Here is a 113,083-nt window from a genome sequence, read left to right as displayed (position 1 = left end):
CCTCCGGCGGGACCACGAGCAGGTCCCTGCGGCCCCGGCCGGAGCTGAGCAGGCAGATCGTGTGCCGGTTGCGGGCGCCCGGCTCCCTGCGCAGCTGTACGAGATGGCCGGCGATGAGCAGCCGCCGGGGGGACGGCGACCACACGTCCTCGTGCACGCTGGCGGCGTCGACCTGCCCCCACGCCGGTGGCAACACACCGAGGAGCAGAGGCAGTTCGACCATCAGGTCGCGGGATCGGGGCCACCACGCCCCGTCGACGCGGCGGGGCGAAAAGTCGTGCGGAGCCAGCCGGAGACGGACCACGGGCTGGGCGGGCAGGCGCTGAAGGACGGTGGACATGAGCGGGCGACTCCTGTCTTGGGGGCCCGCCGAACCATGCGGCGGGCGGGGTCCTCGGCCTCGGTAAGGGGCCGTGCGGCCGGGGTCCAGGGCCGTCCTCGTGCGGGGGGGGGCGCGGAGCATCGGGAGAACGAGGCCGGTCCGGTCACCGGCGTGCGAAGTGCCCTCGGTGTGCCCACCGTACTCGCCCAGGGGGAAAAAGGGCTTTGCGGCAGCGGACTTCACCGGAGCCACGCGCCGCGGACCTCTAAGGAACCCTGCGACCCCCCTGCCGCCCCCTGCGGCCCCCTCCGGAACCCGCGGCATCCGCGGCACCCCCGCTCCCCCGGTCAGCGACCGCCCCCGAACCACCAGAACGCGTCACGCGCGGCACCCGCACCGACGCCCAACGCGCACACCCGAAGCGGCCGGGACCCGCGCCGCCCCCGGCAGTACGCTGGTCGTACGGCCGCCCGTGACCCCGGCCCTCTCCGTGCAGTCCCACCCCGCGCAACAGAGGCCCTGCGCAAGGCGAAAGCACCCGGAAGGCAGAGGCGATGGGACCCATGGGCCCGTATCCCGACCTGTTCGAGGACTGCCAAGTCATCCACGCCAAAGGCGAGTTGGACCTGATCACCGTCCCGGACCTGGCCCGCGACCTGGACCGGGCGCGCGGCCTGAGGCCCGGCCACCCCTGGCTCATCGTCGACCTGAGCCAGGTGTCGTTCATGGACGGCAGCGTCCTCGCGCCCCTCTGCGCGACCTGGGAGGACTGCCGACGGCGGCTCGGCTGGCTCCGCCTCGTCCGCACCGGCCCCGGGACGGCGCTCGTGCTCCGGGCCAGCGGCCTCGTCGACCGGTTTCCCCGGTACGCGAGCGCACGGGACGCCTGGCGGGGCGTACCGGCCGACGAGGGCGAGCGGCGTCCCCCGGCAGCGGACCGGCCCGCGTGAGGCACGGCGGCGGCCGGTCGACGGACCGGCCGGGGGCGGCCTGCCCCGGCACGGTCCAACCCGGCACGGCCCGGCCATCGAGGAGCGGATTCCGGTGATCAGCGACGGCATGGCCGCCGTCCTGCGGTCGCTGCTCCGGTACGACGGCGTCGACCTCGCGCGGGCCTGCGCGCGGGCGCTGCGCGCCGACGGCGTGGCACTGTCGGCGCTCGTGGGCGCGGAGCGGATGGCGGAGCCGGTGTGGCACTACCCCGAAGTGAGCGCGCGGTTCGAGGAGTTGCAGTTCACACTCGGCGAGGGCCCGGGTCCTGACGCCGTCCGCGCCGGCTCCCCCGTCCTCGAACCCGACCTCGGCCGGGTGCGCCCCGACCGGTGGCCCGAACTGCTGCGGGGCGCGCAGGAGCTCGGCGTGCACGGCGTGTGCTGCTTCCCGCTGAGCGTCGGCGCCATCCGGGTGGGCGTACTCACCGTGCTGAGCGCCCCGGACCGGCGGCTCGGCGCCCAGCAGGCGATGGACGCCCGCGCCCTGGCCGCCGCGCTGACCGGCGCGCTCCTGAACGGGGACCGGCGCAGCGAGTGCAACGGCGGCGGTCCCGGACCCGGGCCCACGCGGCTCGCCGGACTGAACCGCCCGGCCGTGCACCAGGCCACCGGCATGATCAGCGTCCAGCTCGCGGTGTCCATGGAGGAGGCGCTGCTGCGGCTGCGGGCGCACGCCTACAGCAGCGGGCGGCCGCTCGGGGAGGTCTCGGCCGACGTGGTCGCCCGCAGGCTCCGTTTCGACGACGGTTACGACGGTTACGACGACGAGTTCGACGACGACGAGGACGGGCCGTGTTCGCCCGGCGGTGGAGAGGAATGATCGGTATGGCCCGCGAACGACGTCTTGCGGAGATCTTCGTGGAAGTCGCGGACTCCCTGGTCGAGGACTTCGACGTACTCGACCTGCTGCAGCGCCTGTCCACCCGCTGCGTCGAACTGCTCGACGTGTCGGCGGCCGGGATCCTGCTCGTGGACGCGCACGACGAGCTCCAGATCATCGCCGCCTCGGACGAACACGCCCGGCTCCTCGAGCTGTTCGCGCTCCAGCACGACCAGGGCCCCTGCGTGGAGTGCTACCACAGCGGGGCCGCCCGCACGAACATCGACCTGACGTCCCCGGAGGAGACGGCCCGCTGGCCCCACTTCGCCGTACGGGCCCGCGAGACGGGCTACTCCGTCACGCACGCGCTGCCGCTGCGCCTGCGCAACCGCGTCGTCGGCGCCCTCAACCTGTTCCAGGCCGCCCCGGGGCCGCTCACCGAGGACGACATCGCGCTCGCGCAGGCGCTCGCCGACGTGGCGACCATCGCGATCCTCCAGCAGCGCACGCTGGAGCAGTCGCACATCGAGAACAGCCAGTTGGAGGCCGCGCTGAGCAGCCGCATCCTGGTGGAGCAGGTCAAGGGGGTGCTCGCCGAGCGCTGGGACACTTCCGTCGACGACGCCTTCGCGGCCTTCCGCTCGTACGCGCGCGCCCATCGTCTGCGCCTGTCGGAGCTGGCGGGACGGATCATCGCGGACGGCTTCGACACGACCGCCATCCCGACGCCCGGACAGCCGACGGCGCCCGGACAGCCGACGGAGCCGGGACAGCCGGGACGCCACGCCGACCCGACGCCGGACAGGCCCTAGTCCGCCCGCAGCGCCTGATCCGCCCGCAGCGACCGCCAGATCCGGTCGGGAAGCACCCGGACCGCCTCGTCCAGATCCACCTCGTAGGTGCCGGACAGCCAGCGGTGGGCCGTCTCCGCGACCGGGCCGAGGAGCAGGACCTCGATCATCTGGTCGGGGAGCACGGCCACTTCGCGCGCGGCGACGCGGGCGTACATCCAGGAGGAGATGGCGGCGAACTTGGCCTCCTTGGCCGCCATCACCTCCTTGGCGTGGGCCGCGAGATAGCGGGAGTACGTGGAGGCGTGCAGGAAGGTGGCCACGTCGCGGTGGTCGCGGGTGAAGTCCAGATACGCCCTGACGAAGGCCTGGATGCCGGTGCGGGCCGTGCGGCAGCGGGTGACGGCGGCCACCACGGGGTCGCAGAGCTGGTCCTGGCAGCGGATGTAGAGCGCGGCGGCCAGACCGTCGAAGCTGCCGAAGTGGTGGTAGAGGCTGCCGAAGCTGACGCCGCTCGCCGCCGTGACCGCGTTGACCGTGAATCCCTGCTGTCCCGATGCCGCGTACACCCGCAGGGCCGTGTCCAGGAGCAGGTCGACCGTGGCCTCGCCACGCTGCTGCTTAGGCGCCATGCGGAACAGCGTAGTTCAGATCCAGCACCGAAAACTTTTTCTAGAAAAAGTCTCTAAAAACTCCGTTGGTTGGGACACACTCTCTGCCATGGTCAGTCATGAGCCCGAGCCGGGGCGTCCGCCGGCGCACCAGCCGGTCCCCGGCAACCCCTACGCCCAGCCGTTGCCGCAGCCGCCCGCTCAGCCTCCGTTCGGGCCCCCGTCCGGACAGCCGCCCACGAGTTCCCGCAAGCGCGCCCTCGTCGTCGGCGTCGGCGCCCTCGCCCTGGCGCTCGTGGGCACGGGCGTCTTCGTGCTCACGCGGGGAGACGGCGACGGGGACAAGGACGGTTCCCGTAAGCCCGTGGCGCAGGATTCGCGGAAGCCCACGCGGGACGACAGCGAGTCGCCGCCCGCGCGCGACGGCAGCGACGACGACGGCGGCAAGGGCACCGGGTCGGCCGGGCAGATCGACGTCAACGCCGGACGCAAGCCCGGTGACGCCAAGGCCTGGCTGGCCGTCAACGACGTGAAACTGCCGGGCAAGGGCGGCCAGTTGCTCGACCTGTGGCGCGTGGACGGCCTCGTCGCCCAGGCCGAGTACGACGAGGTCACCGCGTTCAAGAGCGACGGCGGCAAGAGGGCGTGGCGGGTCCGGCTGCCCGGCGAGATCTGCGACACCCCGGTGAACCCCTCGCCCGACGGCAAGGTCGTCGTCGTCTACACGACGAACGAGTCCGACATCGGGGCCAAGTGCAATCAGCTGCAGCTGATCGACCTGAAGACCGGGAAGAAGGGCTGGCACAAGCAGCTCACCGAGCACAGCACGCTGGACAGCACCATCGCCACGCACGTGGCGATCAGCGGCTCCACCGTCATGGTCGACCAGGACTCGACCGCGCACGCCTACCGGTTGCGGGACGGCAAGCGGATGTTCACGACCAAGCACCAGCGCGAGGGCGCCTGCTTCCTGCGCGGTGTCGCGGGCGGCGCCGGGCTGCTCCAGGTGCGCTCGTGCGCGGCGGGCTCGAACCTCGCCCACGGCAGGCTGCGCAAGATCGACCCCCGTACCGGCAAGGCCGAGTGGAACTACCGCAGCAAGAAGGGGTGGACCATCGACAAGGTGTACTCCGTCGCCCCCGTCGTCGTCGTCCTGCGCAGCCGCGCCGAGCCGGAGAAGTGGGCCGTCGCCGCCGTCGACAAGCGGGGCGAGCAGCGGTCCTGGATCGGCCTCGACCAGGACGAGTTCGAGCAGTGCACCGGGGCCGGGGACTCCGGCGAGGGCGTGCAGAACTGCGTCGGGGGCGTCGTCGCCCACGACACGCTGTACCTCGCGGGCAAGCCCAAGGACACCCTCGGGCCCAACAGGATCACCGCGTTCGACCTCGGCACGGGCAAGGCCAAGTGGTCCGCCGCCGCCGGGGGACGGCAGCTCCTGCCCGTCACCGTCAGCGACCGGGACGGGCCCGGGGTGATCGTGTACGCGCGGCCGTACCGGGACATGACCGGGCGCACCCTGCTGCTCCCGCCCGGCGGCGGCAAGCCGAAGGTGCTCCTGAAGCACACCGGCGCCGCGCAGAAGATCGAGGTCTTCATGTTCGCCGGGCACACGCTGTACTCCGACGGGCGACTGTTCGTCACGCCGACGCGCCTCGACGGCAGGAGCCACGGTTCCGCGGGCGAGGAGAAGAACGGGCGGATGCTCTCGTTCGGACCGTGACGCAGCCGTTCCCCCAGCAGTCCCCACAGCCGTTCCGGCCCCTGCCCGCACCGCCGTCCCCCCGCCGTTCCTGGAGTCACGATGACCAACCCACCCTCACCGCAGTCGCCGCCGCCCCAGCCGGGCGGATTCGGACCCCCGCCGCCCCAGCCGCCCTCGCAGGGGCCCCAGCCGGGCGGCTTCGGACCGCCGGTCGAGCCGCCGCCCGGCGGCTACGGGCAGCCCGGCGGATACTCCCAGCCCGGCGAATTCGGACCGCCCCAGCCGGTGACCGCGACGAACCCGTCACCGGGTGGGGGCGGGCGCTCCCGGGGCCGGGCGGCGATCATCGGTTCCGCCGTGCTCGCCATCGCGCTGATCGTCGGCGGCGGTGTCTGGTACGCCAGTCAGCAGGGCGACGACGACGGCTCCAAGGACAAGTCGGCGGGCAAGCCGCGGGCCGACGGCGCCGGACCCGCGTACGAGAAGCCGAAGGAGCGGGTCCCCGCCGACCCGAAGGCCTCCTTCAAGGGCGCGGCCGAGCAGCCCAAGCTGCCGAAGGGGGCGAGCACGTACCGGGTGAAGGGGTCCTGGCTCACCGACACGGTGTACGCGAAGGCGTCGGTCAAGCGGATCACCGGCCTGGACGCGGCCACCGGCAAGGACCTGTGGAAGCTGGACAAGCCCGGGATGTCCTGCGCGGGCTCCACCAACCTCGGCCACGACTCCATAGCCGTCGTCGTCACCCAGCCCGCGCCGAAGCCCGGGGACGACGAGAACGGCTACGCGCCCTGCACCGAGGTCATGGCGTTCGACGTCAACACGGGGGAGAAGCTCTGGACCAAGTCGGTCAGCATCGGCTACCAGAAGGAGAAGACGCAGTTCAACCAGGCCACGATCAGCGGCGACACCGTGGCGCTCTCCGGCATCTACGGCGGCGCGGCCTTCGACCTGCGCTCCGGCAAGCTCCTGTGGAAGCCGAAGCTGGGCGAGAAGTGCCGGGACGTCGGCTACGGCGGCGGCGACCGGCTCGTGGCGGTGCGCTCCTGCGGTGAGCTGAGCACGCCGAAGTTCACGGTCGAGCTGCTCGACCCGGTCACGGGCAAGCCCAAGTGGAGCTACAAGATGCCCGAGGGCGTCAAGTCCCCGAACGTCATCTCCACCTGGCCGGTGGTGGTCGGCACGGACTCCGGCGAGATCACCACGTCCGGTGCCTCGGACATCTTCTCCCTCGACGACCGCGGCAAGCTGCGGAAGAAGTTCGAGCTGCCGGACGGCCAGTACATGCACACCTGCGGCACGTCGTCGACCAACGAGGACTGCAAGGGCATCGTGGCCGGGAACGGCAAGCTGTACGTGGCGACGGCGCGGCGCGACGGCGAGAAGGAGTACACGACGACGAACGACATCGTGGTGTTCTCCCTGGCCACAGGGAAGACCACCGGGCAGCGCCTGAAGGGCGGCGACGAGGCCCCGGTCTTCCCCATCCGCATGGACGGCGGGAACCTCCTCGTCTACAAGAGCGCCCCGTTCGCCCGGGTCTACTCCGTGCACGGCCGCACGATGAAGCAGACCCTGCTGCTCGACGCCACCACCCGCCCGACCGCCCTGCCGCCGCTCATGTCGGAGCTGCACTACACCCACGGGAAGCTGTACCTCAGCACCGATCTGCTCTCCCGCCCGGTCTCGGACCGAAAGTCGATCATGATGATGGGATTCGTCGCGAAATAGCAAGCATGATCTAACCTGACCCCGACGGACATATGTGTGCGAAGTGCCGGGCGGTGCGACGCGGTGGGGGAAAGAGGACGGTCAGCCGATGCCGCGAGCTGTGCTGGCCGTCCGACGTCTCCGCGCCGCCCTGCGGGCCGAGTGGCAGTGCCTCTGCCTGGCCGCGTGGCGGGAGCTGCGGGGCCGCCGCGCGGCCGGGGTCTCCCTGGCCGTGACGGCGGCCCTCGCCATGATCTGCCTGCACGAACTCCAGCAGATCCCGTCGAGCGACCGCGTCGTGCGCCGGTTCAGCGAGGTCCGCGCCGACCAGCCGCTCTGGCAGTCCCTCCTGCGCACCCCGGTCTCCGTCCTGGTCCCGACCCGGGACCAGCCGGTCTGGGGCGGCCTCCCCCGCCTGCTCCTCTCCCTCGGCCTCGCCCAGCTCCTCATCGGCTGGAAACGCACCCTGCTCATCGCGTACGCGGCCACGCTGGCCGGCACCCTCAGCGCGCGGGTGATGGTGGCCATCGGGCCCGACCACTTCGCGGGAGTACCGGCCGCGTACGCCCACGACGTGGACACCGGCGCGTCGGCGGCCGTGGTGGGCCTCTTCACCTATCTGGCGGTGCGGCTGCGGGCGCCCGTCCTGTGCCTCCTGACCGTCGTGCCGACGGTGGTGGGCTCGATCCTGAAACCGAACCTGGCGGGCCGCGAACACCTGGTGGCGGTGACGCTCGTCCTCGTCCTGGCCCTGATCCAGGAGCACCGGCGCCCGAACGAGTTCCGCCGGGACCGCTCCCACCCGGACAGCGCCGCCCCGGCCGCCTGACGTCAGGCCGACCCGAGGTCCGAGGGGCCCGGCCGGGTCGGGCGCAGCACCGTCAGCGCCACCGCAAGGGCCGCCACCAGGAGGGCAGCTCCGACCGTGAAGGCCAGGTGGTAGCCGGAGGTCAGGGCTTCCGCGGGGGTGCCGCCCCCGGCCAGGGTCCGCTCCGTGCGGGAGGCGGCCAGGGTGGAGAGGACCGCCACGCCCAGGGCGCCGCCGATCTGCTGCGTGGTGTTGAACAGGCCCGAGGCCAGGCCCGCGTCGTCCTCGCGGGCGCCGGACATGCCGAGGGCGGTGAGGGCGGGCAGGGCCAGGCCGAAGCCCGCGGCGAGGAGCATGACGGGGAGGAGGTCGAGGGCGTACGAGGAGTGCACCGGGACCCGGGCCAGGAGGGCGAGCATCGCCACGAGCAGGAGCAGCCCCGCCAGCAGGACGTTGCGCTCGCCGAAGCGGGCGTTCAGGCGGGCCGAGACACCGAGGGAGACCACGCCGATGGCCACGGCCGCGGGGAGCATGGCGAGGCCGGTGGCCGAGGCTCCGTAGCCGCGTACGTTCTGGAGGTAGAGGGCCACCAGGACCTGGAAGGCGAACAGGGCCGCCACCATGAGGAGTTGGACCGCGTTGGCGCCCGTCACGTTGCGGGAGCGGAACATGCGGAGGGGCAGGAGGGGGGTGCGGGCGCGGGTCTGGCGGTGGGTGAACGCGCCGAGCAGGGCGAGGGCCAGGGCGCCGAGGCCGAGGGTGTGGGCGGAGAGCCAGCCGTGCGCCTCCACCTTGACGACGCCGTAGATCCCGGCCATCAGGCCCCCGGTGACCAGGAGCGCCCCGGTCACGTCCGCCCCTGCCCTGATGCCGAGGCCCCGGTCGGCGGGCAGCGCGGGCAGCGCGAGGAGCAGCGCGGCCAGGCCGATCGGCAGGTTGATGAAGAAGATCCAGTGCCAGCTCAGGGCGTCCGTCAGGACTCCGCCCAGGACCTGCCCGAGGGAGGCGCCCGCCGCGCCGGTGAAGCTGAACACCGCGATGGCCTTCGCCCGTTCCTTCGGCTCCGTGAACAGGGTCACGAGGATGCCCAGGCTCACCGCCGAGCTCATCGCGCCGCCGATGCCCTGGAGGAAGCGGGCCGCGATCAGGGTGGCCGGGTCGGCCGCGAGGCCCGCAAGGACCGAGGCCAGGGTGAAGACGCCGGTGCCCGCAAGGAACATCCGCTTGCGGCCGATCAGGTCGCCCAGGCGACCCGCGAGCAGGAGCAGGCTGCCGAACGCGATCAGGTACGCGTTCACCACCCAACTCAGGCCCGCCGACGTGAAGTTCAGGTCTTGCTGGATCGCGGGCATGGCGACCGTCACGATCGATCCGTCGAGGATGATCATCAGCATTCCGGTGGCGATGACGCCCAGGGCCAGGCGTTTCTGGCGGGCGGTGGGCGGGGGCTCCGTGACGGCCACGGGGGCGGGTGCAGGGGCGGACGCAGGGGCGGGTGCGGAAGCGGTGGCGGACATGGGCTCTCCCGTTGACGAAGGCGCGGCCCGGCGTGCGCCGGGGCCGTCCGATGTTCAGGACCGTAGCAGATAGTTTTGTTGCAGACTATCTATCTCGGGCCCATATCCGTCTCCTCGGCTACGCTGACGACATGACCGCCATGGCACCCGCCCGCACGGAACCGGACCTCTCCTTCCTGCTCGACCACACGAGCCACGTCCTGCGTACGCAGATGGCGGCGGCGCTCGGCGAGATCGGGCTCACGGCACGCATGCACTGCGTCCTGGTGCACGCCCTGGAGCAGGAGCGCACCCAGGCGCAGCTCGCCGAGATCGGGGACATGGACAAGACGACGATGGTCGTGACCGTGGACGCCCTGGAGGAGGCCGGGCTCGCCGAGCGGCGGCCGTCGAGCCAGGACCGGCGGGCCCGGATCATCGCGGTCACCGCCGCGGGCGCGAAGGTCGCCGCCCACAGCCAGCGGATCGTCGACCGGGTGCACGAGGAGGCCCTCGGCGCCCTCTCGGCGACGGACCGTACGGCCCTGCTGCGCGCCCTGAACCGGCTGGTCGACGGGCATCTGGCGACCCCGGCGGAGAGCCCGCGCCCGGCCCGCAGGGCGCGTCAGCGCGGGTAGTTCCTTAGGGCCCCGCACGGGTGTTCACGTACGGTGGCTGGACGCATCGTCACACGAGGGGGGCCTGACATGGCGCTGTTCGGAAACGCCCACACCGTCGACCCGGCGTCGGCGCAGCAGGAGTACGCCCGACTGATGGGCCACGGCGAGCAGGTGTACGCCGCCTACCGGCTGATCCGCGACACCATCCTGCTCACCGACCGCCGCATGATCTTCGTCGACAAGCAGGGCATGACCGGCAAGAAGGTCGAGTACCACTCGGTTCCCTACCGCAGCATCACGCACTTCTCGGTCGAGACCGCGGGCCACTTCGACCTCGACGCGGAGCTGAAGATATGGATCTCCAGCAACCCCGTGCCGATCGAGAAGACCTTCACCAAGGGTGTCGACATCTACGAGGTGCAGGCGATCCTCACCCAGTTCGTGGCCAGGTAGTCGAAGGACCGGGGACGGGGTACGTTCATGGGTGCACTGCACAGCAATCCAGGGAACGACCCCCCATGATCTTCATCACCGTAAAGTTCACCGTCCGCCCCGAGCGGAGCGCCGACTGGCTCGACCTGGTCGACGACTTCACGCGGGCCACCCGCGAGGAGCCGGGCAACCTGTTCTTCGAGTGGTCGCGCAGCGTCGACGACCCGCACCAGTTCGTCCTCGTCGAGGCGTTCCGCGACGGCGAGGCGGGCGCGGCGCACGTGGAGTCCGCGCACTTCAAGGCCGCGATGGACACCATGTCGTACGCCATCGCCGAGATCCCCCAGATCGTCAGCACCGACATCCCGGGCATGGACGGCTGGGGCCGGATGGGCGAGGTCGCGCCGCGCGAGGCCTGACCCGAGACAGACACGCGTGGGGCCCCGGACCGTCATGGTCCGGGGCCCCACGCGCGTGCGTACGCCTCTCAGGCGGCCGGCACCCGGTCCAGGAACCCGTGCACCGACCGGATCCGGCCGTCCTCCGCCAGGACGATCACGTCGAACCCGGCCACCGGAGCCGAGCCGTCCGCGTCGGACACCAGCTCCCAGCTGAAGCGGGCGATGCCGTGGTGGCCGTCGACCTCACCGGTGTGGCGGAACGAGAAGCCGGGGAACTGCTCCCTGGCCCCGGCGATCACCGCGGCGACGCCCTCGTGCCCCGCGACGTCGGCCAGCGGGTCGGTGTAGGTGCCGTCCTCGGTCCACGCGGCGGCCACGGCCTTGCCCAGGCTCGCGGGGTCGGCGCTGTTCCAGGCCTCGAAGTAGCGGGCGACGGCGGTCTCGTGAACGTCCTGTGCGGCCATGGGTGTTCGCCTCCGGCGGTGTCGTGGGTCACGGTCCTGTGCCCCGGAGACCGGGCGGAGTGCGCCGCCCGGGCTCCGGTGACCCAAAGACTGCCGGGCGGGCGCGCGGGGGTCGATTACGCCCGAGGTAATGGCCGCGGTGGTGCCGGTACGCGGCCGACAGCACCCCGTCCGCCACGGTCGGCGCACGCATGACTTCCGCCGCCGCCCCGGCTGTGCTTGCCTGGGGGCCGATTCCGTGGGGTGGGACGGGAGTTGCGGATGCGTAAGGCGTGGTGGATCGGAGTGCTGCTCGGCGCGCTCCTGGCCGGCGGGTGCGGGGACCCGGGCTCCGGCGGCGATGCCGACCGGGGGGCGCCGCCCGCCCCCGCCCTGGACGACCCCACGGACGGCGCGTCGCAGACCACCCGGGGCCGCGCGGAGGCGAACCGCGACGCGCGGGACGAACGCGGCGGCGGCAGGCGCGCCAAGCCCGGCGGCGGCGCGAAGGACGGCCCCGCCGCCCCGCGCCCCACCACCCGCCCCAAGGTCCTCTACCTCGGCGACTCCCTCGCCATGGAGAACCAGAGCGTCCTCGGCACCCTCCTGCGCGACCAGCTCGGCGCCCGCTACACCAGCGCCCCCTACTCCGGCACCACCCTCTGCGACTACCTGGAGGGCACCGGCAAGGACTCCCTCGTACCGGACAGGGACAAGGCGGCGACGCTCGTGCGCGAGCTGCGGCCCGACTATGTGGTGCTGCAGTTCTGGGGGAACGCCTGGGGCTACACGCCCTGCATGGAGGGCATCACGTACGACAAGGCGCGGGACCGGTACTTCGCCCGGTACGCGGCCGACGCGCGCCGTCTGACCGGGCAGATCACCGACGCCGCGCGCGAGGCGGGCGGCAAGCGGCCCCGGGTGGTGTGGGTGTCGCAGGGCCCGGACCCGATGACCCCGGACCGGGTGCGCCGCGTGAACGCGCTCTACCGCCAACAGGCCGCCGAGAACGGGGACTTGGTGTCCGACGCGGGCAGGTCAGTCAGCCCGGCCGCCGCCCGGCACACCTGGGTGGAGAAGCTGCCCTGCACGGCGTACGAGCGCGCCCACCGCGCGTACTGCACCGAGCCGGACAGCGGCCGCACCGCCCTGCACCGCTCCGACGACCCGCTGCACTTCTGCCTGGCCCCGACGACCGCCAAGTCCCGCCCGTGCCCGGTGCGTTCACCGGGCATCCGGCGCATCGGGCAGGCGGTCACGGACACGCTGCGGGCGCACGAGACCCGCTGACGGCGCCGGGACCCGCTAGCGCCGCCAGGCGCTGTACGACATGACGTCCCCGGCCTCGACCGCGAACCGCGGCCGGTCCTTGGTGAACAGCACCTCGAGGCCCAGCGGCTCGCCGGAGTCGGGGTCGAGGACCAGCATGTACCGCAGGGGCTCGTCGCGGGAGTCGTGGACGTACGCCTGGCCGGAGCGGCCGAGCCGGTCGGTGACCGTGCCCGCGGGCCGCAGGCCGCCGCTGTCGGCGAGGAGCCGGGCCAGGGCGGCGCTCTCGCGGGCGCCGAGCGTCCAGGTGTCGAGGAGCGAGGGCAGCGCGTCGAGGAGCTCCTGGGTGGTGGCGGGCGTGCTGCGGCGCGGGAAGCCCGGGTCGTGGACCTCGGTGAGGTAGGCGCGCAGGGCGGCGGCGGTGCCCGGCGGGCGGGACCGGGGCGGGGCGTCGGACCGGCCCGGCGGGAAGATCCGCTCGCTGAGCAGCTTGCCGTCGGCCGTGACGCGTTCGGTGCGGCTGCCGTCCGGGAGCCAGCGGACCTGCCGCTCCTCGGGCAGCGTGACCGGGCGCTCGGCTTCGGGGCCCTCGTCCATGGCGAGGCTCCAGGTCTGGACGTGGGCGCCCTCGCGCAGCCGCGGACCGCCGTCGCGGGCGGCGTCCGCCGCGCGGTCGGCGAGGCGGTCGAGCGTCAGGGCGGCGCCGTCGCGCGGGTGCAGGGCGCCGGGCACGGCGGCGGTGGCGGGCGCGGCGGCCAGGTCGGGCACGGTGAGCGCGAGCACGGCGGCGAAGGCCACGGCGGCGGCCTCCGCCCACAGCACGACGCGGCGGCGTGCGCGGCGGGCGCGGGTGCGGTGCAGGAGCTGGTTGAGGCCGCGCTCGGCGACGTGGTCCAGGGGGCGGTCCCGCCAGGGGCCCGCGGTGGCGGAGACGGGGTTGGCGGCGCGCAGGAGGTCGAGGTCGTGGGCGAAGTCGTGGGCGAGGTCCGAGTCGTGCGTGAGGTCGGAGTCGTGGGCGAGGTCCGAGTCGTGGGCGAAGTCGGAGTCGTGCGCGAAGTCGGAGTCGTGCGCGTCGCGCCGGTCGTCCAGGTGGTCAGTCACGGCTCTCAGCTCCCGCTCGTCCCGCTCGTACGTTCATCTGCATCCGGTCGATCTCCGCGCGGAGTCTGCGGCGGGCCCGGTGCAGCCGCATCGCCGCCGCGCCGGGGCTGCACTCCAGGGCCACCGCAAGCTCGTCGACGCCCAGCTCCTCCCAGGTGGTCAGGCGCAGCGCCTCCTGGTCGGCGGCGGAGAGCCGGGCCAGGGCCTCGTGCACCCAGGAGCCGGGGCGTTCGGTGTCCGGGCTGTCCACGACCTGGTTGCCGTGGGCGCTCTCGTTGAGGCCGATGCGGTGCAGCAGGCGCCGTCGGCGGCCGAGGCCGCGCACCGTGTTGGCCAGGCAGTTGCGGGCGACGGCGTACAGCCAGGGCAGCGGCGCATCGGGGAGTTCCGCGCGGCGCCGCCAGGCTATGGAGAAGACGTCCGCCACCACCTCCTCGACCTCGTGGGCCTCCCCCGCGTCGAGCCTGCGCGCGACGAACCGGCTCACCGCCCAGTAGTGCTCGCGGTAGGCGGCCGCGAAGGAATCGTCCGTGCTCATGGACCGTAGGTGTCCGGCATGGGTCCGATCCTCACACCCGGCCGCTGTGATTCTCGCGGCAGGGGTGCGCGGTGATGCCGCGCCGCCTTCCGGACACGTACGGGGCATGAAGTCAACCGTGAAGTGGCTGACGACCACGGACCACAAGACGATCGGCACGCTGTATCTGGTGACGTCGTTCGCGTTCTTCTGCATCGGCGGGGTGATGGCGCTGTTCATGCGCGCCGAGCTGGCCCGCCCGGGTACGCAGATCATGTCGAACGAGCAGTTCAACCAGGCGTTCACGATGCACGGCACGATCATGCTGCTGATGTTCGCGACGCCGCTGTTCGCGGGCTTCGCGAACTGGATCATGCCGCTCCAGATCGGCGCGCCCGACGTCGCGTTCCCGCGCCTGAACATGTTCGCCTACTGGCTGTACCTGTTCGGCTCGCTGATCGCCGTCGGCGGCTTCCTGACCCCACAGGGGGCGGCGGACTTCGGCTGGACCGCGTACGTCCCGCTGTCGGGCGCCGTGAACTCCCCGGGCATCGGCAGCGACATGTGGATCATGGGGCTCGCGTTCTCCGGCTTCGGCACGATCCTCGGCTCGGTCAACTTCATCACCACCATCATCTGCATGCGCGCCCCCGGCATGACGATGTTCCGGATGCCGATCTTCACGTGGAACGTGCTGCTCACGGCCGTGCTCGCGCTGCTCGCCTTCCCGGTGCTCGCCGCCGCGCTGTTCGCCCTTGAGGCGGACCGGAAGTTCGGGGCGCACATCTTCGACGCGGCGAACGGCGGGGCGCTGCTGTGGCAGCACCTGTTCTGGTTCTTCGGCCACCCCGAGGTCTACATCATCGCCCTGCCCTTCTTCGGCATCATCTCCGAGGTCATCCCGGTCTTCTCGCGCAAGCCGATGTTCGGCTACATGGGCCTGGTGGGCGCGACGATCGCCATCGCGGGCCTGTCGGTGACGGTGTGGGCACACCACATGTACGTCACAGGCGGCGTACTCCTGCCGTTCTTCTCCTTCATGACGTTCCTGATCGCCGTCCCGACGGGCGTGAAGTTCTTCAACTGGATCGGAACGATGTGGAAGGGGTCCCTGTCGTTCGAGACGCCGATGCTGTGGGCGGTCGGCTTCCTCATCACGTTCGTCTTCGGCGGTCTGACGGGCGTGATCCTGGCGTCACCGGCGATGGACTTCCACGTGTCGGACTCGTACTTCGTCGTCGCGCACTTCCATTACGTCATCTTCGGAACCGTCGTCTTCGCGATGTTCGCCGGATTCCACTTCTGGTGGCCCAAGTTCACCGGCAGGATGCTGGACGAACGCCTGGGCAAGATCACGTTCTGGACGCTCTTCGTCGGCTTCCACGGCACGTTCCTCGTCCAGCACTGGCTCGGCACGGCGGGCATGCAGCGCCGGATCCCGGACTATCTGGCGGCGGAGGGCTTCACCGGCCTGAACACGCTCTCCACGATCTTCTCGTTCCTGCTCGGCATGTCCCTGCTCCCGTTCTTCTACAACATCTGGAAGACCGCGAAGTACGGCGAGCAGGTCACCTCCGACGACCCCTGGGGCTACGGCCGTTCCCTGGAGTGGGCCACCTCCTGCCCGCCGCCCCGCCACAACTTCACGTCCCTGCCCCGCATCCGCAGCGAGTCGCCCGCGTTCGACCTGCACCACCCCGAGATCACGGCGGCCGAGGGCGGGCTCGCGGCGGCGCCCGCACCGGCGGAGGTGGCCGCGCGGTGACGGCGATGGACGAGCGCGGGGCCGACGCGCGGGCGCTGGTGCGGGACCTGGAGGGGCTGCTGCTCGTCGAGGCCGCCCGGGCGGAGAGCCGGGCGGCGGCCGAGCGGTTCGCCGCCCGCCTCCCCTGGCTCACGGACGGCCAGCGCGAGGAGGTGGAGCGGCACTACACCGAGGAGCACATGCTGCTCGTCCGCCGCGCCTGGGACCGCACGGCGGCCCGCTCGCGCGAGCTGCGCACGGAGTACGAGGAGGCGTACCGGGTGCTCCAGCGGCGGACGTTCGCGTGGTGCGTGGTGGGGGCGGCGGTGTTCATGGGGGCGGTGCTCGAACTGAGCCGGGGGTGGGGTTAGCCGGGGGGCGGGGTTGGCCGGGGGGGCGGGCCCCGGTCAACCCCGCCCCCGGTCACCGGGGCGTCGGCGCCGTCAGAGCGGCAGCCCGTACCCCTCGCACTTCGGCCGGAAGTCCGGCTTGTCCGCGCCGAGGGCGTTGACGACGTTCTGGGTCGTCGGGCCGTCCGTGAAGAGGCCGACGTGGCCGACCGGGTTCTTCGGGCACTGGTCCTGCACGACGATGTTGCGGACGTTGTCGCCCTTCAGGAAGCCGTTGCTGTACGGGCTGGCGATCAGGTCGTACTTCGTGGCGATGACCGTGTAGCGCACGCCGGGGGCGGTGTCGCCGTCCGCGAACAGCGCCTTCTGGAAGTCGGAACCCTCCTGCTGGTCCTTCAGGCCCTGGAGGTCCAGGTGGTCGAAGGCGCCGTTGACGATGCCGAGCACGCCCAGTGCCTTGCCCAGGTTCACCAGGCCGCTGAGGGTGGTGCCGTGGTTGGTGGGGGCGAGCGCGACGAGCCGGTCGACCTTCTGCGCGCCGCCGAGCCGCTTGATGTAGTAGTTCGGCATCATGCCGCCCTGGGAGTGCCCGAGGACGTCGACCTTCTTGGCGCCGGTGGCCGCGAGCACCTTGTCCACGAACGCGCGCATCGTCTCGGCGGACCTGGCGATACCGGTGAGCCCGCCGACGCGCCCGCCGAAGCTGAACGGGCTGCCCATGCCGTAGTTGAAGGCGTAGACGCAGTGGCCCTCGTTGGCGAGCGTCGGCCCCATCTTGACCCAGTTCGCACCGAGGTTCACACCGGTGCCGTGCACGAGGACGACCGGGTTGGGGTGGGCGGCGCTCGGCTTGCACTTCCAGTCGTTCACGCCGGTCACGGCGTTCGGGCTGAATAAGAAGTTGCTCACCCCGTCGGCGACCCCGCCTACGGGGTACTGCTTGCGCGGCTGTTCGTCGGCCTGCGCCGGGACGGCCGCGGCGGTGAGCGCGGAGGCGGCCAGGGCGAGGGTCGCGGCCCAACGGGCCGGTGCGGAGGCTCTGTTCATGGTTCCGGTCCCTTCGGAATGCACGGGTGGGATGGCGCGGGTGGGACGTCCGGACGCCGTCTTGTCATAGGCATGACAGACCCGGGTCCAAAAATCTGAAACGACAGCACTTCAGATTTGGTTACTTGAAAGTAGGGCCACGGAAACAGCGGCGCAAGATGTGCGCGCACGCGAATTTGCGTGAACGCCACGGGAGTTGAGGCCGACGGGGCCGACCTCGGGCGCCGGGGCCCGGTCGGGGCAGGCGGTGCGGCGGGGCTGCACCGCGGCGTCAACGCCCTGCTGGTCCAGCAGGTCCTCGGTGAGCCGACGTGGGCGAAGAAGTCGAGCGACGAGGGCTGACGCGGCCTGACCGCGCTGTTCCGGCCCAACGTCAACCCGTACGACACCTTCCGCCTGGACACGGATGTCCGGATCGATCTGGGGCCGGTTGCCGTCGTGCCCCGGCCCCGCACATCCGCCGGCGCCGCCGACCGATCACAGACGCGGACACGTTGAGGGCCGCCGGGCTTCCTCAATCGTGCGCCCGCCCCCGAGCCAGCCTCGCAACAGCCTTATCGGCCTGTGGTCCACATCACATTCAGCTCGTGTCAGGAATCGGGCCGCTGCTCCGCTCAAGTCACCGGAAGCAAGCGAACCGACAGGAGCGAGACATGAAGCACCGCATCGTCGTCCTCGGTGCCGGCTACGCCGGAGCGTACGTGGCCGGGACCCTGGCCCGTCGGCTGTCCCCGGCGGACACCGAGATCACCGTGGTCAACGCAGAGCCGGACTTCGTCCAGCGGCTGCGGCTGCACCAGCTCGCCGCCGGCCAGGAGATCGAGGCTCCACAGCTCGCCGAGGTCTTCGCGGGCACGGCAGTACGGCTGCGCCGGGCCCGCGTCACCGCAGTCGACCCCGAGCTCCAGGTCGTCGCCGTGGCCGACGCCGACGGCGGCGGCGAGCTCGGATACGACACGCTTCTCTACGCACTCGGCAGCCACGGCGCCGACCACGGCGTCCCCGGCGTGGCCGAGCACGCCTTCGATGTCGCCGCCCGGCCCTCCGCGCTGCGCCTGCGCGAGCGCCTGGACAGCCTGAGCAAGCGGGACGAAAGCCGGAGTGTGCTGGTCGTCGGCGACGGGCTGACCGGCATCGAGACCGCCACCGAGATCGCCGAATCCCGGCCCGGCCTGTCGGTGACGCTCATCGCCCGCGGAGAGCTGGGCGCCCCGCTCTCCGCCGGAGCCCGCAGCCACCTGCGCCAGACCTGCGACCGGCTGGGCATCACCGTCCTGGAGCACACCAGCGTCGAAGCCGTCGAAGCGACGCGAGTGCTGTGCGCCGACGGCACCGTCCTGGCATCCGACGCGACCGTGTGGACGGCCGGGTTCGCGGTCAGCCCCATCGCCGCCGCAAGCGGCCTTGAGGTCACCGAGAACGGCCGGATCGTCGTCGATCGCACCATGCGGTCGGTCTCGCACCCGAACGTCTACGCCGCCGGTGACAGCGCCTATGCCATCGGCGACAACGGACGGCCACTGCCGATGTCCTGCGCTTCGGCCGGCTACACCGGCCGGCAGGCCACGGACGCGATCGTGGGACGCCTGACCGGCAGCGAGATCGCGAACACCAAGCTGGAGTACCCGGGCAACCACATCAGCCTCGGGCGGCGGGACGGAATCCTGCAGATGGTCGACCGCGAAGGGCAGGCGAAGCCGAAGTGCATGGGCGGCCGCAAGGCAGCGCGGATCAAGGCGGGCATCGTGAAGATGTCGCTGTGGGCCACCTCGCACCCGACCTTCGGCCTGCCCAAGCGCAAGCACCGCCTGGCCGCTGCCGCCTCGGACGGGGTCCACGCCGAGGACGCGGTCGCGTAGCCGCGTCCCGAAGCTCACTGGGCAGTACGGCCATCCTCCGCCCACCACCACGGAAATCGGCGTCCTTAGGGTGATCCACATGGACCGCACCACCGATGATCACTTCGACACCAGCCGGTTCCAGGCCAGCCGCAACCGGCTGGCCTCGCTGGCGTACCGGCTCCTGGGCTCCGCCACCGACGCCGAAGACGCCGTGCAGGATGCGTTCCTGCACTGGCAGGCCGCCGACCGGCAGCGGATCAAGGTGCCGGAAGCATGGCTGACCAAGGTCGTCACCAACCTGTGCCTCGACCGGCTCCGCTCGGCACAGACCCGCCGCGAACGCACCGCCGGCGCCTGGCTGCCCGAACCGCTCCTCGACGGCGACCCGATGCTCGGCCCGGCCGACACCTTCGAGCAGCGCGAATCGGTCTCCCTGGCCCTGCTGACGCTCATGGAGCGCCTGTCCCCCGCCGAACGGGCCGTCTACGTCCTGCGCGAAGCGTTCTCCTACAGCCACGCCGAGATCACCGAGATCCTGGACATCACCGAGTCCGCAAGCCAACAGCACCTCCACCGGGCCCGGCGCCGCGTCACCGCCGCCCGCAGCGGCGGCGCCGAAGTCGGCCCCGCGTCCGCCCGCAGAATCATCGAGGAATTCCTCGCCGCCGCCACCTCGGGCCGCACCGAACGCCTTGTCGCACTGCTCACCGACGACGCGACCGCGATCTCCGACGGCGCCGGCGGCCTGGCCACGACGCTGCTGCGGTACGACACTCCGCAGCGCATCGCCGCCGTCGTACGGGCCGGCTTCAAACCCACCGATGCGAAGCGGCGACTGACCGGTGGCATGCCAGCCATCCACTACGCGCTCGTCAACGGCGCCCCCGCCATCCTCTTCGTGGTCGGCGACCAGGTCGTGGGCTCCACGATGTTCGACATCGTCAGCGGCAAGATCGCAGCCATGCACGGCATCGCCGCCCCCAACCGCCTCGTCCGTCTCACCGACGCCTGGCGGCAGCACGAACCGGACGCGCCGCTCATCACCCAGTGGTAACCCCGCACACGCGGGACCGAACAACCCGACCAGGCACGACAGCCGACCCGACTCCACGTTCCGGTCTCCGACGCCCGGTTACGCCGACGGCCGGGCCCGGCGCGGCCACGAGCCCGGGTCCTGTTCCTGGTCCCGCTCCGGCGCGGTCGTCGTGGAGGTGCGGGTCGGCTGGACGAGGACCAGGGTGAGGTCGTCCGCGAGCGGGGCGCCGCCGGTGTGCCGGCCGACCAGGTCCGTCAGGCACGCCAGCGCGTCGGGCAGGGCGGGTTCGGCCAGAGCCGCGTGCACCTGGGGGGCGTCGAGCCGGAAGGGGACGCGGGCGGCGTCGCGGGCGTCGGTGAGGCCGTCGGTGTAGAGCAACAGGCGCTGGCCCGCCGACAGATGGACGCACTGCACCCGCGGGGCGGGGCCAAGGCCCAGCGGGGGCGAGGGCCGCGGCGGGGCGAGCAGGTGCAGCCGTCGGCCGGTGCGCAGCGGGGCCGGATGGCCGCAGTTGACGATGCGGACCTCGCCGGGGTGGAAGTCGGCGAGCAGCAGCGTGACGAAGTCCTCCGGTCCGAGCTCGGGGCGCAGCCGGTCGTCGAGGGTGTGGGCGAGCCGGACCGGGTCGGGCTCGGTGGCGGCGGTGCGCCGGAAGGCGGCGAGGACGGCGGCGGCCACCCGGATCGCCTGCGCCCCGTGCCCCTTGACGTCGGCGAGCAGCAGGCGCGGCCCCGCGGCGGTGAGCACGGCGTCGTGCACGTCGCCGCCGAGCAGGGCGTGCGGGTCGCAGGAGCGGGTGTGCGCGGCGAGGTCGACGTGGCCGACGCGGTCGGGCAGGGGGCGGGCCAGGGCCTCCTGAGCGGTGACGGCGACCCGGGTCACGTCGTCCAGCGCGCGCTCGGCGCGTACGCGGGTGTGCGCCGTGAACACCGCCCACAGCGAGACCGCGGCGACGTTCAGCGCGACGCCCAGCGCGCCCGCCCGGATGGGCGACGCGCCGAGGAGCGTCACGGTGACGGCCACGGCCCCCAGCACGGCGGTGACGCGCGCCGACAGGCGGTGGACGGCAAGGAGCGGCCCGATCAGCGGCAGCCCGTACGAGGGAACGTGCAGGGCGAGCTCGACCGAGGCCGCGACGGCCTCCGCGCCCGCCGCCGCGGCCAGCCATGTGCGCCGTGTCTCCACTGCGTCCCCCTGGTCGTTCGGCGAAGTCCGGTTCTCCGCGCACGGCCCCTGTGTGCGGGGTACTGTGCCAGCTTCGATGACGGTCCGTGGCCGATTCGCCACAGCCTGCGCGGCGGCCGTGCGGTGGCGGCAGCATGGGACGGACTGCCTCGGGCACGACTCACAGGGGGGCGAACGTGGCGGAGTTGCGGGAACCGGAAACGGGCAGCCCCCCACCGGGCCGGGACGCGGGGCTCGTCGGCAGGAAGGACGAACTGGCGGAGCTGCTCCGCCGGTTGGAGCGGCACCGCCTCGTCACGCTGAGCGGCGTCGGCGGGGTCGGCAAGACCCGCCTCGCCCGGCAGGCCGCCGCCGCCCTGCACCCGCGCTTCCGGGACGGCGTCTGGTGGGCGGAGCTGTCCCCGCTGGCGGACGGCGCGCTCCTGACGTACGCGATCGCCGAGGCGCTGCCCCTGGTCGACCAGGGCGGACGGCCGATGCTCGAGGCGGTCGCCGAGTACCTGGCGGGGCGTGAGCTGCTGCTCGTCCTCGACACCTGCGAGCACGTGGTCGGGGAGTGCGCCGACGCGGTCGCGGCCCTGCTGATGACGGCCCCCGGGCTGCGCGTGCTCGCCACCAGCCGCCGCCCGCTCGGCCTGTCCGTCGAGGATGTCGTACCGCTCGCCCCGCTGCCCGAGACGGATGCGAGGGCGCTGCTGGCCCTGCGCGCCGGTGAAGCGGCCCCCGGCGGCACCTGCGACGACAGCGAGGTGTCGGCGCTGTGCCGCAGGCTCGACGGCCTGCCGCTCGCCATCGAACTGGCCGCCGCCCGGCTGCGGGAGATGCCCCCGGCCGAGCTCAACCGGCGGCTCGACGACCGCTTCGAGGTCCTCGGCGAGACCCGGCAGCCCGTGTACGAGGCGGACCCGCCCTGGCACCAGGCGCTGCGCACCGCCGTCGGCTGGAGCCACCAGCTGTGCACCCCGGCCCAGCGCCTGGCCTGGGCCCGCCTGTCCGTGTTCGCCGGGACCTTCGACAGGGAGGCGGCCCGCCGGGTCTGCGCGGACGACCGGCTGCCCGCCCGGGACATGTCGGACCTGCTCGCGTCGCTGGTGCAGAGTTCGATCGTGGAGTGGGTGCCCGCCGGGCCCGTCTCGCGCTACCGAATGCTGGACACCATCCGGGAGTTCGGCCTGTTCTGGCTCCGCGGACTCGGCGAGGAGCAGGCGGTGCGGCGTCGTCACGTCGACCACTACACGGCGCTCGCCCACACCGCCGAAGAGGCCTGGTCGGGCCCCGACCAGGTGGCCTGGTACCACCGTGTGAACGCCGAGCACGCCAACTTCCGGGCCGCCCTCGACTCCTGCCTCGCCGAAGGCGACGGGCACCGCGCCCAGGAGCTGAGCGGGACCCTGTGGTTCGTCTGGTTCGCCTGCGGCTTCGCCACGGAGGGCCGCCACTACCTGGACCGGTCCCTGGCCCTGCGCCCCACGCCCGACCGCGTCCGGGGCAAGGCGCTGTGGGCCAGCGGCCTGATCACCCTGGGCCAGGGGGACGCCGAGGCGACCCTGCGCACGGCCCGCGCCCTGCGGGACGCGACGGCCGACGAGGACGACCCGACCGCGCCACAGGCCGCCGCCTATCTGACCGGGGCCGCCTACAGCACCAGCAGGCGGCACACGGAGGCGATCGAGACATTCGACGCCGTTCCGCACGCCCGGCCCGCGCCCGGCGGCTACGACTCGGCCTGGGGCCTGATCCGCGCCGCCCGCGCCTTCTCGCACGTCTGCCTCGGGCAGTTCGACGAGGCCGCGGCCGTCTCGGCGGAGCTGTGCGCCGAGTGCGTCCGTGGCGGCGAGCTGTGGCTGCGGGCGTACGGCGACTACACGCGCGCCCTCGCCGAGCTCTCCCGGGGCCGGCCCACCGAGGCCGTCACGCACGCCCGCGCCGCGGTGCGGGGCAAGTTCCGCTTCCGTGACGGCTTCGGCTTGGCGCTCGCCCTCGACCTCCTCGCCTCCGCGTCCGTCTCCACCGGGGACGCCGTGCAGGCCGCCCGCCTGCTGGGCAGCGCCGACCGGCTCTGGCAGACCGTGGGCAGCGTCCGCGTCGGCACCGAGGAGTTCGCCGCCGCGCGCCGGGCCTGCGAGACGGCGGCGCGCGGCCTCATCGGCGACGAGGCATACGGAGCCGCGTTCCGCGCGGGGTACGAGGGCGACCTGGACGCGGTCGTCACGGAGGCGCTGGCGGTGTGAGCGCGGGGCCCGCGGGAACCCGGCGCGCGGGACCGGTGTGAGCGACAATCCCCGGGTAGGGGCGGGTAGTTGAGGCCGAGCAGGTGAGGGGAGCGGAATCGGTGTTGTCCGACGAGGCACGGGACGCGCGGCGGGCCGCGCGCGCGTACGGGGGCAAGTCCGCCGAGCAGCGCCGGGCCGAGCGGCGACAGCGGCTCCTGGAGGCGGGCGTCGAGCTCTTCGGCGCCGGACCCGGCGCGTACCGCTCCGCGTCGGTGGCGACGCTGTGCGCACGGGCCGACCTGTCGACGCGGCAGTTCTACGAGGAGTTCCGCAACCTCGAAGAGGTGCTCGCCGTGCTCCACGGCCATGTGCAGAAGGCGGCACAGGCCGCCATCGTGGAGGCCCTCGCCACCGCGACGGAAGGCAGCGTCCGCGAGCGCGCCGACACCGCGTTCCGTGCCTACGCACGGGTGCTCACGGCCAATCCCCATCTCGTGCGGATCGCCTTCGTCGAGGTCACGGGCGTCAGCCCCGAGCTGGAGAAGCAGCGCCTTGAGGCCCGGAAGGGCTGGGTGGACCTCCTGGTCGGCGCGCTCGACGAGGCCGCGGCACGCGGCGAGATAGGGGCGCGGGACTACCGGATCGCGGCGCAGGGGTTCGTCGCCGCGGTCAACGGCCTGCTGTACGACTGGACGGCGGGGTACGTCGACGCGAGCCTGGACACGATCGTCGACGAACTGCTGCTGATCTTCATGGGGTTGCTGCAGCCGCCGGAGGGCAGGGGCGGGGTGGCGTAGCCGTACGACGTCGTCCCGCCCGGCTCGGTGACCCTTCCCCCGGCCTCTCGTAGAACGCCGGGCCTACAGCTCCGGCGGCCCCTGCTCGATCCGGCGCAGCACCGCGTCGAGGCGGTCGAGGCCGGGCCCGGTCTGGAGCTGGCGCTCGTCCCACCAGGTGGCGCCCGCGTCGCGGAGGGGGCCGAGCAGGTCGCGGGCGCGGGCGGGGTCGCCGGGCGTGGCGCCGCCGAGGACGATCTCGTACGGTACCGCCGGGTCCTCCCGGTGCCCCCGCACGTACGCCACCAGCTCCCGGACCTCGTCGAGCGGCGGGATCTCCCCGTGCCGGGCCGACGTGAACAGCGGGACGGCACCGTCCCAGCGGGCCGCGCGGCGCATCGGCGGCCGGTTCGGCCAGAAGCCCGCGATCCACACGGGCGGACGGGGCCGCTGCGCGGCGGCGGGCAGCAGCTGCACGTCGTCGACGCGGAAGTGCTTGCCGTCGTGCGAGAACCGCTCCCCCGACCAGTACCGGTCGAGCAGGCCGAGCCCCTCGTCGAGCAGCTCGGCGAGCACCTTGGGATCGGTGGGCTCGCCGAAGCTGGCGTACTCGTCCTGGACGGGACCACCGAGCCCCGCCGCGAACGTCACCCGGCCACCACTGAGGACGTCCAACGTGGCGACCTGCCGCGCGAGTTGCTGCGGCCGTCGCCGCGCCACCGGCGTGACCAGCGTCCCCAGCCGAATCTGCTCCGTGGCGAGCGCGGCCGCCGTGAGCAGCATCCAGGGGTCCCCGAACGGCTTCCCCCGCTGCACCTCCTTGTCGTGCACCACGTGATCCCACACGAACAGCCCGTCCCAGCCCGCCTGTTCGGCGGCGACCGCGACCCGGGCGACGGTCCTGGCGTCCGCGAAGTCACCGAAGTTCGGAATGTTGATCGAGAAGCGCATGCGGGCATGGTGGCGCGGGCGGGTCAGGTGGGGCAACGGGTTTCGCGCGCCCGTCCGCGCGCGTCCACTCCCCTTTCTTCCTGTCTTCTCCTATCGATCTCGTCCCGCCGATAGCATTTCTCACATCAGCGGGCGTGATGTGCCACGGGGGCGGGGGGCACCAAGTGCGGGCAATTCCCAACGGACGGTCAGGGCAGGCCAGTTCTTATCGGTGGACTCCATTGTCCACACTCGTCGCGCTCGGCGTGACCGGGGCTCTCGTGATATCCGGATGCGGATCAGGGGATTCGCAGAGCCGTTCCCCGAACGGATCACCGAATGGCTCGTCGAACGGGTCGGGGAATTCGTCCGGGGGGCCGGACGGGGAGGGCGGCGGCAGCTCTTCCGGCGGCCCGTCCGGTGGTCCTTCCGACGGCTCCGGGAGTTCGCCGAGCGGTGACTGGTCGGGGCACGGGAAGCCCGGGCCCTCCTCCTCCGGCGGCTCAGGGAAGCCCGGTCGTTCGAGCAGCTCCAGCGGCTCCACCTGGGACGGGGGTGGCAGCGGGGGGTCCACCTGGAAGCCCGGGGAGGGCGGGGGCTCGGGTGACAGGTCGTCGGATCCGCGTCCTCGGCCGGAGCCGGAGAAGGAGTTCTCGTGGACCCTGCCCGGACCCGGCTCCCCTTCCTTCGACGCCATGAACACCGACCACATCTACGACTTGGTCCACGACAGGAACTGTCAGAGGGCCAAGGGGTGGTACGAAACGGCGGGGCCGGGGAGATGGCGGCAGAATCCGGCCGGGTGGAAACTCATCGACGGGCTGATCGGTGCGTGCTTCGCGGTCGGCGGGCAGGAACGTGAATGGCGGACCGTGATCGACGCGTACGACGCCATCAGGAATCAGCCGTCCGGGGACTGCAAGTACGTCGCGGGCCGTCGCACCCTGATGCAACTGGCCGAATTCCGCATCGCCCACCCGAAGGGGAAGGTCCGCATTCGCCCGGCGTCGGGGAGCGCTCAGGCCTGTCCGGCGAAGATCATGGGGATGAGCCCCGAGAAGGCGGCGCCCGAGGAATCGGTATGGGTGCACGGGACCTGGCCCAGCGAGGTGACGATCCACCTGGACGGCCAGAAGGTACCCCTGCTCCCCGACGACAACTTCCCTCCCTGCTGCCACAACACCAACGTGAAGTTCGCCGTGCCGAAGGACACGCCTGACGGGAAGGTACGGGTCACACTGCGGACGCGGACCATCTCCCTGGACGCGGGTCTGCTGACGGTCAGCCGCTCCTGACCATGGCCGCACCGCGACCGCGCACCGGGTCCCGGGTCGGATCACTGGCCGCGCGCCTCCGAAGCCTGCGCCCGGGGCCGACGCCACCCCCCAGCCCCACGCCCGCGCCGACCCCCACGCCTGCGCCCGCACCCGCCCCGGACCCCGCTCCGCCCGCCCCGCCCCCGGCACCACCACCGCCCCCGACCCCGACCCCGCCGGACCCGGCACCCGACGGCCCCGCGCGCCCCGGCTGGATGGAGCTCCTCGGCACCATCGGCTCCCTGGTCTCCCTCTTCGCCGCCGTCCTGTTCTACTTCGGCTGGGCCAGCACCGACGCCGAGACCCGCGCCTTCGAACTCCGCGACTCCGTCTTCCGCCTGTCCACCAGCGACTACCTGCTGCGCAGCGTCCAAGCCCTGTTCCTGCCCGCCTGGCTGGTCGTGGGCGTGCTGCTCGCGGCCGTCGTCCTGCGCGCGTGGCTCACGAGGAACCCCGGCCGCGCCGAGTCCCTCGTACCGCGCCTGCGCTGGAGCTGGCTGCTTCCCGTCGCCCTCTTCGCCTGCTACCGCCTGCACCCGGCCTTCTTCGAGCTGGCGATCCCCCTCACCGCCATCCCCTGTCTCCTCGCCACGGGGTACGCCCACACCCGGCCCGACGCCGCCGAGCAGCATCATCGGCTCCATGTCTGGGCGCTCACCCTCGTCCTCTGCGTGCTCTCGCTGTTCTGGGCCGTCACCTCGTACGCCGGGATCGTCGGCCGGGGCCGCGCCGAGGAGGCCACCCGGGCGGTGAACACCCCCGCCTTCCCCAGCGTCGTCGTCTTCAGCGAGAAGGATCTGATGATCCGGGGCGACGGGGTCTGCGACCAGCGCGTGAGCGGCAGGGGCAGCGCGTACGGGTACCGGTACTCGGGGCTTCGGCTGTTCTATGTGTCCGGGGACCGGATCTTTCTCGTGGGGCGGGACTGGAGCCCGTCCCGGGGCACGTTGTGGACCGTGCGGGAGAGCGAGGCCGTGCGGGTGGAGTACGTGAGCGGGGCGCCGGGGCGGCGGGAGGGGTGCGGGGGCCAGCGCGGGCCATCGCGCCCTTCGCCCGGGTGAAACCTCCGTCCGTGAACTGGCCGAAGACGGACGGGGGCTGCTGCTTGTCGGGACCGTGGCGGGCCGGTGGGGGGTTACCGTGCCGGAGCGTGCAGGCAGAACCACCTGGTGCGAGTGCGGCGACGGAGAGGCAGGCGAGGGAGCGGTATGGCGATATCCCCTGTGAAGCCCGAGGAGTTGATCGCCCGGTACGGGCTGGAGCCGCTGCCCTTCGAAGGCGGACGTTTCCGCCAGACATGGGCCGGGCCGCCGGACACCGCGACCGGCCACCCCTCCGGGACGGCGATCATCATGCTCCTGACGTCCGCCACGGGCGACTTCTCCGCACTGCACCGCCTCCCCACCGACGAGGTCTGGCACTTCTACCAGGGCGACCCCCTCGACCTCCTGCTGCTCCACCCCGACGGGACGGACGAGCTGCGGATACTGGGCGACGGGGACGGGGAGGAGTTCCAGCTCGTCGTGCGCGCGGGCACATGGATGGGGGCGCGGGTGCGGGACGGCGGCGAGTGGTCGCTGTTCGGGACGACCATGGCTCCCGGCTTCCTGGAGTCCGACTACGAGGGCGGGGATCCGGACGCGTTGGCCGCCCGCTACCCCCAACAAGCCGAACTGATCCGGAGGTTGTGTCGTGTCTGATGCCGGGCTGCCCTCACTGGCGGGGCGGGTGGCGCTCGTCACCGGCGCCAGCGGACTCCTCGGCGGCGGCATCGCGCGCACCTTCGCGCGGGCGGGCGCCGCGGTCGTCGTGCACTGCAACAAAGGCGTCGAGCGGGCCCGGGAAGTGGCCGAGGACATCGGGGAGTCCGGCGGTGACGCCCTCGTCGTCGCCGCCGACCTGGGCGAGGAGCGGGAGTGCCGGCGGCTCGTCGAGGAGGCGTACGGCTGGCGGGGGCGGCTCGACTCGCTCGTCAACAACGCCGGGGTGCAGCCCGTGCAGGGGCTCGCGGGGATGTCCGCCGGGGACTGGCGGGGGATGTACGACGCCAACGTCACCAGTGCGTTCTGCTGCACGCAGGCCGCCGTCGGGGTCATGGCCGGGCAGGACGGGGGTGGCAGCGTCACCCACATCGCGTCCATCGAAGGGCATCAGCCTGCCGTCGGGCACGCGCACTACTCCGCCGCCAAGGCCGCGCTGATCATGTTCGCCCGGGCTGCCGCCGTCGAGTACGGGGGGCGGGGGGTGCGGGTCAACTCCGTCTCGCCCGGGCTCGTCGGGCATCCCTCGTTGGCCTCGGAGTGGCCCGACGGGGTCGAGCGGTGGGGGCGGGCCGCGCCGCTCGGTCGGCTTGGGCGGCCCGAGGATGTCGGGGCCGCGTGTGTGTTTCTCGCGTCGGACGCGGCGGGGTGGGTGACGGGGGTGGATCTGGTGGTTGACGGTGGGGTGAGTGCGCGCTCCACGTGGTGACCCTCGCGGGGCGCCCCAGTCCCGCCCTTCTCCGAAACCGGGGCTGCGCCCCTGGACCCCGCTCGTCGGCGCTTCGCGCCTCGTCCTCAAGCGCCGGACGGGCTTTCTCCCACCCACCCGCCCCAACCAGTCACAGACCGAGCAAGAGCCCGGCACCTCTCAGCCCGTCCGGCGTTTGAGGACGAGGCGCGGAGCGCCGATTCGGCGGCGCCCCCCGGCCCACCCGAAGGGGACACCCACCCCCGGGGCCCAGGGGCGAAGCCCCGGTTTCGGGAAGGGGTGGGATTGGGGAGCCCCCGGCAAGGCTCTCAGCCCCCGTCCCGATGCAACGTCAAGTCCACCAGCAAGGCCCGATGATCCGTGTCCCCGATCTCCAGGAACCGCGCGTCGTGCGCGGCGAAGTCGCCCGAGGCCAGCACATGGTCGATCTGCGCCCCGAACGGCCGCGGCAGCACCGTGGGCCAGCTCGGGGTGCGGGATGCCCCGGAAAGGCGGGCAGCGTCACGCAGCCCGGCATCGAGGACCCGGCGGAACGCCGCGTGGTCCTGCGTGGCGTTGAAGTCCCCGGCGACGATCGTGGGCCCGTCCCCCGCGGCGGCGTAGTCCCGAAGCCGCCCCAACTCGGCCCGCCACCGCCCGAGGTCCCCCGGCGTCGGCGGCATCGGATGCGCGAGCTGCACCCGTACCGGAATCCCCTTCACCTCGGCCACCGCCCCCGGCATCCCCAGCGTCCCCCGCACCCCGGCGGCCTCCTTCAGCGGCACATTGCTGAGGATCACCGAACCGTCGGCCCCGTCGTCCCCGGCGGAGGCGACGGCCGCCCGGTAGGGGTACGCGGAGTCCGGCAGCGCGTCCCGCAGCTTCCGGTCGCACGCCCGATCGCACTCGGAGACGAAGACGAGGTCCGGCTTACGCTCCCGTATCGCCTTGATCAGCCCCGGCGTACCGCGTCCGAACTCGACGTTGGACGCGAGCACCCGCACCTCGGCGACGGGCGGCCCGTCCGGGTCGGACAGCTTGCCGTACGGCTCGATGAACCAGGCGAGTCCGGCGAGTACGGCCACGGCCCAGACCAGGCCGACGCGCCAGCGTCCGAGGGCGGCGAGCAGCAGCCCGGCGGCGGCGGGCACGAGGAGCCACGGCAGGAAGGCGAGGACCTGCGGTATAGGCGTGACGGCGTCGGTGTCGGCGATGCGGCACCCGAGGACGGCGCTCACGCCGACGAGCAGGATCCCGGCGCTCCAGGCGGCCACCCGGTGGCTCCGCGGCCGCCGCTCGTCCACATAGCCGTCGAACTCGGCCTCGGGGGAGGTGGGCGCTGCCGCCACGTGCTCCAAGGTTCGCCCTTCCGTCACCGGGGCGGCGGGGCTGTCACCGGCACGCCCGCACTCGCCACGTCCTCAGAACAGATCCTCCCTCAGGGACGCGGAGGGGCGGGAGCGGGGTTGCGCGAGGGCGGGGAGTCCGCGGGGCGGGGGGCGCCGAAGGGGGCGGATTCGCTGGTCGCGGAGGGGGCACGGGCTTCGTTCGAACCCCCACCAGTCGCAGCCGACCCCCCGTCACCGCCAACCCCCCACCCCACCCGCCCGCTCACCCAAGCCCCCACCCCCACCGCGACCCCCACTCCCACGATCACCCATGACGCTGTGCGCAGGGTGGCGGTGAGGGCGTCGTAGACGGCGCCCGCGGCGGCGCGGGAGACGTCTGGGGGGAGGTCGTCGAGGGTGAGGCCGCGGCCGAGGGCGATGGCGGCGGTGAGGGTGGCGGCGCCCAGGGCCGTGCCGAGGGCGGTGGCGGTGACGGCGCGGCGGCGGCGTACCGCGAGGAGGATGCCGCCCGCGGCGAGGAGCACGGCGGTGACGGGCAGCCAGAGACCGGCGACCTGGAGCATGCGGAAGCCCTTCCGGAAGTGGCTGAGGTCCTGCGCCTTCATGACGGTGACCTCGGTGTGCCGCACCGGGATGCGGCTCGCGAACGGCGTGCCCTCCTCGGTGAGTTGCCGTTTGACCTGCTCGGTGATGGGGGCGAGGTCGATGGTGACGGCGCCGTCGGAGTCATGGGTGAGGGCGGACTGGACGGCGTCGTGGGCGGCCCGGTTGGCGGCGTTCCACGCGGCCTGGAAGGCGCCGGTCTCGGTGAAGGAGTGCACGGCGTCGCGGACGAAGGAGGCGACGGTGGACCGCAGCGGACCGGCGTCGATCTCCTTCATCACGGAGTCCGTCACCGCGTCGGCGACGGAGGCGCGGACGTCGGGGTCGGAGGCGAGGGGCGCCATCGTGGCGACGTACGCGTCGGTGTCCTCGATCTCGTACTTCGCCCAGGTCGAGACCGTGCCGAGGGGGACGAGCAGGCAGGCGAGGACGAGCAGCACGGCGGACAGGGCGGCGCGGGGACGTCGGAGCACGTCCTCAAGGCAAGACCCCGGGCGCGTGGGCCGCGACCGGGGTCACTGCATATGGGGGCAGGATTCCCCGCCTTTGTGGGACGGCGACGGCGCGCCGCCGAAGGTCCGCCCCGTACGGCTACTTGCGGTTGTACAGCCGCATCGTGACCGGCCCGAACACCGCCACGAGCAGCCCCGCCCAGCCGAGGCTCCAGGCGATGTCGGCGCCGGGCCAGTCGCCCGCCATCAGGCCGCGGACGGCGGAGGCGACGTGCGTGACGGGGTTGTTGTTGACGAAGGCCTGGAGCCAGCCCGGCATGGTCTCGGGCTTCACGAAGATGTCGCTGAGGAAGGTCAGGGGGAACAGCACCATCATGCTGACGCCCATGACGGACTTCTCGGTGCGCAGCAGCAGCCCGAACATCGTCCACACCCAGGAGAAGGCGAACGAGAAGACGAGCAGCAGGAGTACGCCGCCGAGGACGCCGAGCGCGCTGTCCGGGCGGAAGCCCAGGATGATGCCGACGGTGAGCATCACGGCGGACGCCATCGCGTACCGCAGGGCGTCGCCGAGGAGATAGCCGACCAGCGTCGAGGGCCGCCAGATGGGCAGCGAGCGGAAGCGGTCGAAGACGCCCTTCTCGATGTCGGTGTTGACCGAGACGCCCGTGTACATCGTGATCATGACGACGGACATCACCAGGATGCCGGGGAGCAGGTACTGGATGTACTCGCGCGGGGATCCGGCGAGCGCCCCTCCGAAGAGGTACGTGTACATCAGCACCATCATGATCGGGAACGCCGTGACGTCGAACAGCTGCTCCGGTACGTGCTTGATCTTGAGGATGGCGCGCCAGCCGAAGGTCAGGGACGTGGAGAGGGCGCTGGGGCGCGGCGGCCGCTCCTTGGCGATGAGCAGTTCGGCCAGGGACTCCGTGCGGACGGGCGCGAGGTCCTGGGCCTCGGTGGTGGTCGCGGTGCTCATCGGGAGACCTCGGCTTCCTTCAGGTCCTGCGGGGTGTCCGGGCCGCCGCCGTCGGGGGAACCGGGTGCGCTGGTGTGGCCGGTCAGGGCGAGGAACACCTCGTCGAGGCTGGGCTGGCCCAGGGAGAAGTTGTCGACGGTGATGCCGGTGCGGGCCAGTTCGGCGAGGGCCCGGGAGGCCTGCTCGGCCGCGCCCCGGCCGTTCGCCGGGCCGCCGCCGACGCGGGCGGTGAGCGCGACCGGGTCGGGTTCGAGCTGGACCCGGGCGTCGAGCGCGAGGCGCAGGACCTCCTCGGCCTGGGGGCGCTGCTCGGCGTGGCGCAGGCGGACGTGCACCGAGCCCGCGCCGACGGACGCCTTCAGCTCGCCCTTGGTGCCCTCGGCGATGACCTTGCCCTTGTCGATGACGGCGATGCGGGCGGCGAGCTGGTCGGCCTCGTCCAGATACTGCGTGGTCAGGAGCACGGTGGTGCCGTGGCCGACGACCGCGCGGACGATGTCCCAGACCTGGTTGCGGCTGCGCGGGTCGAGACCGGTGGTCGGCTCGTCGAGGAACAGCAGGTCGGGGGTGTTGAGGATGGACGCGGCGATGTCGATGCGCCGCCGCATGCCGCCCGAGTAGTTCTTGACCTGGCGGGACGCGGCGTCGCCGAGGCCGAAGGCGTCGAGGAGCTGTTCGGCGCGGCTGTACGCGGCCTTCCTTCCGTGGCCGGTCAGACGGGCCAGGAGCACCAGGTTCTCGGTGCCGGTGAGGTCCTCGTCGACGGAGGCGTACTGCCCGGTGAGGCTGACCAGGCCGCGGACGGTGTCGGCGTCGCGGACCACGTCGTGGCCGAATACATGCGCCTCGCCGCCGTCCGGGCGCAGGAGCGTGGCCAGCATCTTCACGGTCGTCGTCTTGCCCGCGCCGTTCGGCCCGAGGACCCCGTAGACCGTTCCTGCCGGTACGGCGAGGTCGACGCCGTCGACCGCGCGGTTGTCGCCGAAGACCTTCACCAGGCCCGTGGTCTCGATGGCCAGGCCACCGGGCCCGGAGCCCCGGTGCGGCTGCTTGCTGCTCATGTCCCTGCGCCCTCCGATTGCGGATCGTCGGCCGCTCGTCGGCTGCTCGGCTGCGGCTCGTCATGAGGGGAGACCGGGCCCGTGGCGGAAACTCATCGCCGAACGGGTGGCCGATTCCCAGAGTGGCACGGGCTCCGGTGGAGCGCGGGGTCGAACGGGTGTTTCCTTGATGGGACGCCGCAAGGCGTGCGCAGTACACCGCAAGGCGTGAGCAGAGAGGAGCCGTCATGGCTCACACCGCACACGGAGCGCCCGGCACCCCCACCCTTCCCGGCATCCGCGCGCTCACCGGCACCTGGGCGGGTCCCGCCCTCCTCGCCGTCGTCTACGGCCTCTGGGCCGCCGCGAACCACCGTGACGGCGGACCGATCACCGGCGGAAACGTCCTCTTCGGCGTGGTCTCGGGCGTCGCCTTCGGCGCGCTCTACGTGGCCGTGCGCCGCCTCGCCCCCGCCCTGCCGCGCGAGCTGCGCGCCGCGGCCTGGGCGACCTTGGCGGGCGTGTCCTTCGGCTTCCTGTACAGCCTCACCGACGCGAGTGTGCTGCGGTCGGTGGGGATGGCGGGGGTGGTGGCCGCGAGCGTGTTCGCGATGACGTTCTACCGCTTCTACACGCGGGAGTGACCGTACGGTCCCGCGGTCCGGGCATTCCGGAGGGCCCGGGCACGACGGAGCGGCCGGGGCGGACCAACCGCCCCGGCCGCGCGCGCCGCCGTGCTCAGCCGGGCTCTCAGAGCGAGCCGAGGTCGACGGCCCGCGCCATCGCCGCGTACCCGGCGTCGTTCGGGTGCAGGTGGTCGCCGCTGTCGTACGACGGCCGGATCCGCTCGGGGTTCTTCGGGTCGGCGAGGGCCTTGTCGAAGTCGACGTAGCCGTCGTACTCACCCGACGTGCGCACCCACTCGTTGAACTTGTCGCTGACCGCCGCGGCGCGCTCGCCGTAGTGGTCGGAGCCGCCGAGCGGGAGCAGCGTCGCGCCGACGGCCTTCAGGCCCTTGTCGTGGGCGGCGCGGATCAACTTGCGGTGCCCGGCGATGAGTTCGTCGGCGCTGACGATCGGCGCGGGCTTGTAGGTGGGCTTGTCGGTCTCGCTGAAGCCGATGTCGTTGAGGCCTTCGAGGATCACGACGGTGCCGACGCCGGGCAGGTCGAGGGCGTCGCGGCCGATGCGCCCGGTGCCCTTGGCGCCGTACCAGGCCGAGTCGTTGAGGACCATGTTGCCGCCGATGCCGGAGTTGACGACGGGCCGGGGCTCGCCGGACTTGGCGAGGCGCTCGGCGAGCGCGTCGGACCAGCGGCGGTTGAGGTCGGTGGAGGAGGCGAAGCCGTCGGTGATGGAGTCGCCGAAGAGGACGACGCCGTCCCGCTTCGAGGCGTGCCCGCCGTCCTTGCGGCTGTCGGCCACGTCCACGCCGGACAGGTAGTACCAGGACTCGGTCGACTCCTTGAAGGCCTCGGCGCCGGTGTCGCGGGTGTGGTCGCCGTCGGCCCGGTAGCTGGTCGCGAAGGCCTGCGAGTGGAAGGTGGCGGGCCCGGTGGTGCGGGCCAGGTGCAGGGTGACGGTGACGGACTCGAAGCGGTCCAGGTCGAGTCCGGCGGCGTCGCTGGAGAGCTGGCCGCCCGCCGGGACGGTCACCGACTTCTTCCCGCCGAAGGTCAGCGTGCGCACCGAGCCGCGCTCGACGCCCGCGCCCTTGCCGCCCTCGGTGCGGGCGACGGTGGCGCTCGCGATGTGCAGCGGGGACGCGCCGTAGGCGTTGGAGAGGCGGATGCGGGCTCTGTCGCCCTTCTCGGTCACGCGGACGACCTGCCGCACGGTCTGGTTGTCGAAGCCCGCCTCGGACCAGTTGGCCTTGAAGCCGGTGCTCGGCCGCTGCGGCGAAGCGGCCCAGGCGGCGGACCAGGCGACCCCCTTCCCGGCCGCGTGGCGGCCTTGGCCCGCGCCGCCGTCGGAGGCCTGGGCGACGGCGACAGCGGTCCCGGCGGTGACGGCGAGGGCGACAGCGACGGCGAGGGTGCGGGTACGCGAAAACATGGGGTGCTCCTGGAGGTTGGCACGGCGGCACCGGGTTCTCCCGGTTCCTGAGCCGGTGCGGCGGGCTTGCCGCTCCGACTCCTCAAAGATCCGCCGATCGCACGGGACCATCAACGGCGATCCGTGAAACGATCTCGACGCCGAGGCTTATCGATGCAGGTCGGACGGGCGGGGAAGGATGCGAGGGCCTGCCGGTGTTGCCGTTCTCAGGCCTTACGCAAGGGGGAGCGAGCCATGGAACGCCAGGAACTGCAGACCTTTTTGACCCTCGCCGAGGAGTTGCACTTCGGCCGCACCGCCGAGCGTCTGCTGCTCTCGCAGGCGCGGGTCAGCCAGACCGTGAAGAAGCTGGAGCGCAAGATCGGCGCCCCGCTCTTCGAACGCACCAGCCGCGTGGTGCGGATGTCCCCGCTGGGACGGCAGTTGTACGACGAGCTGGCGCCGCTGCACCACCAGATGGAGGAGGCCGTGGCCCGCGCCAAGGACCAGGCGCGCGGCATCGACGGGGAGTTGGGCGTCGGCTTCCTCGGCTCCGGGGCCGGGTCGCTCACGCAGCCGATCCTGAAGCTGTTCCGGGAGCGGTGCCCCGGGTGCGAGGTGCGGATGCGCGAGACGCAGTTCCAGGATCCGCTGGGGGCGCTGCGTGCGGGCGACATCGACGTGCTGTTCACGTGCCTGCCGGTGGAGGAGCCCGACCTGACGGTGGGCCCCGTCGTCATCACCGAACACCGTGCCCTCGCCGTGCCCGTCGGCCACCGCTTCGCCGGCCGGACCTCCCTGTCCTTCGAGGAGTTGGCGGGCGAGACGTTCTTCCGGGTGGCGGGCGGCGCGCCCGCGTACTGGTGGGACTTCCATGTGCCGCCGCGCACGCCGAGCGGCCGTGAGATCCGCCGCGGGCAGGCGGTGGCGACGTTCCAGGAGCTGATGACCCTCGTCGCCACGGGGCAGGGGGTATCCCCGGTCATCGCCTCCGTGGAGACGTACTACGCGCGGCCGGACGTCGTGTTCGTGCCCGTGCACGACCTGCCGACGGCGGATGTGGCGCTGGTGTGGCGGACCGGGAGTCAGGGGTCCCGCGGGGACGCGTTCATTCGGACGGTGCGGGACGTCCTTGCCGCGAACGGGGGGCCTGCGGCGTTCTAGACCGCCGGTCCCACGCGGCCACCCGCCCTGGTCAGAACAGGTCGGCCAGGCGCTTGGCGACCGTCCAGGCCTCCGTCGTCGAGCACACCGCCAAGTCCGTGTCCTGGAGGGTCGCGTCCGTCGCCAGGGCCTCGCTGGCGTAGAAGTTGACGCGGTCGCAGAAGACCTCGCGGATGTCGGCGCCGGTGGCCGGGGCCAGGGTCACGGCGGCCGTGGCGGGGTGGACGTCGCGGACGCCGGACGGGGTGACGGTGGCGTGGACGGGCTCGCCGGTGGTGGCGCAGCGGGAGCTGATCCGGGAGACGGACTCGTCGAGGACGACGGGGAACATCAGGGCGTCCAGGGCGCACCAGCCGCGTACGGTGCGGCCGCGCAGCTCCATGGAGTGGGGGCGGTCGGCGTTCAGGGAGACGCCCGCGCCGATGATGTTGCCGTCGGGGTCGGTCTCCAGGCGGAAGTCCATGGCCTCGAAGCGGGGCAGGACCTCGTGCGGCGGCCAGCCGAGCATGCGCCCGGCCCGCTCGCGGGTGAGCGGGCCGAGTTCGAGCAGACCGTCGACGATCTTCACGCCCGCGGCGCGGAGCCGCGCGCCCTGCGGCGAGGTCCACTTGGCGACGAGCTGGTCGCCGAGGGCGGCGGCGGGCGGGTTCACAGGCCGGGGGCCGCGCCGGGACGGTCCGCGCCAGGACGGTCCGCGCCGGGACGGTCCGCGCCAGGACGGTCCGCGCCGGGACGGTCCATGCCGGGATGATCCGCATCGGGACGATCCGTACCAGGACGATCCGCACCCGACCCGTTCGCCGCCGACCCGTCCGTGCACAGCGCCCAGATCACGAACATGCCGAGCGCGATCGAGACGAGCGCCCACAGGGGTGTGTACGGCAGCCACAGGAACTGGGCGACGATGCTCACCGCGGCGAGCCCCACGCCCGCGCCCCGGGCCCACTCCATGCCCTTGAGGACGCCCCACCCGGTGACCGCGACCACGATGCCGAGCACCAGGTGGACCCAGCCCCAGGTGGTGAGGTTGAACTTGTAGACGTAGTCGCCGAGGCGGGCGTACACGTCGTCCTTCGCGATGCCCGTGATGCCCGCGAGGACGCCGAGGACGCCGTTGACGAGCATCAGGACACCGGCGAACAGGGTGGGGCCGGAGACCGCGGATGCGGTGCCGCGCCGTGCGTCGCGCTGTGCGTCGCGCTGTGCAGAATCCATGGTCCGAGCCTCTGGCGCGGCCGGACGAAGGGCCAGGTGGGGCGGGCCATTCGGGGCGCCGACCGCACGCGGACCGCACCCCCGCCCGGGCCTGCCCCCGGCCGGGGTCCTAGCCCCTGCGCTGGGCCTCAAGGCCGTCCAGGATGCAGTCGAGCCCCTGGTCGAAGTTGCTGCGGCGGGTCTCGCCCACGCCGCCCGAGGTCTGCTCGGCGTGCAGGCGCCGCATGCGCGGGTAGGGCGCCATGGCCTGCTCGGCGATCGACGCCATCCCCGCGAGCCACTCGTCCTCGCTCTGGCCGCTGCGGGCGAGCGCCGTCATCCAGGCGGCCTCGGTGGCGGCGATGCCGAGGACGTACGACCAGATGGTCTTGAGCGCCATCTCGCCCTGGTCCAGGTCGAAGCCGCCGGACTCGAAGAGCTCCAGCATGTCCTCGGTGAGCCGCATCATGTTCGGCCCCAGGTACGACATGCCCATCTCGCCGAGCACGGAGGCGATCCAGGGGTGCCCGAGGATCGCCGAGCGCACGTTGTTGCCGCACTCCAGGGCGGCCGCGCGCCACTCGGCGCGGGAGGCGGCCTTCGGCACCTCGATCTCGCCGTAGACCTGGTCCACGACCAGCTCGATCAGCTCGTCCTTGTTGGACACGTGCGTGTAGAGCGAGGTGGCCCCGGCGTTCAGGCGGGTGCCGAGCTTGCGCATGCTCAGCGCCTCGATGCCGTCGGCGTCGAGCAGGGCGACGGCCTCGGCGACGATCTGGTCGCGGCTGAGCGCGGGCTGCTCGCGGCGTGAGCGCGGCGGACGGGTCCACACGGATCCGGTCGACGGGTCGGACGACGGCTTGGTCGGCTGCGCGGCGCGTGGCATGCGGCCACCCCTTTTCTGCTCGGCGAGTGCGTCTCGTCGCCTCCACCCTAGCGCAGCGGGCGCACGCCGTTCGGGGGTTGCGAACACTGTGCGGCGTACGTACAGTGTGCGGAGTCGGCGAACGCCGTGCGGAAGTGCGCGTGAATCACTCGTGAATCACCCATTGGGGAGGTCCGGAATGGACGGGTCGGAAACGAAGGCAGCGGCCGCGAAGGCGGTGGCGCGGGATCCGAAGCGGTGGCTGATCCTGGTCGTGCTCTGCCTGAGCACGCTGGTCCTGGTGGTCGACAACATGGTGCTGACCGTGTCGGTCCCGCCGATCGCGGAGGACCTGGACGCGAGCGCCTCGGACCTCCAGTGGATCCTCGACTCGTACATGCTGGTGTTCGCCGGACTCCTGCTGACCTCCGGATCGCTCTCGGACCGGTTCGGGCGCCGCAAGGTGATGATCATCGGCCTGGTGCTGTTCGGCGCGGCCTCGCTGCTCGCCACGGTCGCCGACTCGCCCGAGCAGCTGATCGCCGGACGCGTCCTGATGGGCGTCGGCGGCGCGCTGATCATGCCGAGCACCCTGTCGATCCTCATCACCGTCTTCGACGAGGACGAGCGGCCCAAGGCCATCGCGGCCTGGAGCGCCGTGGCGATGGTCGGCCTCGTCGGCGGACCGGTCCTCGGCGGCGCGCTGATCGGTCACTTCTGGTGGGGCGCCGTCTTCCTGATCAACGTCCCGATCGCCGTGCTCGCCATCGTCGCCGCGGTCGTCCTGATGCCCGAGTCCAAGGGGCCCTGGCGCAAGGCCGACCCGGTCGGCATGATCCTGTCGGTCGTCGGCATGGTGGCCCTCGTCTGGACCATCACCGAGTGGCCGAAGGTGGGTCTTGAGGACCCGAAGGTGTACGTCGCCGCGATCGTGACCGTGCTCTGCCTCGTCGGCTTCGGCTTCTGGGAGACCCGCGTGGCCGAGCCGATGGTGCCGCTGTCCCTCTTCCGCAACCGCGTCTTCACCGGGGCCAGCTTCTCCATCGTGCTCCTGACCTTCGCCAACGGCGGCCTGATGCTGGTCCTCAGCCAGTACCTCCAGTTCGTCCTTGAGTACTCCCCCACCGACACCGGCTGGGCCTTCGCGCCGCTCGCCATCGCCTCCCTGATCTTCAACACCCTCGGCGCCACGCTCGGCCAGAAGGTCGGCAACCGCGTGATGGTGGCCCTCGGTCTGACCATCACCGCCGCCGGGTTCTTCACCCTCACCACGCTCCAGCCCGGTGACGGCTTCGGCATGGTCACCGTCGCCATGGTGCTCATGGGCATGGGCGGCGGCCTGGCGATGCCGGCCGCGCAGGCCGCCCTCATGGGCGCCGTCCCCGCCGAGCACGCCGGCGTCGGCTCGGCCCTCAACGACACCGTCCAGCAGGCCGGCGCGGCCCTCGGCGTCGCCGTCCTCGGCTCCATCCTGTCCCACACGTACGGCAACGAGATGCCCGCCGACGTCCCCGGCAAGGCCGACGAATCCATCGTCGAGGCCTTCGCCGAGGCCGCGCGCACCGGTAACACCGCCCTCGTCCACACCGCCCGTGACGCCTTCACCGAGGCGATGTCCACGAGCTTCGTGGTCGGCGCCGTCGGAGTCCTCGTCGCCGCGGCCCTCTCGCTGCTGCTGATGAAGGACCGCACCCCCACAGACGCGGTGGTGGCCCCTGAGGCCGGTACGGAATCGGTGGGTGCTGCCGCGCCCGCCGCCGACGAGGCCGCTGCCACGGCCCCGAAGCCCGGCCTCTGAGCCCACGGCCCCGGGCCCCGTGCCCGGGCCCACCGCACCGACGGCCGCCCCGCGCTCTCCCCGCGCCGGGCGGCCGTCGCCGTCCCGAGCCGGGGGGAACCCCACGACGGGCTCTTCCCCACCCACCCGCCCCACCTGTCCACAGCCTGACCAACAGCCCGGCACCCACAGCCTCACCCCACCGGCACCCACGGCCCCACCCCACCGACGCCTACCGGCCCGCCCCGGCGAAGTCTCAGCCCGTCCGGCGCTTGAGGACGAGGCGCGGAGCGCCGATCGGCGGTGCCCCCGTCCCACCCGGAGGGGAGTCCCACCCGCGGGGTCCAGGGGCGCAGCCCCGGTTTCGGAGAAGGGGTGGGACTGGGGCGCCCCCGCGAGGGCACCCCACCCGCATCGCCCCAGCTCACCCACCCCCGGCGATAATGGCCCCATGCGGCACCGCACCCTCACCCCTCCCGACTGGCTGGTCAGGTCGCTCAAACCGCAACCCGCGCCCATTCCGTGGGCGGCCGTCACCCGGGCGGCGATCGGAATGTCGCTGCCCCTGGCGATCGGCACGGCGGCAGGGAAACCGACGTACGGCGCACTGGCGGCGATGGGCGCCCTGTCGGGCGTGATCGGCGACACGGCGGACGCGTACCGCATGCGCATCCTCAACATCGCGGTACCCCAACTGTTCGGCGCCCTCGGCGTCACCCTGGGAGCCCTCGTCTTCGGCCACGGCTGGACGGCGGTGGCAGCGGTGACCCTGGTCGCCCTGGTCTCCGGGATGATGTCGACGATCGGCGCGGTCGCGTCCGTATCGGGACTGTTGCTGCTGCTCAACTGTGTGATCGGGGCGGGCCTCCCGCTCCCCGGCGAGTGGTGGCTGGCACCGGCGTTGATGACGGGCGGCGGCCTCCTGGTCCTCGCCCTGGCCCTCCTGGCATGGCCCCTGCGATCGGGCGTACCGGAACGCGCCGCGGTCGCCGCGACGTACCGGAACGCCGCCGCCCTCCTGGACGCCGCGGGCACCGGCGACGGCGACGACGAGGCGTACGACCGGGCCCGCGCGGCCGTCACCGCGTCCCTCAACCAGGCCTACGACCTGGTCCTCGCCCGCCGCACCCGCGACCACGGACGCAGCCCCGACCTGGTCCGCCTGATCGCCGAACTGAACGCCGTCACCCCCGTCGTGGAGGCCGCCCCGGTCGCCCACCGGTACGGCGAGAAGCTCCCGCCCGAACTCCCCGCCGCCATGCGGGAGCTGGCCAAGGCCGTGGAGCGCGGGGAACGGGGCGAACGCGGCGAAGGCACCGGCTACGCGGACCTCGGCCTGCCCGAGGAACTCCCCGAGCCGCACGGCGCCGCCGCCCGCGCCGTGCACCACGCCCTGCGGCACGCCGCCGACACCCTCGCCGACCCCGACCCGCTCACCGTCGTGCACGCCGAGGACCGCCTCGGCCGCCCGGCCGCACTGCGGGTCCGCGCCCGCCGCGCCACCCGCAACGTCATCCTCTCCGGGGCGTCCTGGCGCTACGGCCTGCGTCTCGCCCTGTGCATCGGCATCGCCCAGGCGCTGGTGTCCCTCATCGACGTACCGCGCTCGTACTGGGTGGCCCTGACCATCACGTTCGTCCTCAAGCCCGACTTCGGCTCGGTGTTCTCGCGGGCGGTCCTGCGGGCGCTCGGCACGGCGGTGGGCCTGGTCGTGGCGGCAGCCGTCCTCTCGGCCGTGGAACGCGGCTGGTGGGACGTCCCCGTGGTCCTGGTCCTCGCGACCCTCATCCCGGCACTCACCCCACGCGGCTACGGCTACCAGACAGCCGCCATCACACCCGTCATCCTGCTGCTGTCCGACGTCCTCAACCACCAGGGCTTCGGGCTCGTCGTGCCGCGCCTCGTCGACAGCCTCATCGGCTGCGCCATCGCCCTGGTCGCCGGTTACCTCCTCTGGCCGGAGAGCTGGCACACCCGCATCGGCGACCGCCTGGCCGACGCCGTCTCCGACACGGCCCGCTACGTCGAATGCGCCTTCGGCCCCGGCTCCGACGCCACCGCCCCGGCCGCCCGGGCCCGCATGCGCCGCCGCCTCTACCGCGACCTCTCCGACATCCGCACCGAGTTCCAGCGCGCCCTCACCGAACCCCCGCCGACCGGCGCGCGTGCCGCCGCGTGGTGGCCCCTCGTCGTGGCCGTCGAACGCATCGTCGACGCGACGACCGCGGCGCGGGTACGGGTACGACACGGCGCCGAGGCGCCCGGGGCCGGGGAAGTCGGGGAGGTCTCGCGCCAACTGAGCGAACTGGCCGAGGCCCTGCGCGAAGTCGAAGTCCTCGTACCGGTACCGGTGGAGTTCACCGGCTCCAAGGACAGCGTCCTGGAGCCGCTGCGCCAGGAGGTCGGCGCGGCCCGCGCGGTGGCGTCACCCCGGGGGTGAGGCAGCACCCTCCCCAGCGCTTTCGCGCAGGCAGGACCGCTGCGCCGCTCGCTGTTCCTGACGCAGGCGGGCACCCTCGCAGCAGTCCATCTCGCCCTGGCAGTCGGCGCAGTTGTCCACGTGCCGGAGGCAGGCCTCGTACGCCTCCTGGACCTGCTGATCAAGGTGAGACGCAGGCAGCGGGAGGTTCATCGACCCGCTCCCGTCTCCGCCGTCCCGGCGACGGCGAGGAGCGCGGCAAGGTGAGCCGTGTCGCACAGGCCGCCTCGGCGAAACGGCCGGACCACCCAGTACGTGACCGGTGAGACCTGCTCACCGACACGCGGCACAGCCAGATACGTGCCCGCGCCGAGACGATCCTCCGCGCCCGCCCATTCCGCGTCCAGGGCCACGAGTACGTAGTACGTGCCCTGTCCCGTCCTCGTGTTACGGATGACGGGTCCGTGCAGCCACTCGCCGAGTGTCCCCGCCACCACTCTCGGTTCGTCGCTGCCTACCGCAGCGTGGATGCGCGACGCCGGGACGCGTACAGCGTCGAATCGCGCGCCGAGCGGCAGCAGCGCCACTCCGTGGTTCGCCCACTCCGCCATGGCCTGCCGCGGCACCGGGTGTGCCTTCGCAAGCCAATCGCAAACCGCACCTCTGTCAGGCGTCGGTGTACCGGTGCCCATGCCGTCCATGTGCGGCTCCCTCCCATGCCGGTGGACAGATCATGGGTTCCGGGAAGGGCGGCCAGGGACACAGGCTGTGTCCCTGGAATTCCCCCGGGAGGCTGACGTCACACGGCTCCGGTCCACGCCGCGAAGCGGGCCAGGCTCTCCTCGTCGACGCGCCTGAGCCGCAGCAGCGTGCCCGCCGTCTCCCTCGCCCACGGGTGCTCGCGGGTGTGCTGGGGTGCGATGGCGCGGGCCGTCTTGAGGGAATCGAAGGCGTCGTCCATACGCCCGCCCCACAGTTGGGCGCGAGCAAGCTCGATCCAGAAACCGGAGCGGCGTTCGGCGGGAAGATCGACGGACGGGTTCCACGACTCGGCCACCGCGAAGGCGCGGTCCACGTGGTCGGGACCGAGGCTCACGGCCACCGACACCTCGTGGATGCGCACGCTTTGGGGTCCAAAGGCCGTGCCGAGATAGGTGCCTTCTGGAACTGTGTCCCCCAGCCTGCGGGCCTCCGCCAGATGGAGTTCGGCCGCTGCCGCGTCTTCGGCACGGCCCGCGATGACGGCGGCGCGCATGTGGAGTGCCCCGCGACAGGCCCTCGCCTCGTCTGTACCGAAGGCAGGGGCGGCGTCGACGGCGGCCTCCAGTGCGCGCAGACCGGCCGTGTGAGCGCGGGCCTTGAAGAAGGTCTCGGTGCGTACATAGGCGACGCACATGGTGAGGAGCGGGTCGCCGAGGTGACCGTCGGCCCACCGCATCAGCTCGATCAGACGGGCCGACAGGTCACGCGCGCCGTACTTGTAGGCGAGTGCGTCCGCAGTGCGCGCCGCAGCGGCCACGAGGCGGGCGGCCTGCTGCCGCTCGGCACCGTGGGACGTGTGGAGGAGCGCGAGCGTATCGGCCAGGAGTTCCGGGACATGACGGGCGATGAGGCCGTACTGCGCGCCGAGCCGCCAGTTCACCGCTTCCGACGTGGCTGCCTGCAGTTCGAGAAGGCCGCGCCTCGGTGACAAGACGTCGATGTCGTACGCGGCGATGCTCTGCGAGATGGCCGGCAGGGCGGCGTGGACACGGCGCTCGGTGCCGGTGTGGCCACGTTCCAGTCGGGTCGCGTCGACACCCAGTGCTGCCGCGATCGACTCAAGGGCGTTGTCGCTGGGCGTGCGGCGTGCCTGCTCGATCTTCTTGATCTCCGACAGTGAAAGATAGCTCGCTCGGGCAAGGTCGGCCTGGGTGAGGCGCTTGGCCCTGCGGGCCGCCGCGATGCGCAGGCCGATGTGGTCGGTGGGTGCAGGCATGGCTGGCTCCGTTCAAGGCATCCCCCTCGAACGGTACTCATGCGGCCTCATACGGGATATGCGATCAGCCGCACCCGACCCGCAGGACACGTAGGGGTATTTCGAGTCAGCCGGGGACGATCCGCAGTAGGTCCAACAGCCCGTTGATCCTGTAGTCGACAGCCGCCACCACCTGAGGATCGTCCGCCCAGAGGTGGCCCCACGGGCCCCGGCGGAGGTGCGCGGTGCGCAGCCCCGCCCGGCGAGCCGGGAAGACGTCGTTCTGCGGGTGATCGCCGACGTACAGCACCTGCTCGGCCGGAACACCCGCCGCCTCGACGACGCGGGAGAAGAACCGTGGGTCCGGCTTGGCGACGCCCCACTCGCCGGAGGTGGCGATCAGGTCGGCGGGCAGGTCGAGGCCGCGCAGCAACTCCCCTGCCTTCACAGTCTGGTTACCGGCGACAATGATCTGGATGCCCTGCTCACGCAGTGCTGCGAACGCGGGGCGGACGTCGTCGTACACATCCGTCTCGTCGAGGTACTCGCCGCGTCCGGCCGCCTCACGGGCGTCATAGGCGGACCTGATGTCGATACCCGGCTGGATCAGTCGCAGCGCTTCGGCATTGTCCTTGCCCTGAGCGACGACAGCACCCACGATCGCCGACACCGTGTGCCGTGGCACGTGGAACCAGTCAGCCCAGGCTCCCCAGTAACGGTCGTCCCGGACAAGGGTCTCGCCGACGTCGAAAGCGATGGTGTGGATCATCCCGGTCAGCGTACGCGTACACGACGCGCCGCCCGCTTCGCGAAACCTGGGGTGAAGCACCGGTCTCACGAAACGGGCGGCGTCGGGGAAGGGTCAGGTCAGGCCGACACGGAGTCAGCCCTGCTTCTGGACCTGCTTCATCGCCTTGGCAAGGCCATTCGCCCACAGCTGGTTGACGCGGGCGCGCTCAGCCGCGTTGGGCTGGGCGTTCTGGCAGGACGTGCCGGGGCCGCCGCCCGACATCAGCTCGGAGCACGGGCCCCGGTAGTTGTCGGGAAGACCGAGGACGTGACCGGTCTCGTGGGCGGTGACGCGGGTGGAGTTGTACTGCTGGTTCTGCCGGTAGTCGAGGAAGATGTAGCCACGACCGTGGCCGTCGGTGCTCGCGTACGAACCACGCGGGTCGTTGCCCTCGCGGTACGAGAAGCTCGCACCACTGGTGCCCTGCTGGAGCTTGACGTTGGTGACGGCGGCGTTCCATATGGAGGTGGACGACGCGATCTGCTGACGGAAGGACGGAGCCTGCGAGGCGTTGTACGTCACGGTGACGGCCCTGGCGCCCGGGTTGGCGGCGCGCTTCTCGGCGACGGCCTTGACGACCGCCTCGAAGAACGCCTTGTTCGCGGCGGCCTCTTCACCGGAGCCCTGGTAGCGGGCGACGGAGGCGGCCGTGGACACCGAGGACTTCTCGGCACCGGCCCGGGGGGAGTCGGCGGCCGAGGCGACGGTCGACGTTCCGAGCGCGGCGGCGGCGAGGCCGAGGGCGGCGGCGACGGACAGATAACGCTTGTGCATGTGGGGGGCTCCCTACTCGTTCGGTGAAAGGTGAACGTTTCGGTATCCGTGAGTGTCGGGGAGCCACGGCGCCTGCGGATGATGGCAGATGGCGATAGGGCGGTGCTATCGCCGCACATCCGGACACCGGTCATACGTGCCAACTCGTGGGGGTCCGTAGGGGTTTGGGAGGCTGGTGTGAGCACGTCAGCCGTTCTAGTCTCACGCCCATGGAGCTCGAGGTCAGGCATCTCCGCGCACTCTGTGCCATCGCCGACACCGGAAGCCTGCACAAGGCCGCCCGCCAACTCGGCATGAGCCAGCCCTCCCTGACCACCCAGCTGCGCCGCATCGAGCACGCCGTCGGCGGCCAGCTGTTCGCCCGCGAGCGCACCGGCTGCCGCCCCACCCCCCTCGGCCGCGTCGTCCTGAGCCGCGCCCGCCCCCTGGTCGTGGAGATGCGCGCCCTGGTCACCGAAGCCCGGGCCACGGCCGCCCGCGCCGAGGACGGCACCCCGCACCTGCGCATCGGCTCCACCGCGAGCCGCGCCATACCGGGCTGGCTGCGCCGCCTCCGGCACCGTATGCCGGGCACCGAGACCTCCCTCCAGATGGACGTCTCCGCGAACGCGCTCCTGCAAATGGTGGCCGCCGGTCAGCTTGACATCGCCTTCGTCCACGAGGTCGAGGGCTGTCCACTGCGCCTCCCCGACGGGCTGCGCGCACGCGTCCTCGTCGACCGCGAACCGCAGTTCGTCTCGCTCGCCGCCGACCATCCCGCGACCCGCAAGGACGTCGTCCACCTCACCGACCTCGCCGCCGACCGCTGGATGGTGGACCCGACGGTCGACGGCGAATGGGACGGACTGCAAAGAGTGCTGCGGGAGGCCGGGCTCAACCCGCGCGTCCTGCACGGCGATTACCTCACCGCCGCCACCCTGGTCGCCACCGGCGAGGTCGTCACCGTCTGCCAGCCCACCTCGGTGGCGAGACCCGACATGGCCGTCAGACCCCTGTACGGCGATCCGCTCGGCGTCCGCCTCCTGGTCGCCGCCCGCACGACGGCGGAGCTCGACGCGGTCTACGGCGAGCTGGAGTCCGCGTACTGGGAGGCCGCCGCGGAGGCCCCCGCCTACCAGGACTGGCTCCTCGGCGGCAGAGGCGGCAGAGGCGGCAGAGGCGGCGGCAGAAGCGAGGACGGACTCGCCGCGAGACACGACGAGAGATACGGCGGCACGAGATACGACGACGCGAGATACGGCGACGGGCGAGGCACCGCCCCTGCCCCGGTGCCGGTCCCCGTGGCGATACCGGTCTCCCTTCCGACCCCGACCCCGACCCCCGTCACCGCCCCGGTCGCGGTCCCTGTCACCGCCCCGCTCCCCACCCCCGCCCCACCCCCGGACCTTGGTCCCGCAGCTTCTCAGGACCTTCGCCCCACCCCCCTCTAGAACCCACCTGACCTGCGGTTTTCACCGTTTTACGGTTCCGCGTCACGGTATCCGGCCGGTTGTTACGTTCCCTACGGATGACGCACACATGGCGCCCGTAGCTTCATATCCGTCGCCACCGCAAAGGGGCACAAAGACGGACAGTACGTAAGCCAGCCACGAGGGAAGTCACGCCATGCGCGCCACCCGACGCACCATCCGCACCGCCGCCATCGCCACCGGCGCGATCGCCGCGCTCGCCGTCCCCACCACCGCGGCGTTCGCGGACGCACCGTCCGCCCCGCGGTCCCATGTCGCCCCGGACGACGAGGGCGCCCCCGCGCCGAAGCCGGACGGCGAGGTCACGCCGCCCCCGAAGCCCGACGACGAGGTCACCCCGACGCCGGGCCCGGACGACAAGACGACGCCCGACGACAAGACGACGCCCGACGACAAGACCGGCCCCGACGACAAGACCGACCCCGACAAGCCGGTCCCCGGCGGCTGGGAGTCCAAGGGCACCGTCTCGCTGGGCGGCGGCTGGACCGCGGACGTCGAGGTGAACGCCTCCGCGCGTGCCGCCAAGGCGCAGCTCTCCCTCGACGGCACCCCCAAGGGTTCCCTGAACGCCGACGGCGCCGCCGCGAGCACGAAGATCGACGGCTACACCTTCACGCTGGCCGCGGACGGCTCCGTCACCAAGTCCGGCAGCGGCGACCAGGACAACCGCGACAAGGACAAGCCGGTGCCCGGCGGGTGGGTGTCCAAGGGCACCGTCTCCCTCGGCCACGGCTGGACCGCCAAGGTCGACGTGAACGCCTCCGCCCGCAGCGCCAAGGCCCAGATCTTCCTGAACGGCAAGGCCAAGGGCTCCGTGCAGGCGTACATCAAGCCCGCTTCCACGAGGATCGGCGGCTGTGTCTTCACACTCACCGCCGACGGCACCGTCACCAAGACCGGCAAGCCGACCCCGCCGAAGCCCAAGCCGCAGCCCGCGAAGAAGCGCACCTTCGTGCGCGAGTACACGAACCTCGGCAGGACCGGCTTCGACGCCAAGGTCTACAAGACCAAGGGCGGGTACGAGGCCGACATGATCGCCAAGTCCCCGAGCGGCGGCAAGAAGATCGTCTGGGACACCCTCAAGCAGCACGGCAACAAGGCCGCGTACGGGCAGCACAACGGCGCCCACTTCGTCCTCAACCCCGACGGCACCATGAAGGGCTGGGTCGAGGGCCGCGCCGGCGGCAGCGGCGCCAAGCCGACCACGCCGACCGGCTCCACCAAGGTGCCGCAGGGCGGCGTCAAGGCGGGCGCCGACGGCGTGGGCAACGCCTCGCACGGCACCCCGCTGGTCGCCGCGGGCGGCGGCATGGCGGCGCTCGGCGCGGCGGGCCTCGGCTTCGCGATGTACCGGCGCAAGCAGCAGGACCAGTAAGCCGCGGTACGTGAATGGGGCGCCCCTCCCCCGAGGGGCGCCCCATTCACGTACTCACCGCGCCGCTGACGGACGCACGGGACGCACTAGACGCCGATGTCGCCGCCGTCCTTGCGCCACACCGACACGACCGCCGGGCGGACGATCCTGCCGGGGCCGTCGGGCCAGACGCTCGCGGGCTTCTCGACGGACGCGCCGTCGATCTCGCCCGGGTGCTGCACGGCCACCAGGACACGGCGCTCCTGGACGAGGGGGCCGCAGGTCTCCGCGCCCTTCGGCATGGTGAGGAACTGCTTCAGCTCACCGCGCCGGTCGCCCTTCGTGGCGACGCCGAACAGGCCGTCGTGGGAGCCGAGCTGGTTGCCGTCGGTGGAGATCCACAGGTTGCCGTGCGGGTCGAAGGCCACGTTGTCGGGGCAGGAGATGGGGCTGACCTTGTCCTTGGGGAAGCCCGCGAAGTACGTGGCCGGGTCGTTCGGGTCGCCCGCGACGAGGAAGAGGTTCCAGCCGAAGCGGGTGGACTCCGGGCGGTTGCGGGACTCGGTCAGCTCAAGGACCTGGCCGTGCTTGTTGAGGTTGCGCGGGTTGGCCTCGTCGGCGCCGTCCTTGCCGGGCTTGCCGCGGTCGGTGTTGTTCGTCAGGGCGACGTACACCTTGCCGCTGCTCGGGGAGGGCTCGATGTCCTCGGGGCGGTCCATCTTCGTGGCGCCGACCTTGTCACCGGCGATGCGCGTGAAGACGTACACCTCGTCGGCGGTCATGCCCTCGACGTGGGAGACGGCCTTGCCGCCCGCGTACGCGGTGGCCAGCGGGATCCACTTGCCGCTGCCGTCGAACTCGCCGTCGGACGGCAGCTTGCCCGTGCCGTCGATCTCCGCGGCCGGGGAGTCGCCGGTGAACTTGGCGACGTACAGGGTGCCCTCGTCGAGGAGCGTGAGGTTGTGCTCGCGGGCCCAGCGGGAGTTGCCCTTGGCCATGCGCTTGCTGCTGACGAACTTGTAGACGTAGTCGAAGCGCTCGTCGTCGCCCATGTACACGACCGGGCGGCCGTCGCTGGTCAGGCGGGGCTGGGCGCCCTCGTGCTTGAAGCGGCCGAGCGCGGTGCGCTTGCGCGGGACCGAGTCCGGGTCGTACGGGTCCAGCTCGACGACCCAGCCGAAGCGGTTCGGCTCGTTCGGCTCCTTGGTGAGGTCGAAGCGGTCGTCGAAACGCTCCCACTTGCGCTCGGACTCGGCCCCCGCGACGCCGTACCGCTTCAGGCGGGCCGCCTGCGTCGGGTCCGTGACCTTGTCCGCGTGCGCGAAGTACTGGTTGAAGTTCTCCTCGCCGTGCAGCGTCGTGCCCCACGGGGTGGTGCCGCCCGAGCAGTTGTTGAGCGTGCCGAAGACGGTGACGCCGCGCGGGTCCGCCTTCGTGCGGACGAACTCGCTGCGGGCGGCCGGGCCGGTGAGGTGGAACTTGCTGGTGACGGTCAGGCGGCGGTTGAGCTGGTGGCGCGGTACGGCGCGCAGGGCGCCGCTCCTGCGCTCGCCCTCGACCACGACCACGGACAGGCCGTGCGCCGCCCAGGCGATCTCGACCTGCTCGCGGGTGGGGTTCTTGGCGTCGTAGCCCTTGAACATCAGGATTTCGTCCGTGTACTCGTGGTTCGCCACGAGGACCTGACGTCCGTGCTCCTCGCCGTGCTTCTCGCCGCGCAGCGGGAGCAGGCTGAGGAAGTCGTTGTTGTAACCGAACTGGCCCGCCTGGGCCTTCGCGGTCTGCTTGTCCGCGTCGAACGCCGGGGCGCCGCGCAGGATGGGCTCGCCCCAGCGGATCACGACGTTCTGGCCGTAGCCGCCGGGGACGGTGACCGTGTCGGCGGTGTTCGGGGCGACCGGGGTGAAGCGGAGGCCGCGGGCCGCCTTTTTGCCTCTGCGTTTCGCCTCGGCGGCGGTGGCGGCCCCGGCGGCCTGTGCCTCGGCCGCGCCCGGGCCGAGGGCGAGGCCGCCCGCGGCGGAGGCCGCGACGGTCACCACGGCCGCGGCGCGCATCATCGAGCGGCGGCTCAGGGCTCCGGCTATGACGTCACCCATGTACTCGTTGTCGCTGGTGTTGGGCACCGGGTGGAAGCAGGCGTCGCCGCAGCGGAACCGGCACGTCATGGCCGAGCGGCCGCCGGAGCCGCCCGGGTGAGAGGTGATCAGGGGCAGCAGCTTGCGCACGGGGTCCTCCATGGGTGGCCGGTTGACGGCGCTTTGGCTTCTTTTTGCCGGTGATTCCGGCTGGAGGCTAGGGGTGGCGGCCAGCTCCACGGGGGACTGCGGGTGAACGGCGGGTGAATCCGTGTCAGGCCCGGCCCGTCTGCCCGCCCCGAGCGGCGGCCGCTAACCTTACGTGTCCCTCATGGCCAGGGGCTGGCTCCGGGAACAAGTCATGCGAAGGGTTGCGCACATGGGCATTCTGGGACGTCTGCGAGCCGTCTTCCGACGGTCTTCTGCCGCTACGGTGCCCGAGGGGGCCTCTACGGTGTCCGAGGGGGCCTCGGGGTCGGCCTCGGCGGTGCCCACAGGGGCCTCTGCGGTGTCCGAGGAAGCGTCGGCCTCCGCGGTGCACGCCGAGGCGGCCGCGGCGTCGACTGTGGACAGCTCTGCGGCCGGTATGTCTGACGCCGGTACGTCGGGGAGTGTGCCCCGGGCGGGGGGTGTCAGGCCGTCGGCTGCCGAGGCGTTGGTGGCTGAGGCTTTCGACAACGTGTCGGTGCGTGTCCCGGCCCGCCGCTCCGCGGCGGATGACTCCCACCCACCCACCCGTGACTCCCAACATCAGAGTGCCCCCACGGCAACCGCCCCAGAGCCCACGGCGGACGCCGAGGCGCCCACGGATTCGGCGGACGCCGAGGCCCCGACGGAACCGGCAGCCCCCGCAGCCGCGGAAGCCAAGGCGCCCGTCCAGCCCGAGACGCAGGCCTCCGACCCCGTCGAGCCCGCGCCCACAGCCCCGGCCGCCCCGGAAGCCGACTCCCCGACGGAGCCCGCCACCCCGGCCGAGCCCACCATCCCGGCCCAGGCAGAAGCTCCGGCCGAGCCGACCAGCACCCCGGCCCAGCAGGCCCCCGCCGTCGAGCCCGACGCCGCCCCGGCGGACGAAGCCCCGGCGCAGCCGGAGCCCGCCCCGGCCCAGGCCGAGCCCGAGCCCGCCTCGGCCCAGGCCGAGCCCGAGCCCACCCCGGCCCAGCCGGAGGCCACCCCGGCCAAAGCGACCCCCGCCCTCCCCCTGGCCAAGGTGAAGGCCGCCGCCCCCACCCTCGCCACCGCGTACCGCGCCGCGGGCGCCGCCCTCCGCAAGCGTCAGCTGGAAGGCACCCGCGCCCACGTCTACCTCGTACTGGACCGCTCCGGCTCCATGCGGCCGTACTACAAGGACGGCTCCGCCCAGAACCTCGCCGACCAGACCCTGGCCCTGGCCGCCCACACGGACCCCGCCGCCACCGTCCACCTCGTCTTCTTCTCGACGGACATCGACGGCACCGCCGACCTCACCCTCGCCGGGCACGAGAACCGCGTCGACGAACTGCACGCCGCCGCGGGCCGCATGGGCCGCACCAGTTACCACCGTGCCGTCGAGGAAGTCGTCGCCCACTACGAGAAGTCGGACCACGTCGGCGAACCCGCCCTCGTGATCTTCCAGACGGACGGCGCCCCCGACACCAAGGGCCCCGCCACCCAGGCCCTGGCGGACGCCGCCCGCCACCCCCTGTTCTTCTCCTTCGTCGCCTTCGGCGACAAGGACGCCAAGGCCTTCGACTACCTCCGCAAGCTCAAGGCGGACAACGCCGCGCACTTCCTCACGGGCCCCGACCCGAGGGAACTCACCGACAAGGAGCTGTACGAGGGCGTGCTCGCGTCCTGGCGTCCGTAGCGCGCGGCACCCGGCTCGCCGACTTCATGGCGTCAACACCCTTGTTTCCGTATCGTGTTGGCGTTTCCACGCGAGGAGAGCGAGCAGCGAGGGGGAGCGCGGCATGGCTGGTGGTGCCCTGGGTGGTGGACATCCCGGCGAGGACGAGTGGCTCGACCTCGCCGACGCCCTCGACCTGCTGCGCGGGCAGATCGGCGAGGCCCAGCGCCGCGCCCGCACCGCCGACGTGCGGTTCGACGTCGAGGCGATCACCGTCGACTTCGAGGTCGAGCTGGGGCGCACCCGGGGCGGCTCCGGGGGCCTGCGCTTCGGGGTCGTCCAGGGCGACGGACGGCAGGAGAACACCCGCCGCGCCACCCAGCGGGTCAGCCTGACCCTCAAGCCCCGCACCGCCGCCCGCGGCGACGTGTCCATCGGCGATGTGGAGCCTTGATCGGGTCCTGGCCGGGTCCTGGAACACGTCCGCGGAGGTGGTGACTTGGAGCAGGACCGCGTCGTGCGTGTCGTCACGCGTACGCAGCCGGACAGCGCCAGGACCGGCCCGCCCCCCGCCGTCTCCGGCACCGGCTACCTCATCGCCCCGCGCCTCGTCCTCACCGCCGCCCACCTCCTCCCGCCCGGCGGCGCCAGGCCGACCGTCCTCCTGCCGGGCACCGACAGGCCCTATGCCGCCGCGGTCCGCTGGCGCCGGGACGCCGACGCGGAGGGCGGCGTGCTCGATGCCGCCCTGGTGGAGATCCGGGACGCGGACTGGCGGCCGCCCGACTCCTTCCAGGACCGGGTGGGGCGCCGCCCGCAGCGCTGGGGGCGCCTCGTCACCCACAACCTGGGGCAGTCCGTCTGCTGTCACGGATTTCCCCGGATGCAGCGCGAGGGGGCGGACGGCCTTCCCGGCGGCAACAGCGGTGTCATGGAGCAGATCTCCGCCCGGATCAATCCGCTCACCGGCTATCCGGCCCGGCGCTACGAACTCGTCGGGCCGGTCGGCGCGTTCGGGACCGGGCGCGACCTGGACTCCCCCTGGGCCGGGATGTCCGGCGCCGCCGTGTTCACCGCCGAGCCCACCGGCGTGGCGCACGAACTGCGGCCGGGCGACCTGCTGTTGGGGGTCGTACGGGCCGACCGGCAGGCCGGGACAGGGGTGCGGCTGAGTGTGACGCGGACCGAGGACCTGCTTGCGGACCATGTGTTCCGGGCGGTCGTGGAGGAGCACAGCGGCCTGCCGCCCGAACTTGAGGCCGCCGAACTCGCGGGGCTGATCGCGCCCGTGCGGGTCCTCCGGGAGCTGCGGTCGCCGCTGATGGTGCTGCGCGCGGACGTGGAGGCGGTGTCGTTCCGGGGGCGCGAGAAGGAGCTGCGGGAGCTGCGGAACTGGTGCGTGGAGTCCGACGCGGCGCACCAGGTCGGCACGCTCGTCGGGACGGGCGGGCAGGGCAAGTCGCGCCTCGCCAGGGAGCTTTCCGCGCGGCTGCGCGCCGACGGGTGGGTGGCGGGGCGGCTGCGGCACGAGGTGCTGTACGGCGACAGCGCACGCCTGGAGCAGCGGCTGCGGCCGCTGATAGACGTACGGCATCCGACGCTGGTCGTCGTCGACTACGCGGAGACCCGCCCGGACCTGGTGCGCGCGCTCGCGGCGCTGGCCGACGACGCCCGGGACCGGTTCCGGATCCTGCTCCTGGCCCGGTCGATGGGGACGTGGCTGACGTCGGCCCTCGGCCGTCCCGGGCCCCGGCCCGGCGCGGGGGCGGGGCCCGGGGCGGCCGGGAGCGGGCCCGGCGTGCTCGGTGTGCTGGGGGTGCCGGACTTCAGCCTGCGGCCGCTGTACACGACGCAGGGCCCGGCCGCGGAGGCGTTCCGGCTCGCGGTCGCCGACCTGGCGCGGGTGCTGCGCCTCGTACCGGGGTACGGCGAGGTCAACTGGCCGTCGATCGCCGCGGAGGTGCAGCCGCCGGTCCTCCAGGACGGGCACGAGAGTCCGCTGTCGCTGCACATGCGGGCCCTTGAGGCGCTGCTGCGCAAGGGCCTCCCGGGGGCGGCAGGCGGGCCCGGGGCGCCCGAGCACGGGCTGCTTGAGCAGGCCCTGCTGGAGCAGGAGGCGGGCTACTGGGCCAGCGCCGCCGTCTCCGCCGGACTCGGCGACGGCACCGGCACCGGCCCGCTGCTGCGCCGTGCCGTCGCCGCCGCCACCCTGTGCGGCGCCGCGGGCCGCGACGAGGCGCGCGCGACGCTGGCCCGGCTCCCGCACGCGGGCCCGGTGCCGGTGGACGACCTCGACGAGTGGCTGCGCCGCCTCTACCCCGCGGCGCAGGACCGGCACTGGGGCGGCCTGCACCCGGACCGGGTCGCCGAGTACCAGGCGTCGCAGGAGGTCGCCGACGACCCGGGGCTGCTCGTCGCGCTGCTCACCGGGGCGTCCGACGAGCAGTGGACGACGGCCTTCACCGTCCTGACCCGGTCGGTGATCACGCACACCAACGAGGGGCGCCCCGAGCGGGCGCGCACGGTGCTCGACCTGCTGGGCCGCGCGCTGGACGAGGTGCCGGTGAGCACGGCGGCGCTGCGGGCGTGCCTGGACACGCTGCCGCGCCAGTCCCATGTGCTCACGCGGTTCGCCGTGCGCGTCGCCGAGCAGTTGGTGGGGAGCTACGCGAGCGCCTCCGGGGCCGGTGCTCCGGGCGGCCCGGCCGGGCCCAGTGACGTCGAACGCGCCCGTGACCAGCACCACTTGGCGCGCTGCCTCGGCGAACTCGCCCGCTGGGAGGAGGCCCTGCAGGCCGCGCAGAGCGCCCTCGGCCTGCGGCGGCGGCTCACGGAGGCGGATCCCCGTACGCACGAGGCGGATCTCGCGGCCACGTACGACCTGTGCGCCTGGTGCCTGGCCGGGATAGAGGAGCTGGAGCGGGCGCACCAGCTCATCGGTCGTGCCCTCGCCATCCAGCGCCGCCTGGACCGGGACCGGCCCGAGCGGTACCGCAGCGGTCTGGTCGAGTTCCTGCGCACGGCCGCCGCCATCGAGTGGCGGCGCGGCGACCGGGAGGGCTCCAACCGGCACAGCGACGAGGCCGCCGACCTCAGCCGCTGGCTGCAGAGCACCCAGCCCGGCGAGCACCTCAACCTGCTCATCGGCTCCCTGAACGGGCAGAGCATCGGCTACTGGAACGACGGCCGCTACACGGAGGCGACCCGCGTCACCGCCGAGTCCCTGCGCATCCTGGACGAGCAGGTCGCCGTCAACCGGGACGCGTACGCCCCGTTCCTCGCCGAGGCCCTGCTGTCCCAGGCCCTCAACTTCGACCAGGCGGGCCGCTACGAGGAAGCCATCGACCTGGCCCACCGCTCCGTCGAGCTGCGCCGCTCCCTGGCCGCGGACCTCCCCGACCGGCACGGCTTCGCGCTCGGGGAGGCGCTGCACAACCTCGCGTGGATCGAGTACGACGCGGGGAAGCGGGAGGCGGCCGTCCGCTGGATGCGGGAGGCCGTCGAGGTGCGCGGGGCCCTCGACGAGCACGCGCCGCGCTTCCGGCACGCCCGCGACCACAGCAGGTCCCTGCACGCCCTCGCCGACATGCTCGCCGACACGGACGCCGGTCTCGACGAGGCGGTGACCGCCCTCGAACGGGCCCTGGACATCCGCCGCCACCCCGGCCCGCACGGCGTCAACCCGAACGTCGCCGTCGCCGACACCCTCATCGACCTCGGCCGCTACCGGCGCCGTCGTGGCCAACTGCCCGCCGCCGACCGCGACGCGGAGCTGGCCGGGGCGGTACGGGACCTCCAGGAGTGCGTGGCCCTGCGCCGCGACCTGGCCGCCGAGGACCCGGCGGAGCACCGGGGCGACCTGTGCGACGCCCTGCTCACCCTCGCCGGCGTCTACGAACTGGCGGGCAAGGACGTCGCCCACCGGGTGCTGCTTCGCGAGGCCCTGCCCGTCGCGCGCACCCTCGCCGCCGCCGACGAGGCCTGGCGGCCCGACCTGGCCGCGTGCCTGTCCGACCTGGCCTGGGAGTACGTGTGGACGCGGCGCGCCCCGGCGGGCCTGGACCTCCTGACGGAGGCCGTCGCGGTCCTGGACGCGCTGCCCGCCGAGCGCCGCGAGGGCCTGGCGGCCGCCCTCGGCAGCCATCTGGTGCGGCTGCGCATGACCCAGGCGAAGCTGGGGCTGCACACGGCGGAGGCCCGCACGGCGGAGCGGATCGTGGCGGAGCTGCGCCGCAGGGAGGCGCGGCGGCTCGCGGAGGAGCGGGAGGCCGCGGAGGAGCGGCGGCCCCCGCCCCCGGGCCTGTCCTTCGACCCGTCCATCGGTACGGCGCTCGTCGCGCTCGGCCTCGCGTACGCCCGCGCCGGTCGGCACACCGAGGCCCTGCGGCAGGCGGCGGACGGCATGGCGCTGGTGCGTGCGCACGCGGCCGGGGAGTCGGTGGCCTGGCTGGCCGAGGCCCTCGGCACGCACGCCCGGACGCTCCTGGTGTGCGCCCGCGCCACCGGCCGCCGGGCCACCGCCGAGGCCGCCCTCGCCCCGGCCCGCGAGGCGGTGGACCTGCTGCGCCGGGCGTGGCTCGCCGACCAGGAGACGCACGCGCTCGGCCTGCGGGACGCGGTGCTCTGCCTCGCCGACGTCTGCGCCCAGCTGGGCCGCGAGGACGAGGCCCGCTACGTACGCGGACACCTGGCGGCTCCACCACGGCCCCGCACCCCCTCGCTCTCGCCCCCGACCTCGCCCTCGCCCCCGACAGGAGAGACCGCCACATGACCACGGACCGGGCCCAGCTGATCGACGAGGAGCAGCGCGCGCCGCTGGCGTTCAGCAGCCTGCAGGAGTTCGTCTCCGACTACCTCGCGCTGATCATCCAGCGCCGCACGGACGACGGCAGTCACCTCTGGTGTCCGTCCTGGTGGGCGCACCCCGAGGCGATCGCCCGGCTCGCCGCGCTGTGGCGGGCCTTCGAGTACCTGCGGTCGGATCCGGCGCTCGGCCTGTCCAACTGGTGGCTGCACCACGCAGACCCCCACCTCGCGATGCTGCTCAGCCCGACCGGGCCGTTCCACGCCTGCGCGCAGGGGCACCGGTCGGACGCCGAGCGGCTGCCGCTGGACCGGATGCCCGCGGGCCTGATGGACGACCCGGTGTTCACGGTCCTGGTGGGCGACCCCTTCGCCATGTGAGTGGATCTTCGTTGGGCCGTTAGGATTTCGACCATGGCGGCCACTGGATCCGAGAAGCAGGGGGCGAACGACGTGCAGTCGTACTACGTCTCGACCCCCATTTACTACGTCAACGACGCTCCTCACCTGGGCCACGCCTACACGACCGTCGCAGGCGACGTGCTCACGCGCTGGCACCGTCAGCGCGGCGAGAAGGTGTGGTACCTCACCGGCACGGACGAGCACGGTCAGAAGATCATGCGCACGGCCGAGACGCACGGGGTCTCCCCGCAGGAGTGGTGCGACAAGCTCGTCGAGGAGGCCTGGCGGCCCCTCTGGGAGCACCTGAACATCGCCAACGACGACTTCATCCGTACGACGGAGAAGCGGCACACGGACCGGGTGCAGGAGTTCGTCCAGGATCTCTACGACAAGGGCGAGATCTACAAGGGCGGCTACGAGGGCCCGTACTGCGTCGGCTGTGAGGAGTACAAGCTCCCGGGCGAGCTTCTCGACGGCGAGGGCGAGTTCGCGGGCGAGAAGCTCTGCCCGATCCACAAGAAGCCGGTGGAGCTGCTCAGCGAGGAGAACTACTTCTTCAAGCTGAGCGAGTACACGGAGCGGCTGCTCGCGCACTACGAGGCGAACCCGGGCTTCATCCAGCCCGAGTCGGCGCGCAACGAGGTCGTGAACTTCGTCCGCCAGGGCCTGCAGGACCTGTCGATCTCGCGCTCGACCTTCGACTGGGGCGTCCCGGTCCCGTGGGACGCCAAGCACGTCATCTACGTGTGGGTCGACGCGCTCCTGAACTACGCGACGGCCGTCGGGTACGGCGCGGACGAGGCGAAGTTCGCCTCGACCTTCCCGGCGAACGTGCACCTCGTCGGCAAGGACATCCTGCGCTTCCACGCGGTGATCTGGCCCGCGATGCTGATGGCGCAGGGCCTGCCGCTGCCCGGGAAGGTCGCCGCCAACGGCTGGCTGATGGTCGGCGGCGAGAAGATGTCCAAGTCGAACCTGACGGGCATCAAGCCGCAGGACCTGACGTCCCACTTCGGCGTGGACGCCTACCGCTGGTACTTCCTGCGGGCCATCGCCTTCGGCCAGGACGGCTCGTTCTCGTGGGAGGACTTCACGGCCCGCTACACCAGCGAGCTGGCCAACGACTACGGCAACCTCGCATCCCGCGTCGCCGCCATGGTCGGCAAGTACTTCGGCGGCGCCCTGCCCGCCGACGAGGCGCCCGGCGAGGCCGAGCAGGCGGTCCGGGACGGCCTGGCCAAGGCGGTCGCGGAGGCCGACCGGCGCGTCGGCGACGACCTGGACTTCCAGGGCGGCATCCTCGCCGTCTTCGACTTCGTGAAGCAGGTCAACGGCTACATCACGGAGCAGGAGCCGTGGAAGGTCGCCAAGGACGAATCCCCCGAGGGCAAGGCGCGCCTCGCGACCATCCTCTACACGGCCGCCGAGTCGCTCCGCGCGGTCGCGGTGCTCCTGAACCCGGTCATGCCCGAGACCTCGCAGCGGCTCTGGGACTCCCTCGGCGCCGAGGCCCCGCTGGGTGCCCTCGCCGACCAGCGGGTCCAGGACGCGGGCACGTGGGGCCTGCTGCCCGCGGGCGCAACGGTGACGAAGGGCGCGGTGCTCTTCCCGCGTCTGGAGGAGCCGAAGAAGGACGCGTGAGTCCTTCCCGTACGTGAGCGAGGGCCCCGGAACCGACCAGGTTCCGGGGCCCTCGTGCTCGTACGTCTCCGTACGAACCCGTGCGCTCAGCCGCCCTTCACCGCGTGCAGGACATGCAGGCCGCGCGCGCCCGTGGCGCTGTGCCGCACGGTCAGACCGGCCTGCCGGCACTCCCTCTCCAGCCAGCCGGAGGCGATCCGGAGCTTCGGGTAGCTGCTGGTCCGCAGGGTCCAGGTGCCGTCGGCGGCGCGGCTGTGCACCAGGTCGTGGACGGTGACCCGGTCCTCGTCCGCGTACTCCAGGAAGCACGTCATGATCCGGTCCTCGCCGGAGCGCACGGGCAGCACGCGGTCGGTGCCGTGCAGCGGCTCGGTGAGGTCGCGGTAGGTGATGACGAGGTGGCCGCCGTCCGCGAGGGCCGTCGCGGTGGCGGCGAGCAGCGCGGTCACGTCGTCCCGGGCGGGCAGGTGCGTGAGGGTGTCGCCCATGCAGACGACGGCGTGGGCGGTGCCGGGCGGGGCGAGGTCGGGCAGGGCGGTGCGCAGGTCGGCGTGGACGGGGCGGACGTCGGCCGCGGCGGCCGCCGCCAGCACGGCCAGTTCGTCGAGCAGCGCCGCGCTGGTGTCGACGGCGAGGACCGGCGCGAAGCCGAGCCCGGCGAGGGCCAGGGCCTGGGTGCCGGGCCCGCAGCCGAGGTCGACGGCGGTCGCGCCGCCGTCCGGCGCCGGGCCGACGCCGAGGCCGCGCAGCAGGTCGGCCTGGTGGGCCGCCGCCGCAGGGATGTCGCCGCCGAGCATCCAGGAGAAGTGCTCGGCGAGGAGGGTGTCGTAGTGGGCGGTGGCTTCGGTGGTGGCGGTGGTCGTGGCGTCGGTGGTGGCTCGGGTCGTCGTACCGGTACCGGTCATGCGGAACTCCCGTTCCCTCGTATCCAGTCGGCCAGCTCGGCGAGGTGCACGTCGCGGTGCGCGGCCCCCAACTCGCCGCCGAGCGCCGCCCGGTAGGTCGGTGTGGCCTCGGCGTAGCGCGCCCGCCCGGCCGCGGTGAGCGCGGCGGTCACCGCGCGGCCGTCGCCCCCGCCGGGCACGCGCTCGGCGAGGTCCTGCGCCTCCAGGCGGGCGAGCAGCCGGGTCACAGTGCTGTCCTTCAGGCCGATGCGGTCGGCCAGCTCCCCCATGCGCATGGAGTCACCGGCCTCGGCGCGGCTGAGCGCGCACAGGGCGCGGTAGTCGGACAGCGGCAGGCCGTGGCGCCGCTGGAGCGTCAGATCGAGACGCCGCTCGATGCGGCCGAGCAGGCGGACGGCCATGCACCACCGGTCGTCCTCCTCGTCACTGGCGATGAGTGCGCTCATACGGGGGACGCTATCTGCTTGCACAAGCAAGTAGTGGGCGGGGTGGGGGAGTTGACCGCCTCGCGGGCGGGCCGCCGCCCGACGGCGGGATTCGGGCGGGCCGCCCGGCCAGGAATCCTCAGGCGTAGGAGCCGACCAGCCGCGCCAACTGCCGTCCGGCGGCCCGCAAGGGCTCCTCGCTGCGGGCCACCTGGGCTGTCACCTCGGCGCCTTCCAGGGCGCTGATGACGGTCGTCGCCACCTCGCGGGCGTCCTCGGGGGTGAAGCCGGAGTCGAGGAGTTTCTGCTCGACGATCCGCTCCCAGCCGAGCAGGGCCTGTGCGCACACGCGCTGGATCTCGGAGTCGGAGCCGAGGGTCTCCAGGGCGGCGGCGGTGACGGGGCAGCCGTCGGTCCAGCCGGACTCCCGCAGGCCGACGGCGAGTTCGACGGCGCAGGCCTGGACGGCGGCGCCGGGGTCGGCCTCGGCGGCCATGGCGGCGCGCAGCACGGCCGCGAACTCCTCGTCGCTGTACTTGATCGCGGCGACGGCGACGGCCGCCTTGCCGCCGGGGAAGAAGTGGTAGACGGACCCGAGCGTGGCCTCCGCCTCGGTGGCGATCTGCTTGATGCCGGTACCGACGTAGCCCTGACGCTGGATGAGCCGGGCGGCGACGGTGACGATGCGCTCACGCGTACTGGGGGGCGCGGTGTACTGACTCATCCCGCCACCTTACCCATCCTCTGAGTAGAGCGTTCGTTCTAGAGCTGTGCTACGTTTCCTCCGGGCGCTGGATAGAGCGCTCGTTCTAGTACTTTCCTCTACACACCGGAGACACCCATGCCTCAATCCGTCACCGTCATCGGACTCGGCCCCATGGGCCAGGCGATGGCTGCCGCCTATCTCGACCGGGGCTACGAGGTCACCCTCTGGAACCGCACCCCGTCCCGAGCCGACGCCCTGGTGGCGCGCGGCGCGAAGCTGGCGAGGACCACTGAAGAGGCCCTCGCCGCGAACGAGTTGGTGATCCTCAGCCTGATCGACTACGACGCGATGTACACGGCGTTCGCGGGGGCGGAGCACGCCGTCGCGGGCCGGGTCCTGGTGAACCTCAGCTCGGACGTGCCGGAGAAGACGCGCGCGGCGGCCCGCTGGGTGGAGGGGCTCGGCGGCACGCATCTGACGGGCGGGGTGCTGTCCCCGCCGCCGGGCATCGGCAGCCCGGACATGTCGACGTTCTACAGCGGCCCGCGCGAGGCGTACGAGAAGTACCGCACGGACCTGGAGGTCATCACCGGCCGGACGGACTACCGGGGCGAGGACCCGGGCCTGGCCGCCCTCATGTACCAGCTGAACATGGTCGTCTTCTGGCCCGCGATGCTCGCGTACTGGCAGGCGGTCGCGCTCGCGGGCGCGCACGGCATCAGCGCATCGGAGATCGCCCCGTACGCGTCCGAGAACTACGCGGGGATGCAGCAGTTCATCGACTTCTACGCGCCCCGCATCGACGCCGGGAACCACGCGGGCGACGTGGACCGCATCTCGATGGGCGTGGCGAGCATGGAGCACGTCGTCCACACGAACGCCGACGCGGGCGTGGACACGGCGTTCCCTGAGGCGGTCCTCGACGCGTTCCGCAAGGGCGCGGAGGCGGGCCACGGCGCGGACAGCTTCAGCAAGCTGGTCGACCTGATCCGAAAGCCGTCCTGACGCCCGGCGGCGATCGGCTCGACCCGCGTTCCCGCCCGCCCGTACCCTGAACACCGGCGCACGGCACGGCAGTCGGGGCGGAGGGGCACGTGGTCGACGGGGACGGCGGCGGTGCCGACGGGGGTGACACGTACGACGGCGCCTCCGACGGTGACACGTACAACAGCGTCTCCGGTGGGGAGCAGCACCACCTCATCCAGGGCGGGCGCTTCACCGGCCCCTTCACGTTCAACGGCCCCACCACCATCGGCCCCCCGCCCGGCCCGGCCATGGGGCCGCCCGCCCGCTCCGCGTACTGGGAACACGTGCGCCGGACCGCGCCGCGCCGGCTGGTCGACCGCGAGGCCGAGCTGGCCGACCTCGCCGACTTCTGCCGGGGCGCGGGAGACCGGTCGTACGCGTGGTGGCGGGCCGGGGCGTGGGCGGGCAAGACGGCCCTGCTCTCGTGGTTCGCGCTGCACCCGCCGCCGGGGGTGCGGGTCGTGCCGTTCTTCGTCACGGCGCGGTGGGCCGCGCAGAACGACCGGACGGCCTTCGTGGAGGTCGTCCTGGAGCAGCTCGCCGAGATGCTGGGCGAACCGCTGCCGCCGAACCTGACCGAGTCCACCCGCGAGGCCCACCTCCTGCAACTCCTCGGCCAGGCCGCCCAGGCGTGCGCGGCCCGTCACGAACACCTCATCCTCCTCGTGGACGGCCTCGACGAGGACCGGGGCGTGACGGCAGGGCCCGACGCGCACAGCATCGCCGGGCTGCTGCCCCAGCCGACCGTCCCCGCGCTGCGCGTCGTCGTCGCCGGCCGGCCCAATCCGCCGATCCCCACCGACGTCCCCGACCACCATCCGCTGCGCACGGCCTGTGCCGTACGGACCCTCACGCCCTCCGAGCGCGCCGGGGCCATCCGCGGCGCCGCGGAACGCGAACTGAGCCGCCTCTTCGCCAAGGGCGGGCTGCATCTGGACGCGCTCGGCCTGATCACGGCCGCACGCGGCGGTCTGACGGCGGAGGACCTGGCACGGCTCACGGAGTCGGCTCCGTACGAGTTGCAGGAGGTGCTCCGGACGAGCGCGGGCCGGACGTTCGAGGTGCGGGAGGGGGCGTCGGCCGGGAGCGGGACCTCCGGGCCGGAGGGGTCGGGCTCCGGCGGTGAGGCGTATCTGCTGGCCCACGAGGAGCTGCACCTCCAGGCCGAGCGGATGCTCGGCGCACCCCGCCTCGACGCCTTCCGGCAGCGGCTGCACGCCTGGGCCGACACCTACCGGGAGCGGGACTGGCCCGCGGACACCCCCGGCTATCTGCTGCGCGGGTACTTCGCGCTGGTACGCGCCCAGCAGGACCTCCCGCGCACGGTCACCCTGGCGGCGGACCCGGCCCGGCACGAACGGCTCTACCGCGCGACGGGCGGCGACGTCGCCGCCCTCGCCGAGATCCGCGACGCCCAGGAGGCGATCGTGGAGGCGGGCGGGCGACCGCACCTGCCGGACATGCTGCGGCTCACCCTGCACCGGGACGCGCTGACCCGCCGCAACGCGGCGCTGCCCGCCCGACTGCCCGAGGCGTGGGCGGCGTTGGGGCATGCGCGGCGGGCGGTGGCCCTCGCACAGAGCATCCCGGACCCGGACGAGCGCGTGGACGCCCTGCTGCGCGTCGCCGAGCGGGTGCGGGCGCGGGGCGAGCGGGGGCACGCGGTCGAGATCGTGGCGGACCTGGGCGCGGCCACGGCCAAGGACGGCGGCTCCGGCCCTCGCCTCGACCGCGTCGTCGGGACCTGGCTGGCCTGGGGCGAGGTGTCCCGCGCTGCGGACGTGGCCGGACGCCTGCCCGGGGGCGTGTGGAAGGAGAAGGCTCTGCCCGCAGTGGTGGCGGCGATGGCGGAGCGCGGGCCGGCCGAGGACGCGGAGCGCCTTGCCCGCGCGTCCGGCGACGACCGCACGCGGACGCTGTCCCTGATCCCCCTCGCCGAGGCCGCGGCGCGCGGGGGCGAGGACGAGCGCGCGGACGCGCTCTTCGCCGAGGCACGGACCGCGATCCTCGACAGCCACGTACTCAACGTGGACGCAGGATGGCGAGTCCTGGTGGCGCCGCCGGTCGAGCCAGGCGTCCATCGGCCCGCCGACGAGGACCAGGACCACCTCTGCTGTCGCGCGCTCGCACGGGCCCTCGCGGTCACCGGACGGCGTGAGGCGGCGAAGGACTTCGTCGAGTTGCTCCTGTCGACCGAGTGGCCCGACGACGCCTACTCGGTGGTCGCCCCCTCCTCGTACGAGATCACGCGCGACGCCGCCGACGCCGCGCGCGCCGAGATCGCCCTGGACATCGCCCGGTCCGGTGACCCCGAGGAGGCCGTCCGCTACCTCACCGCCGCCGAATCCCCCGCCACGACCTCCCCGCAGGTCGCCCGGGTGTGCGCCGTGCTCGTGGCCGCGGGCCGCCACGAGCTGGCCGAGGGCGTGGCCAGGAGCGCCCTCGGTGACATGGACGTCCGCCGCAAAGTACTGCTGCGCCTGGCGGAGGCGGGAGAGACCGGCCGGGCGGTGGACCTGGCCACCCCCCTGCACCGCAGCCCGGGGGTGGCCCTCGACCTGTGCCGCGTCCTCGTCCGCGAGGGCCGTCACCAGGACGCCGAATACGCGGCCCGTACGCTGCTGACGCCCCGGGACGGCCTGGTCGACGTGGCCCTGGCACTCGCGGAGGCGGGACGGACCGCGCAGGCCCTCGTACTCGCCGAGACGGTGCGTGCCTCGGCCCCGACCCCGCAGAACCTGTCGGCGATCTCCCTGATCCTGCTGGCCGCGGGCTGCGACGACGAGGCGGAGCGGACCCTGGCGGAGGCCGAGTCGGGCTACCGCCGGGTGCTTCCGCATCTCTCCGACGCCGAGAGCCGCGCCGAGGTGGCCGGGCACCTGGCCCGGGCGGGCTGCCCGGAGCAGGCGCTGCTCCTGCTCGCCGACGCCGAGGCGCTCCTGCGCGCCGAGACGGAGCGGCAGCACGACCACGAGGACCTCTGGGACCACGGCGACACCGGGTTCACGCCGCCTTTCCCTACCCCCACCGTGCTCGACCCCCTGCGGTCCCTCGTGGTCGACGCGCTGGTGGAGGCCGGTGAGGTCGACCGCGCGCTGGGCCACATCACCGCCAACCGCCTCGGCACCGCCCGCGACCTCACGCTGGTGGTACGCCGGTTGGCGGCCGACGGCCGGGCCAACCTCGCCGAGGCCGTCGTACGCGGCCTGCCGGATCCGGCGGACCGGGCCACCGCCCGCTGGGCGATCGTCGAGGTCCTCGCCGGGCGGGGCGCGGACGCGGACACCGTGGCGGTCTCCCAGCTCCTCGCCAGGCTCTCCGAGGGCGACTTCCCCGTCGAGGCGCTGGCGCAGGGGATCACCCGCCTGGCCGCCGTGGGCCGCCGCGATCTCGCGCTCGAACTGCACGCGCAGCTCGTGGCGACACCGGTCAACCCCGCCCAGTCACGCGGGGAGTCGGTCGCGAGAGCACGCGCGGCGTACGCGGTCGGCGACCATCCGACGGCGGAGGAACTGCTGGCGAAGGCCGATCGCGGGCATCCGCAGGACATGATCTCGCCGGACCTGGTGCGGGGGCTCCTTGCCACCGGGCAGGCGGAGCGGGCCGAGGAGTACATCCGGGAGCAGCTGGCCGCCCCCGACGCGTGGGTCCTCCTTGACGACCTGCCCGAACTGATCCGCATCCTCACCGAAGCGGGCGAGCACGACCGGGCCGAAGCCCTCCTCGAATCCTTCCCCAGGGCACCCGCCGTGCGGGACGCCTATGTGGTCCTGGCCCGCGCCCTGCCGCCCGACCGCGCCGCGCCCGCCGCGGCCCGCGCCGCCCACTTCGGCCCCTGGACGGCGGCCCTGCCCGCGCTGCTGCACGCGGACCCCGCCACGGTCGCCGTCCTCACGGCGCCCGAGGTGTGGTCGCGCCTGCTCACAGCTCCTTCGTCAGCCGATGGATGAAGTCCCGCGACCGCGCCGGATCCAGGGACGCCGACCTCACCTTGTGGAAGAGGGTGCGGAAGAGGGCCAGTTGGGGCCCCGCGTCCAGGAAGGGGCCGCCGTGGGGCTCGTCGCGCTTGGCGGTGTCGAGTGGGGGGACGGGGCCGCCGAGGTAGACCGCCGCCGCGTTGGCGCCCGCGAAGCCGTCGACGTCGAAGGGGACGACGCGGACCGTGACGTTGGGGCGCTCCGACTGGCGCAGGATGCGGGCCAGTTGGGCGCGGGCGACGTGCCGGTCGGCGACGCGGGTGCGCAGGACGGACTCGTGCAGGACGGCTTCGTACGGCACCGCGCCGGGGCGTTCGACGGCCACGCGGCGGCCCATGCGGTGGGCGACTCTCGGCTCCAGCGCGCCGACGGGGAGTTCGGGGGCCAGGTAGGAGAAGACGGCGCGGGCGTAGTCCTCGGTCTGGAGGATGCCGGGGACGTGGGCCGTGGCGGTCACGTGCAGGAAGGTGGCGTGGTGCTCCAGCTCCGCGAGGTCGAGGAAGGCGGGCGGTAAGACGCCCCGGTACTCCTCCCACCAGCCGCGGGTGCGGTCCTTCGCCATGCCGACGAGGCCCTCGACCAGGCCGGGGTCGACGCAGGCGTAGTGGGCGGCGAGCCTGCGCACCCGCGCCTCGCTCACCCCCGCGATCCCGGCCTCCATCTGGCTCATCTGGGCCGACGTCGAGCCGAGCAGCTCCGCCACCTCGCGGGCGGTCATCCCGGCGGCGTCCCGCAGCCTGCGCAGCTCCGTGCCGAGGCGGACCTGCCGGGCGGTGGGCCGATTCCTCGGCGGCATTCTCGACCTGCCCCTCAACGCTGTTCGCCGCAGGGCGTGTTGACGCCCCTCTTTCGGGGGGCAGGTTACGCGAACCTGTTGCCGTGGCAGAAATTACTGCCCTACCTTCGGTGATGAAGCGAACACCCACAGCAACTCCCCGCGACCACCCACAGCAACCCCCCGGGTCCGGAAGTGCACCGCGTCGCCCCGCCACAGCGGGCACCGGCAGGCCACCACCCCGAGAGAGTCGATCTCCTCCAACTCCTCATCGACCCAACGGAGTTACGCATGACCGAGAGCTGCGACCCCGGCGACGACTTCGACAAACCCCCCGCTGCCCCCTCTCCCCGGCCCGCCCTCACCCCCTCCCGGGCCCCCTCCCGAGCCCCCTCCCGGGCCCCCTGGCAGTACACCCTCCACATCCCCAACGACCTCCGAGCCGTCACTGTCTGTCGTCATACGCTCGGCCTGATCCTGACCGCCCACGGCCTCCCGCACCTCACCGACTCGGCGGAACTGGTCGCGACGGAGCTGGTGGCCAACGCGGTGACGCACACGAAGGGCCCGGCCGCCCTGCGCCTGCACTGGGCCGGGGGCATCCTCCGCATCGAGGTCTGGGACGCCGACCCCACCCCGCCCGAGCCCCCCGCGCCCGCGCCCCCGGCCAGGGACCTGGTCCTGGCGGAGGCCGGCCGCGGCCTCGCCCTGGTCAAGGGCTGCGCCGACGGCTGGGGCTGGTATCACCTGGGCGGCGCTCATCTGCCGGGTGGCGAGGGCAAGTTCGTCTGGTGCGAGCTGGCCGAGGCGGCGTGACGCCGCCGCGCCCCGAGCAGCGCCCACGCCACGCACGCCGCGCCCGCCAGGATCCCGGAGCCGACGAGCAGCGCGCCGGTGTAGCCGTGCACCGAGGCCTCCGTCGGGGTCGCGTCGCGGTGCTCGGCCAGATACGTCCCGGCCGCGCTGGACGCGATCGTGTTGAGCAGCGCCGTGCCGAGGGCAGCCCCCAACTGCTGCGAGGCGTTGTACGCGGCCGACGCGGCGCCGATGTCATGGCCCCTCATCCCGGCCGTCGCCAGGCTCGCCGTCGGCGGCAGGACACAGCCGAGGCCGAGGCCGGTGAGGGTCAGCGCCGGGACCAGGTACAGCCAGAAGACGTGCCCGCTGTCCGGGGTGAGGCGGGTCAGCAGGAACATCCCGGCGGCCGCCGCGAGCAGGCCCGGTACGACCAGGGCCACCGGCCGCGCCCTGCCGTGCAGCTTCCCCGCGATGAACGTCGCCCCGACCAGCGCCGCGAGGGCGTTGACGATCAGCGTCAGACCGGCCTCCACCGGCGAGTAGCCGAGCACCGTCTGCGTGTAATAGCTCATGAAGAGGTAGAAGCCGAACATCGCGACGAACAGCAGCGTGATCGCGAGGAACGCGCCCGCCCTGGCCCGGTGCACCAGGATGCGCAGCGGCAACAGCGGCCGCGGCGCCCGCAGTTCCACGGCGACGAACGCCCCGAGCAGCACCGCACCGGCGACGAGCAGCGCGAGCACCCGCCCCGAGCCCCACCCGCGCGGCTCCGCCTCGTTGAACGCGTACACCACCGCCGCGAAGCCCCCGGCGCTGAGCAGCGCGCCCGGCACGTCCAGGCGGCCGCCGCCCGCAGGGCGGCCCCTCGGCACGAACGTCGCCCCGACCACGGCGAGCAGCGCCAACGGCACATTCACATACAGGCACCACCGCCAACTCGCGTACTCCGTGAGCAGTCCGCCCGCCACCAGGCCCACCGCCGAGCCCGCCGCACCCACGGCCGCGAAGACCCCGAACGCCCGGCCCCGGGCCCGCGGCTCCGTGAACGTGATCGTCAGCAGGGAGAGCCCGGCGGGCGCGAGCAGCGCCGCGAACACCCCTTGCAGCGCGCGGGCCCCGAACAGCATCCCCGGGTTCGCCGCCGCCCCGCCCAGCGCCGACGCGGCGGCGAACCCGGCCAGGCCGACGACGAACGTACGACGGTGTCCGAGCGCCCCACTGATCCGGCCACCGATCAGGAGCAGCCCGCCGAACGCGAGGGCGTATGCCGTGACGGCCCACTGGCGGCTCGCGTCCGACATGTCGAGGGCGCGCTGCGCGGACGGCAGCGCGATGTTCACGATCGTCCCGTCCAGGACGACCAGGAGCTGCGCGGCGCTCACCGCGAGCAGCGTCCACCAGTGTGTGCTTCGTTCAGAGGGGGGACCGGTCACCCGTTCCGTGTCTGCGGCAGTCATGGATTCAAGTGTTTCGTTGAAGGACTTCCGGAGACTTTCGGACGGCGAGGGGCGGCGAAGGGCGCGGTGGGGGCGGCCGAGGCGCCGGGAAAGTCTCAAGCGGGGGTGCGGGCGAGGGGCGCGCGAGAGGCACGGGAGGGATGCGGGAGGGATGCGGGAGGGATGCGGGAGGGATGCGGGAGGGATGCGGGAGGAGGGGCCTACCGGCGGGCCCCCGGGCCCTGGCTGGATATATACGCTCCCAGTGAGCTGTTGATCACTTCGTGATCGGTCTCACTTCGCCTTCACTCCGGCGCACGTACGCTTCACAGTATGGCCACGAATCCCGCTTCCGAGAGCCGGCGGTCCTCGCGCACCGCCGACGAGGTGAACGAGGAGATCCGTGCGCTGTGGCTGCGCTGCGGCGGGCGGCTGAGCACCGAGCAGCGCCGGGAGTATCAACGCTTGGTGACGGAATGGGCGACGGCGGAAGCCGAGAGTCACAGGTCGTCGACGCGGCACAACTCACCGACCCGAGCGGCCTGACCGACCGGAATCAGTCCGTCCCGCTCGGGACGACGCAGTCCTTGGGCTGTACGCGCCCCTCCGGCCAGCCAAGACCCACGAACGCCAGCCTTCGCGTTCGCGGATCCAGCCGCACCACCGCCACCGGCTTGTCGTAGGGATTGCCCGCGTTGGTGAGGCACACCCACCCGCTGGTTCCGGCCACCCGGTGCGCGGACTCCAGACGGGACCACTGGGCGGACACGCGCTCGCGGGGCGGCACCTCGCCGGGCGACTGCGCGTTCGCGAGGAACACCGCCTCCGCGATGGTGCGCAGCCCGTCGTGCACGAGCATGGTGCGGGAGTCGTCGAGATCGACCGGGCCGATGTCCCCGGCGCGCTGCCCCGCGGCGAGCCCCCGCAGCTCCGCCAACTGCCGCTGCGGCTCCACCAGATACCCGGGTCGCTTCCGCTCGCCGCTCAGCTCCCGGTCCCACGCCCCGGGATGCGCGGGCGCGGTGTACTGCACGGTGACGGCGGCGTGCCGCGTGCTCGCGTCGCCCTGGAGCTTCTTCCAGTCGGCCTCGCTCATGTACCGGTCGAGGGTCGCCGCCCCCGACCCGCTCACGATCGTGTACCGCTTCCCGTCGCACGGCACCTCCGCCAGCTTGATCGCGAAGAGCCGCAGATGGACGGGGCGCCCGGCGAAGTAGACGACGCGTGCGCGGGACTGGCAGATGTTGTGGCCGATGAGGGAGAAGTCGTTGCCGGTCGCCCCGGCCTCGTTGATCGACGGGGACGTGAACTCCTGGTCCTTGGCGCCGGGCGGCCCCGGCTCGTCCGCGCTGAACGCCCGCGCGAGGGACTCCACGTAGATGTCGTCGGGGCGGGTGTCCTTGACCAGGACGGTGTCCTGGTCCCGCAGCCCGCGGTGGAACTCGGCGAGCGCCTGGGCCTGTTGGCGGTTGGTGGGGATCACCCGGGCCAGGCCCTTGAAGCGCGGCTTGGCCTCGCGGCCCTCGGGGTTGGCGAGTTCGTCGGCGCTCGCGCGGCTGATCAGGACGGGGATGCGCAGCTCGTTGGTGAGCCGGTCCACAGCGTCGACGGTGGTGCGCAGGCTCAGGTTGAAGCCGGTGACCGCGCGCAGGTTGTGCTTCGGGGAGTCCGCGAGCCGGGCCAGGTCGTCGACGACCCGCGCCTGCTGGGCGTAGTTCCGGCCGGGGTTGGCGAGGACGAGGCGGAGCAGGGGCTTCTGCTCACTGCGGTTCGCGCGGTACTGCGCGAGATAGGCGCCCTGGACGTCGCTGCGCAGTTGCTTGCGTTCGACCGCGGAGTCCGGCTGGAGGGGCAGCATCATCGCGACGGTGACGTGCGGCTTGTCCTCCACGCGCCGGTTCTCCTCGGCGATGGCGGCGCTGACCTTGCTGATCTCGGGGGTGCCGAAGTCGTAGCCGGAGCCGTTGACGCCGACGCACTCGCCGCCGTGCCGCTCCACGCCGTCGGCGCAGGTGTCGGGGCCGCCCACGTTGCGCGGTACGAGGATGCCCGCCGCCGTCCCCACCGCCACGACGACCAGGACGGTCACGGTCTTCTTCAGGGGGGTGGCCCACAGATGGTTGTACAGCCAGTTCAGCACCGCGTACGCCCTCTCCCGCCGTTCACCGTCGCCGCCTCCTCCTGAGCCCTTCGCCGACCGAGTCCTCGCCGACCGAGCCCCTCGCCGACCGGGCGTCGGCCCGGCCGGAGCCCGTAGCGCTAGCCGATGTGCCGCGTGCACGCGCACGGGCTCAACGGCTGTCTCTCCTGGGCGAGTTGCGCCCACTCACCGGCCTTGCGCGTGAGCACCTCCGTCCCCGGCACCGGCTCCTCGCCGAGCCGGTCGAGCAACGGCCGCCACGTCCCGGTCAGCGCCTGGTCGACCGGGCGCGTCCGGTCCTCGTACAGCCACACCGCGTGCAGCAGCCGGTCGACGCGGCGCCGCAGCCAGTCGCCACCGGCGGACGGGGCCTCGCCGAGCGCGCGGGCGTGCCGGTCGTCCGGGGTGCCGGACAGCGGGACCGCGCACGGGGCGCCCGCGACGGCAAGGAGTTCCTCGCACCACTGCGCCATGGAACGCGAGGCGTCCCGCAGCGGGAACGCCCCGGTCAGCTGGTCCACGGCCGCCTCGACGCCCCCGGCCGCGAGCTGGTGGTGCGCCGCGTGCGCGCCCGCCGTGCCGCACTGTGCGTCGGCGTCGGGGGCCGGGCGGGCCGCGAAGTGGTCGCGCAGCAGCTCGTGGTCCCGCTGCCAGGCGGCGCCGTCCGGGCGCAGCCGGTACAGCCGCCGCATCAGCAGATGCCGCAGCCCCCGGTCGCCGATGAAGTGGCGCGGGCACTGCGGCCAGCCGCTGTCGGCGAGGAGTTCGGTGATGCGGTACGCGGACAGGCGCTCGTCGCGGCCTTCTTGGCGGGCCTGCATCAGGCGCTGCGCGCATGCCCCGGTGTGGGCGACCGACAGATGGCTGAGCAGGTCGAGCCAGTGGTCGTGCTGCTCGGGCGGCAGTTCCTCGGGGAGCTGGCGGGTCACCAGGTCGTCCAGGAGCAGCTCGGCGACCGGCACCGGGCGCCCCTCCGGCTCCGCCCGCGAGCGCACCGGCGCGTCGAGCAGGTCCCAGTCGGTGAACGCGGCCGGGTCCGGCGCCCGCAGCGACGCCGCGCCCTCGCCGAGCCGCGTGACGAACCGGGGCCGCCCGCCGCCGAGCCGGTGGATCCCGCTCTCCACGCGCAACCGCGACGCGTGCTCGCCCGGCTGGTGCCCGGGGGGACCGGGGTGGCCGGGGCCCGCGTGGCCCACGTGACCTGCGTGACCGGAGCGGCTCCCGTGCCCCCCGTACCCCGCCTGACCCGCCTGCCCGGACCGCCCCCCATGCCCCTGCAACCGCGCCACCTCATTGTTCTGCTGTTCCGTCGTCAGCCTCGGCATGCCGACGAGCAGGGCGCCCCGCGCGGGCGCGACGAGCCCCGGCACACCCCCCTGCCTGCGCTCCCACCCGGGCAGCCCGCCGTCACCAGGACCCCAGGCCGTCACCACCTCCGCGTCGGCGTCCGTCGACCGGTACAGGAAGCGGCCGCCGTCCGCGCGGCGGGCCGTCGCGCACACCACCACGCGGTCGTGGTGCCCGCTCTCCCGGTCGAGCAGGACGGGCCGCAGCAGCCGTCGGCCGAGGGCGTTGTCGGCGTGGTCGAGCAGCACGGCGGGCCGCCCGGCCCGCGCCATCCGGCCCCGTACCGAGGTGTACGCGGCCTCGACGTCCTCGCGCAGCGCCCGGAACAGGAAGCTCTCGGCGTTGGCGCGGCCCTCGCCGCCCTGCTGGAAGTCGACGCTCAGGGCGTGCAGTCCGAGCCGGGGGTGTCCGGCCGCGCCCGAGTAGGCGCCGTAGCAGTCCTCCAGGGTGGCCCTGCCCTCCGAGGAGATCCGCTCGAAGAGTTCGTCGAGGATGGCGGTGATGAGCGGGGTGGCCAGCGGCTGGGCGGCGAGCAGGGCCGCGAGCGCGGCGAGGTAGGAGCGGAACGCGCGGTGCAGCACACCGCCCCAGAACGAGCCCTTCGGCAGCAGGTCGTCGTGCCTGCGCACCTCGTCGAGACCGGCGGCCTGGCCCGCGAGCGGATCCCCGGCCGCGACGGCCACCAGGCCCGCGTACAGCCGCGGCACGCCGATGGCCCCGCCGTCCCCGCCCCAGGCGCCGAACTGGACGGCCAACTCCCGCAAGGCCTCGGTGACTTCGGAGCGCGTGCTGGGGTGCTGGGCGGCCCGTGCGGCGTGCACGGGCGCGGCGCAGTCGAGGTGGGCGGCCGGCACGTGGCGCCCGAACTCGTCCCGTACACAGCGCAGCAGCCGCCCCTTGCCCATGCCGGGGCCGCCGGTGAGGAACACCACCGGCAGGTCGGGCCCGTACAGGAGCGGGCGGTTGCGCCCCTTGCAGGTCTTGCCGAGCAGCCGGGCGAACAGGCCGTCGTCGTCCAGCAGCTTGCCGAATCCCAGATCGTCGGACACCGGCCCCCCGATGTGTCGCCGTTCTGCCCGTCCGGCGCACACGCGCCGTGTGCGCCCCGCGTGCACGCACCGTATGCGTGATGAACCGTCAGAGTAGTGGAGTGGCCCGGGAATGGAAGCGAAATGTCCGAGCCGACATCACCGGGCGGGGCCCTCGTGTTCGCCGGGCGGGGCCCTCGTGGACCATGGCCCGCACCCGGCGCATCAGCGCTTCCCGCCCGCCAACTCCCGCTCCAGCGGCGTCCGGTAGGCCGGAGTGACCCGCGTCGGCCCGAGCCACTCGGCCAGCTCCCTGGCCCGCCCGGCCACCGCCTCGCGCGCCGCCGCGCCCACGTCCGTGAGCAGCCGGTACGCCACCTCCCCCGTCGCGCGCTGCGCCCACGCCCCGACGATCCGGCCGTCGGCCCACACGGTCGGGCCGATGTTGCCGTTGCGGTCGAAGAGGGCGGGCACGTGCGCCGGGTCGAGGTAGAAGTCGCGGTGGCGGCGGCCCATCGGCGTGGGGTCGAGGCCGGGCAGCAGGGCGACCCAGGGCTCGGCGGCGGGCACGGGGTCCTCGTCGTCGGGCGCGAGATGGCCGGTGCCGCCGTCGTCCAGGTCCACGTCCCGCGCGCCCACCGCGGCAAGGGCCTTGCGCGCGTCGGTGAGCGTCCAGCCGGTCCACCACTTCAGGTCGTCCACGGTGACCGGGCCGAAGGCGTACAGATAGCGGCGGGCCAGGGCGGCCTTGGCGGCGGGCGGGTCCAGGTCGGGGTCGGGGGTGGAGGCATGGGCCGGGTCGAGGGCCGGGGGCTCGGGTGCGAGCGTCCACCGGAACTGGCTGGAGGTCCACGCGCCGCGCGGCCTGGCCCGCCGGATCCGCCCCTCGGCCGCGAGGACCCGCAGGATCCGGGAGCCCGCGGTCTGCCAGGACGCGTACGACTTGCCGGGGCTGACCAGCGCCTTCTCGCTCAACTCCGGCACGTCACGGGCGAGTTCGGCGGCGCCCGCGGCGCCCCGGGCGGCCAGCGCGGCGAGCGCGGCCCGCTCCACGGCGGCGTACCGGCGCTCGTCCCAGCCGATCCCCGCGAGGAACGCGAGCGAGCCCGCGCGCTCCTTGGCGGCGACGGCCCGCGCGGTCGAGGCGTGCACGAGCGGCGCGAGCGGGGTCGGCACGACGAACATGGTGCGCCGCATGCACAGCATCCGCGTCACCGTGAGGTCGTCGTAGAGCCCCCGCTCCACCTCGGCGACGGACGGCTCCGCGAGCCGGGCCGCGGCGGACAGGAACACCGTCGCCGGGTCGGTGGCGTGCAGGCCGACCAGGGCGTCGGCGACGTCCTCGATCCGGTCGGCGCGGGTGCCGGGCGCGAGCAGGTGCCGGGCGCCGAGCCGGGCACGCCGCTCGGCGTCCGTGACGGCGCGCCGCCGGGCGATCACCGCCCGCCCTCCGGCCCCGACCCCGGCTCCGACCCGGCCTCCGACCCCGACGTACCGGCGTCATCCCCGAGCGCCGGATTGGGCACGAGAATGCGCCGCAGCACCCGCTCGACCTCCGCCCGGGTGGGCGGCTCCGGCGCGGCCAGGGCCCGCAGGCTCACGCCCAGGAGCGCGACACCGGCCGCCTCGGCGGTGTCCGCGTCGGTGTAGTGGGCGAGGGCCCGCACGGAGAGCCGGTGGTGCTGCTCGGCGATATCCCGCAGGGCGGGGCGGCGCATGGCGGCGGCGTACAGCTCGAACTCCACCATCTGCCGGTCGCGTTCGGGCCCGTCCTCGGGCGGCAGTACGGCGTCGGCGAGCAGCACGGCGCACTGCTCGGCGGTGAGGCCGGGGCGGCGCGCGACCCACTCGTCGAGATACGCCCCGAACCGGTCGACGGAGCGGCGCAGGGCGGCCGCGATCAGGTCGTCCTTCGTGGCGAAGTGGTACGTCGTCGCGCCCAGCGGCACGCCCGCCTCGGCGGCGACCGCGCGGTGCGTGAGCCCCTCGATGCCGCGCTCGGCGATGACCCGCTCGGTGGCGGCGACGATCTCCTCGACCCGCCGCGCCGGATCCCGGCGACGACGCCCTTCGACGGCCATACGGGGCTCCTCCACCTACGGGGACGACTTGATCAGTACATACGTACCGTAATGCCAAGCACCACGCCAGCGGAAATTGAATGCGAAAGATGTCCGTATTGCGCCACTACCGAATCTCCCTTACAGTACAGATGTACTAGTCGCTGCCGCACTAGGCACTGCCCCCCTCCCCCCCACCCCCGAGAGGTGATCCCCATGAGTGCCCCCACCATCGCCCCCTGCCTCGGCGTCACGGACACCGACGTGACCGTCGCGTTCTACGAGAAGCTCGGCTTCACCGCGCTGCCCGGCAACGACGACCCCGAGGACGACCTGCGCATCCTGCTGTTCGAGGGCCGGTTCGCGCTGATGGTCCACCGCGCCGAGCACCTGCGGAAGTGGCTGCCGGTGCACAAGGACTTCCCGGTGGGCGCCTTCGGCATGTTCTATCTGGGCGTGGCCGACTTCGACGGGTACGTGGAGCGGATCAGGCCGCTGGTCGACGTGATCAAGGAGACCGACGTCGAGGGCCGCAGGATCCTGTACTTCACCGACCCCGACGGCTACGTCATCGGCGTCAACCAGCGCCAGGAGGGCGAGTGACCATGACAGCGAACCCCGTCACCGCCAAGGTCGCCTCGTACGCCTTCTGGGGCCACGACGGCCGCGCGCTCGCCGACTTCTGGGCGGCGGCGCTCGGCTGGCGGCGCACCCAGGACTACCCGGACGAGAACGGCGTCCCCGTCGCCTTCACGGTCACCGACGGCACGACGACGTACATCTTCTACACGGCCAAGGACCACAGGCCGCCGAACTGGCCCGCCGAGGAACTGCCCTTCCACCTCGACCTGAGCTTCCCGGACGTCGCGGCGGCCGAGAGCCGCCTGCTCGGCCTCGGCGCGACCAAGCCGGAGCACCAGCCCGGCGGGGAGCACTGGACGGTCCTCCTGGACCCGTCGGGACAGCCGTTCTGCGTCAGCGGCGGCGCCTGACGCGGCCCCCGGAGCCGCGACGCGCTGGCTGAACCTGCGCGCGCGTACGCGAACAGCGAAGGGCCCCGACCGCGTCAGCGGTCGGGGCCCTTCCAGCCGTGTGCCGGAGGCTACTTGGCGTCCTGCTCACCCTGGCCGGAGGCCGCCTTGGCGGGGGCGGCCGGCTTGCGGAGCGCGATGTTCAGCTCCTTGAGGCGGGACTCCTCAAGCACCGTCGGGGCGCCCATCATCAGGTCCTGGGCGTTGCCGTTGAGCGGGAAGGCGATCGTCTCGCGGATGTTCGGCTCGTCGGCGAGCAGCATCACCATGCGGTCGACGCCGGGGGCGATGCCGCCGTGCGGCGGGGCGCCGAGGCGGAACGCGCGCAGCATGCCCGCGAACTCCTGCTCGACCGTCTCCGCCTCGTAGCCCGCGATCTCGAAGGCCTTCAGCATGACCTCGGGCTCGTGGTTGCGGATGGCGCCGGAGGACAGCTCGATGCCGTTGCAGACGATGTCGTACTGCCAGGCGAGGATGTCGAGCGGGTCCTTCTCCTCCAGGTCCTTCATGCCGCCCTGGGGCATGGAGAAGGGGTTGTGGGAGAAGTCGATGCGACCCGTCTCCTCGTCCTTCTCGTACATCGGGAAGTCGACGATCCAGCAGAACCGGAAGACGTTCTCCTCGAAGTGCCCGGCGCGCTTGGCGGCCTCGACGCGCACCGCGCTCATGATCTTCGAGACCTCGTCGAACTCGCCCGCGCCGAAGAAGACGGCGTGGCCGGGGGCGAGGGAGAGGCGCTTGGTCAGCTCCTCGACATCGCCCTCGGTCAGGAACTTGGCGATCGGTCCCGTCAGCGAGCCGTCCTCGGCGACGCGCACCCAGGCCAGGCCCTTCGCGCCGTGCTCGACCGCGTACTCACCGAGGCCGTCGAAGAACTTGCGGGACTGCGACGCGGTGTCCGGCACCGGCAGGGCACGCACGTGCTTGCCCGCGAACGCCTTGAACTCCGAGTCGGCGAACACGTCCGTGATGTCGACGAGTTCCAGCTTGGCGCGCAGGTCGGGCTTGTCGTTGCCGTACTTCAGCATCGACTCGCGGAACGGGATGCGCGGGAAGGGGGAGGTCACCTCGCGGCCGTTGCCGAACTCGGTGAAGATCTCCGTCATCAGCCTCTCGATCGGCTGGAAGACGTCCTCCTGCTCGACGAAGCTCATCTCCACGTCGAGCTGGTAGAACTCGCCCGGCGAGCGGTCCGCGCGGGCGTCCTCGTCGCGGAAGCAGGGCGCGATCTGGAAGTACCGGTCGAAGCCGGAGATCATCAGGAGCTGCTTGAACTGCTGCGGGGCCTGCGGCAGGGCGTAGAACTTGCCCGGGTTCAGGCGGGACGGGACCACGAAGTCACGGGCGCCCTCGGGGGAGGTCGCGGTGAGGATCGGCGTCGCCATCTCGTTGAAGCCGAGGGCCACCATCTTGGAGCGGATCGAGGCGATCACGGCGCTGCGCAGCATGATGTTGCGGTGCATGCGCTCGCGGCGCAGGTCCAGGAAGCGGTACTCCAGGCGCCGCTCCTCGTTGACCCCGTCCTCGGCGTTGATCGTGAAGGGCAGCGGGGCGGCCGCTCCGAGCACCTCGACCTCGACGGCCTCGATCTCGATCTCGCCGGTCGGCAGCTCCGGGTTCACGTTCTCCGCGCCGCGCGAGACGACCTTGCCGTCGACGCGGACGACCGTCTCCTTGGAGAGCTTGTCCAGGGTCTCGGCGGCGGCGGTGCCGGGGCGGGCGACCAGCTGCGTGATGCCGTAGTGATCGCGGAGGTCGATGAAGAGGATGCCGCCCAGGTCGCGCCGATTGTGCAGCCATCCGCTCAGCCGGACGTCGGTGCCGACGTCAGAGGCCCGGAGCTCACCGCACGTGTGCGACCTGTACCGATGCATCGTCGTTCATCCAGTCTTTCGGGATCGGGGAGTGCCCGGCCGGGGGCCTGCCCCGGCGGGCGTAAAGAAGGTGCTGGCTGTCAAGGCTACCGTCCGGTGGAAGATCACTTCCCCCCGTATTCGGGCGCCCCTCCCGGTGTCCGGGGCGGGCGCCCGCCCCGGACGGACGGGGACAAGGTGGCGAGCGGTGCACAACTGTTCCTACAGTGATTCAATGCGCACCGATGAGCCCCGCGAGCAGGTGGGGGACGCCTCCCTGCCTCCCGACCGGGACTCCCTCCCGCCCGTGAGCGCCGTGCTCTCGGTCATCGCCACCGGCCTGTGGCGCTGGGACAACGCCACCGGGACCGTCACCCTCGACGCCGAGGCGGCCCGGCTGCTCGGCCTCCCGCCGCACGCCCAGACCACCACCGAGGCGGGCGTGCGCTCCCGCTTCCACCCCGTCGACTGGAACGAGATCCACGGCATCGTGCAGCTCGCCGTCGCCGAGGGCACCCTCGCCGAGGCCCGGCTGCGGATCATGGACGAGCAGGGCCGCCGCGTCCTGCGCACGGTGCGCAGCCGTACGAAGCCGATCGTCCACGAGGGCGGCAGCACCTACGAACTGCTCGGCACCATCCAGGAGGTCTCCGAGCCGTCCCCCGGCTCGGCCGCCCGCTCGCCCGTCACCGGGGACTGGCGCCGCTCCCGCGAGGCGTTCCTGCTCGACGCGGGCCGCGCGCTCGCCGAGGCACGGTCCACCAAGGAGGTCCTGCGGGTCGCCGCGGGCCTGTCCATGCCGGGCTTCTCGCCGGACGGCCTCGCCGTCTTCGGCGCCAAGGCCGACCGCCTCACCCTGGTCGGCCACCACGGCCACCACGGCTACGGCCACGACGACCCGCTCGCGTCGATGCCGCTGGACACGGACTACCCCGCCGCCGAGGTGCTGCGCACCGGCCGCGCCGTCTATCTGTCGTCCCCGGCGGACTACCGCCGCCGCTACCCGACCGCCTGGCCGCTGGCCTCGCGCTTCGAGCGGCAGTCGTGGGCGTTCCTGCCGCTGATCGTCGCGGGCCGCACGATGGGCGCGTGGATGGCGGCGTTCACCTATCCCGTCTCGTTCACGCCCGACGAGCGCTCGGTCCTGACGACGGTCGCGCGCATGCTGGCGCAGGCCCTGTCGCGGGCCGGGGTCGCGGAGTCCGAGCGGGAGCTGACCGAGGGCCTGCAGCGCTCCATGCTGCCGGTGCTCGGCCCGGAGATCCCCGGCATGAGCGTCGCCGCACGCTACGTACCGACGGGCGGGGGGCTTCAGGTCGGCGGCGACTGGTACGACGTGATCCCGCTGCCCAGCGGCCGCATCGCCTTCGTCATCGGCGACGTCCAGGGCCACGACGTGCGGGCGGCCGGCCTGATGGGGCAGCTGCGCATCGCCCTGCGCGCGTACGCCTCCGAGGGGCACCGCCCGGACGCGGTGCTCTCCCGCGCCACCCGCTTCCTGTCCGGCATCACGGACGGCATCGCCTACGGCTCGACGGACACCCGCGACGACCACGGGGGCGCGGCGGCCGACCCGCGCTTCGCGACCTGCCTGTACGTGGAGGCGGATCCGGCGACCGGGGTCCTGGAGATCGCCCGCGCGGGCCATCCCGAGCCCGTCATACGCATGAGTGACGGAACGGTTCTCCAGCGGCCCATCGCGGGCGGCCTCCCCCTCGGCATCGACCCGGACGCCGACTACCCGACGACCCGGCTCGTCCTCGACACCGGCGAGACCATGCTGATCTGCACGGACGGCCTCATCGAGACGGGCGGCCACGACCTGGAGACGGGCTGGAAGCGGATCCGCGAGATTCTTGAGCGGTACGAAGATGACGCGGCCGGAGCCGCGGGTGCGGGTGCGGGCGCGGGCGCGGCCTCCGCCGAAGGGGGCGCCGCCGAGCCCGAGGGGCACGAGGGCTTCGGCGCCTACGAGGCCCCGCCGACCGGGGACGACAGCCTCGAACTGCTCGCCGACACCCTCGTCCAGGCCGTGCACGGGCCCTCCTCGCACCACACCACGGGCCCCCTCGCCGACCGCCGCGAGGACGACATCGCCGTGCTCCTGCTCCGCCGCACCGGCCGCCCCGACCAGCGCGCCCACACCCGCCGCACGATGCTGACCATCGCCCAGGCCGAGCCGGAGCGCGTCGCGGGCGCGCGCCAGCACCTGCGGGACCTGCTGCACGACTGGTCGGACGCCGAGCAGGTCGACTCGGCGGTCCTGCTGGTCTCCGAGATGATCACCAACGTGCTCGTGCACACCGACGGCGACGCGCTCCTGGTCGCCGAGGTCACCGGCGAGGTCCGCGCGCGCAGGCTCCGGGTGGAGGTCGCCGACGGCAGCGACGACCTGCCGCACAAGCGCCACCCCGGCGAACTCGCCTCGTCCGGGCGGGGACTCGTGCTCATGGAACTGCTCGCCGACCAGTGGGGCGTGGATCCGCGGGGCGAGGGCAAGAGCATCTGGTTCGAGCTCTACGAAGGCTCGGGGGACCCGTCCGGAGAGGGCGGTGCTCCGGAGGCCGGGGCGGGCGGGGGCTTCGGCGGCGCGGACCCGGACGCCGCGCTGTAGCGGGCGCGCAGCTCGGACAGCACACCGAACGCGGCGGCCGTCAGCGGCACGGCGAGCAGCATCCCGATGATCCCGGCGACGGACGCCCCCGCGGTGATCGCCAGCATCACCACCGCCGGATGCATCTGCACGGTCCGGCTCTGGATCATCGGCTGGAGCACATGCCCTTCGAGGACCTGCACGGCGAGGACGACGCCGAGCGCCCACAGGGCGATGACCGGGCCGCGGTCGGCGAGGGCTACGAGGACGGCGATGGCGCCCGACAGGAACGCCCCCAGGTACGGGATGTAGGCGCCGACGAACACGAGCGCGCCGAGCCCGGCGGCGCCCGGCACACGCAGGACCAGCAGGCCGACGGTGATGCACACGGCGTCGATGAGCGCGATGAACGTCGTCCCGCGCATGAAGCCCTCGACGGCCGTGAACGCGCGGCGCGCCATGGCCTCCACGGTGTCGGCGGAGGACGCGGGCACCAGGGAGCGCAGCGCGCCCGCGGTCTTGTGCGAGTCGCGCAGGAAGAAGAACACGAGCAGCAGCGCGAGCACGGCGGTCGCGATCATCTCGCCGACCACGCTGATGCCGCTCACCACCCCGGAGGCGGCGGTGCCGCCGAACTTCCCGAGCAGGTCCTTGGCGTTGGACGCGAGGTCGTCGAGGGAGGTGCCCGCCGCGCCGAAGTGCTTCGACAGGTCGACGGCGGCTTCCTTCAGGGACGAGATGATCTGGTCGCCGGTGTCGATGAGCGCCTTGACCACGATGTACGTCGCGCCGCCGACGACCGCGAGCACGGCGGCGCAGGTCAGGCCCGCGGCGAGCGAGCGCTGCACCCGCATCCGGACGAGCCGCCGGTACAGCGGCCCGAGCAGCGCCGTGCCCAGGAGCGCGAGCAGCACGGGGGTGACGGCCGTCTTGAACACGGTGCACAGCCACACGCCGACCCCGGCCACACCGGCGACGAGCAGCGTGACCACGCACCAGGCGGCCACGCGCCGCACGGCCTCGGGCAGAAGGGTGTGCACGGGTCCACCCGAACACGGCGGTACGGCCTACGCAGCGGGGCGTAGGCCGTACGGACGGCGCCGGGTCAGCTGCCGCTGCGCCGGGTCACGTGTCCCTGCGCCGGGTCACATGCCGTGCACGGCGGGGACCGAACCCAGCAGGCCCTTCTGGAAGTCCTCGAAGGCCTGCTGCAGCTCCGCGCGGGTGTTCATCACGAATGGCCCGTAGTGCGCCATGGGCTCCCGGATGGGCTGCCCGCCGAGCAGCACGACCTCCAGGTCGGGCGTGTGGGAGTCCTGCTTCTCGTCCGCCCGGACGGTCAGCGAGCCACCGGCCCCGAAGACGGCGGTCTGCCCGAGCTCGACGGGGCGCCGCTCCGCGCCGACGGTGCCGCGCCCGGCGAGGACGTACGCGAGCCCGTTGAAGTCCTCCCGCCAGGGCAGCGTGACCTCGGCCCCGGGCCGCACGGTCGCGTGCACCATGGTGATCGGCGTGTGCGTGATGCCCGGGCCCTCGTGCCCGTCCAGCTCACCCGCGATGACCCGCAGCAGCGCGCCGCCGTCGCCGGTGGTCAGGAGCTGCACCTGGCCGCCTCGGATGTCCTGGTAGCGGGGGTCCATCATCTTGTCCTTGGCGGGCAGGTTCACCCACAGCTGGAGGCCGTGGAAGAGCCCGCCGGACATGACGAGCGATTCGGGCGGCGCCTCGATGTGAAGGAGACCGGACCCGGCGGTCATCCACTGGGTGTCGCCGTTGCGGATGGTGCCGCCGCCACCGTTGGAGTCCTGGTGCACGAAGGTGCCGTCGATCAGGTACGTCACGGTCTCGAAGCCGCGGTGCGGGTGCCAGGGGGTGCCCTTGGGCTCCCCGGCCGCGTACTCCACCTCGCCCATCTGATCCATCATGATGAACGGGTCGAGGTACTTGTAGTTGATCCCGGCGAAGGCGCGCCGCACCGGGAACCCCTCGCCCTCGAAGCCGCTGGGCGCGGTCGTCACGGCGAGCACGGGGCGGGCCACGGCGTCGCCCGGCACGGTCACCCTGGGCAGGGTCAGCGGATTCTCGACGGTCACTGCAGGCATGGATGGGACCTCCTTGTACGCTCAGATTAGTTGAACGTAGAACTTTCTGCCACCTGGAACACGAAACGCCCGGAGGGCATTCCCTCCGGGCGTTCCGGTGATCACTGGGGGCGGGGTACGTGGCCGAAACCGTCGGCCGCACCCGCGGTCCGTCATCCGTACGTGCGGGTCGTCATCCGTACATGCGGCGCATGGCGAAGTCGACCATCTGCTCGACCGCCTTCGCGTCGAACACCATGCGGTGCTCGCCCTCCATGTCGAGGACGAAGCCGTAGCCGGTCGGCAGCAGGTCGATGACCTCCGCGCCGGTGATCACGAAGTACTTGGAGTCCTTGCCGGCGTACCGGCGCAGCTCCTTGAGCGACGTGAACATCGGGATGACCGGCTGCTGGGTGTTGTGCAGCGCGAGGAAGCCGGGGTTGTCGCCGCGGGGGCAGTACACCTTCGAGGTCGCGAAGACCTGCTGGAAGTCCTCGGCGGCCATGGAGCCCGTGGTGAACGCGCGCACCGCGTCCGCGAGGGACGGAGGCGACGGCTCCGGATACAGCGGGGGCTGCTGGCCGTAACCACCGGGCGTCTGCGCTTGCGGCGGCGGCTGTTGCGGCGGGACGTACCCCTGCCCGACACCCGCGTGCTGGTCGTAGCCGTACATGCGGCCCAGCGTACCGATCCTGGCGGGGGCGCCCTACGCGGACGCCGGATCCGCGGCACTCCGGACACCCCGCCCCACCTCCCACCGGGACCAAATCCCCCCCCCATCCCGTTTCCGCCCCACAACACGGTGAACGCCGCCTGCCGGGGCCCTTCACCGTCGGCGCCTGCGGGCTGCGGGCCACCGGGGGCGCCGGCGCCCTGTGGGCAGCTGGGCCGCCAGGGGCGGCACGGGTGGGCACAGCCCCGGTCGGCGGTGGCGTTGGCGATGGGGGGCAGGTGGCCTGCGGCGGGGGTTTATGTAGCGGTCGCTAGACAAATGGCCGGGAGGGGACTACCTTTTTGTAGCGAGGGCTACAGATACTCGACCCGAGGGGGACCTACACATGGCCGCAGGCACGAGCACGTACACGACCGGGGCGACGTACGCCCGGACCACCCTCGGAGAGGGCCCCGCCCTGCTCCTGGCGCACGGCGCCGGCGGCTCCGTGGACGCCAACTTCGGGCCGGTCCTGCCGGCCCTGGCGGCGGCGCACAGGGCCGTGGCCATCGACTACCCGGGGGCGGGGAGGACGCCGCGCGCCAAGGCACCCTTGACCCTGGACGGCCTCGCGGACGAGCTGATCGCCGCGGCCGACGCGGAGGGCGCGGACACCTTCGCCCTGGCGGGGTATTCGCTGGGCGCGGCGGTGGCCGTCCGCACCGCGGCCCGCCACCCGGACCGGGTGAAGGCCCTGGTCCTGACGGCCCCCTTCGCCCGCCCGGACACCCGGATGACCCTCGCAGCCCAGACCTGGCACCACCTGGCCTCGTCCGGCGACCGGGACAAGCTGGCCCGCTTCCTGCTCCCGCTCGCCCTGAGCCCGGAGGCCCTGGACGCCCTGTCCCCGGAGCAGCTCGACGCGACCCTGCGGGGCACGGCGGAGTCGGCCCCGGAGGGCAGCGCGGACCACGTGGACCTGGTGATCCGTGCGGACGTCCGCGCCGACCTGGCCGCGATCACCGCCCCGACCCTGGTCATCACGACCACCCGGGACCAGCTCGTCCCGCCCGCGCTCCAGCGCGAGGTCGCGGCCGGGATCAGCGGCGCCCGCGTGGCCGGGACGGCCACCGGCCACCTCCCCTTCGCCGAGGCCCCCGCCCAGTGGCAGCGACTGATCACCGACTTCCTGGGCGAATAGACCCTGCTCACACTTGGGCCATCAGGGGTTGCCTCTTATTACCGACGGGTAGCATCATGGTCAACGACTAGCTACTTACTGGTACGCCCACGAGGATTCCAGCCTCCCAAGCCACTTACGGAGCCGTCGCCATGGGGCACTACAAGTCGAATCTCCGCGACATCGAGTTCAACCTCTTCGAGGTGCTCGGCCGCGACAAGCTGTACGGCAGCGGCCCGTTCGCGGAGATGGACGTCGAGACCGCCAAGAGCATCCTCAGCGAGCTGTGCCGCCTCGCGGAGAACGAGCTGGCCGATTCCTACGAGGACGCCGACCGCAACCCGCCGGTCTTCGACCCGGCGACCAGCACCGCCCCGGTCCCTGCCTCCTTCAAGAAGAGCTACCAGGCCTTCATGGACTCCGAGTACTGGCGCCTGGGCCTGCCCGAGGAGATCGGCGGCACCACCGCCCCCCGCTCCCTGATCTGGGCGTACGCGGAGCTGCTGCTCGGCGCCAACCCGGCGGTCTGGATGTACTCCTCCGGCCCGGCGTTCGCCGGCATCCTCTTCGAGGAGGGCAACGAGGCGCAGAAGAAGGTCGCCGAGATCGCCGTGGAGAAGCAGTGGGGCTCCACGATGGTCCTGACCGAGCCGGACGCGGGCTCCGACGTGGGCGCGGGGCGCACCAAGGCCGTGCAGCAGGAGGACGGCTCCTGGCACATCGAGGGCGTGAAGCGCTTCATCACGTCCGGTGAGCACGACATGTCGGAGAACATCCTCCACTACGTCCTCGCCCGCCCCGAGGGCCACGGCCCCGGCACCAAGGGCCTGTCCCTCTTCCTCGTGCCGAAGTACGACTTCGACTGGGAGACCGGCGAGCTGGGCGAGCGCAACGGCGTCTACGCGACCAACGTCGAGCACAAGATGGGCCTGAAGGCGTCCAACACGTGCGAGATGACGTTCGGCGACCAGCACCCCGCCAAGGGCTGGCTGATCGGCGACAAGCACGACGGCATCCGCCAGATGTTCCGCATCATCGAGTTCGCCCGCATGATGGTCGGCACGAAGGCGATCTCGACGCTCTCCACGGGCTACCTGAACGCCCTGGAGTACGCCAAGGAGCGCGTCCAGGGCCCCGACCTCGCCCAGTTCATGGACAAGTCCGCGCCGAAGGTGACCATCACTCACCACCCGGACGTGCGCCGCTCCCTGATGACGCAGAAGGCGTACGCGGAGGGCATGCGCGCCCTCGTCCTGCACACCGCCGCCGTCCAGGACGAGATCGCTGTCAAGGAGGCGAACGGCGAGGACGCGGCGCAGCTCCACGCCCTGAACGACCTCCTCCTGCCCATCGTGAAGGGCTACGGCTCGGAGAAGGCCTACGAGCAGCTGGCGCAGTCGCTCCAGACGTTCGGCGGCTCGGGGTACCTCCAGGAGTACCCGATCGAGCAGTACATCCGCGACGCCAAGATCGACACCCTCTACGAGGGCACCACCGCGATCCAGGGCCAGGACTTCTTCTTCCGGAAGATCGTCCGCAACCAGGGTGCCGCGCTGAACGGCCTCGCCGAGGACATCAAGAAGTTCCTCGCCGTCGGCACCGGCGGCGAGCAGCTCGCCGGGGCCCGCGAGGAGCTGGCCAAGGCGGCCGTCGAGCTGGAGGCCATGGTCGGCGTCATGCTCACCGACCTCGCGGCCACGGAGCAGGACGTCAAGGCCATCTACAAGGTCGGCCTCAACACCACCCGCCTCCTGCTCGCCTCCGGCGACGTCGTCGTCGGCTATCTGCTGCTGCGGGGCGCCGCCGTGGCCGCCGAGAAGCTGGAGACCGCCGCCCCGAAGGACCAGGCGTTCTACCAGGGCAAGATCGCCGCCGCGAAGTTCTTCGCAGCGAACGTCCTGCCGGGCGTGGCCACCCAGCGCACCCTCTCCGAGACGGTGACCCTCGACCTGATGGAGCTGGACGAGGCGGCGTTCTAAGCCTCCCGAGCCAGGTGGCCCGCTCCTCCGCCCCGGGGAGCGGGCCACCGTCTGCCCTCTCCCAGGGGCGCACAGCACAGCACTCCAGCCGCCGGCCGCCGGCGGCGGGTCACCCCCACGAGCGGCGTCCGCTCCTCGGACAACTGGAAACGGGTGGGCGGGTGGGAGAGATCCGCCGCGGAGCGGCGGGACAGGAAACCCGCACCAGCCCCCCGCAGGGGCGTGGTTAAGGTGACGCCATGAGCACACGCGCCCGCTTCGACCGCGGCCACACCGACGACCTCATGACCTTCCTGGCGGCAAGCCCCTCGCCGTACCACGCCGTGGCGAGCGCCGCCGAACGCCTGGAGAAGGCCGGCTTCCGCCAGGTCGGCGAGACCGACGCCTGGGACGGCTCGACCGGCGGCAAGTACGTGCTGCGGGGCGGCGCGATCGTCGCGTGGTTCGTACCGGAGGGCGCCGCCCCCCACACCCCGTTCCGCGTCGTGGGCGCCCACACCGACTCCCCGAACCTGCGCGTCAAGCCCCTGCCGGACACCGGCGCGCACGGCTGGCGCCAGGTGGCCGTGGAGATCTACGGCGGCCCGCTGCTCAACTCCTGGCTGGACCGCGACCTGGGCCTGGCGGGCCGCCTGTCCCTGCGGGACGGCACGTCCCGCCTGGTCAACATCGACCGCGCGCTGCTCCGCGTACCCCAACTGGCCATCCACATGGACCGTTCGGTGCACACCGACGGCCTGAAGCTCGACAAGCAGAAGCACATGCAGCCCATCTGGGGCCTCGGCGAGGACGTCCGCGAGGGCGACCTGATCCGCTTCGTCGAGGAGGAGTGCGGCCTCGCCCCCGGCGAGGTGACGGGCTGGGACCTGATGACGCACTCCATCGAGCCGCCCGCGTATCTGGGCCGCGACCGCGACCTGCTCGCGGGCCCCCGCATGGACAACCTGCTTTCGGTGCACGCCGGTACGGCGGCCCTGGCCGCCGCGGCCACCGCCCCCGACGCCGACGCGCTGCCGTACATCCCCGTCCTCGCCGCCTTCGACCACGAGGAGAACGGCTCGCAGTCCGACACCGGCGCGGACGGCCCGCTGCTCGGCACGGTCCTGGAGCGTTCGGTGTTCGCGCGCGGCGGCTCGTACGAGGACAAGGCGCGGGCCTTCGCGGGCACGGTCTGTCTGTCCTCCGACACCGGCCACGCCGTCCACCCCAACTACGCCGAGCGGCACGACCCGACGCACCACCCGCGCGCCAACCGGGGCCCGATCCTGAAGGTGAACGTCAACAACCGGTACGCCACGGACGGCGGCGGCCGTGCCGTGTTCGCCGCCGCCTGCGAGAAGGCGGGCGTGCCGTTCCAGGCGTTCGTCTCCAACAACTCGATGCCCTGCGGCACGACGATCGGCCCGATCACGGCCGCGCGGCACGGCATCAAGACGGTCGACATCGGCGTGGCGATCCTGTCCATGCACAGCGCGCGCGAGCTGTGCGGCGCCGACGACCCGCATCTGCTCGCGGACGCGCTGCTCGCGTTCCTCGAAGGCTGAACCGGCCGGTCGCCGCGGGGGGGATATCACCTGTTTCGGGGTACTCATGGGCGCATGAGACTTCTCGTACGCGACCGGCTCTTCGGCATCGGCGACGACTACTGGATCGAGGACGACCGGGGCCAGAAGGTCTTCTTCGTCGACGGCAAGGCGATGCGCCTGCGGGACACCTTCGAGCTGAAGGACATGCAGGGGCGGGTCCTCATCGACATCCGGGCGAAGATGCTCGCCCTGCGCGACACGATGCTGATCGAGCGCGAGAGCGAGCCGCTCGCCAGAGTGAAGCGCAAGCGGCTGTCCCTGCTCCGCAATCACTACCGGGTGGAGCTGGCCGACGGATCGACCACCCTCGACGTCAGCGGCAAGATCCTGGACCGCGAGTTCGCCATCGAGTACGAGGGCGAACTCCTCGCCGACATCTCCCGGCGCTGGTTCAGCGTCCGCGACACCTACGGCGTCCACATCACCCGCGAGGACGCCGACCCGGCCCTGCTCCTGGCCATCACGGTCTGCGTGATCCGCCTGGCGGAGAAGGAACGCGGCGAGGACTGAGCCCCCCGGGGGTGGGACGACGGCCCCGCTACGAAAGCCTGCGGTCCTTCAGCGCCGGGAACTGCTCCCGGGTCTCGGCCACCTTGGCCAGGTCCAGGTCCACCGTGAGGACCTCCTCCTCGGCCCCGGCCGACTCGGCAAGCACCTCGCCCCACGGGTCGACCACCACACTAGCCCCCGCCTGCGGCACCCCCGCATGGGTCCCCGCGGTCCCGCAGGCGAGCACGTACACCTGGTCCTCGACGGCCCGGGCACGGGCGAAGAGCGACCAGTGCGCCCGCCGCCGGGCGGGCCACCCGGCGGGCACGACGAACACCTCGGCCCCGGCGTCGACGAGCCCCCGGAACAGCTCGGGGAAGCGCAGGTCGTAGCAGGTGGCGAGGCCGAGCACGGCCTCGGACGTACGGGCGGTGACCAGCTCCGTGCCCGCGCCCATCAGCACGGCCTCCCCCTTGTCGAAGCCGAACCGGTGGATCTTCCGGTAGGAGGCGGCCAGCTCGCCCTCGGGCGAGAAGACGAGGGAGGTGTTGTAGAGGGCACCGTCGGGGGCGCGTTCGGGGATCGACCCGGCGTGCAGCCACACCCCGGCCTCCCGCGCGGCCTTGGCCATCACCTCGTACGTGGGCCCTTCGAGGGGCTCGGCCTCGGCGGCGAAGGACTCGTAGGCGAACGCGCCCGTCGTCCACAGCTCGGGCAGCACGACCAGGGCCGGACGCTCCCGTTCGGCGACCTCGCGTACCAGCGAAGACACCCGCTGCCGACGGGAATTGACTGTTTCGTCATCGTCTACGTCGATCTGGAGGAGAGAGGCGCGCACAGTACCACCGTCCTGGCATTCGAGCCGTCAAGTAGGCCTACGATCGTCACACGAAAGCACTGCAGGGGTGCCAGCGGGCAGCGTACTGTGATTTTCCGGGGGAGCCCCCGGACCCCCACGACGCGTCCCAGACACCCACCGCCCGCGTACGACCGCCGAGGGGTCCCGTGAGTCTCCATCCCAGCCTTCAAACCTACGCCGATGCCTGGACCCACTCCGTGGAAGCGATATCCGAGCTGGTGTCCCCCCTCACCGAGGGGGAGTGGAACCAGCCGACCCCCTGCCCGGCCTGGTCCGTGCGGGACATCGTGTCCCATGTCATCGGCCTCGACTGCGAGATGCTGGGTGACCCGCGCCCGATCCACACCCTGCCGCGCGACCTGTACCACGTACAGACCGAGGGCCAGCGCTACATGGAGATGCAGGTCGACGTCCGCCGGCACCACACGGCGCCCGAGATGACCTCCGAGCTGGAGTACACGATCATCCGCCGCTCCCGGCAGCTGCGGAACGAGTCCCGCGACCCGTCGACGAAGGTGCGCGGTCCGCTCGGCTCGGAGCAGACCCTGGAACTGGCCATGCGGATGCGGGCGTTCGACGTGTGGGTGCACGAGCAGGACCTGCGCACGGCCCTCAGGAAGCCGGGGAACACCGATTCCCCGGGGGCGTATGTCGTCCGTGATCTGCTGCTGCAGGGACTGCCGAAGGTGGTCGCGAAGAAGGCGGGTGCCCCGGCGAACTCCGCGGTGGTCTTCGACGTGAGCGGCCCCGTCGAGTTCCTGCGCACGGTCCGCGTCGACGCGGACGGCAGGGCGACGGTGGACAGCGCCCCCTCGCTGGGCCCGCTCGCCACCATCGGGATGGACTGGGACACGTACTTCCGGCTCGCCTGCGGCCGGGTCTCGTACGCGGCCGTCAAGGACCGGGTGAAGGTCGAGGGCGACCAGGACCTCGGCGACGCGATCCTCGGGGAGTTCGCGGTCACGCCGTAGCGCGCCGGCCGGGGTTCCGGGGCGGTCCCGGAACCCGGCGGCGCGGCGGGCCCCGTGTCGGCCGGGGGCGTACGCCTCAGACGGGGACGTGCACCGTCTCCACCCGGCTGGCCACGAGCCGCTCCCGCTCCCGCCGGGCGGCCCGGTTCCGCAGCCGCAGGATCTGGCTGAGGCCGACGGCCTCAAGGACGAAGACCGCGGAGAAGGCGATCCGGTAGTTGTCGCCGGTCGCGTCGAGCAGCACACCGATGGCGAACAGCGTCGTCATCGAGGCGATGAAACCACCCATGTTGGTGATGCCGGAGGCCGTCCCCTGCCGCTCCGGAGGATTCGCGGGCCGTGCGAAGTCGAAGCCGATCATCGAGGCCGGACCGCAGGCGCCGAGCACCACGCACAGGACCACGAGCAGCCACATCGGCGCGTGCTCCCCGGGGTAGGCGAGCGTCGCCGCCCAGACGGCCGCCGTCGCGCCGACCGTGCCGAGCGCCAGCGGCAGCCGCGCCGCGTGGTGCCGGGCCACGACCTGCCCGAAGACCAGGCCGATCGCCATGTTGGCCAGCACGATCAGCGTAAGCAGGTCCCCCGCCGCACCCCGGGACAGGCCCTGCGCCTCGACCAGGAACGGCAGGCCCCACAGGAGCAGGAACACCATCGCGGGGAACTGCGTCGTGAAGTGCACCCACAGGCCGAGCCGGGTGCCGGGCTCCCGCCAGGACAGCGCGATCTGTTCGCGTACGAAGCCGGGTCCGCCGCCGGACCGGGCCGCGGGCGGCTCCGGCTCGTGGCCCTCGGGGTGGTCCTTCAGGAACACCGCCATCACCACGAGCACGACGACTCCGGCGACCGCGCTGCCCGCGAACGCGGTGGTCCAGCCGACCTCGTGCAGGACCCGGGCGAGCACCAGGGTCGAGACCAGGTTGCCCGCCATGCCGACGAGCCCGGCGAGCTGCGCGACGAGCGGGCCGCGCCGGACGGGGAACCAGCGGGTGCCGAGCCGCAGCACGCTGATGAACGTCATCGCGTCGCCGCAGCCGAGCAGCGCGCGCGAGGCGAGTGCCATGCCGTACGACGGCGAGAGCGCGAAGCCGAGCTGGCCGAGGGTGAACAGGACCACGCCGAGGGTCAGGACCTTCTTCGTGCCGAGCCGGTCCACCATCAGGCCGACGGGTATCTGCATGCCCGCGTACACGAGCAGTTGGAGTATCGAGAACGTGGAGAGAGCGGAGGCGTTGACGTGGAAGCGGTCGGCGGCGTCCAGGCCCGCGACGCCCAGCGAGGTGCGGAAGATGACGGCGACGAAGTAGACGGAGACGCCGACGGACCACACGAGGACGGCCCGCCGCCCGCCCGGCGGGTCCCCGGGCAGCCGGGCGGACCCGGCCGTCGCGCCGGTGGTCATCGTGCCGCTCCCCGCGCGAGGTTCTGGAACCAGCCGACGTGCCGCGTGACCACGTCGACCGCGGCCTCGGCGTCCTCGGCCGTCAGCGCCGCGAGGATCTCCTCGTGCTCGGCGAGGGTCTTGGCGATGCGGTCGGGGTGGGAGTGCATCACGGCGACGCCCATCCGCAGCTGGCGGTCGCGCAGTTGGTCGTAGAGGCGGGACAGGATGTCGTTGCCGCCGCTGCGGACGATCTCCGCGTGGAAGCAGCGGTCGGTCCGCGCCGCCGCCGCGAGGTCACCGGCCGCGGCCTGCTCCCGCTGCTGTTCGAGCAGCGCCGTCAGCCGGTCGAGGAGTCCGGCCGGCGCGGGCACCGCCTTGCGCACCGAGTGCGTCTCGACGAGCAGCCGGGTCTCGACGACGTCCGCGATCTCCTGCGCGGAGACCGGCAGGACGAGGGCGCCCTTCTTCGGGTACAGCCGCAGCAGCCCCTCGACCTCCAGCTTGAGCAGCGCCTCGCGCACCGGTGTGCGGGACACCCCGACGGCCTCGGCCAGCTCGCCCTCGGTGAGGAGCGTGCCGCCCTCGTAGTGGCGCTCCAGGACGCCCTGCTTGACGTGCGCGTAGACGCGCTCGGCGGCGGGGGGCTGCTTGAGGGAGGCCTTGGGGGAGGCCTTGGAGGACTGGGAGGCGTCCGGGGCGGACGGGGGCGGGGCCATGGAGGCGGGTGGGGCGGCTGGCATGCGCACAGCATAGATACAACACGTATACGCAGGGAGTCCGGGTCCACGATCCGGACAGCGATCGGGGACGGCGATCCGAGCACCGCCCTCGGCATCGATCCGGACACCGCCCCGCACGTGATCCACCCGACACGACTTGGCCGCATCTTTACCCGTTTGGCACGCATCCGTTCCGCCCTCTCGTCAGTCATCCCTGTGACGGCTGTCCCATCTCACCTGCACCACAAGGAGATTCGGGACATAAGCCGCCAACTACCTCTCATCAAGCAGGGACAACGGAGCGTTCACCTTGAGAATCCGCACCCCGGGCGTGCGCGTGCGCCGTATAAGCGCAGCCGCTGCCGTCACCGCCGGAGCCGTCCTCACCACGGGCATCGCCGTGGCTCCCGCGCAGGCCGCCGCGCCGCCCAAGCCGTCGATCGCCGCCAAGGGCGGCTTCCTGATGAACAACGGCTCGGGCAAGGAACTGTTCAACAAGGCCGCGGACACGCGCCGCGCCACCGGCTCGACGACGAAGATAATGACCGCCCGGGTGGTCCTCGGCCAGCGGAACCTCAACCTGGACTCGAAGGTCACGATCCAGAAGGCGTACAGCGACTACATCGTCCGCAACAACGCCTCGCACGCCCGCCTGATCGTGGGCGACAAGGTGACGGTCCGCCAGCTCCTGTACGGGCTGATGCTGCCGTCCGGCTGCGACGCCGCGTACGCCCTCGCGGACAAGTACGGCAAGGGCTCGTCCCGCGCCGCCCGCGTGAAGTCCTTCATCGGCCAGATGAACAAGACGGCCAAGGACCTGAAGCTGAAGAACACGCACTTCGACTCGTTCGACGGCATCAGCAACGGCGCCAACTACTCGACGCCGCGCGACCTGACGAAGCTCGCGAGCAACTCGATGAAGTACTCGCAGTTCCGCACGATCGTGAAGACGAAGACATACACGGCGAAGACGAAGACGAAGACCGGCGGCACCCGCACCATGGCGCCCTGGAAGAACACCAACGCCCTGCTCGGCTCCTACCGCGGCGCGATCGGCGTGAAGACGGGCTCCGGCCCCCAGGCCAAGTACTGCCTGGTCTTCGCGGCGACCCGCAACGGCAAGACGGTCATCGGCACGGTGCTCACGTCCACCTCCTCCGCGGCCCGGATCTCGGACGCGAAGAAGATGATGGACTACGGCTTCAAGGTCGCGTAGCGACTGCGGGTCTTTGAAGCACGCAGGGTCTTTGAAGTACGCAGGCCCTTGAGTACGAGGACGGGGCCCACCGCACATCGCGGTGGGCCCCGTCCTTCGTACTGGGCGATCCCTCGTACCAGTGGGCGCTACGCCCAGGTCATCAGCCGCTTGGGCTGCTCCAGGATCGCCGCCACGTCGCCGAGCACCTTCGAGCCCAGTTCCCCGTCCACCAGGCGGTGGTCGAAGGAGAGCGCGAGGGTGGTCACCTGACGGGGCTTCACCTTGCCCTTGTGGACCCACGGCTGGAGCTTGATCGCGCCGACCGCGAGGATCGCGGACTCACCGGGGTTCAGGATCGGTGTGCCCGTGTCGATGCCGAAGACGCCGATGTTCGTGATCGTGACCGTGCCGCCCTGCATGGCGCCGGGTGACGTCTTGCCCTCGCGGGCCGTGGTCACCAGCTCGCCCAGGGACGCGGCCAGCTCGGGCAGGGTCTTGGCGTGCGCGTCCTTGATGTTCGGCACGATCAGACCGCGCGGGGTGGCCGCGGCGATGCCCAGGTTCACATAGTGCTTCTGGACGATCTCCTGGTTCGCCTCGTCCCAGGCCGCGTTCACGTCCGGGTTGCGGCGGATCGCGAGCAGCAGGGCCTTGGAGATCAGAAGCAGCGGGTTGACCCGCAGCCCCTCGAAGGCACGATCCTGCTTGAGCTCCTCGACGAGCTTCATCGTGCGCGTCACGTCCACCGTCACGAACTCCGTGACGTGCGGCGCCGTGAAGGCCGAGCCGACCATCGCCTGCGCGGTGGCCTTGCGGACGCCCTTGACCGGGATGCGGGTCTCGCGGGCGTCGCCCGCCGCCACGGGGGCGGCGGCCGGGGTGGGCGCGGCCGGGGCCGTGACCACCGCGGGCGCGGGCGCCGGGGCGGCCACCGCGGCGTGCACGTCCTCGCGGGTGATGATCCCGTCGGGGCCGGTCGGCGTGATGGTGGCCAGGTCGACGCCCAGGTCCTTGGCGAGCTTGCGGACCGGGGGCTTGGCCAGGGGGCGGGCGCCGGTGGGTGCCGCGGCCTGGGGGGCCGGAGCGGCCGGAGCCGGGGCGGCGGCCTGGGGCGCGGGGGCGTGGCCGTTCATCTCGCCCTGCACCGCCGCCGCGTAGTACGCCCCGGCGGGCGGCTCCTCGCCCTGGCCCGGCACTGGCTTGCGGGCGCGGCGCTTGGTGGAGGACTCGGAGACGCCGTACCCGACGAGGACCGGCTGGCGGCCCTTGGGCGCCTCGGGCTCCTCCGGGGCGGCGGGCGCGGGCGTGGCCTCGGGAGCGGGGGTGGCCTCGGGGGCGGGCGCGGCGCCGCCGGCCGGGCCCACCGTGATGATCACCTGGCCGACGTCCACCGTCGTGCCCTCGGCGAAGCGCAGCTCCCGCACCGTCCCGTCGAAGGGGATGGGCAGTTCGACGGCGGCCTTGGCCGTCTCCACCTCGCACACGACCTGGCCGTCGGTGACGGTGTCGCCCGGCGCGACGTACCACTTGAGGATCTCGGCCTCGGTGAGTCCCTCGCCCACGTCGGGCATCTTGAACTCGCGCACGGCCGAAGCGGTGTCAGTCATTGTCGTCACGACCCTCTTCCTCAGTACGCCAGCGAGCGGTCGACGGCGTCGAGCACCCGGTCGAGGCCCGGCAGGTAGTCCTCTTCGACCCGGGCGGGCGGATACGGGGCGTGGAAGCCGCCGACGCGCAGCACCGGCGCCTCCAGGTGGTAGAAGCACCGCTCGGTGATGCGGGCGGCGATCTCGGCGCCCGAGCCGAAGAACGTCGGCGCCTCGTGCACCACGATCAGGCGGCGGGTCTTCTCGACCGAGGCCTGCACCGTGTCGAAGTCGAGCGGCGAGATCGTGCGCAGGTCGACGACCTCCAGGGACTTGCCCTCCTCGGCGGCGGCCGCGGCGGCGTCCAGACAGGTCTTGACCATCGGGCCGTACGCCACGAGGGTCGCGTCCGTGCCCTCGCGGACCGTGCTCGCCTTGTGCAGCGGGCCGGGGATGGCCTCGGTGTTGACCTCGCCCTTTTCCCAGTACCGCCGCTTGGGCTCGAAGTAGATCACCGGGTCGTCGCTCTGGATGGCCTGCTGGAGCATCCAGTAGGCATCCGACGAGTTGGACGGCGTGACCACCTTCAGGCCCGCGACGTGCGCGAACAGCGACTCCGGGGACTCGCTGTGGTGCTCGACGGCGCCGATGCCGCCGCCGTACGGAATGCGGATGACGACCGGCACCTTGATCTTGCCGAGCGCACGGGCGTGCATCTTGGCGAGCTGCGTGACGATCTGGTCGTACGCGGGGAAGACGAAGCCGTCGAACTGGATCTCCACCACCGGGCGGTACCCGCGCAGGGCGAGGCCGATGGCCGTGCCGACGATGCCGGACTCGGCGAGCGGGGTGTCGATGACCCGTTCCTCGCCGAAGTCCTTCTGCAGGCCGTCGGTCACCCGGAAGACGCCACCGAGCTTGCCGACGTCCTCGCCCATGACGAGGACCTTCGGGTCGGTGTCGAGAGCCCGGCGAAGGGACTCGTTGATCGCCTTGGCGATCGGGAATTTCTTTACGGCCATGGCTACTTGACCTCCCCGCCAGTGGCGGCGTTCACAGGTGCGTCCGCGAACGACGCCTGGTAGGCGGCGAACTGGGCGCGCTCCTCGTCCACGAGCGCGTGCCCGTCGGCGTAGATGTTCTCGAAGATCGACATCGGCTCGGGGTCGGGCATCGTCCGCACCACGTCCCGCACTCGCTTGCCCAACGTCTCACTCTCGGCCTCGAGTTCCGCGAAGAATCCCTCATCCGCGTGACCTTCGGCCTCCAGGTACACCCGCAGCCGCTGGATCGGGTCCTTGGCCTCCCACGCCTCGCGCTCCTCGTCGCGCCGGTAGCGCGTCGGGTCGTCCGAGGTCGTGTGGGCGCCCATGCGGTACGTGAACGCCTCGATGAGCGCCGGTCCTTCACCACCGCGCGCCCGCTCCAGGGCCCACTTGGTGACCGCGAGACAGGCGAGCACGTCGTTGCCGTCGACGCGGACGCCGGGGAAGCCGTAGCCCTGCGCGCGCTGGTACAGCGGCACCCGGCTCTGCTTCTCGGTCGGCTCGGAGATCGCCCACTGGTTGTTCTGGCAGAAGAACACCACGGGGGCGTTGTAGACGGCGGAGAACGTGAACGCCTCGGCCACGTCGCCCTGGCTGGTGGCGCCGTCGCCGAAGTACGCCACCACCGCGCTGTCGGCGCCGTCCTTGGCCACGCCCATCGCGTAGCCCGTGGCGTGCAGCGTCTGCGAGCCGATGACGATCGTGTACAGCTGGAAGCCGTTGGTGTTGGGGTCCCAGCCGCCGTTGTTCACGCCGCGGAACATGCCGAGGAGCAGCGTCGGGTCGACGCCCTTGCACCAGGCCACGCCGTGCTCACGGTAGGTGGGGAAGACATAGTCGTCCGCCCGGGTCGCGCGGCCCGATCCGACCTGCGCGGCCTCCTGGCCGAGCAGCGACGGCCACAGGCCCAGCTCGCCCTGTCGCTGCAGCGTGACGGCCTCCGCGTCGAAGCGGCGGGTGAGGACCATGTCCCGGTACAGGACACGGAGGTCCTCCGGCGTGAGGTCCGCGACGTAGCGGTCGTACTCGGAGTTCTCGACCCGCCGGCCCTCGGGCGTCAGCAGCTGTACGAGCTCCGGCTCGCCGCCCTGGGCGGCGTCCTTGCCCTGCGCGGCGCCCTTGCCCGGGCTCGCGGTCTTCTTGGCGCTCGCACTGGCGCGCTTGCCGCCGCTGCTTGCGCGGCGCGGTGTGCGCGCGGCGGTGCTTTCCACGGTCACGTGTGCTCCTCCGTCGGTCCGGCCCCCGGGGTCCACCGGGAGGCCAGTACGGCTCGCCCGATTCCAGCCCGTCGCACGGGGTGGGTGCGGCTCAGCCGGGACAAGGCGTGACAGTTGCTCCGGCGAGCGCCCTTCTCCAAGCACGTTACCCAGTGCGTACCAAAACTGTGAAACCCCGCCTGACCTGCAATTTTGCTTGGATTTCCAAGTAAATCCCGCTAGGAAATCCAACTAAATCGAGAAGAGCGGAAACACAGCCTGGTCACAGCACTGATCACAGCCTGGCAGGGGGCCGGAACACCGGCACGTTATCCCGGGCACCCCGGGCACGGGAAGAGTTGATGTGTGACACTGGCAGGGTGCGCGAAGAAGGAAAAATCACCGTATTCCTGCTCGACGATCACGAAGTCGTGCGCCGCGGAGTCCACGAACTGCTCTCCGTGGAGTCCGACATCGAGGTGGTCGGCGAGGCCGGCACGGCGGCGGACGCACTCGTGCGGATTCCGGCCACGCGGCCTGATGTAGCGGTCCTTGACGTGCGGCTTCCCGACGGCAGCGGGGTCGAGGTGTGCCGTGAGATCCGTTCCCAGAGCGATGACATCAAATGCCTGATGCTCACGTCGTTCGCCGACGACGAAGCCCTCTTCGACGCCATCATGGCCGGTGCTTCCGGCTATGTCCTCAAAGCCATTCGCGGCAATGAACTCCTCTCCGCGGTGCGCGATGTCGCCGCCGGAAAGTCCCTGCTCGACCCGGTCGCCACGGCCCGCGTCCTGGAGCGGCTGCGCGACGGCAAGAACCCCAAGGGCGACGACCGGCTCGCGAACCTGACGGAACAGGAACGCAAGATCCTGGACCTGATCGGCGAGGGCCTGACCAACCGCGCCATCGGCGAGCGACTGCATCTCGCCGAAAAGACGATCAAGAATTACGTCTCCAGCCTGCTGTCCAAGCTCGGCATGGAGCGCAGGTCGCAGGCGGCGGCGTACGTGGCCCGGATGCAGGCCGAGCGGCGCTGACCGCCCCGCCCCCTGTCCGACCCCACCGGGCCCCTGTCTGCCCCGCCGGACCCCCCGACTGCCCGCACGGGCGCCCCGACTGCCCGCACGGGCGCCCCGGAGGGCAGCCTTACACGGGACTTATGGCCCCCTCTTGAGGGGCGGGGGGCTCTTCTTCCGGCGCGGGCCGCTGACGCAGGGTGGGGGAATGCCGACCGAAGAACAGCTCGCCTACGACCTGCTGCGGCGCACGGACTACGGCAGGGTGGCGACCAGCATGCGCGCGCTGCCCTTCCTTGCGGTGGCCCGGCACGTGGTGGTCGACGGCCGCATCCTGCTGCGCATGCACCGGGGCTTCGGCTACCACCAGGCGTGTGTGGGCAGCGTGGTCGCGTACGGCGCCGACAACCTCTCCACCGAGACGGCCCGCGAAGGCCAGTGGACGGTCCAGTTCGTCGGCATGTGCGAGACCTTCACCCCCACCACCGGCGAGCTGGAACTCTTCGGCCCGACCCCCCACTACGTGGACGGCGACCTCTTCGACCCGGTGTACCTCCGGATAGAGCCACAGCTCGCGAAGGTCCACACGCTCACGCGTGCCGCCGCCCCCGTGGGCAGTTGGTCCGCCTACTCCGTGTCGCCCTCGCCGCCCTGAGCGGCGCCCTCGTTGTTGCCCCCGTCATCCGTCGGATCGGTCGGATCCGTCGGCTCGGTGGCCGGGTCCGTCGGGTCGGTCGGCGGGTCCGTCGGGTCCGTGGGCGGGTCCGTCGGGTCGGTCGGCGGGTCCGTCGGGTCCGTGGGCGGATCGGTCGGCTTCGTGGGCTGCTGCGTGTCCTGCGTGGGCGGGCGCGTCCAGTCGCCGGTCTGCCCACCGCTCCCGTCCCCGCCGGGCTGAGTGGCCCCGTCGGGGGTCTCCTCTTCCTTGCTCTTGCTGGGCGACTTCTCCTGCGACTGCTTGGTCGAGGGAGTCGTAGGAGACTTGTCCTTCTTGTTGCTCTTGTCGTCCGCCGCGGACAGCGCGAAGGCGACGCCCGCGACGATCGCGATGACGGCGAGCACGGCGAGGATCCACACCTTGCCGCGCCCACGCCCCCGGCCACCGTCCCGGTGACCGCCGTCGAAGCCGCCGTCGTCGCCGCCCGGCGGCCGCAGCATCGGCCCGGGGATCGCCTGCGTACCGGAGTCGCCGGGGTGCGGCATGGCGGCCGTACCGGCGACGCCCATCGCCGGGGTGTGGCCGCCCTCGTGCATACCGGCCAGCTCGACCGGCCCGGTGTTCCAGGTCCCGGTGTGGCTGCCCTGCTCGGCGAGCATCTGCAGGCCGTACTGGACGAGACCGCGCATCTCCTCGGCGGTCTGGAAGCGGTCGTCCGGGTCCTTGGCGAGAGAACGCATGACGAGCCCGTCGAGTTCCGGCGGCGCCGCGTCGGAGACCTCCGAGGGCGGCACGGGAACGTCCTGGACGTGCTGGTAGACCACGGACAGCGGGGTCTCACCGGTGAACGGCGGCCGCAGCGCGAGCAGTTCGTAGAGCAGACAGCCGGTCGCGTACAGGTCGCTGCGGTGGTCGACGGCCTTGCCGAGCGCCTGCTCCGGCGAGAGGTACTGCGGCGTGCCCATGACCATGCCGGTCTGCGTCATCGTCGACTGCGCCCCGTGCAGGGCGCGCGCGATGCCGAAGTCCATCACCTTCACGGAACCGGTATGGGTGATGCTGACGTTCGCGGGCTTGATGTCGCGGTGCACGATGCCGTGCTGGTGGGAGTACGCGAGCGCCTCGAGGACACCGGAGACGATGATCAGGGCCTGCTCGGGGCCCGGCGCCTCCGCGTTGATCAGCAGATCGCGGATGGTGCGGCCCTCGACCAGCTCCATCACGATGTACGGCACGGAGTTGCCGTTGATGTTGTCCTCGCCGGAGTCGTAGACCCCGACGACCGCGTGGTGGTTCAGTCCGGCCACCGACTGGGCCTCGCGCGTGAAGCGGGCCTTGGAGACCGGGTCCTCGGCGAGGTCGGAGCGCAGCAGCTTGACCGCGACCGTACGACCGAGGCGGACGTCCTCGGCGGCGAACACCTCGGCCATGCCACCGCGGCCGAGCCTGCGGGTGAGCCGGTACCGGCCGTCCCCGACGAGCCCGCCATTGCCCCACATCTCGGGCACATCCGACATACCGCCGCCAGACGCCTCGGGGTCGGACGGGCCCTGAGCGCGCTGCGTCTGTGCCATCAGTCCTCGCCGTCGTTTCTGATCGTGGTCCGTCGTGTGAGGAGCGTGTACCGGATACGTGATAGAGCGGTACGGGGTACTCCGCCGTGCCACGCTACAGCCTTCGCGGGGCCCGCCGGTCCGAGCCGGACCGGCCATCAAACCCGCCGGGCGCCCCGAGGGGCAAACTTGTAACGCTTCCGAGACTCTTCTTGCGCGTACGGTCACGGAACGGGCACCGAGCTTGACGTGTCGGGGCCCTCGGGCAGACTTGGCCAGGAATAGCGGATCGATCACAGTCGAAAAGACATCGTCGATCGCACCCATAGTCACAGTCACAGCAGCGGCGCCGTCTCGCGCCCGCGCCGATGGGGGACGCACGACATGAGCCAGGACGGCGCTCAGGGCCGGTACGCGGGCAGTTCACTGGCCGGTGGCCGCTATCAGCTGCGCGATCTGCTCGGCGAGGGCGGCATGGCCTCGGTCCACCTCGCGTACGACACGGTGCTCGACCGACAGGTCGCGATCAAGACACTCCACACGGAGCTGGGTCGTGAGCAGTCCTTCCGCGAGCGCTTCCGCCGCGAGGCGCAGTCCGTGGCCAAGCTCACGCACACCAACATCGTGTCGGTCTTCGACACCGGCGAGGACGATCTCGGTGGCGCGACGATGCCGTACATCGTCATGGAGTACGTCGAGGGCAAGCCGCTCGGCTCGGTCCTGGACGCGGCGATCCACCAGTACGGCGCGATGCCCAGCGACCAGGCCCTGAAGATCACCGCCGATGTGCTCGCGGCCCTGGAGATCAGCCACGAGATGGGCCTGGTCCACCGCGACATCAAGCCCGGCAACGTGATGATGACCAAGCGCAACGTCGTCAAGGTCATGGACTTCGGCATCGCCCGCGCCATGCAGTCCGGCGTCACGTCGATGACCCAGACCGGCATGGTCGTCGGCACCCCGCAGTACCTCTCCCCGGAGCAGGCCCTCGGCCGCGGCGTCGACGCGCGCTCCGACCTCTACTCCGTCGGCATCATGCTCTTCCAGCTGGTGACCGGACGCCTCCCCTTCGAGGCGGACTCCCCGCTGGCCATCGCGTACGCACACGTCCAGGAGGAGCCGGTCGCTCCCTCCTCGATCAACCGTTCGCTTCCGCCCGCGATCGACGCGATCGTCGCCCGCGCGCTGAAGAAGAACCCGAACGAGCGCTTCCCGACCGCCGAGGCGATGCGCGACGAGTGCCTGCGCGTCGCCCAGTCGTTCCAGGCCCCTCTTTCCCAGGCCCCCAACATCGTGCCGGGCGCCCAGACCGCGAGCGGCGCGGGCGTCGGCTCCGCGGTGTTCCCGCCGGTCGACACGGCCGCGCCCGCCGCGGGCGGCGTCCAGACCCCGTACCAGCCGGGCCCCTACGGCCCCGCGACCCCCGCCCCGACCCCCACCCCGGGCTACGGCTACCCCCAGCCGGGCTACCAGACCCCGGCCCCCACCAACGCCTACGCCCCCCAGGCCGCTCAGACCCCGCCCCCCTACAACCTCTCCCCCCAGCCCGCGACCACCGCCCCGTCCCCCAGCGGCGGCTCCGGCGGCCGCAAGCGCAACATGCCGGTGATCGTCGGCTCGATCGTCGTGGCCCTCCTCGCCATCGGCGGCGTCATCGCGGCGGTCGCCCTGAACGGCGGGGGCGACGACGGCAACGAGGGCAAGGAATCCAAGAAGCCGGTGGCGGGCCACCGGGGTCCGGACCGCACCAGGACGGTCGAAAAGACCGTGTGCACCGAGCCGGACACCGCGTACAACGACCCGGACAAGATCAAGATGCCGGAGTTCGCCTTCAAGGACTGGCGTTCGGTGCTGAGCTGCCTGCAGGCGGCCGGCTGGCACTACGACAAGAACGAGGTCGACGAGAACACGTACGGCAAGGACACGGTCATGCGGACCGTGCCCAAGGCGGGCGAGGACATCGACCCGAAGAACGTGGACATCCAGTTCGACATCTCGTCGGGCGACCCGGCCTGACCACGCCTTCGGCCTGAGGCACTCACGGGGCCCGGCACGCGATACGCGTACCGGGCCCCGTCGTCGCATCCGGGCCGCCGCCCGGGTTCAGGAGGCGCGGCGTGCGGTGAGTTGGTTCTCGTAGCCGTCGAGGAGGGTGTGGAGGCCGTGGGTGAAGGTGTCCTCGGGGGTCGCGCCGAATTCGGCTGCGGGGGTTTCCAGGCGGGTGCGTAGGCGGGGGTAGGCCTCGGCCACCTCGCGGGCCTTCGTCATGAAGTCCGCGAGGCGTTGGGCCGGGTCGCCGTCGTCGCGGCTCAGGCGGCGGGTGAGGGAGGCGGTGGCGGCGGTGCCCAGGACGTTGCCGAGGACGAAGGTGAAGACGCCCGCCGCGGCCCGGTCCGCCTCCGCGCCGGTGAAGCCCGCGCCCTCGTGGACGGCCAGGCAGTGGTCGTCGTACCGGGCCTTCGCGGGGCCGTAGAACAGGTACGAGCCGAAGGCCTGCACCAGCCACGGGTGGCGCGTGCACATGTCGCGCAGCCCGACGGCCATCGAGGTGACCGCCGCCCGCCAGCCGACGGCGGCCGGGTCGGCCAGCTCGATCTCGTTCCACACCTCGTCGCCGACGAGCTGGACCAGGTCGTCCTTGTTCTTGACGTGCCAGTACACCGCGGTCGCCGCCGAGTCGAGGCGCTTGCCGAGGCTGCGCATGTTCAGGCCTTCCAGGCCCTCGTCGTCGAGCAGCTCGACGGCCGTCCTGATGATCTGGTCCTTGGTCAGCGTGTGGCGCGGCATGGACCGACCTTAGGCCCGCGCTCCTTCTCGCACAAAGTTCAGGAGCAGGTTTATTGAACTAAGTGCAGGACTCTATTGCACTTAGTTCAAGTCGTGCCCTACGGTCTTCCTGTACTTAGTTCAATTCATCGCCGCGGGGCCCGTCCCCCCACCCACACGTCCCGCAAGGAGACCCAACCTCGCGGACCACGGCTGGTCCCACCCGCTGACCTGGGTCCTCCAGTCCCTCGTCATCGCCATGAACGCCCTGATCCTGCACAGCAACCTGACCGCGACCCGCTCCGTCGAGACCGCCTTCCGGCGCAAGGGAGACCCCGTGCTCGCCCGCATCGACGTGGCCGCGTTCCTCAAGGCCGCCGAGGGCGCGTTCCCCGGCTGGGTGACGGTCCTGCAGAACATCCGGCACGCGGTGGTGTTCGCCGGGTCGGCGCTCGCGCTGGTCGGGATCGCGGTGGCGGGGTGATGCGGGGCGGGGTGACACGGGGCGGGGTGAGGGGGCGCGGGCCCCCGCCCCGAGGCCACAAAAACTTTTTCCCCGCACCGGTCACATTCGCCTCGCGCCCTCCGTCAGTGAAGTGAAGCAGGGCGGCGAGGCACCGACCGGGCCACAGCCACCACGTACACGTACACCAGCGTCCACACCCCTCCACATCCGCTCCTCACACATAAGGAAACGACCATGCAGGCACGTATGAAGAACCCGGCTTTCGTCCTCCCCGACGGCATCAAGGGCATCGGCACCCTCTTCAAGGCCATCGGCGACAGCGGCCTCCCCCACGAGCTCCAGGAGATCGTGGGCCTGCGGGCCAGCCAGATCAACGGCTGCGGCGCCTGCGTCCACAGCCACACCGAGAACCTCGTCAAGGCCGGGACCGGCACGGAGCGGATCGCCGCCGTGGCCGCCTGGCGCGACGCCCCCTTCTTCACGGACGCCGAGCGCGCCGCCCTCGCCCTGACCGAGAACGTCACCCGGCTCGCCGACCGCTCCACCGAGTCCGTCCCTGACGAGCTGTGGGACGAGGTCGCCGACCACTTCGACGAGCGGGAGCTGTCCGCCCTGATCCTCGTCATCGGCGTGACGAACCTGTTCAACCGCATCAACACGACGATCAAGGAGCCTGCCGGTACGACGTGGGGCTGAGCCCATGGGGCACGCGTACAGCCCTCCATCGGCACGCGTACGAAAGGGGCCCGGCACACGTCCTGTGTGCCGGGCCCCTTCGCGCTACGAACTGTGCCTCACAAGGCCCAGAAGCCCTGGAGGTCTTCGACGTCCTGGAGGTCCTCGACGTCCTGGAGGTCCTCGACGTCCTAGAGGTACGGGCCGCCGCTGCGGCCCGCGATGCCGCCGTCCTCGCCGTCCTCGCCGCCGCCCACACCCGGCGGCAGCGCCCGGCGCATCTGCTCCAACTGGGCCCGCGCGGCCATCTGCTGGGCGAACAGCGTCGTCTGGATGCCGTGGAAGAGGCCCTCGAGCCAGCCCACCAACTGGGCCTGCGCGATCCGCAGTTCCGCGTCGCTCGGCGTCGCCTCCTCGGTGAACGGCAGCGAAAGCCGCTCCAACTCATCGACGAGCTCGGGCGCGAGGCCGTCCTCCAGCTCCTTCACCGAGCTGGCGTGGATCTCCTTGAGCCGCACTCGGCTCGCCTCGTCCAGAGGAGCGGCGCGCACCTCTTCCAGAAGCTGCTTGATCATGCTGCCGATGCGCATGACCTTCGCGGGCTGCTCGACCATGTCCGTCACCGGGACCTCGCGGGACTCGTCGTCTCCGCCACCGAGAGCCATTCCGTCCTGGCCCACGACCAGGACCTGGGGGTTCTCCGGCGACCGTTCGTTCCTCGGCATCTCCATGCCGCCATTCTCTCGCACCTGTTGTCCACACATCCGTGGTGCCCCCATCGGAAGATGATCCACCGTGTACGGGGACGCGGGTGTTGTCCACCGGGGCGGGCGCGGGGCTCGCGCGGGCGGGACTGCGCCGGTCGGGTGAGGGGTGGCCGGCGGGCCGCGCCCGGGTGGTTCCGCCCCTGCCGCGCCTGGCTCAGCCACGGCGCAGACGCAGTCCGAGGAAGCCGAGACCCAGGCCGATCAGGACCATCCCGCCGCCGAGCGGCAGGACGCGCAGGCCGGGGAACGCCGGCCCTTCGGCAGCCCGCTCCCGGGGCGCGTCGGCCGTGCCGGGCTCGACGGGAGCCGTCCGCGGGCGCTCGGGCCTGCGGACCTCGCGGGGCGGGGGCGGCAGCGGCCGCCAGACGGCGGGGTCGGGCACGGCCACGGGTTCCTCACGCCCGGGCCGCAGCCGCCCTTCCCCCGCCCGATTTCCGGCGAGGGAGCCGGTGCCGTAGTAGGGGGCGGAGGCGGTGGGGGACGGGGTGGTGGGGGTGGGGGGTGCCGTGGTTGCCGTGGGTGCGGCAGGAACTGTGGGGGCCTCGGGAGCGGCAGGAGCCGTGAGGGCCTCGGGAGCGTTGAGGGCGGCGGGCGCCTTCAGGGTGGCAGGGACGGCGGGAGCGGCAGGCGCCGCGTACGCCGTCGACGTACCGAGTCCGGCGGGGAGCAGCAGCGCGAGCAGCACCGGTGGTCCCGCCGCGCGCAGCGCACCCCGCAGCCGTGAAGTCACCGCGCTGGCCCCCTCCCGGTGCCGGGTCTTCGCCGAGATCGCAGAGCGCCCGGATCCGCGCCGCGGGCGGGATCAATGGGCGTACGGCCAGCGTCACATGAGGTGCGGCATCCGGCATCTCGGGTGGGACCGGTCCCCCGGGGGACCGGGGCCGGGGCAGGAGCCCCGGTCCCAAGGCGGGAGGCCCGGCAGTGGGCGCCCCCGGCGAGGGGCCAGCCCCGCGCCGGTGCGGGGCCGGACCGGCGGTGGGCCATTCGCCCCCGGCGCCCTCAGGCCGTCCCCAGCATCCTCAGGCCGTCCCCGGCTGCTCCCGCACGAGGAGCACCTTGCCGATGTGCCCGCTCTCCTCGAGCACCCGGTGCGCCGCCGCGGCGTCCCGCATCGGGAGGGTGCGGTCGACGATCGGGCGGACCTGGCCCGCGCCGATGAGGGGCCAGACGTGCTCGCGTACGGCCGCGACGATCGCCGTCTTCTCGGCCACGGGGCGGCCGCGCAGGGAGGTCGCGGTGATGGCGCCGCGCTTGCCGAGGAGCGTGGCGATGTTCAGCTCGGCCTTCACGCCGCCCTGCATGCCGATGATGGCGAGGCGGCCGTTGACGGCGAGGGCGCGCACGTTCCGGTCCAGGTACTTGGCGCCCATGATGTCCAGGATCACATCCGCCCCGGCGCCGTCCGTGGCGGCCCTGACCTCCTCGACGAAGTCCTGCTCGCGGTAGTCGATGAGCACGTCGGCGCCCAGCTCCCCGCAGTACGCCAGCTTCTCCTTGCCGCCCGCCGTCACCGCCACCTTGGCGCCGACGGCCTTCGCGAGCTGAATCGCCATGGTGCCGATGCCGCTCGCGCCGCCGTGCGCGAGGAGCGTCTCGCCGGGGCGCAGGTGGGCGACCATGAACACGTTCGACCAGACCGTCGAGGTGACCTCCGGCAGCGCGGCCGCGGTGACGAGGTCGACGCCGTCCGGCACGGGCAGGACCTGCCCGGCGGGCACGGCGACCCGCTCCGCGTACCCGCCGCCCGCCAGCAGCGCGCACACCTCGTCGCCGACCGACCAGCCCGCGACACCGGGCCCGAGCGCGGCGATCCGGCCCGAGCACTCCAGGCCGGGGTACGGGGACGAGCCGGGCGGCGGATCGTAGAACCCCTGCCGTTGCAGCAGGTCGGCGCGGTTCACGGCACTGGCGGCCACATCGATGAGGACTTCGCCCTCGCCGGGTACGGGATCGGGGACCTCGGCCCACTGAAGCGCCTCGGGTCCGCCGGGTTCGGGGATCGTGATCGCATACATGCGGGCGAGGCTACTCCGGGGCGGGCGAGAGCCACGGCTTGTCCCGGCCGAGCCGACGCCAAGCCCGATACCGAGGCCGACGTCGAGCCCGACTCCGGGGCCGACGCCGAGCCCAACGCCGAGCCCAACGCGGGGGCCGATGCACAGCCCCGCACCCAGCCCCACGCCCGGCCCCGTTCCGAAGCCGCCCGCGACTCCGCCCAGCCCCGGTCGCCGACGCTCAGCCCTGCCGGGGTGACCGCCACGCCTCCGTCGCGGCCGGGGGCGGCGCCACCGTCGGGGTCGGCGACGCCCGCACGATGGTGATCAGACGGTCCGTCAACTGCAGCTCGCCGATCGCCGGATCGTCGTAGCCAAGGACCCGATGGCCGCGTACGACACTCACGACCAAGTCGTCCGTCTCCCGCACACCCCGTCCCACCTCGGCCTTTATCACCGGCCGTTCGACGAGGTCGAGCCCGCTGCCCTGCTGGATCAGGTCCTCCATGACCAGTCCCGCGCTGGGGCTGAGCACCGAGAGGCCGAGCAGTCGGCCCGCCGCGCTGGCGCTGGTGATGACCGCGTCGGCGCCGGACTGGCGCAGCAGCGGCGCGTTCTCCTCCTCGCGCACCGCCGTCACGATCTTTGCCCCGCGGTTGAGCTGCCGCGCGGTGAGCGTGACGAGGACCGCCGTGTCGTCGCGCTGGGTGGCGATGATGATCTGGCGGGCGCGCTGCAGTTCGGCGCGGAGCAGGACATCGCTGCGGGTCGCGTCGCCGACGACCCCGGCGAAGCCCTCCGCCGTGGCCGCGTCGACGACCTTCGAGCTCGGGTCGACGATCACGATCTGCTCGGGCTTCAACCCGGTCGCCTGCAGCGTCTGCACCGCCGACCGGCCCTTGGTGCCGAAGCCGACGACGACGGTGTGGTCACGCAAGTTGGACCTCCAGCGGGACAGCCGCCATTCTTCGCGGGTGCGTTCGGTCAGCACTTCCAGGGTGGTGCCGACCAGGATGATCAGGAAGAGCACGCGCAGCGGCGTGATCAGCACGATGTTGGTGAGCCGCGCGCTGTCGCTGTGCGGCACGATGTCGCCGTATCCGGTGGTGGAGAGCGTCACGGTGGCGTAGTACGAGGCGTCGAGGAGGTCGACCTCGTTGTTCGCGTTGTCGTGGTAGCCCTCGCGGTCGATCCACACGATCAGGATCGTCAGCGCCAGCACGCACAACGCCATCAGCAGCCGCCTGCCGACCTGGACCAGCGGACGCTCGACCACTCGTCTGGGCAGTTTGACCCTATGCGTCACCAAATGCTCATCGGCTTGGCGCGCGATGGCGTCATGGCCGGGAAGTTTCACGTGAAACACACCTCGTCGTCGGGGCCACCGATACCCAACTCGCCGGGCAGGCCGCCCGGTTCGGTCCAGGGCAGATCAAGGATCTCCAACTCCTGCCCCCGCCGCGCGCCACCCGGCGGAACCACCGCGAGCCCGTCGGCGACAGCGATGCCCCGCAGCATCGCGGGGCCGTTGTAGTGCAGCGGCACGGCGTACTCCCCGCGCAGCGTGACCGGGACGAGCCGGGTGTCGTGCGGATGGCCGTGTACGTCCTCGCGCAGGGGCGCGGCGTACGGCTCCGGGGCGGGGCGGCTCGCGAGCCCGCGCAGCAGGGGTTCGGCCAGGGTGAGGAGGCCGGAGACGGCGGCGAGGGGGTTGCCGGGGAGCCCGACGAGGTGGCGCCCGCCCGCGCTGTCGACTCCGTCCGCCCCGCCCTTCCCCTCCGCTCCGCAGGGGAGGCGGGCGAGCAGCATGGGGTGGCCCGGGCGGACGGCGACCCCATCGACGAGCAGTTCGGCGCCGAGGCGGCGCAGCGTGGGGTGGACGTGGTCGACGGGCCCGGACGCGGTACCTCCGGTCGTCACGAGGACCTCGGCCGTGGAGGTGGCGAGGGCTTCGTACAGCGCCTCGGCGTCGTCCCCGAGCCGCCGCACCGCGGTCACCTCCGCACCGAGGGCCCGCAGCCACGGCGGCAGCATCGGCCCGAGCGCGTCCCGGATGAGGCCGTCCTGGGGCAGCCCCTTGGTCAGCAACTCGTCTCCGAGGACGAGGACTTCGACCCGGGGGCGGGCGGCGACGTACAGCGCGTCGTATCCGGCGGCGGCGGCGAGGCCGAGCACGGCCGGGGTCACGAGCGTGCCGGGCGGCAGAAGCCGTTCGCCCGCCCTGCACTCCTGGCCGCGCGGCCGGATGTCCTGCCCAGGTACGACCTCCCGCTGCGCGTGCAGCCGTCCCTTGCCGTCGACATGCCCATGCTCGCTGCGGATCACGGCGGTCGTGTCGCGCGGGATCCGGGCCCCGGTCGCGATCCGCACGGCCTCCCCGTCACCCAGCGGCTCAGAACTGCCCTGCCCCGCGAGAATCCCCTCGTCCAGCACCCCCCAGGGCCCCGGCCCCGCCACGGCCCACCCGTCCATCGCGGAGGTGTCGAAGGAGGGGAGGTCGGTGAGGGCGGTGAGGGGGGTGGAGAGGGTGCGGCCGAGGGTTCGAGGGAGGGGGAGGGGGGTTCCCGCGGGGGCGGTGGGCGGGGTGGGGTCGGCCGACGGTCCGGTGAGCGGGGGCGTCGATGTGGCCTGGGCGGCCGTTGAGGCTCCGGCGCGGCGCGCGAGGGCACGGGCATCTGGCCAGGGGGTGGCGCGGGTGTGGGGCCTCGGGGGTGCGGAGGGGTTCGGGGCTGAGGGTTGTGGGGTGTTGGCGGGGGTGGGTGCCTGCGCGGTGGGGGTGTTGGGGCGGGGCCGGGGGGTGTGGGTCTCGTTGCTCGGGGGGCTGGGTCGGCTGCCGCCTGGGGCTGCGGGTTGGTCGCCCGGGGTGGGGCGGGGGGTGCCGGGGGGTGAGGGGTGGCCGCCTGGGGTGGTGGAGCGGCCGCCGGGGGCTGTCGGCTGGCCGCCTGGGGCGGTGCGGCGGTCGCCGGGGGCTGTCGGCTGGCCGCCTGGGGCGGTGCGGCGGTCGCCGGGGGCTGTCGGCTGACCGCCGGGGGCGGCGCTGCGGTCGCCGGAGGCGTCGGCGCGGGCGCCGGGCGGGGCGGGAGGAGGGGCGGAGGCGTCGGGCCAGGGCCCGGTGGCGGTGGGGTGGCCGCCGGGAGCGGGGGGCCAGCCGCCGGGTGGGGTGAGGGGGTCGGACGGGGTGTTGGCGCTGGTGTCGGGCGGGTCGGATTGTGCGGCGGGGGCGCTGCGCCGGGTTCCCGGGGTACGGGGGGCTGCGGGGGGTACGTGTGCGGATTCCGGGTCGTCCTGGTGGTGCGGGTCGTCCGGGTGGCCCCGACGGTGGGGGTGGCCCGGGACGCCTGAGTGGTCCGCGTGGTCCGGCCGGGCGGCGCCCGCCCCGGTCCTGGCCCGGTCCTCGTTCACCAGGGCGAGGGCCTCGTCGAACTCGGCGTCGGCCGCGTGCTGCCCGCTCATCGGGGGTCCGGCTCCGTGCCGGAGGGGTCGCCGGGGGACGCGTTGGGCGCGTGCGTATCGGAGGGATCCTGCGTACCGGGGGGATCCTGCTTGCCGGAAGGGCCCTGCTTGCCGGAGGGGCCCTGCTTGCCGGAGGGGCCCTGCTTGTCGGAGGGGCCCTGCTTGTCGGAGGGGCCCTGCTCGCCGGACGAACTCGGCGTACCAGAAGCGGGCTGTGTGCCGGACGGCGTCGACGTACCCGCGCCGGAGGCCGACGCGGCACCGGGCCCGTCCGGCTGGTCCTCGTCCGCCCACCGGACGGCGAGCGCGGCCGCCTTGCGCGCGGCCTCCGCCACGGCCTCCGGGCCGCCCCCGCCCGCTGTGGCAAGGGCAGCCGCGTACCCGACGAGGAACGTGGTCAGGGGCGCCGCGGGCCGGGCCACCCCGTGCGCCGCGTCGCGGGCGAGGTCGAGCAGGATGCCGGTGTCGACGTCGAGTTCGATGCCCAGTTCGTCCTTGACTGCGGAAATCCATTCATCCAACACGTGCCCATGCTCCCTGATCCGCGCGCGGGCCGTGGCGATGTCGTCCCAGGTGTCGCAGTCGAACGCGGCGAGCGGGTCGGTGATGCGGACGAGCGCGAGGTGTGCGATGAGCCGCCGCAGGGGCAGTCCGGTGAGCCCGCGCGAGCCTTGGGCCCCACCGGACGAGGGCGCGCCACGGCCCACCTGGCTGGCGGTGGCCTCCGTGGCCTCCGTGGCCTCCGTGGCCTCCGTGGCCTCCGTGGCCTCCGTGGCCTCCGTGGCCTCCGTGGCCTCCGTGGCCTCCGTGGCCTCCGTGGCC

97 protein-coding genes and 2 pseudogenes (1 of these 99 running past the window's edge) are annotated in these 113,083 nt (G+C 72.6%); 50 read left to right on the top strand and 49 right to left on the bottom strand.

Going from position 1 to position 113,083, the window contains the following annotated elements:
- Positions 1-340 carry the 5' portion of a DUF5994 family protein gene (locus ACZ6AA_RS14125; RefSeq protein WP_471458131.1) on the bottom strand. It extends 56 nt beyond the left edge of the window, so the window shows 340 of its 396 coding nt (coding positions 1-340); the start codon lies at positions 338-340; its stop codon lies off the left edge, out of view.
- Positions 341-885: 545 nt separating this feature from the next.
- Between ACZ6AA_RS14125 and ACZ6AA_RS14120 the strand changes: the two genes are divergently transcribed.
- From ACZ6AA_RS14120 to ACZ6AA_RS14110, 3 genes are all read left to right on the top strand, one after another.
- Positions 886-1,272 carry an STAS domain-containing protein gene (locus tag ACZ6AA_RS14120; protein WP_468454225.1) on the top strand — a complete coding sequence of 129 codons (387 nt, stop codon included), beginning with the start codon at positions 886-888 and terminating at the stop codon, positions 1,270-1,272.
- A 94-nt stretch (positions 1,273-1,366) separates the two neighbouring features.
- Positions 1,367-2,134 (top strand): ANTAR domain-containing protein, encoded by a 768-nt coding sequence (locus ACZ6AA_RS14115; protein WP_468454223.1) that lies wholly within the window; start codon positions 1,367-1,369, stop codon positions 2,132-2,134.
- Positions 2,131-2,946: a GAF domain-containing protein gene (locus tag ACZ6AA_RS14110; RefSeq protein WP_471458130.1), complete on the top strand. Its 816-nt coding sequence runs from the start codon at positions 2,131-2,133 to the stop codon at positions 2,944-2,946. Before ACZ6AA_RS14115 ends, ACZ6AA_RS14110 begins: the two co-directional genes overlap by 4 nt.
- On the opposite strand, the gene ACZ6AA_RS14105 is transcribed toward ACZ6AA_RS14110, so the two are convergent.
- The gene (locus ACZ6AA_RS14105; protein ID WP_468454219.1) at positions 2,943-3,557 is read right to left on the bottom strand and encodes a TetR/AcrR family transcriptional regulator; all 615 of its coding nucleotides are present in this window, start codon (positions 3,555-3,557) and stop codon (positions 2,943-2,945) included. The genes ACZ6AA_RS14110 and ACZ6AA_RS14105 overlap by 4 nt on opposite strands.
- Positions 3,558-3,645: 88 nt before the next feature.
- Between ACZ6AA_RS14105 and ACZ6AA_RS14100 the strand changes: the two genes are divergently transcribed.
- The 3 genes from ACZ6AA_RS14100 (at position 3,646) to ACZ6AA_RS14090 (ending at position 7,774) form a co-directional block, all read left to right on the top strand.
- Positions 3,646-5,256 (top strand): outer membrane protein assembly factor BamB family protein, encoded by a 1,611-nt coding sequence (locus tag ACZ6AA_RS14100; protein ID WP_471458129.1) that lies wholly within the window; start codon positions 3,646-3,648, stop codon positions 5,254-5,256.
- Positions 5,257-5,337: 81 nt separating this feature from the next.
- Positions 5,338-6,966 carry an outer membrane protein assembly factor BamB family protein gene (locus ACZ6AA_RS14095; RefSeq protein ID WP_471458127.1) on the top strand — a complete coding sequence of 543 codons (1,629 nt, stop codon included), beginning with the start codon at positions 5,338-5,340 and terminating at the stop codon, positions 6,964-6,966.
- Between the two features lie 88 nt (positions 6,967-7,054).
- Positions 7,055-7,774: a hypothetical protein gene (locus ACZ6AA_RS14090; protein ID WP_471458125.1), complete on the top strand. Its 720-nt coding sequence runs from the start codon at positions 7,055-7,057 to the stop codon at positions 7,772-7,774.
- A 2-nt stretch (positions 7,775-7,776) separates the two neighbouring features.
- Here ACZ6AA_RS14090 and ACZ6AA_RS14085 read toward each other — a convergent pair whose 3' ends face one another.
- Entirely contained in the window at positions 7,777-9,270 is a 1,494-nt protein-coding gene (locus ACZ6AA_RS14085; protein ID WP_468454211.1) for an MFS transporter, read from the bottom strand.
- A gap of 131 nt (positions 9,271-9,401) precedes the next feature.
- On the opposite strand from ACZ6AA_RS14085, the gene ACZ6AA_RS14080 reads away from it, so the two are divergent.
- The 3 genes from ACZ6AA_RS14080 to ACZ6AA_RS14070 all read left to right on the top strand — a co-directional run bounded on the left by ACZ6AA_RS14080 (position 9,402) and on the right by ACZ6AA_RS14070 (position 10,720).
- Positions 9,402-9,887 (top strand): MarR family winged helix-turn-helix transcriptional regulator, encoded by a 486-nt coding sequence (locus tag ACZ6AA_RS14080; protein WP_468454209.1) that lies wholly within the window; start codon positions 9,402-9,404, stop codon positions 9,885-9,887.
- Between the two features lie 69 nt (positions 9,888-9,956).
- Positions 9,957-10,322, top strand: coding sequence for a PH domain-containing protein (locus ACZ6AA_RS14075; protein ID WP_189731390.1), 366 nt, complete (start codon positions 9,957-9,959; stop codon positions 10,320-10,322).
- Positions 10,323-10,387: 65 nt separating this feature from the next.
- On the top strand, positions 10,388-10,720 hold the full coding sequence (locus tag ACZ6AA_RS14070; RefSeq protein WP_468454206.1) for a putative quinol monooxygenase: 333 nt from the start codon (positions 10,388-10,390) through the stop codon (positions 10,718-10,720).
- 68 nt (positions 10,721-10,788) lie between these two features.
- Here the strand turns inward: ACZ6AA_RS14070 and ACZ6AA_RS14065 are convergent, their stop codons facing one another.
- Positions 10,789-11,166 (bottom strand): nuclear transport factor 2 family protein, encoded by a 378-nt coding sequence (locus ACZ6AA_RS14065; protein WP_468454205.1) that lies wholly within the window; start codon positions 11,164-11,166, stop codon positions 10,789-10,791.
- A 261-nt stretch (positions 11,167-11,427) separates the two neighbouring features.
- On the opposite strand from ACZ6AA_RS14065, the gene ACZ6AA_RS14060 reads away from it, so the two are divergent.
- Entirely contained in the window at positions 11,428-12,435 is a 1,008-nt protein-coding gene (locus ACZ6AA_RS14060; RefSeq protein WP_471458122.1) for an SGNH/GDSL hydrolase family protein, read from the top strand.
- Between the two features lie 15 nt (positions 12,436-12,450).
- Here the strand turns inward: ACZ6AA_RS14060 and ACZ6AA_RS14055 are convergent, their stop codons facing one another.
- Positions 12,451-13,515 (bottom strand): CU044_5270 family protein, encoded by a 1,065-nt coding sequence (locus ACZ6AA_RS14055; protein WP_471458120.1) that lies wholly within the window; start codon positions 13,513-13,515, stop codon positions 12,451-12,453.
- Complete coding sequence (locus ACZ6AA_RS14050) at positions 13,508-14,053, bottom strand: RNA polymerase sigma factor (protein ID WP_468454199.1); 546 nt, start codon at positions 14,051-14,053, stop codon at positions 13,508-13,510. The genes ACZ6AA_RS14055 and ACZ6AA_RS14050 overlap by 8 nt, the downstream gene beginning before the upstream one ends.
- 106 nt (positions 14,054-14,159) lie before the next feature.
- Here ACZ6AA_RS14050 and ctaD point away from each other — a divergent pair, with 106 nt between their 5' ends.
- Both ctaD and ACZ6AA_RS14040 read left to right on the top strand, forming a co-directional pair.
- Complete coding sequence (gene ctaD, locus ACZ6AA_RS14045) at positions 14,160-15,797, top strand: aa3-type cytochrome oxidase subunit I (RefSeq protein ID WP_468481606.1); 1,638 nt, start codon at positions 14,160-14,162, stop codon at positions 15,795-15,797.
- 5 nt (positions 15,798-15,802) lie between these two features.
- On the top strand, positions 15,803-16,147 hold the full coding sequence (locus ACZ6AA_RS14040; RefSeq protein WP_468454323.1) for a hypothetical protein: 345 nt from the start codon (positions 15,803-15,805) through the stop codon (positions 16,145-16,147).
- Positions 16,148-16,219: 72 nt separating this feature from the next.
- Here the strand turns inward: ACZ6AA_RS14040 and ACZ6AA_RS14035 are convergent, their stop codons facing one another.
- Complete coding sequence (locus ACZ6AA_RS14035) at positions 16,220-17,173, bottom strand: esterase/lipase family protein (RefSeq protein ID WP_468454195.1); 954 nt, start codon at positions 17,171-17,173, stop codon at positions 16,220-16,222.
- Between the two features lie 180 nt (positions 17,174-17,353).
- Here ACZ6AA_RS14035 and ACZ6AA_RS14030 point away from each other — a divergent pair, with 180 nt between their 5' ends.
- The 3 genes from ACZ6AA_RS14030 (at position 17,354) to ACZ6AA_RS14020 (ending at position 20,068) form a co-directional block, all read left to right on the top strand.
- The gene (locus ACZ6AA_RS14030; RefSeq protein WP_468454193.1) at positions 17,354-17,515 is read left to right on the top strand and encodes a hypothetical protein; all 162 of its coding nucleotides are present in this window, start codon (positions 17,354-17,356) and stop codon (positions 17,513-17,515) included.
- 311 nt (positions 17,516-17,826) lie between these two features.
- A complete protein-coding gene (locus ACZ6AA_RS14025) occupies positions 17,827-19,032 on the top strand; it encodes an NAD(P)/FAD-dependent oxidoreductase (RefSeq protein WP_471458117.1) in 1,206 nt (401 codons plus the stop codon).
- Between the two features lie 79 nt (positions 19,033-19,111).
- On the top strand, positions 19,112-20,068 hold the full coding sequence (locus ACZ6AA_RS14020) for a sigma-70 family RNA polymerase sigma factor (protein WP_471458115.1): 957 nt from the start codon (positions 19,112-19,114) through the stop codon (positions 20,066-20,068).
- A 78-nt stretch (positions 20,069-20,146) separates the two neighbouring features.
- On the opposite strand, the gene ACZ6AA_RS14015 is transcribed toward ACZ6AA_RS14020, so the two are convergent.
- Positions 20,147-21,235: a PP2C family protein-serine/threonine phosphatase gene (locus ACZ6AA_RS14015; protein WP_468481602.1), complete on the bottom strand. Its 1,089-nt coding sequence runs from the start codon at positions 21,233-21,235 to the stop codon at positions 20,147-20,149.
- 185 nt (positions 21,236-21,420) lie between these two features.
- Here ACZ6AA_RS14015 and ACZ6AA_RS14010 point away from each other — a divergent pair, with 185 nt between their 5' ends.
- Complete coding sequence (locus tag ACZ6AA_RS14010) at positions 21,421-23,466, top strand: ATP-binding protein (RefSeq protein ID WP_471458113.1); 2,046 nt, start codon at positions 21,421-21,423, stop codon at positions 23,464-23,466.
- Positions 23,467-23,567: 101 nt separating this feature from the next.
- Positions 23,568-24,245: a TetR/AcrR family transcriptional regulator gene (locus ACZ6AA_RS14005; protein ID WP_468454182.1), complete on the top strand. Its 678-nt coding sequence runs from the start codon at positions 23,568-23,570 to the stop codon at positions 24,243-24,245.
- A gap of 63 nt (positions 24,246-24,308) precedes the next feature.
- On the opposite strand, the gene ACZ6AA_RS14000 is transcribed toward ACZ6AA_RS14005, so the two are convergent.
- Positions 24,309-25,175: an LLM class flavin-dependent oxidoreductase gene (locus ACZ6AA_RS14000; RefSeq protein ID WP_471458111.1), complete on the bottom strand. Its 867-nt coding sequence runs from the start codon at positions 25,173-25,175 to the stop codon at positions 24,309-24,311.
- 674 nt (positions 25,176-25,849) lie between these two features.
- On the opposite strand from ACZ6AA_RS14000, the gene ACZ6AA_RS13995 reads away from it, so the two are divergent.
- The 4 genes from ACZ6AA_RS13995 to ACZ6AA_RS13980 all read left to right on the top strand — a co-directional run bounded on the left by ACZ6AA_RS13995 (position 25,850) and on the right by ACZ6AA_RS13980 (position 28,939).
- Positions 25,850-26,449 carry a hypothetical protein gene (locus ACZ6AA_RS13995; RefSeq protein WP_468454178.1) on the top strand — a complete coding sequence of 200 codons (600 nt, stop codon included), beginning with the start codon at positions 25,850-25,852 and terminating at the stop codon, positions 26,447-26,449.
- Positions 26,450-26,685: 236 nt separating this feature from the next.
- The gene (locus tag ACZ6AA_RS13990; protein WP_468454177.1) at positions 26,686-27,531 is read left to right on the top strand and encodes a hypothetical protein; all 846 of its coding nucleotides are present in this window, start codon (positions 26,686-26,688) and stop codon (positions 27,529-27,531) included.
- 147 nt (positions 27,532-27,678) lie between these two features.
- Positions 27,679-28,170 carry a cupin domain-containing protein gene (locus tag ACZ6AA_RS13985; protein WP_471458109.1) on the top strand — a complete coding sequence of 164 codons (492 nt, stop codon included), beginning with the start codon at positions 27,679-27,681 and terminating at the stop codon, positions 28,168-28,170.
- On the top strand, positions 28,163-28,939 hold the full coding sequence (locus tag ACZ6AA_RS13980; protein WP_468454173.1) for an SDR family NAD(P)-dependent oxidoreductase: 777 nt from the start codon (positions 28,163-28,165) through the stop codon (positions 28,937-28,939). Before ACZ6AA_RS13985 ends, ACZ6AA_RS13980 begins: the two co-directional genes overlap by 8 nt.
- Positions 28,940-29,247: 308 nt before the next feature.
- Here ACZ6AA_RS13980 and ACZ6AA_RS13975 read toward each other — a convergent pair whose 3' ends face one another.
- The 4 genes from ACZ6AA_RS13975 to ACZ6AA_RS13960 all read right to left on the bottom strand — a co-directional run bounded on the left by ACZ6AA_RS13975 (position 29,248) and on the right by ACZ6AA_RS13960 (position 33,368).
- Positions 29,248-30,267 carry an endonuclease/exonuclease/phosphatase family protein gene (locus tag ACZ6AA_RS13975; RefSeq protein WP_468454171.1) on the bottom strand — a complete coding sequence of 340 codons (1,020 nt, stop codon included), beginning with the start codon at positions 30,265-30,267 and terminating at the stop codon, positions 29,248-29,250.
- Between the two features lie 89 nt (positions 30,268-30,356).
- On the bottom strand, positions 30,357-31,343 hold the full coding sequence (locus ACZ6AA_RS13970; protein ID WP_468454169.1) for a hypothetical protein: 987 nt from the start codon (positions 31,341-31,343) through the stop codon (positions 30,357-30,359).
- Positions 31,344-31,461: 118 nt separating this feature from the next.
- Positions 31,462-32,307: an ABC transporter permease gene (locus ACZ6AA_RS13965; protein WP_468454167.1), complete on the bottom strand. Its 846-nt coding sequence runs from the start codon at positions 32,305-32,307 to the stop codon at positions 31,462-31,464.
- Complete coding sequence (locus ACZ6AA_RS13960) at positions 32,304-33,368, bottom strand: ATP-binding cassette domain-containing protein (protein ID WP_471458106.1); 1,065 nt, start codon at positions 33,366-33,368, stop codon at positions 32,304-32,306. The genes ACZ6AA_RS13965 and ACZ6AA_RS13960 overlap by 4 nt, the downstream gene beginning before the upstream one ends.
- Positions 33,369-33,595: 227 nt before the next feature.
- Here ACZ6AA_RS13960 and ACZ6AA_RS13955 point away from each other — a divergent pair, with 227 nt between their 5' ends.
- Entirely contained in the window at positions 33,596-33,991 is a 396-nt protein-coding gene (locus ACZ6AA_RS13955) for a hypothetical protein (RefSeq protein ID WP_468454163.1), read from the top strand.
- Positions 33,992-34,097: 106 nt separating this feature from the next.
- Here the strand turns inward: ACZ6AA_RS13955 and ACZ6AA_RS13950 are convergent, their stop codons facing one another.
- Positions 34,098-35,402, bottom strand: coding sequence for an SGNH/GDSL hydrolase family protein (locus ACZ6AA_RS13950; protein ID WP_471458104.1), 1,305 nt, complete (start codon positions 35,400-35,402; stop codon positions 34,098-34,100).
- 234 nt (positions 35,403-35,636) lie between these two features.
- Between ACZ6AA_RS13950 and ACZ6AA_RS13945 the strand changes: the two genes are divergently transcribed.
- The gene (locus tag ACZ6AA_RS13945) at positions 35,637-36,545 is read left to right on the top strand and encodes a LysR family transcriptional regulator (RefSeq protein WP_471458102.1); all 909 of its coding nucleotides are present in this window, start codon (positions 35,637-35,639) and stop codon (positions 36,543-36,545) included.
- A gap of 31 nt (positions 36,546-36,576) precedes the next feature.
- Here ACZ6AA_RS13945 and merB read toward each other — a convergent pair whose 3' ends face one another.
- The 3 genes and pseudogenes from merB to ACZ6AA_RS13930 form a co-directional block, all read right to left on the bottom strand.
- Positions 36,577-37,197 (bottom strand): organomercurial lyase, encoded by a 621-nt coding sequence (merB, locus tag ACZ6AA_RS13940; protein ID WP_471458100.1) that lies wholly within the window; start codon positions 37,195-37,197, stop codon positions 36,577-36,579.
- Between the two features lie 152 nt (positions 37,198-37,349).
- Positions 37,350-37,760, bottom strand: a pseudogene (locus ACZ6AA_RS13935) (DUF7144 family membrane protein); the annotation flags it as partial.
- 109 nt (positions 37,761-37,869) lie between these two features.
- Positions 37,870-38,625 carry a TetR/AcrR family transcriptional regulator gene (locus tag ACZ6AA_RS13930; protein ID WP_468454156.1) on the bottom strand — a complete coding sequence of 252 codons (756 nt, stop codon included), beginning with the start codon at positions 38,623-38,625 and terminating at the stop codon, positions 37,870-37,872.
- A gap of 178 nt (positions 38,626-38,803) precedes the next feature.
- Here ACZ6AA_RS13930 and ACZ6AA_RS13925 point away from each other — a divergent pair, with 178 nt between their 5' ends.
- Positions 38,804-40,402, top strand: a complete 1,599-nt coding sequence (locus tag ACZ6AA_RS13925; protein ID WP_468481595.1) for an MFS transporter — start codon at positions 38,804-38,806, stop codon at positions 40,400-40,402.
- A gap of 430 nt (positions 40,403-40,832) precedes the next feature.
- Positions 40,833-42,821, top strand: a complete 1,989-nt coding sequence (locus ACZ6AA_RS13920; RefSeq protein ID WP_468481594.1) for an FUSC family protein — start codon at positions 40,833-40,835, stop codon at positions 42,819-42,821.
- 188 nt (positions 42,822-43,009) lie between these two features.
- Here the strand turns inward: ACZ6AA_RS13920 and ACZ6AA_RS13915 are convergent, their stop codons facing one another.
- The 4 genes from ACZ6AA_RS13915 to snpA all read right to left on the bottom strand — a co-directional run bounded on the left by ACZ6AA_RS13915 (position 43,010) and on the right by snpA (position 46,321).
- A complete protein-coding gene (locus tag ACZ6AA_RS13915) occupies positions 43,010-43,426 on the bottom strand; it encodes a hypothetical protein (RefSeq protein ID WP_468454150.1) in 417 nt (138 codons plus the stop codon).
- A gap of 173 nt (positions 43,427-43,599) precedes the next feature.
- On the bottom strand, positions 43,600-44,778 hold the full coding sequence (locus ACZ6AA_RS13910; RefSeq protein ID WP_468454148.1) for a helix-turn-helix domain-containing protein: 1,179 nt from the start codon (positions 44,776-44,778) through the stop codon (positions 43,600-43,602).
- A gap of 106 nt (positions 44,779-44,884) precedes the next feature.
- Complete coding sequence (locus tag ACZ6AA_RS13905) at positions 44,885-45,526, bottom strand: HAD family hydrolase (protein ID WP_468454146.1); 642 nt, start codon at positions 45,524-45,526, stop codon at positions 44,885-44,887.
- Between the two features lie 114 nt (positions 45,527-45,640).
- Positions 45,641-46,321 carry a snapalysin gene (gene snpA, locus ACZ6AA_RS13900; RefSeq protein WP_468454144.1) on the bottom strand — a complete coding sequence of 227 codons (681 nt, stop codon included), beginning with the start codon at positions 46,319-46,321 and terminating at the stop codon, positions 45,641-45,643.
- Between the two features lie 209 nt (positions 46,322-46,530).
- Between snpA and ACZ6AA_RS13895 the strand changes: the two are divergent.
- Positions 46,531-47,454, top strand: a pseudogene (locus ACZ6AA_RS13895) (LysR family transcriptional regulator); the annotation flags it as partial.
- Positions 47,455-47,926: 472 nt separating this feature from the next.
- The gene (locus tag ACZ6AA_RS13890) at positions 47,927-49,165 is read left to right on the top strand and encodes a hypothetical protein (protein WP_471458096.1); all 1,239 of its coding nucleotides are present in this window, start codon (positions 47,927-47,929) and stop codon (positions 49,163-49,165) included.
- Between the two features lie 86 nt (positions 49,166-49,251).
- Here ACZ6AA_RS13890 and ACZ6AA_RS13885 read toward each other — a convergent pair whose 3' ends face one another.
- Positions 49,252-51,369: a PhoX family protein gene (locus tag ACZ6AA_RS13885; RefSeq protein ID WP_468454140.1), complete on the bottom strand. Its 2,118-nt coding sequence runs from the start codon at positions 51,367-51,369 to the stop codon at positions 49,252-49,254.
- A 508-nt stretch (positions 51,370-51,877) separates the two neighbouring features.
- On the opposite strand from ACZ6AA_RS13885, the gene ACZ6AA_RS13880 reads away from it, so the two are divergent.
- The 5 genes from ACZ6AA_RS13880 (at position 51,878) to metG (ending at position 59,890) form a co-directional block, all read left to right on the top strand.
- A complete protein-coding gene (locus tag ACZ6AA_RS13880; protein ID WP_471458094.1) occupies positions 51,878-53,065 on the top strand; it encodes a VWA domain-containing protein in 1,188 nt (395 codons plus the stop codon).
- A gap of 103 nt (positions 53,066-53,168) precedes the next feature.
- Positions 53,169-53,498, top strand: coding sequence for a trypco2 family protein (locus ACZ6AA_RS13875; RefSeq protein ID WP_468481590.1), 330 nt, complete (start codon positions 53,169-53,171; stop codon positions 53,496-53,498).
- Positions 53,499-53,543: 45 nt separating this feature from the next.
- Complete coding sequence (locus ACZ6AA_RS13870) at positions 53,544-57,815, top strand: tetratricopeptide repeat protein (RefSeq protein WP_471458092.1); 4,272 nt, start codon at positions 53,544-53,546, stop codon at positions 57,813-57,815.
- Positions 57,812-58,228: a DUF4913 domain-containing protein gene (locus ACZ6AA_RS13865; RefSeq protein WP_468454132.1), complete on the top strand. Its 417-nt coding sequence runs from the start codon at positions 57,812-57,814 to the stop codon at positions 58,226-58,228. Before ACZ6AA_RS13870 ends, ACZ6AA_RS13865 begins: the two co-directional genes overlap by 4 nt.
- 33 nt (positions 58,229-58,261) lie before the next feature.
- On the top strand, positions 58,262-59,890 hold the full coding sequence (gene metG, locus ACZ6AA_RS13860; RefSeq protein WP_468454130.1) for a methionine--tRNA ligase: 1,629 nt from the start codon (positions 58,262-58,264) through the stop codon (positions 59,888-59,890).
- 86 nt (positions 59,891-59,976) lie between these two features.
- Here metG and ACZ6AA_RS13855 read toward each other — a convergent pair whose 3' ends face one another.
- From ACZ6AA_RS13855 to ACZ6AA_RS13845, 3 genes are all read right to left on the bottom strand, one after another.
- Entirely contained in the window at positions 59,977-60,795 is an 819-nt protein-coding gene (locus tag ACZ6AA_RS13855; RefSeq protein ID WP_471458089.1) for a class I SAM-dependent methyltransferase, read from the bottom strand.
- Positions 60,792-61,241 (bottom strand): MarR family winged helix-turn-helix transcriptional regulator, encoded by a 450-nt coding sequence (locus ACZ6AA_RS13850; RefSeq protein WP_468454126.1) that lies wholly within the window; start codon positions 61,239-61,241, stop codon positions 60,792-60,794. Before ACZ6AA_RS13850 ends, ACZ6AA_RS13855 begins: the two co-directional genes overlap by 4 nt.
- A 118-nt stretch (positions 61,242-61,359) precedes the next feature.
- Positions 61,360-61,944, bottom strand: a complete 585-nt coding sequence (locus ACZ6AA_RS13845) for a TetR/AcrR family transcriptional regulator (protein WP_468454125.1) — start codon at positions 61,942-61,944, stop codon at positions 61,360-61,362.
- Between the two features lie 117 nt (positions 61,945-62,061).
- On the opposite strand from ACZ6AA_RS13845, the gene ACZ6AA_RS13840 reads away from it, so the two are divergent.
- Both ACZ6AA_RS13840 and ACZ6AA_RS13835 read left to right on the top strand, forming a co-directional pair.
- Positions 62,062-62,931: an NAD(P)-dependent oxidoreductase gene (locus ACZ6AA_RS13840; protein WP_468454123.1), complete on the top strand. Its 870-nt coding sequence runs from the start codon at positions 62,062-62,064 to the stop codon at positions 62,929-62,931.
- 89 nt (positions 62,932-63,020) lie between these two features.
- A complete protein-coding gene (locus ACZ6AA_RS13835) occupies positions 63,021-66,902 on the top strand; it encodes a hypothetical protein (RefSeq protein WP_471458086.1) in 3,882 nt (1,293 codons plus the stop codon).
- On the opposite strand, the gene ACZ6AA_RS13830 is transcribed toward ACZ6AA_RS13835, so the two are convergent.
- Complete coding sequence (locus ACZ6AA_RS13830) at positions 66,874-67,725, bottom strand: helix-turn-helix domain-containing protein (protein WP_468454119.1); 852 nt, start codon at positions 67,723-67,725, stop codon at positions 66,874-66,876. The two genes, ACZ6AA_RS13835 and ACZ6AA_RS13830, sit on opposite strands and share 29 nt — an antisense overlap.
- Before the next feature lie 270 nt (positions 67,726-67,995).
- On the opposite strand from ACZ6AA_RS13830, the gene ACZ6AA_RS13825 reads away from it, so the two are divergent.
- Entirely contained in the window at positions 67,996-68,520 is a 525-nt protein-coding gene (locus ACZ6AA_RS13825; protein ID WP_468454117.1) for an ATP-binding protein, read from the top strand.
- On the opposite strand, the gene ACZ6AA_RS13820 is transcribed toward ACZ6AA_RS13825, so the two are convergent.
- On the bottom strand, positions 68,463-69,959 hold the full coding sequence (locus tag ACZ6AA_RS13820) for an MFS transporter (protein WP_471458083.1): 1,497 nt from the start codon (positions 69,957-69,959) through the stop codon (positions 68,463-68,465). The genes ACZ6AA_RS13825 and ACZ6AA_RS13820 overlap by 58 nt on opposite strands.
- A 312-nt stretch (positions 69,960-70,271) precedes the next feature.
- Between ACZ6AA_RS13820 and ACZ6AA_RS13815 the strand changes: the two genes are divergently transcribed.
- On the top strand, positions 70,272-70,484 hold the full coding sequence (locus tag ACZ6AA_RS13815) for a hypothetical protein (protein WP_468454113.1): 213 nt from the start codon (positions 70,272-70,274) through the stop codon (positions 70,482-70,484).
- A gap of 10 nt (positions 70,485-70,494) precedes the next feature.
- Here ACZ6AA_RS13815 and ACZ6AA_RS13810 read toward each other — a convergent pair whose 3' ends face one another.
- The 4 genes from ACZ6AA_RS13810 to ACZ6AA_RS13795 form a co-directional block, all read right to left on the bottom strand.
- The gene (locus tag ACZ6AA_RS13810; protein WP_468454111.1) at positions 70,495-72,078 is read right to left on the bottom strand and encodes an amino acid ABC transporter substrate-binding protein; all 1,584 of its coding nucleotides are present in this window, start codon (positions 72,076-72,078) and stop codon (positions 70,495-70,497) included.
- Positions 72,079-72,197: 119 nt separating this feature from the next.
- Positions 72,198-74,474 carry a hypothetical protein gene (locus ACZ6AA_RS13805; RefSeq protein ID WP_471458081.1) on the bottom strand — a complete coding sequence of 759 codons (2,277 nt, stop codon included), beginning with the start codon at positions 74,472-74,474 and terminating at the stop codon, positions 72,198-72,200.
- A 204-nt stretch (positions 74,475-74,678) separates the two neighbouring features.
- Positions 74,679-75,893, bottom strand: a complete 1,215-nt coding sequence (locus ACZ6AA_RS13800; protein WP_471458079.1) for a winged helix DNA-binding domain-containing protein — start codon at positions 75,891-75,893, stop codon at positions 74,679-74,681.
- A complete protein-coding gene (locus ACZ6AA_RS13795) occupies positions 75,890-76,534 on the bottom strand; it encodes a TetR/AcrR family transcriptional regulator (RefSeq protein ID WP_471458077.1) in 645 nt (214 codons plus the stop codon). The genes ACZ6AA_RS13800 and ACZ6AA_RS13795 overlap by 4 nt, the downstream gene beginning before the upstream one ends.
- 195 nt (positions 76,535-76,729) lie before the next feature.
- Here ACZ6AA_RS13795 and ACZ6AA_RS13790 point away from each other — a divergent pair, with 195 nt between their 5' ends.
- Both ACZ6AA_RS13790 and ACZ6AA_RS13785 read left to right on the top strand, forming a co-directional pair.
- The gene (locus ACZ6AA_RS13790; protein WP_468454103.1) at positions 76,730-77,116 is read left to right on the top strand and encodes a VOC family protein; all 387 of its coding nucleotides are present in this window, start codon (positions 76,730-76,732) and stop codon (positions 77,114-77,116) included.
- 2 nt (positions 77,117-77,118) lie between these two features.
- On the top strand, positions 77,119-77,505 hold the full coding sequence (locus ACZ6AA_RS13785) for a VOC family protein (RefSeq protein WP_468454101.1): 387 nt from the start codon (positions 77,119-77,121) through the stop codon (positions 77,503-77,505).
- Between the two features lie 110 nt (positions 77,506-77,615).
- Here ACZ6AA_RS13785 and aspS read toward each other — a convergent pair whose 3' ends face one another.
- Positions 77,616-79,418 (bottom strand): aspartate--tRNA ligase, encoded by a 1,803-nt coding sequence (gene aspS / locus ACZ6AA_RS13780; RefSeq protein WP_468454099.1) that lies wholly within the window; start codon positions 79,416-79,418, stop codon positions 77,616-77,618.
- Positions 79,419-79,632: 214 nt separating this feature from the next.
- Here aspS and ACZ6AA_RS13775 point away from each other — a divergent pair, with 214 nt between their 5' ends.
- Positions 79,633-82,011: an ATP-binding SpoIIE family protein phosphatase gene (locus tag ACZ6AA_RS13775; protein ID WP_471458074.1), complete on the top strand. Its 2,379-nt coding sequence runs from the start codon at positions 79,633-79,635 to the stop codon at positions 82,009-82,011.
- On the opposite strand, the gene ACZ6AA_RS13770 is transcribed toward ACZ6AA_RS13775, so the two are convergent.
- From ACZ6AA_RS13770 to ACZ6AA_RS13760, 3 genes are all read right to left on the bottom strand, one after another.
- Positions 81,915-83,030, bottom strand: a complete 1,116-nt coding sequence (locus ACZ6AA_RS13770; RefSeq protein WP_471458072.1) for an AI-2E family transporter — start codon at positions 83,028-83,030, stop codon at positions 81,915-81,917. The genes ACZ6AA_RS13775 and ACZ6AA_RS13770 overlap by 97 nt on opposite strands.
- A gap of 105 nt (positions 83,031-83,135) precedes the next feature.
- Positions 83,136-84,092 carry a pirin family protein gene (locus tag ACZ6AA_RS13765; RefSeq protein ID WP_468454093.1) on the bottom strand — a complete coding sequence of 319 codons (957 nt, stop codon included), beginning with the start codon at positions 84,090-84,092 and terminating at the stop codon, positions 83,136-83,138.
- Positions 84,093-84,264: 172 nt separating this feature from the next.
- Positions 84,265-84,744 (bottom strand): SseB family protein, encoded by a 480-nt coding sequence (locus ACZ6AA_RS13760; protein WP_385709664.1) that lies wholly within the window; start codon positions 84,742-84,744, stop codon positions 84,265-84,267.
- A 385-nt stretch (positions 84,745-85,129) separates the two neighbouring features.
- Between ACZ6AA_RS13760 and ACZ6AA_RS13755 the strand changes: the two genes are divergently transcribed.
- The 4 genes from ACZ6AA_RS13755 to ACZ6AA_RS13740 all read left to right on the top strand — a co-directional run bounded on the left by ACZ6AA_RS13755 (position 85,130) and on the right by ACZ6AA_RS13740 (position 89,978).
- The gene (locus ACZ6AA_RS13755; RefSeq protein WP_468481577.1) at positions 85,130-85,924 is read left to right on the top strand and encodes an alpha/beta fold hydrolase; all 795 of its coding nucleotides are present in this window, start codon (positions 85,130-85,132) and stop codon (positions 85,922-85,924) included.
- Between the two features lie 131 nt (positions 85,925-86,055).
- Positions 86,056-87,882 carry an acyl-CoA dehydrogenase gene (locus ACZ6AA_RS13750; protein WP_471458070.1) on the top strand — a complete coding sequence of 609 codons (1,827 nt, stop codon included), beginning with the start codon at positions 86,056-86,058 and terminating at the stop codon, positions 87,880-87,882.
- A gap of 239 nt (positions 87,883-88,121) precedes the next feature.
- Positions 88,122-89,426, top strand: a complete 1,305-nt coding sequence (locus ACZ6AA_RS13745) for a M18 family aminopeptidase (protein WP_471458068.1) — start codon at positions 88,122-88,124, stop codon at positions 89,424-89,426.
- A gap of 54 nt (positions 89,427-89,480) precedes the next feature.
- The gene (locus tag ACZ6AA_RS13740) at positions 89,481-89,978 is read left to right on the top strand and encodes an LURP-one-related/scramblase family protein (protein WP_471458066.1); all 498 of its coding nucleotides are present in this window, start codon (positions 89,481-89,483) and stop codon (positions 89,976-89,978) included.
- Between the two features lie 28 nt (positions 89,979-90,006).
- Here the strand turns inward: ACZ6AA_RS13740 and ACZ6AA_RS13735 are convergent, their stop codons facing one another.
- Positions 90,007-90,795, bottom strand: coding sequence for a carbon-nitrogen family hydrolase (locus ACZ6AA_RS13735; RefSeq protein WP_471458064.1), 789 nt, complete (start codon positions 90,793-90,795; stop codon positions 90,007-90,009).
- 167 nt (positions 90,796-90,962) lie between these two features.
- Between ACZ6AA_RS13735 and ACZ6AA_RS13730 the strand changes: the two genes are divergently transcribed.
- The gene (locus ACZ6AA_RS13730) at positions 90,963-91,787 is read left to right on the top strand and encodes a maleylpyruvate isomerase family mycothiol-dependent enzyme (protein WP_471458062.1); all 825 of its coding nucleotides are present in this window, start codon (positions 90,963-90,965) and stop codon (positions 91,785-91,787) included.
- 76 nt (positions 91,788-91,863) lie between these two features.
- Here the strand turns inward: ACZ6AA_RS13730 and ACZ6AA_RS13725 are convergent, their stop codons facing one another.
- Positions 91,864-93,186 (bottom strand): MFS transporter, encoded by a 1,323-nt coding sequence (locus ACZ6AA_RS13725; protein WP_471458060.1) that lies wholly within the window; start codon positions 93,184-93,186, stop codon positions 91,864-91,866.
- Positions 93,183-93,884: a GntR family transcriptional regulator gene (locus ACZ6AA_RS13720; RefSeq protein WP_468454321.1), complete on the bottom strand. Its 702-nt coding sequence runs from the start codon at positions 93,882-93,884 to the stop codon at positions 93,183-93,185. The genes ACZ6AA_RS13725 and ACZ6AA_RS13720 overlap by 4 nt, the downstream gene beginning before the upstream one ends.
- Before the next feature lie 313 nt (positions 93,885-94,197).
- Between ACZ6AA_RS13720 and ACZ6AA_RS13715 the strand changes: the two genes are divergently transcribed.
- Positions 94,198-95,103 carry a D-alanyl-D-alanine carboxypeptidase family protein gene (locus ACZ6AA_RS13715; RefSeq protein WP_469006456.1) on the top strand — a complete coding sequence of 302 codons (906 nt, stop codon included), beginning with the start codon at positions 94,198-94,200 and terminating at the stop codon, positions 95,101-95,103.
- A gap of 128 nt (positions 95,104-95,231) precedes the next feature.
- Here ACZ6AA_RS13715 and ACZ6AA_RS13710 read toward each other — a convergent pair whose 3' ends face one another.
- The 3 genes from ACZ6AA_RS13710 to pdhA are packed head-to-tail and all read right to left on the bottom strand — an operon-like array spanning position 95,232 to position 98,934.
- On the bottom strand, positions 95,232-96,701 hold the full coding sequence (locus ACZ6AA_RS13710) for a dihydrolipoamide acetyltransferase family protein (protein ID WP_468454076.1): 1,470 nt from the start codon (positions 96,699-96,701) through the stop codon (positions 95,232-95,234).
- A gap of 11 nt (positions 96,702-96,712) precedes the next feature.
- The gene (locus tag ACZ6AA_RS13705) at positions 96,713-97,693 is read right to left on the bottom strand and encodes an alpha-ketoacid dehydrogenase subunit beta (RefSeq protein WP_468454074.1); all 981 of its coding nucleotides are present in this window, start codon (positions 97,691-97,693) and stop codon (positions 96,713-96,715) included.
- A 2-nt stretch (positions 97,694-97,695) separates the two neighbouring features.
- On the bottom strand, positions 97,696-98,934 hold the full coding sequence (pdhA, locus tag ACZ6AA_RS13700; protein WP_468454072.1) for a pyruvate dehydrogenase (acetyl-transferring) E1 component subunit alpha: 1,239 nt from the start codon (positions 98,932-98,934) through the stop codon (positions 97,696-97,698).
- Between the two features lie 359 nt (positions 98,935-99,293).
- Between pdhA and ACZ6AA_RS13695 the strand changes: the two genes are divergently transcribed.
- Positions 99,294-99,953 carry a response regulator gene (locus ACZ6AA_RS13695; RefSeq protein WP_030362322.1) on the top strand — a complete coding sequence of 220 codons (660 nt, stop codon included), beginning with the start codon at positions 99,294-99,296 and terminating at the stop codon, positions 99,951-99,953.
- Positions 99,954-100,140: 187 nt separating this feature from the next.
- Entirely contained in the window at positions 100,141-100,587 is a 447-nt protein-coding gene (locus ACZ6AA_RS13690) for a pyridoxamine 5'-phosphate oxidase family protein (protein WP_468454070.1), read from the top strand.
- Here ACZ6AA_RS13690 and ACZ6AA_RS13685 read toward each other — a convergent pair.
- Positions 100,560-102,161, bottom strand: coding sequence for a protein kinase domain-containing protein (locus ACZ6AA_RS13685; protein WP_468454068.1), 1,602 nt, complete (start codon positions 102,159-102,161; stop codon positions 100,560-100,562). The genes ACZ6AA_RS13690 and ACZ6AA_RS13685 overlap by 28 nt on opposite strands.
- Positions 102,162-102,524: 363 nt before the next feature.
- On the opposite strand from ACZ6AA_RS13685, the gene ACZ6AA_RS13680 reads away from it, so the two are divergent.
- Positions 102,525-104,156, top strand: coding sequence for a protein kinase domain-containing protein (locus tag ACZ6AA_RS13680; protein ID WP_468454066.1), 1,632 nt, complete (start codon positions 102,525-102,527; stop codon positions 104,154-104,156).
- A gap of 87 nt (positions 104,157-104,243) precedes the next feature.
- Here ACZ6AA_RS13680 and ACZ6AA_RS13675 read toward each other — a convergent pair whose 3' ends face one another.
- Positions 104,244-104,927: a TetR/AcrR family transcriptional regulator C-terminal domain-containing protein gene (locus ACZ6AA_RS13675; RefSeq protein WP_468454064.1), complete on the bottom strand. Its 684-nt coding sequence runs from the start codon at positions 104,925-104,927 to the stop codon at positions 104,244-104,246.
- Between the two features lie 238 nt (positions 104,928-105,165).
- On the opposite strand from ACZ6AA_RS13675, the gene ACZ6AA_RS13670 reads away from it, so the two are divergent.
- Both ACZ6AA_RS13670 and ACZ6AA_RS13665 read left to right on the top strand, forming a co-directional pair.
- A complete protein-coding gene (locus tag ACZ6AA_RS13670; RefSeq protein ID WP_468454062.1) occupies positions 105,166-105,390 on the top strand; it encodes a hypothetical protein in 225 nt (74 codons plus the stop codon).
- Positions 105,391-105,606: 216 nt separating this feature from the next.
- Positions 105,607-106,068 (top strand): carboxymuconolactone decarboxylase family protein, encoded by a 462-nt coding sequence (locus ACZ6AA_RS13665; protein WP_468454060.1) that lies wholly within the window; start codon positions 105,607-105,609, stop codon positions 106,066-106,068.
- A gap of 170 nt (positions 106,069-106,238) precedes the next feature.
- Here the strand turns inward: ACZ6AA_RS13665 and ACZ6AA_RS13660 are convergent, their stop codons facing one another.
- The 6 genes from ACZ6AA_RS13660 to ACZ6AA_RS13635 form a co-directional block, all read right to left on the bottom strand.
- The gene (locus ACZ6AA_RS13660) at positions 106,239-106,778 is read right to left on the bottom strand and encodes a bacterial proteasome activator family protein (RefSeq protein ID WP_468454058.1); all 540 of its coding nucleotides are present in this window, start codon (positions 106,776-106,778) and stop codon (positions 106,239-106,241) included.
- A gap of 190 nt (positions 106,779-106,968) precedes the next feature.
- The gene (locus tag ACZ6AA_RS13655) at positions 106,969-107,544 is read right to left on the bottom strand and encodes a hypothetical protein (RefSeq protein ID WP_468481571.1); all 576 of its coding nucleotides are present in this window, start codon (positions 107,542-107,544) and stop codon (positions 106,969-106,971) included.
- Positions 107,545-107,833: 289 nt separating this feature from the next.
- Positions 107,834-108,829: an NAD(P)H-quinone oxidoreductase gene (locus ACZ6AA_RS13650; RefSeq protein WP_471458055.1), complete on the bottom strand. Its 996-nt coding sequence runs from the start codon at positions 108,827-108,829 to the stop codon at positions 107,834-107,836.
- 220 nt (positions 108,830-109,049) lie between these two features.
- The gene (locus tag ACZ6AA_RS13645) at positions 109,050-110,165 is read right to left on the bottom strand and encodes a potassium channel family protein (RefSeq protein ID WP_468454052.1); all 1,116 of its coding nucleotides are present in this window, start codon (positions 110,163-110,165) and stop codon (positions 109,050-109,052) included.
- The gene (locus ACZ6AA_RS13640) at positions 110,162-112,261 is read right to left on the bottom strand and encodes a molybdopterin molybdotransferase MoeA (RefSeq protein WP_471458053.1); all 2,100 of its coding nucleotides are present in this window, start codon (positions 112,259-112,261) and stop codon (positions 110,162-110,164) included. Before ACZ6AA_RS13640 ends, ACZ6AA_RS13645 begins: the two co-directional genes overlap by 4 nt.
- The coding region (locus ACZ6AA_RS13635; protein WP_471458051.1) for a DUF6457 domain-containing protein at positions 112,258-113,083 on the bottom strand (826 nt) is incomplete at its 5' end. The genes ACZ6AA_RS13640 and ACZ6AA_RS13635, both read right to left, overlap by 4 nt.

The sequence above is a fragment of the Streptomyces sp. NPDC040610 genome (assembly GCF_055594065.1).
This window is presented reverse-complemented; position numbering and strand designations above follow the sequence as displayed.

Bases quoted from the DNA above. Each gene is read 5' to 3' on its own strand.
- ACZ6AA_RS14120 (WP_468454225.1), top strand. From the start codon at position 886: ATGGGCCCGTATCCCGACCTGTTCGAGGACTGCCAAGTCATCCACGCC.
- ACZ6AA_RS14110 (WP_471458130.1), top strand. From the start codon at position 2,131: ATGATCGGTATGGCCCGCGAACGACGTCTTGCGGAGATCTTCGTGGAA.
- ACZ6AA_RS14105 (WP_468454219.1), bottom strand. From the start codon at position 3,557: ATGGCGCCTAAGCAGCAGCGTGGCGAGGCCACGGTCGACCTGCTCCTG.
- ACZ6AA_RS14100 (WP_471458129.1), top strand. From the start codon at position 3,646: ATGGTCAGTCATGAGCCCGAGCCGGGGCGTCCGCCGGCGCACCAGCCG.
- ACZ6AA_RS14095 (WP_471458127.1), top strand. From the start codon at position 5,338: ATGACCAACCCACCCTCACCGCAGTCGCCGCCGCCCCAGCCGGGCGGA.
- ACZ6AA_RS14090 (WP_471458125.1), top strand. From the start codon at position 7,055: ATGCCGCGAGCTGTGCTGGCCGTCCGACGTCTCCGCGCCGCCCTGCGG.
- ACZ6AA_RS14085 (WP_468454211.1), bottom strand. From the start codon at position 9,270: ATGTCCGCCACCGCTTCCGCACCCGCCCCTGCGTCCGCCCCTGCACCC.
- ACZ6AA_RS14080 (WP_468454209.1), top strand. From the start codon at position 9,402: ATGACCGCCATGGCACCCGCCCGCACGGAACCGGACCTCTCCTTCCTG.
- ACZ6AA_RS14075 (WP_189731390.1), top strand. From the start codon at position 9,957: ATGGCGCTGTTCGGAAACGCCCACACCGTCGACCCGGCGTCGGCGCAG.
- ACZ6AA_RS14070 (WP_468454206.1), top strand. From the start codon at position 10,388: ATGATCTTCATCACCGTAAAGTTCACCGTCCGCCCCGAGCGGAGCGCC.
- ACZ6AA_RS14065 (WP_468454205.1), bottom strand. From the start codon at position 11,166: ATGGCCGCACAGGACGTTCACGAGACCGCCGTCGCCCGCTACTTCGAG.
- ACZ6AA_RS14060 (WP_471458122.1), top strand. From the start codon at position 11,428: ATGCGTAAGGCGTGGTGGATCGGAGTGCTGCTCGGCGCGCTCCTGGCC.
- ACZ6AA_RS14050 (WP_468454199.1), bottom strand. From the start codon at position 14,053: ATGAGCACGGACGATTCCTTCGCGGCCGCCTACCGCGAGCACTACTGG.
- ctaD (WP_468481606.1), top strand. From the start codon at position 14,160: ATGAAGTCAACCGTGAAGTGGCTGACGACCACGGACCACAAGACGATC.
- ACZ6AA_RS14040 (WP_468454323.1), top strand. From the start codon at position 15,803: ATGGACGAGCGCGGGGCCGACGCGCGGGCGCTGGTGCGGGACCTGGAG.
- ACZ6AA_RS14035 (WP_468454195.1), bottom strand. From the start codon at position 17,173: ATGAACAGAGCCTCCGCACCGGCCCGTTGGGCCGCGACCCTCGCCCTG.
- ACZ6AA_RS14025 (WP_471458117.1), top strand. From the start codon at position 17,827: ATGAAGCACCGCATCGTCGTCCTCGGTGCCGGCTACGCCGGAGCGTAC.
- ACZ6AA_RS14020 (WP_471458115.1), top strand. From the start codon at position 19,112: ATGGACCGCACCACCGATGATCACTTCGACACCAGCCGGTTCCAGGCC.
- ACZ6AA_RS14000 (WP_471458111.1), bottom strand. From the start codon at position 25,175: ATGCGCTTCTCGATCAACATTCCGAACTTCGGTGACTTCGCGGACGCC.
- ACZ6AA_RS13995 (WP_468454178.1), top strand. From the start codon at position 25,850: ATGAACACCGACCACATCTACGACTTGGTCCACGACAGGAACTGTCAG.
- ACZ6AA_RS13990 (WP_468454177.1), top strand. From the start codon at position 26,686: ATGGAGCTCCTCGGCACCATCGGCTCCCTGGTCTCCCTCTTCGCCGCC.
- ACZ6AA_RS13985 (WP_471458109.1), top strand. From the start codon at position 27,679: ATGGCGATATCCCCTGTGAAGCCCGAGGAGTTGATCGCCCGGTACGGG.
- ACZ6AA_RS13965 (WP_468454167.1), bottom strand. From the start codon at position 32,307: ATGAGCACCGCGACCACCACCGAGGCCCAGGACCTCGCGCCCGTCCGC.
- ACZ6AA_RS13960 (WP_471458106.1), bottom strand. From the start codon at position 33,368: ATGAGCAGCAAGCAGCCGCACCGGGGCTCCGGGCCCGGTGGCCTGGCC.
- ACZ6AA_RS13955 (WP_468454163.1), top strand. From the start codon at position 33,596: ATGGCTCACACCGCACACGGAGCGCCCGGCACCCCCACCCTTCCCGGC.
- ACZ6AA_RS13950 (WP_471458104.1), bottom strand. From the start codon at position 35,402: ATGTTTTCGCGTACCCGCACCCTCGCCGTCGCTGTCGCCCTCGCCGTC.
- ACZ6AA_RS13945 (WP_471458102.1), top strand. From the start codon at position 35,637: ATGGAACGCCAGGAACTGCAGACCTTTTTGACCCTCGCCGAGGAGTTG.
- ACZ6AA_RS13930 (WP_468454156.1), bottom strand. From the start codon at position 38,625: ATGCCACGCGCCGCGCAGCCGACCAAGCCGTCGTCCGACCCGTCGACC.
- ACZ6AA_RS13925 (WP_468481595.1), top strand. From the start codon at position 38,804: ATGGACGGGTCGGAAACGAAGGCAGCGGCCGCGAAGGCGGTGGCGCGG.
- ACZ6AA_RS13920 (WP_468481594.1), top strand. From the start codon at position 40,833: ATGCGGCACCGCACCCTCACCCCTCCCGACTGGCTGGTCAGGTCGCTC.
- ACZ6AA_RS13910 (WP_468454148.1), bottom strand. From the start codon at position 44,778: ATGCCTGCACCCACCGACCACATCGGCCTGCGCATCGCGGCGGCCCGC.
- ACZ6AA_RS13905 (WP_468454146.1), bottom strand. From the start codon at position 45,526: ATGATCCACACCATCGCTTTCGACGTCGGCGAGACCCTTGTCCGGGAC.
- snpA (WP_468454144.1), bottom strand. From the start codon at position 46,321: ATGCACAAGCGTTATCTGTCCGTCGCCGCCGCCCTCGGCCTCGCCGCC.
- ACZ6AA_RS13890 (WP_471458096.1), top strand. From the start codon at position 47,927: ATGCGCGCCACCCGACGCACCATCCGCACCGCCGCCATCGCCACCGGC.
- ACZ6AA_RS13875 (WP_468481590.1), top strand. From the start codon at position 53,169: ATGGCTGGTGGTGCCCTGGGTGGTGGACATCCCGGCGAGGACGAGTGG.
- ACZ6AA_RS13865 (WP_468454132.1), top strand. From the start codon at position 57,812: ATGACCACGGACCGGGCCCAGCTGATCGACGAGGAGCAGCGCGCGCCG.
- metG (WP_468454130.1), top strand. From the start codon at position 58,262: ATGGCGGCCACTGGATCCGAGAAGCAGGGGGCGAACGACGTGCAGTCG.
- ACZ6AA_RS13855 (WP_471458089.1), bottom strand. From the start codon at position 60,795: ATGACCGGTACCGGTACGACGACCCGAGCCACCACCGACGCCACGACC.
- ACZ6AA_RS13850 (WP_468454126.1), bottom strand. From the start codon at position 61,241: ATGAGCGCACTCATCGCCAGTGACGAGGAGGACGACCGGTGGTGCATG.
- ACZ6AA_RS13845 (WP_468454125.1), bottom strand. From the start codon at position 61,944: ATGAGTCAGTACACCGCGCCCCCCAGTACGCGTGAGCGCATCGTCACC.
- ACZ6AA_RS13840 (WP_468454123.1), top strand. From the start codon at position 62,062: ATGCCTCAATCCGTCACCGTCATCGGACTCGGCCCCATGGGCCAGGCG.
- ACZ6AA_RS13830 (WP_468454119.1), bottom strand. From the start codon at position 67,725: ATGCCGCCGAGGAATCGGCCCACCGCCCGGCAGGTCCGCCTCGGCACG.
- ACZ6AA_RS13825 (WP_468454117.1), top strand. From the start codon at position 67,996: ATGACCGAGAGCTGCGACCCCGGCGACGACTTCGACAAACCCCCCGCT.
- ACZ6AA_RS13820 (WP_471458083.1), bottom strand. From the start codon at position 69,959: ATGACTGCCGCAGACACGGAACGGGTGACCGGTCCCCCCTCTGAACGA.
- ACZ6AA_RS13815 (WP_468454113.1), top strand. From the start codon at position 70,272: ATGGCCACGAATCCCGCTTCCGAGAGCCGGCGGTCCTCGCGCACCGCC.
- ACZ6AA_RS13795 (WP_471458077.1), bottom strand. From the start codon at position 76,534: ATGGCCGTCGAAGGGCGTCGTCGCCGGGATCCGGCGCGGCGGGTCGAG.
- ACZ6AA_RS13790 (WP_468454103.1), top strand. From the start codon at position 76,730: ATGAGTGCCCCCACCATCGCCCCCTGCCTCGGCGTCACGGACACCGAC.
- ACZ6AA_RS13785 (WP_468454101.1), top strand. From the start codon at position 77,119: ATGACAGCGAACCCCGTCACCGCCAAGGTCGCCTCGTACGCCTTCTGG.
- aspS (WP_468454099.1), bottom strand. From the start codon at position 79,418: ATGCATCGGTACAGGTCGCACACGTGCGGTGAGCTCCGGGCCTCTGAC.
- ACZ6AA_RS13775 (WP_471458074.1), top strand. From the start codon at position 79,633: ATGCGCACCGATGAGCCCCGCGAGCAGGTGGGGGACGCCTCCCTGCCT.
- ACZ6AA_RS13765 (WP_468454093.1), bottom strand. From the start codon at position 84,092: ATGCCTGCAGTGACCGTCGAGAATCCGCTGACCCTGCCCAGGGTGACC.
- ACZ6AA_RS13760 (WP_385709664.1), bottom strand. From the start codon at position 84,744: ATGTACGGCTACGACCAGCACGCGGGTGTCGGGCAGGGGTACGTCCCG.
- ACZ6AA_RS13755 (WP_468481577.1), top strand. From the start codon at position 85,130: ATGGCCGCAGGCACGAGCACGTACACGACCGGGGCGACGTACGCCCGG.
- ACZ6AA_RS13750 (WP_471458070.1), top strand. From the start codon at position 86,056: ATGGGGCACTACAAGTCGAATCTCCGCGACATCGAGTTCAACCTCTTC.
- ACZ6AA_RS13745 (WP_471458068.1), top strand. From the start codon at position 88,122: ATGAGCACACGCGCCCGCTTCGACCGCGGCCACACCGACGACCTCATG.
- ACZ6AA_RS13740 (WP_471458066.1), top strand. From the start codon at position 89,481: ATGAGACTTCTCGTACGCGACCGGCTCTTCGGCATCGGCGACGACTAC.
- ACZ6AA_RS13725 (WP_471458060.1), bottom strand. From the start codon at position 93,186: ATGACCACCGGCGCGACGGCCGGGTCCGCCCGGCTGCCCGGGGACCCG.
- ACZ6AA_RS13720 (WP_468454321.1), bottom strand. From the start codon at position 93,884: ATGGCCCCGCCCCCGTCCGCCCCGGACGCCTCCCAGTCCTCCAAGGCC.
- ACZ6AA_RS13705 (WP_468454074.1), bottom strand. From the start codon at position 97,693: ATGGCCGTAAAGAAATTCCCGATCGCCAAGGCGATCAACGAGTCCCTT.
- ACZ6AA_RS13690 (WP_468454070.1), top strand. From the start codon at position 100,141: ATGCCGACCGAAGAACAGCTCGCCTACGACCTGCTGCGGCGCACGGAC.
- ACZ6AA_RS13685 (WP_468454068.1), bottom strand. From the start codon at position 102,161: ATGGCACAGACGCAGCGCGCTCAGGGCCCGTCCGACCCCGAGGCGTCT.
- ACZ6AA_RS13680 (WP_468454066.1), top strand. From the start codon at position 102,525: ATGAGCCAGGACGGCGCTCAGGGCCGGTACGCGGGCAGTTCACTGGCC.
- ACZ6AA_RS13675 (WP_468454064.1), bottom strand. From the start codon at position 104,927: ATGCCGCGCCACACGCTGACCAAGGACCAGATCATCAGGACGGCCGTC.
- ACZ6AA_RS13670 (WP_468454062.1), top strand. From the start codon at position 105,166: ATGAACGCCCTGATCCTGCACAGCAACCTGACCGCGACCCGCTCCGTC.
- ACZ6AA_RS13665 (WP_468454060.1), top strand. From the start codon at position 105,607: ATGCAGGCACGTATGAAGAACCCGGCTTTCGTCCTCCCCGACGGCATC.
- ACZ6AA_RS13660 (WP_468454058.1), bottom strand. From the start codon at position 106,778: ATGGAGATGCCGAGGAACGAACGGTCGCCGGAGAACCCCCAGGTCCTG.
- ACZ6AA_RS13650 (WP_471458055.1), bottom strand. From the start codon at position 108,829: ATGTATGCGATCACGATCCCCGAACCCGGCGGACCCGAGGCGCTTCAG.
- ACZ6AA_RS13640 (WP_471458053.1), bottom strand. From the start codon at position 112,261: ATGAGCGGGCAGCACGCGGCCGACGCCGAGTTCGACGAGGCCCTCGCC.